Below are 112,046 nucleotides of genomic sequence, written 5' to 3' on the forward strand. Positions count from 1 at the left end.
GCCGACGATGATGACGTAGAAGCCGACGTTGCCGAGATAAAAGGAGGCGGCGTATCCCATGGCGAGTTCGCCGTTGTTGGCGATGAACGACTGGGCACCGGCGGTGTCGGCGACGCCGTCGACGACCCGGACGAGCAAGTCGAGATACGCGGGGTTGTTGATCGCGAGCGTCACCACGACGACGACGAGGGCGTAGACGACGGTGACGAAGCCCATCGAGAAGAAGATGGCCCGCGGGACGTTCCGGCCCGGCTCCTCGATTTCCTCGGCGTTGGTCGCGATGGCCTCGAAGCCGAAGAAGGTGATGAACACGAGCGCGGAGGTGAGGCCGATATCGCGGTACTTGGTGAGGTTGTCGGTGACCGACTGCTGGATAGTCGCCGCATCGAACGCCTGCAGGCCGCCGTAGAGGAAGACGATGATGAGGACGACTTTCAGGAGGGTCACGATGATCTGGAACTGTCCCGACTCCTCGGTCCCTTTGAGGTTCAGGCCGACCAGCAGGCCGAGGATGACGAGCCCCGAGATCCAAAACGGGAGCGCCTCACCCAGACCGCCCGCGACCAGCGGAACGATGAAGCGGTCGAACCAGTCGGAGAAGGAGGCGAGATAGAAGGCGGCGCTCGCGGGGTAGCCGAGGATCATCGACCACCCGACGACGTAGGTCAGATCGGAGTCGAAGGTGTTGGAGACGTATGCGTACCCCCCGCCAGATTCGGGGTAGATCGAGGCGAATTCGGCGTACGCGAAGGCGGTAAAGGAGGCGACGATCGCCGCGATGACGAACGCGACGATGGCCATCGCCCCGACGTTGCTGACGGCGAGCCCCGACAGGACGAAGATGCCCGCCGCGATCATCGTCCCGACGCCCAGCGCGATTGCACCGACGATACCGATGTCGCGGTCGAGTTCCGTCTCGACGCTTGTCCCCTCTTCGGCACCCATGCGCACTGGCACTGGGCCGGAGAACCAAAAACCCCGCCGCCGAGTCGCTACCTATTCGTACACGGCGCGCCCTCACTCGACAGCGCGATGGTCGAGGAACCCGACGCCAACCCGTACGTACACGATCCGGACACGTCGTTCGCGCCGGCCGACGAACTGAGCGAGGACGAGGCCCGCGACCAGGTGTCCGACCTGCGTGTGGCCGTCGAGTATCACGACTACCGCTACTACGTCGAGAACGATCCGGTGATCGCCGACCGCACCTACGACGAACTGTTCGAGCGCCTGCAACGGCTGGAGGACGCGTTCGACCTGCACGACGAGAACTCGCCGACCCAGCGGGTCGGCGGCGAACCCCTGGACGAACTGGAGACGGTCGGCCACGTCGCGCCCCTGTTGAGCCTGCAATCCTCCGGCGACAGCGAGGAGATTCGGGCGTTCGACCGCCGCATCCGCGACCGGGTCGGCGACGTCGACTACTCGGCCGAACCCAAGTTCGACGGCTTCTCGATCGAGGTGGTGTACGAGGACGGCGCCTTCGACCGCGCCGTCACCCGCGGCGACGGCCGCGAGGGCGAGGACGTGTCCGCGAACGTCCGAACGATCGGGAGCGTGCCCCTGCATCTCCCGGCCCCAGCCCCCGAATTCCTCGCCGTCCGCGGCGAAGTGTACATGCCTCGATCGGGGTTTCAGGCGCTGAACGAGCGACGGATCGAACGCGGCGAGGACCCCTTCGCCAACCCGCGCAACGCCGCCGCGGGCACCGTCCGCCTGCTCGACCCCGAGACGGTCGCTGGCCGTCCGCTGGAGGTGTTCTTCTACGATGTGATCGACACCGACGCCGACCTCGGCACCCAGACCGAGGCGTTCGACCTGCTCTATGACCTGGGATTCCGCGTCAACGACGAGACGACCGTCGTCGACGACGTGGACGCGGTGATCGACTACCGCGACCGACTCATGACCGAGCGCGACGACCTGGAGTACGAAATCGACGGCGTCGTCGCCAAGGTGGTCGATTTCGACGCCCGGGAGGAACTGGGGTCGACGGCGCGTCATCCCCGGTGGGCTTTCGCCTACAAGTTCCCCGCTCGCACCGGCGAGACGACCGTCGAACGCATCGTCGTGCAGGTCGGGCGGACGGGGAAGCTGACCCCCGTGGCGCTCCTCGATCCCGTAGACATCCAGGGCGTCACGATCAGTCGTGCGACCCTCCACAACGCCGCACAGGTGCAACGCCTGGGCGTTCGAGAGGGCGTGACCGTCCGACTCGAGCGAGCGGGGGACGTGATTCCGGAGGTGACCGAGGTGGTCGACGGCGAGAAGCGACGCGCCTCGGGCGACCGGACGGGGTCGGACGACGGTCGGCCGGCGGCCGGCGAGGGCGGCTTCACGATGCCCGACACCTGTCCCGTCTGTGACGGGGACGTAGTGCAGGAGGGCGAACACCACTACTGCACGAACGCGTCGTGTCCGGCCCAACTGCGCCGCTCGCTCCAGCATTTCTGCTCGCGGGACGCCATGAACGTCAAGGGGCTGGGCGCGGCGGCCGCGGACCAGTTGGTCGAGGCGGGCCTGATCGAATCGCTGGCCGACCTCTACGACCTGGAGCGCGACGAACTCGCCGCACTTGATGGGTGGGGCGAGACCGCCGCCGACAACCTGCTCGCGGAACTGGAGGCGAGCAAGGACGTGCCGCTCGGCACGTTCATTTACGCGCTCGGCATCCGCCACGTCGGGACGGAGCGGGCGCGGGCGCTCGCCGCCGCCTTCTCGCTCGACGACCTGATGGACGCGGGCACGGAGGCGCTACGCTCGGTGGAAGACGTGGGGCCGGAGGTGGCGGCGGCCGTCGCCTCCTACTTCGACGAAGCGGAGAACGTCGAGACGGTCGAGCGACTGCTCGATGCGGGCATCGAGCCCGAACGGCGGGAACGCGGCGCGGAGCTCGACGGATTGACCGTCGTGTTCACGGGGAGCGTGCCGGGCTACACCCGATCGGAGCTGACGGAGTTACTGGAGACCCACGGCGCGTCGGTTACGTCCTCGGTCAGCGGCGAGACGGACTACCTCGTCGTCGGAGAGAACCCGGGGACACGGAAACGAGAGCAGGCGGCGGCCGAAGGTGTCGAGACGCTCGATCCCGAGGCGTTCGAGGAGCGCATCCTGTCGCGGCTGTGACGGCGGACTGGATGCTCGCCCGTCGCGTCCGTCGGCCGTGGGCGGTTTCACCCTTCGACGCTCGAACCGGAGACGGCGTCGGACGAGTCGGGGCGGCGCCGCTTCCATCACCGATTTAGGCGCCGCCCGCCAATCGGCAACCAATGCACGACAGCATCCTCGACGCCATCGGGTCGCCCCTGGTCCGGGTCGACTCCCCGCCGGGAACGACCGTGGCGGCGAAAATCGAGTCGAAGAACCCGGGGGGCTCCGCGAAGGATCGCCCGGCGAAGGCGATGATCGAGGCCGCGGAGGCGGCGGGCGAACTCGAACCCGGCGACGCCATCGTCGAACCGACCAGCGGCAACACGGGCATCGGCCTCGCCGTCGTCGGCGCCGCCAAAGGCTACGACGTGACGCTCGTGATGCCGTCGTCGAATTCGCCGGAGCGCCGGCGGATCATGAAAGCCTACGGCGCGGACGTGGAACTCGTCGACGGCGAGATGAACGCCGCGAGGGCGCGGGCGGACGAACTGGCGGCCGAGGGGATGGTCCAGATGCACCAGTTCGAGAACCCCGCCAATCCCGACGCGCACTACGAGACGACGGGTCCGGAAATCGTCGAACAGGTGGGCGACCGCACCGTCGACGCGCTGGTCTGTGGCGTCGGCACCGGCGGAACCATCTCGGGCACGGGACGGCGGCTGAAGGAGGCGTTTCCCGATATCGAGGTGGTCGGCGTCCAGCCCGACACCAACCAGTTTCTCACCGGCAACCCCGGCGCGGACGACTTCCAGGGCATGGGACCGGGCTTCGTCGCCGAGAACGTCGATACGGATCTGCTCGACGACGTCGAGAACGTCTCGCTTCCCGCCGCGGAGGCGGAGTGCCGGCGTCTCGCCCGCGAGGAAGGAATTCTCGTCGGCCAGTCGAGTGGCGCGTCGAACGTCGGTGCGAAGCGGGTCGCGGCGCGACTGGCCGAGGAGATGGACGACCCGCTGGTCGTGACGGTGTTCTGGGACAGCGGCGAGCGGTACATGTCGACCGGACTGTTCGACTAGGTGACTACCCGCCGAACTCGCCGTCGGTCACGCGAACGACGAGCGTGTCGTCCACGTCCCGCAGGTCGTACTCCGGGACCGCACCGTCGACGCGGGTGGCGTACATCGGCTCGACGAGCGTATCGTCGTCGACCCCGTGAATCCGGAGGTAGGAATCGGTCGCTTCGGGTGGCCGGTCGCCGTCGCGGACGCGTTCGGCCAGGTCACGGGAGAGCCACTCCTCGGTCGAGATGCTGGGTTCGCGCACCAAGGCGAACTCGGTAAAGCGGACGAGATACCAGTTCAGGTCGTTCAGAAGGGAGACGGCGGCGCCGAGACTGACGGTGTCGACCGCGACGGTGTTGGTGAAGGGTTCGTGGAGGTCGTACGTCGCGAGCGCCGCCCGCGCCGTCTCGCGCGAGAGGAGTTCGTACCGGAGGTCGACGCTCTCGGCCCCGACCAGACACACCTGCGTCACGGACTGTGGATCGGCCGGCGGACCTAAAGCGGTTGCGCCGGAGGGTCGACCACTCGAAGGTCGTCCGCGGCGGCCGCAGCCCGATCCAACAGGTCGTCGGGTTCGGCCGCCTCGACGCCGTCGAGCGTCGCCCTCGTCTCCGGGAAGGAGGGAGCGAGACGCTCACAGCCGACGGGAATCGAGGAGTCGTCGTCGGTACCGATGGCGCGCGCCCGGTCGACGATAGCGGCCTTGTCCCACGTGAGGAGGGGTCGATGGACCGGCAGGTCGACCGCCGCGTCGGTGACGGCGAGGTTGGCGGCGGTCTGACTCGACTTCTGTCCCAGCGCTTCGCCGGTGACGATGCCGACCGCCCCCTCGCGGTCGGCGACCGTTTCGGCGGCCGTCAGGAGCGCGCGGCGCCACGAGAGCATGCGGGTGTCACCCACCTCGTGGTGCAGCGTTTCGGCGAGCGGACCGCCGGGGACGACCCGGAGTCGGCAGTCGAAGTTGGGCGCGTAGCGGGCGAGTCGTCGGACGGTCGCGACCGCCCGCGCCTCGTGATCCGGGCCGCCGTAGTCGCCGGGGGAGACGTAGACGGGACGGATCGGTGATCCGCGGCGCATCGCTTCGTAGGCCGCGACGGGGGAGTCGTGGCCGCCGCTGACGAGGGCGACAAGCGGGTCCTGCGTCCCGAGTGGGAGGCCGCCCGGGCCCGCGTGGGTCGTCGCCGCGACGTACGCGTCGTCGCCCCGCACCTCGACGTGGTAGGTGCGGTCGGGGGCGTCGAGATCGACCGTCGCGTCGACCACGTCGCCGACGGCGCGTCCACCGACGCGCTCGATGTCGCGGCTGGAGAAATCGTGGTCGTCGGCGTCGCCGGCGCGGCGGGCGCGGACGGCGTAGGTGCCGGTCGTCGGCGCGTCGCCCGCGAGGGTGGCGAGGGTCCGGGTAACGGCGTCGAGGTCGGCCGGCCGGGACACGGCGGGACGCGCCCAAACGACGCCCATCGCGTCGGCGGCGACGCGGGCGGCGCGGTCGGCGGCGGCCGTGTGAACGACGATCCGCGCCCACTCGGCCTCGACCGCCGCGTCGACGCCGCGGGCGTCGAGGAGGGCGGCCACGTTGTCCCGGAGGCGACGCGTCATCTTGCCGCGGACCTCGCGGCTCTTGATGCTGAGATCACCGAAGCTGACGAGAACGGTGTCGGGCGTCGCGGGCGGGGCGGAGGCGTCGTCCACGGTCGGGGGGTGTAGGTCGACGGGGGATTATAGCCGTTCGGTCATAGGATTATCGTAGCCAGCCGGAGGTCCAGCGATCCTCGACTGACCGTAGTCTCCGATTCGGACGAACCCGAATCTATGAACAGCGACGATACTCCCTATCAGAACGTCCGGAGGTCGCCGTCGATCACGTCGCGGGTCACGTCGGTGACCGCGGCGAGTTCGCGCTCGACGATAGCCTGGATGTCGGTCTCGATGTCCGCGAGGTCGACGGTGTCGTCGGTGACGACGAAGGCGTCGGCGACGTGTGGCTGGTCGATGGGGCGGCCGATCTGTGAGAGCAGGCGCACTCGCAGATCGCGGATAGCGTGCACCTCGGCGACGACGGCCTCGGCGATGCGCGTGCTGAGGAGGTTGTAGATCTTGCCGATGTGGTTGACGGGGTTCTTGCCGCTGGTGGCCTCCATGCTCATCGGCCGGTTGGGGGTGATGAGGCCGTTCGAGCGGTTGCCACGGCCAACGGAGCCGTCGTCGCCCTGTTCCGCGCTGGTGCCGGTCGTCGTCAGATAGATGGCGCCCTCGTCGTAGTCGTCGGCGGTGTTGACCTCGACGGTGACGGTGCGGTCGGTGTGGGATTCGGCGAGGTCGGCCACGGCCTCGCGGACGTTCGCCACGGCGTCGCGGTAGTCGTCCATGCCGTCGAGATAGGTGTCGATCATGGCCGCGGCGACCGTGAGGTCGATGTGATCACCCTCGCGTTTGCCCATGATCTTCACGTCGGGGCCGAGTTCCGGGTTCTCGTCGGCGTAGGGACCGTTGAGATACTCCTCGGTTTCGAGGACGATCCGCTCGGTTTCGGTGAGGGGCGCGTGCCCGACACCGAAACTCGTGTCGTTGGCCATCGGGACGGCGGCGCCGTCCTCGCCGAAGACCGTCTGGAGGTCGCCGCTCCCTTCTCCGAGGCGCACGTCGACCACCACGTCGGTCCCGAACTCCAGTTCCGGGACGACCTCGGCGAGGTAGTCGCGGGCGGCCGCAAGCGCCACCGAGTCGACGGGGAGGGTGTACTCGGTGCCGTCGTCGGCCGTGTACTGTTTGGTCGCACGGCCGACGAGGAGGACGTAGATCGGTTCGACGACCTCGCCGCCGCCGAACGCGGGGGCGGCGCTGCCGGCGGCCAGTTGTGTCTCGTCCGTGTTGTAATGAAGCACCTCGCCGACGCGGTCGAGATAGAGGTTCGAAAGCGCGCGGGAGACGCGTTCGGCGATCCCGTCACAGAGGGAGTCGGGGTGACCGATCCCTTTCCGCTCGACGATTTCTACCTCCTGGTCCTCGACCGCGCGCCGGTCGACGGACTCGATACGGATGTTCCGATCGCTCATCGACGGACGTTCTCGCCGCCGGGTGCTATAACTTGCGGAAACCTTTCGTGGCCATAGTATTACTCAGAAGAATCGAGGAGGAGGCCGAGATACGACGTTCGGATCTGTTCGTCGGGGTCGAGGCCGAGGTCACGGAGACGGTCGATGGCTCCCTCGCGGACCGCGTCGACCGCCGATTCGGGCGCCTCGCGCTCGATTTCGACGAACTCGCCGAGGTCGGAGACGGTGTCGAGGGTCACGGTGTAGCCGCCGAGGGCGTACCGTTCCCGCTCCTTTTCGACGACCGCGGCGGGCGAGAACCCGAGAGCGTCCAGAACGTCGTCGAACCGGTCGGCATCCGCGACGCCCGTCTCGATCTCCTCGCGGGTTTTCGACGCGTCCTCGATCAGGGGACCCTTGTAGGTAACCCGGGCCGTCGACTCACCGTCGCCGATCCCGTCGGACTCCAGCCGGATGCGGAGCGCCTCGTCGGTTGCGGCGAAATCGCGGTGCGGGGCGTCGTAGTAGGTGTCGACCTGCGTGACGCTCCCGACGTACTCCGCGCCGAGGGCGTCGAGGCGCTCCCGGACCGCGTCGTGGCTCGCCCGAACCTTCAGTTCGACTTCGTACATATCCGTCGCGTCGCGGGCGGGCGGCAAAAGCGCCCCGGACGAGCCGAAACGCGAAACGTGATTCTTAAGGGTCGCACGGAAGTTGTAAGGTGTATGAGTGACGAACAGGCCGAATCGGCTGACGAGCCGGTCGACGCCGACGCGGCCGATGACCCCGAAGCGGAGCCCGAAACCGAGGCGGAGACCGAGGAGCCGTCCGGTCTGCAGGACGGCGACTTCGTCCGGATCAACTACACCGTCCGCACCGTAGACGACGAGACGGTCGTCGACACGACCTACCAGGAGGTCGCCGAGGAGGCGGGCATCGACGACGAGGACCACGAGTTCGGTCCCCGGACCATCGTCGTCGGCGCCGGGCACGTCTTCGAGGCGGTCAACGACGACCTGATCGGGAAAGCGGTCGGCGACGAGTCGACCGTCGACATCGACGCCGTCGACGCCTTCGGCGAGTTCGACCCCGACGACGTACGCACCGTCAGCGCGGGGAAGATCGGCGAGGACGACCGCTACCCCGGTGCCCACGTCAACGTCGACGGCGAGCAGGGTCACGTCGAGACGATCATCGGCGGACGCGCCCGCGTCGACTTCAACCACCCCCTCGCCGGCGAGGACCTCGAGTACGACTACGAAGTCGTCGAGGTCGTCGACGACCCCGAGGAACAGGCCAAAGGGCTGCTCGGGATGTACCTCGACCACGCTCCCGAAGTCTGGATCCAGACCGACGAGGTCGAGGAGGAAGTGCAGGTCGAGGTCGAACCGGACGACGAGGACGAAGACGCCGAACCCGAGTACGAGACGGTCGAGAAGGAGACGCTGTACATCGAGGCCACGCCCCAGATGACGATGAACCAGCAGTGGCTCTTCCAGAAACAGCAGATCGCCCAGCAGGTCATGGACCGACTCGACCTCGACCGCGTCATCGTCCAGGAGACCATCGACGGCACGGGCGGCATGATGGGCGGCATGGGCGGTATGATGGGCGGCATGGGTGGCGCCGGTGGCGACGATGTCGAGGAGGCTCTCGAGGACGTCGACGTCGACGCCGACGAGATCGTCGAGGAACTCGAAGAGGATCTCGAGGAGTAACCTCCGCGACCCCCTCCCGACGCGCATTCGATTCATGAACGTTCCCGACACCGTCGCGGCCGACCTGCGTGTCGCGGCCGTCGCGGCGGGCTGTACCGTCGCCCTGTCGCTCGCGTTACGCTACGGTCTCGACGTGTCGGTCAGCCCCCTGCTCCGACTCTCTCCCATCGCCGTCTACTTCGGCTACCTGTTTCTGGGCAAGGGGTCGACCGGAAGTTCGTTCGAGAACCCGCGGCTCTGGATGCTGCTGACGGTCGTCGTGGCGGTCGGGACGGGCGTCTACGCCGTCGTGTAGGTCAGTACCGGTGGTCCGCCGGACCGCCCCGGTGAACAGTTACGATAACCCGTCTCATAGTGTTTATTGTAACTGGTTACCGGCGGGTCGCCGGAACGGGTCGGCGACCCGCCCGTACTGACTTCCAATAACCACTATCAGGCGATGTCGCGGCTGGTGTCGATGGTGACGCCGTCGGTGAGTTTGAGTTTGATCGTCTCCTCCAGCGCGCTCCCGCCGCGGAACTTCGGGACGGCGAGGCGGTTGACGATCTGAGAGCCGCTCGTATCCGTCTGTAAGTCGAACACCACGTCGGCCATGTGTTCGGTGAGCCGGCGGTTCGCGGGCGGATCGCCGTGCATCGCGTGTAACACCGCGATAGAGCCCGTGTTGACCATGTGCGTCTGGAGTTCGTTGAGGAAGGCGCGATACCGGGTCGAATCGGCCTCCTCCAGCGGATCGACCACGTCGATGAGGAGGTTCGAACTCTCCGGGAGTTCGCGCACGAGGCGGGTGGCGTTGTCGATCGGCGGGTAGTCGCCCGCATCGCGGATCGTCAGTCGCCCCACGCCGCCGCGGTACCGCTCGATGGCGTCCCGAATCGCCTCCTCGGACCGGACCGTCGTCACGTACAGCGTCCCCCGAGCGGCCGCAATCTCGTACAGTAGCGACTCGGACTGGCTGGCCGGATCGGCGCTCAGCAACAGGATGCTCCCCGGCGGAATCCCGCCGTCGAGTTGCCTGTCGAGGACGGAGATACCCGTCGGCAGACGGTCCGCCATGGCCAAGCCGTTCGTGACGCCTCATAATATGTCTTCTCCCAGACGCGCGGCGAGGCGGTGGTAGGCGGCACTGACGGCCTCGTCGGCGAGGATCGGCGCGTCGGCGGGCGGTATCGACGCGACCACCGGGCAGTCAAGCAGGTCGACGACGGCGTCCGGCGCCGACCGCGTTCGTGTCAACACCACGCCACAGGGTGCGGCGTCGAGGGTGCGGGCCATCGCCGCCGTCTTCGCCGCGTCGCGGAGTGCGGGCGCACAGAGGGTCGTGACCAGAAGCGTCGCGTCGGCGGCACGGAGCGGTGCGGCCGCGTCCGGACCGGCACCGGCGGGGCAGTCGACGACCGCCCGTCGGCCGCTCCGGGCCAGCCGATCGAGCGAGCGGTCAAGCCTCTCGGCGTCGTGGACCCGTGGCGCGGGGAGGACCGTCACTCCGGCCGCCTCGGGGTGGGACTGTGCGACGGTCGCCGGATCGCGGTCGTCGAGCGAGGTGAGCGTCGGTTCGCGGTCGACGCCTGCGAGGGCGTGCAGATCCGGCATATCCGGATCGGCGTCCGCCGCGACGACCGGTGTGTCCAGCGCGGTCGAGAGGCCGAGCGCCGTCGTCGTCTTTCCCACTCCCCCTTTGCCGCCGGCGATAGCGAGCATGGGGCTGGGTGGCCGCCCAACCGGCTATGAATCTAGTCCTGACAACACCCGCCCGCTTCCCCACCGAAGTCGACGGAGAGCGGATCGGAAATCGCCCGGTTGACATCCTCGAGTTGGCTCTGAAGCGCCTCCTGGGCGTTCAGATACTCCTCCATGACGGGCATCGAGTGGAGGTCGTTCTGGGCCGTCTGGAGCTTCGCGACGTGTTCCTGGGTCGCCTGCCCCGTCTCACGGGCCGAGACGAACTCGTCGCGGAGGCGCTCTACCTCCGCGATCTTCGCCTGCGCGTCGTCGTCGTTCTGGACGGCCGCGCGCGCCTCCTCGAACCGTTCGTAAGCCGGCGTATCCGCGATGGCTTCGCCGAGTTCACGGCCCATCTCCGCTAGCTGCGACACCTGCGTGCTCATACGCCCCCTTACCGTTCCGATCGCTTCAATTTGCCGTCTCCGGGTGCCGGTGCCCGCCCGATCGCACCACAGTCGTGCGACCGAGCGTACGGACGCTACTACAGGATTTATCACGCCCACTGCCGTGACGCCGGTATGGAAACCGACGTACGGATCGGGGTCGACGTGGGCGGCACGTTCACCGACGTGGTCGTCGCCGACGGCTCCGGGCTCACGATGTGCAAGGTGCCCTCGACGCCCGAGGCCCCGGACCGGGGCGTCCTCGACGGCCTCGACGTGGCGGCCGACCGGGCCGGCTTCGCCCCCGCCGACGTGACCGCCTTCGGCCACGGCACCACCGTCGCCACGAACGCCTTGCTCGAACGCGAGTGGGCAGAGACGGCGCTCGTGACGACCGAGGGCTTTCGCGACGCCGTCGAAATCGGCCGCCAGACCCGGCCGGATCTGTACGACCTGCGAGCCGAGAAGCCGGACCCCGTCGTCGAACGCGACCGCCGGTACGAGGTGCCGGAACGCCTCGATCGCCGGGGCGAGGTCGTCGAACCGCTCGACGAGGACGCCGCCCGCGCCGTTGCCCGTGCCGTCGCCGACGCGGGCGTCGAGAGCGTCGCCGTTGCCTTCCTCTTTGCCTTCGAGGACGACGCCCACGAGCGACGGATGCAGGAACTCCTGCGCGAGGAGGGCGTCGACTGCGAAGTATCGCTGTCGAGCGACGTGCTCCCCGAGATCAAGGAGTACGAACGCACGCTCGCGACGAGCATCAACGCCGCGCTGAAGCCGGTGATGAACCGCTATCTCGGTCGCCTGGAGTCGGGCGTCGCGGATGCGGGCGTGCCCGCCGACGTGAAGGTGATGCAGTCGAACGGCGGCGTGGCGTCGGCGGCGGTCACGCGCGAGCGGCCGGTGAATACCCTGCTCTCGGGGCCGGCGGCCGGCGTCCGCGGCGCCGCCCACGTCGCCGGCGAGAGCGGCGTCGACGACGTGCTCACGATGGACATGGGCGGCACCTCGTGTGACGTGTCGCTCGTGCAGGACGGCGACCCCGTCGTCACGACGGAGGGCCAGGTCGGGGAGTACCCCGTCACCGTCCCGATGGTCGACGTCCACACCATCGGCGCTGGTGGCGGCTCCATCGCCTGGGTCGACGAGGGTGGGAGCCTCCGCGTCGGCCCGCGATCCGCGGGCGCCGACCCCGGCCCCATCTGTTACGGGCGCGGAGGGACCGAACCGACGGTTACCGACGCCCACCTGTTGCTCGGGCGGATCGACCCCGGTTCCTTCTTCGAGGGCAGCGCCGACGAGGCAGCGGTCCGCGAGGCGATCCGGGAACGGGTCGCCGACCCCCTCGATCTGAGCGTCGAGGCGGCCGCACAGGGCATCGTCGACGTGGCGAACGCGAACATGGAACGCGCCCTCCGTGTCGTCTCCGTCGAACGCGGCCACGACCCCCGAGACTTCTCACTCGTGGCCTACGGCGGTGCCGGGCCGCTCCACGCCGCCGAACTCGCCGCCGAACTCGACGTGCCCGAAGTCGTCGTCCCGCGGTCGGCGGGCGTCCTCTCGGCGCTCGGTCTCCTCATCAGCGACACGGTGTACGAGGAGGGCGTCTCCGCGGTCCGGCCGTGGGCCGGCGTCGACCCCGCGGCCCTGACCGAGCGGTTCGAGGCGATGGCGGCGGAGGGGCGGGAGCGACTGGCGGCCGACGGCTACCCGCCCGCCCGCCGGCGGGTCGAGCGCGCGGTTGATCTCCGATATCGGGGCCAGTCGTTCGACCTCCGGATCCCAATACCAGACGGCGACCTCGACGCCGCGGCCCTCGCCGCCGCCGCCGACCGCTTCCACGAGCGTCACGAGCGTCGATACGGGCACGCCTCGCCCGACGAACCGATCGAACTCGTGACGATACGGCTGCGCGCCCGCGGCGTCGTCGACCCGCCCGCGCTGTCGATGGCGACGGGAGCGGCCGAGGCGACGCCGCGGGCGACGCGGCCGGCGACGTTCGACGGCAAGACGGACGCGACGCCCGTCTACGACCGCGAACGGCTGGGGCCGGGCGCCGCGTTCGACGGCCCCGCGGTGATCGAGGGCGTCGAGAGCACGGCCGTCGTCCCGCCGGGAGCGGCTGCACGCGTCGACGACCTGGGGAACGTGGTGATCGAGCCATGAGCGAGGTCGATCCGGTCACGCTCGAAGTCCTGCGCAACGCCTGCGTCGCGGTGGCCGAGGAGATGAACGCGACGCTCGTGCGGACGAGCTACTCCCCCAACATCAAGGACCGCCGCGACTGCTCGTGTGCGCTGTTCGACGTGGGCGAGGGCGAGGCCGCCACCGCGGAGATGATCAGTCAGGCCGAGAACATCCCGGTTCACCTGGGCGCGATGCCGTACTCCGTCGCGGCGGCCATCGAGGCGTTCCCGCCCGCGGAACTGGAAGACGGCGACGCCGTCCTCCTGAACGACCCGTTCCACGGTGGCGCCCACTTGCCCGACATGACGCTCGTGACACCCGTCTTCGTCGAGGGCGAGTTAGTGGCCATCGCGGCCAACCGCGCCCACCACGCCGACGTGGGCGGCGGCCGTGCGGGGAGCGTCGCCGCCGACTCCACGGAAATCTACCAGGAGGGCCTTCGCGTCCCGCCGGTGAAACTGTACGACGGCGGCGAACCGGTCGAGGCCGTCTTCGACCTCCTCCTGACGAACGTGCGGACGCCGAAGGAGCGTCGGGGCGACTTCCGCGCCCAGCGGGCGGCCAACCGGACGGCGGTCGAGCGGGTTCGGGACCTGGCCGACCGCCACGGCCTCGATACGCTCCGAGCGGCGACGACGGAGATCAAGGCCTACGCCGAGCGGCGGATGCGCGCCGAAATCGACGACCTCCCGGACGGCACCGTCCGGTTCACGGATTACCTCGACGACGACGGGCAAGGCACCGAGGACGTTCGGATCGACGTGGCGGTGACCGTCGACGGCGACGAACTCGTCGTCGACTTCGACGGGACGAGCGAGCAGGTGCCGGGCGCGATCAACGCCCCCCTCGCCGTGACCGCCTCGGCGACGTACTACGCTGTGCGCTGTGTAACCGATCCGGACGTGCCGCCGAACGCGGGGACGTACCGCCCGATCGATATCCGGGCGCCGGAGGGGACGGTCGTCAACGCGCAACCACCCGCCGCGGTGGTCGGCGGCAACCTCGAAATCTCCCAGCGAGCGACCGACGCCCTCCTCGGCGCGTTCGGCGAGGAGGCCCCCGAACGGTCCGTCGCCGCGGCACAGGGGACGATGAACAGCGTCACCTTCGGCGGGACGAGTCGGGACGGAGAGCCCTTCGCCTTCTACGAGACCATCGGGGGCGGCTACGGTGGGCGGGCGGGCGCCGACGGGATGGACGGCGTCCACGCCCATATGAGCAACACGCTCAACACGCCGGCGGAGGTGCTCGAAACCGTCTATCCCGTCCGCGTCCGGCGCTACGAATACCGCCCGGATACGGGCGGTGGGGGCGAGTTCCGTGGCGGTCTGGGCCTCCGCCGCGATATCGAAGTGCTCGAAGACGGCGTTGCTTTCAGCCTGCTGGCGGATCGGCGACGACACCCGCCGTACGGCCTCGCGGGCGGCGAGGCGGGCGCACTCGGTGAAGACTACCTGACGCGGGCGGGCGGCGATACCGAACGGATTCCGGGGAAGTCGACACACGACCTGGACGCGGGCGACGTGGTGAGCATTCGGACGCCGGGCGGCGGCGGGTTCGGCGATCCGGCCGACCGCGACCCGGACGCCGTGGCTCGGGACCTGCGTTTCGGAAAGGTGTCGGCGGACGCCGTCCGGCAGGTGTACGGGCTTGACCCGTCGGAACTGTGATCGCGCCGCTCAGTGCGGGAAGGCCGTCCACTCGGGTTTTACTCCCGAGAGCCCACGGACTCGGAGTTCGCGGTCGCCGTCCCGTTCGCGAATCTCGATGGCAGCGTCGAAAATGGAAGTGACGACGTTGACGAAGCGATCCTCGTGGGTCGTCGGGTCGATGCTGTAGACGCCGAGATAGCCGGCGGCGCTCGTTCGCCGTGAGAGGACGTGCAGAAACGAGAACGCGCGTTCGGCGTCGACGTACTGGAGGAGCGTCGAGATGGAGACGAAGCCAAAGCGGAGGCGGTCGGGCGTCGCCATCTCGTCGACGGCCTGGGTGAACGCCACGCCCATCCCGGTGAGGTCGGCGGGCGAGGAGACGCGGTGGATGGCCGAATCGGCGTCGCCCGGCGCGCCGGTGGCGTCGACGACGCGGAACGTCGTCGGATCGAACCGGACGCCACGGTCCTCGAACGCCGTCAGGATGCGCGAGGCGGGGTCGTCGGTCGTCATCACGACGATGGGGTCGGGAGCGACCCCCTCGGGGGCGAGCAGGTCGAACACGAGTTGGCGCTTGCCCGACATCGGCGGGCCGGAGACCAACACGTTCATGCCCGGGCCGAGGTCGTCGAGGTCGATCGGGACGGCGTCGGCGAGCGGGTAGCGATCGGCCTTGGCGTCGCCCTCAGCCATTGGTGTCCCCCTCGGCGGTATCGATCGCCCGGAGCGTCGCGACGAACCGCGAGTCGTCGGTCAGATCCCCGGCCTCGGATTCGATCGTCGCTTCGAGGTCGGAGAGTCGCGCTTCGAGGTCGGCGTACGCCGCGTTCTCCTCGAGTTCGTAGCTCGATTTCCCCTCGCGGAGCGCCGCGGCTTTCACGAGCAACGCGTGGTACTCACGCACGTCGACGGCGTGTCGGTCCAGAGCGAGGAGGTCCTCGATGGTTCGGAGGAGTTCCTCGCGGGTCGTGGGTTTGGTGAGGTAGTCGTCGAACCCCATGTCGACGATGTCGAAGTCGGGATCGACGGCGGTCACCATCGCGACGCGAACGTCGTACCCCCGGTCGCGAATGCGGTCGAGCACCTCCCCCCCGGAGACGCCAGGCATCAGCCGATCGAGCAGGACGACGTCGACGTCGTCGTCGAGTTCGTCGAGGGCCGACTCGCCGTCGTACGCCTCGCGGATGGCGTAGGTCCCTTCCAGATAGCGGCGGTACGTTCGAACCACCTCCCGGTCGTCGTCGACGATGAGTACGGTTTCCCCCTCGCTCGAAGTCATGATCTGGTCTTACATCTACTCCGGAGTCGACGACAATTAAACCCACCTGTCACGCACGCAGTTGACACGACGACCGCCGACGGTCACGGTGTATCGTACGTCCGTACCGGTGGTCGTCGAGACGGTCCAGCGAACGGTTACGATGGGCCGAGTTCCTCCTGTACGAGGTTGACGGCGCGACTGATCGCACCGATCGAGGAGAGATGGCCCGCCCCGACGGTGGCTTTCATCGTCCGCGCCGTCGCGCCGGTGAACACTTTTGGGCCGACGGTGGCGACGGCGTCGTCGCCGACGGAGGCGATCCAACCCGGCGCGTCGAACCGGAAGAGGTCGAGTTTGGGCGGGAACTCGTCGGCTGCGCCTCCCTCCAGCTCCCAGCGCACGAGGCGGTCGACGTTGATCGCGACGGTTCGGGCCTCCCGGATGGCGGCCGCCGCGCTCGCGGGGACGGCCTCGCCGTCGGCGTCAACGACCCGCGCCGCGTCGCCGACGGCGAAGGTGTGGTCGTCGAGTTTGCAGTCGCCGCGGACGATCGGCCGGTCGCTCCCGATGGCGTCCGGGCCGCGGATGCCACCCGTCCACACGAACGCGTCGTAGGGGACGGTTCCGTCGTCGAGTTCGACCGCGTCGGCCGTCGCGCCGGTGACGCGGGCGTTCGTGTGGATGGCGACGCCCGCCGATTCGAGGGCGTCGCGGACGGCCGACTGGAACGCCTCGGGGAAGGCGGGCGCCACGGTGTCGAGGCGTTCGAGAAGCGTCACGTCGAGGTCGGCACCGCGCTCCGCGGCCAGGGCCGCGATCTCGCCCGCGACCTGCACGCCGGAGAGGCCGGCGCCGCCGACGACGGCGCGGCCGTCCACCTCGCAGGCGTCGAGGACGGCGTCGCGGACCCGGTGGGCGTGGCCGAGGCGTTTCAGCGGGATGCCGTGCTCGTCGACACCGGGGAGGTCGTAAAACGCCGTCTCGGCGCCGAGACAGAGGGCGGCGTAGTCGTAGTCGAGGGTGCCGTCGGAGAGGTGGATGCGCCGGGCCTCGCGGTCGAGGTCCTCGACCCGGGCGGTCCGGATCGTCGCGCGGTCGAGGGCGTCGCGGAGGGGGACGGTGATGGCGTCCTCGACCGCCGGGCGCCGGATCACCCGGTGGAGTTCGTGCTGAACGAGGTGATCGTCCGATTCGTCGACGACGACGAGGTCGGCCGTCGCCGGAAGTCTGGATTCGAGGCGGCGAGCGAGCGTGAGGCCGGCGTATCCGGCACCGAGGACGACGACGCGCATACCGGGAGTTAGCTCGCAGGATAAAGAAGAGCGGGGTCGAGGAACGCCGAGCGGTACGAAAGACGCTATACGTGCGCGCCCCGTCACCGCCGGACGATGGACATCGAGGGGTTCGTCTGCTGGACGGCACACGCGGTCGACGACCCGGCCGAGTTACGGCGCGTTCTCGACGCCCAACTCCCGGACGGCGGGAGCCGCGCCGTCGCCGACGCACAGTGTGCAGGACTGCTGGAGGGGACCGAACTCCGGCCCGCGGGCCTCGCCGCGGCCCACGCGTTCGCCGAGCGGAGCGACCTGCCGATGGCGGGGCCGACGGCGGCCATCGCCGACTTCAGTACCCTCCTGGACCGTCTCGACGCGGCCGAGCGCCGCGGCGGACGGGTCGACGCCGACGCCGTCCCGGCGGGGTTCGAGACGGTCACGCCGACCGTGGATCGGTTCGACCGGAGCTATCACACGATTTCCGTCGCGAAGGAGTATCCCTCGGGCGCGGCGGTGGAGCTCAACTACCGCTCGCGCGACCCGAGCCACCTCGGGGAGCGACGGGCCAACCGATCGAGTGCGATTCTGTGGCTCCGGGAGGACGGGGCATCGACGTACGAACACCGGGTCGAGTGGGCGGAACGCGGCCGGTCGTCAGAATAGGGCGTCGTCGTCGGGGCGAATCTCGGCCGGGCCGCCGACCTCCCAGATGTCGGTTTCGACGCCGCAGTCGGCGACGGCGGACTCGACGCGGTCGACGTACTCGGCGGTGGTGTTGACGTAGACGCTCGCGCCGGTGTCGGTCGAGAAGTAGACGGGCACGTCCTCCGTGCGGAGTGCGCGAACCGCGTTGAAGACGGCGATGGTGCGGGGTTGCCAGTACACCCACCCCGCGGGACCGGTCATGGTCGTCGCCGCGAGCGAGAGCGAGTCGTGTTCCGCGAGTTCGAACGCGCGGTCGAACTCGGCCGATCGGAGCGCGTCGCGCATCTCGGCGATCTGGCCGTGGATGTGGGCCATCCGCGCTCCGAACATGTGGCTGTCCGCCGCTTCTTCGTGGGCCTGTTCGGTCTCCTTGTAGGAGGGGACGAGCGCCGCGACGATCCGCAGGTCGTCTTCCAGATCGGTCTCGATGCGCTCGGAGCGACAGTCGTGGTCGTTGAGGCCGGTGTACAGCTGTGAGAACGCGCCGGTGACGGCCCGGGCGGCGGAGGAGGAACCGCGGCGGGCGACCGTCGAGATTTCCGGACGGGTGAGATCGAGGCCGGCCGCCTCACAGAGCGCCATCGCGGCGGCGGCAAAGCCCGAAGAGGAGGAGCCGAAGCCGACGTTCGACTGGAAGGAGTTCTCGCTCTCCAAGCGGACGGGGTCGTCGATCCCGGCCAGGTCGCGAACGTGGTCGACGACGGCGTCGATGCGTTCGGCGCCGCGTCCCTCGACCGGTTCGCCGTCGACGACGTACACGTCCTCGTCGGTCGCGCCGAACTCGACGGTCGTGAGCGTGCGACTCGGCGCGGTGCAGACGCTGATGCTGTCGTGATACGGGAGCCGAAGCTCGGGATCACGCATGCCGTGGTACTTCACCAACCCCTGGATCGGGTGGGCCGTCGCGGTCGCTTTCATGCTCGAACGGGCGTCGGACGGGCGGATAAACGTCCCGGAACGGAGAACAGTTATAAGCCGTCGCGGCCCGACCGGCTCGTATGCCACGTGTCACCCGGCGGCGCCTGCTCGAAGCGGGAGTGGCGGGGGGCGTCGCCCTCGCCGGCTGTTCGGCCGACGGGGACGGCGAACCGACGGGGCGGCCGACGGGAACGAGTTCCGCGACGGCGACCGAAACACCCACAGCTACAGCCACGGCCACGGCACCGGCCGACGAGGCGGTCGGTTTCGAGGCGATGCTCGAACGGACGCCCACGAATCCGGAGATGGTCGACGAATCCTATAGTAGCGTTTGTAAGTCATCGCACACTGTCCGGCTATCAGGTGTGCAAACAGTTCTAGACGCTACTATACGTCTGGGCGCGGTACGTCGACGCCGCGGCACTCCTCGGGGACATCGACGACGACACCACCCGCACACGGCTCCGCGAGGGGTGGCTGGGGTCGGGGCCGCCGCGATACACCGACACCACCGCGTTCGAACTCGTCCACGTCCAGCCGGGAGGCCTGTCGAACGTGACGGTCGGGCGCGGCGACTACGATGCGGCCGCCGTGATCGAGGGGATGATCGCGGACGGCTGGTCGCGGCTCGACGCCACGGAGGCGTGCACGTACCTCGAATACGGTGGACCTGATCCGGGCGCTCGCCGCGGCCGTCCCGACCGATCCGCTCGTCGCCCACTTCGACGACATCGGCGTGACGGCGGTAGAGCGGGCGACCGAGGAGTCGGGGAACTACCACGTCGTCCAGCGATCCGTCGCCGGCGACTACGCCGCCGGTATCGCCATCAACTACGAACCCTACCGCTATCCGAGGGGCGTGCTACATTACGCGAACGGCCGTGAATCGCCGTCGTGGCAGCGCGTCAACCACCGGTTCCGGAGGCGGGTCGCCGGCGAGATTCGGGCGGGGCGCTTCGGCGAGGACTTCGGCCGACCGGCAGCGCGGTCCCCCGGGCGCAGTCACCCGAATCGGCCACGGGCCGACGGTTTAAATACTCCGTCACCGTACAGGTTCAGTATGACGACCTCCGAGAGCGAAGAGGCTGGCGACGACGCAGTCGACGCCGAGGAGGAAGTAGAGCGGTCCTACGCGGTCGTGCTGGACTATCTGCCCCACGGGCGTCCGGGCGACGACCGTCCACAGTACAAGAAGTCGCCGCTCGCGTACGCCCTCGGGGAGTCCGAGTTTCGGTTGCTCGAACTCACGCTCGACGACGAGGCGGACGTGAGCATCGGCGACCGGATCGTCCTCGAGCCGGACGCCGAGCGGAAGGTGGTGGGGCGCATCCGCGAAGTCGGATACGACGACCTCTCGAACGCCGCACACTCCGAACTGGAGTACGTCGTCGAGGAGGTGGTCGACCGCAACGAGCGGCGGTTCGTCGACTTCTACAACGAGGCACAGCCGATCACGCTCCGGCTCCACCAGCTCAACCTCCTGCCGGGTATCGGCAAGAAACTCCGAAACGACGTACTCGACGAGCGCAAGCGTGCGCCGTTCGAGAGCTTCGAGGAGTTAGGAGAGCGCATCGCGGGCCTCCACAACCCGAAAGGAGTCCTCGTCGACCGGATTCTGGAGGAGCTCCGGGACGAGGACCTCAAATACCGGACGTTCGTGGAGTAGTCCTCTCGGACGGTGAGTCAGTACCGGAGTCCGGCGAAAAGGAGCGTCAGCGCCGCGAAGCCGACAGCGAGAGCGATGACGGCCCAGCGGAGAAACGGCGTGTCCGGCCCGAGAAACGGGCTGACGACGGGGACGAACGCGCGGACGTCGACGGCGACGATGGCGACCGCACCGAGGACGTCGACGATCAGATCGAGAAGCGTATCCCGCGGACCGTAGTGGACGAGCACCGGTTCGACGTCGAACTCCTCGCCGAGTTCGCGTGCCACGAGTTCGACGAGTTCCCACCACAGGCCGAGGGCGAAGGTGAGCAGGATCGTCGTGGCGGCGGCGGTCCCCCAGCCGGACGGTTCGGCGACGAGGACGCTGGCGTAACACAGCGCGGCGACGACGGAGGCGGAGACGAAGTGGGTGACGGTGTCCCACCGGGGCACGGAGTCGTAGAGGCCGAGCATACCGATCGCGTGGAGGAGGCCGGCGACCGCGAGCCACAGCGTCAGCCCCGGGGCGACAGCAAGGGCGGTGGTGGCGCCGAGGACGAACGGCAGAACGGCAACGGCGAACGCGGCGAGGGCGTTGACCGCGGCGGCGACGTTCCCCCGTCGGACGCCTTCGGCGAGGACGAGGAGGATCGCACCCTGGATCGCCGCCACGGCGACGGGGAGGGGATCGAGCATCGGTGTCGGCGTGCCGGCACGTCGACCGCGAGCCGGCATGACTCTTTGGCACTCCCGTCGCCGTGAGAAACGGGAAATTTACCCCGGCTCGCGCGCTATCGAGGACGATGACAGGGTCGCGTTCACCGGACCGACTGCTCGGGCGGGCGGGTGTGAGCGGCAACCCCGACCGCGATCAGCATTTCCTCGTCGACGAGCGCGTCCTCGATCGGTTGCCGACGTATCTCCCCGACGACGCCGACCGGAGTCACGTCCTCGAAATCGGTGGCGGGACGGGGGCGCTCACCGACCGCCTGCTGGCGACGAGCGACCGCGTGACGGTTATCGAGCGCGATCCGGACCTCGCGGCGTTCCTCCGGCGGGAGTTCGGGGACGAACGGACGGCCGGGCGCCTGACCGTGATCGAAGGCGACGCGCTGGAGCGCGACCTGCCGGCGGACGCCACCGCGAGCGTCTCGAACCTGCCCTACGGCGTCTCCAGCGAGATCACGTTCCGCCTCCTGCCGCTCGGCGTTCCGACGGTGCTCATGTTCCAGCGGGAGTTCGCGGAGCGGATGGCCGCCGAGCCGGGGACGAGCGAGTACGGCCGGCTGTCGGTGAGCGCGGGGCATTACGCCGCGGTCGAGGTGGTCGAGCCGGTGCCGGCGACGGCGTTCTCGCCGCCGCCGGCCGTCGAGAGTGCGGTCGTGCGGACGACACCCCGCGACCCCGACTACGAAGTCGCGGACGAGGCGTTTTTTCTGCGGTTCGTGAAGGCGGTGTTCACCCAGCGCCGGAAGACGGTCCGGAACGCGATCCGAAACACCGCCCACATCTCGGGGCTCTCCGATCCGGACGCGGTCGTCGCGGCGGCGGACGAGGCGACGATGTCGAAACGCGCCGGCGATCTGTCGCCGGACGACTTCGCCGCGCTCGCCGGCCTCGCCCTCGAACACGGGGTGGGGACGGATGGTTGATCCGCTGGCGGTCGTCGAGATGACGACGGCGAGTCGGGCGCTCATGACGCTGCTGGTCGTGGGCATCGTCGTTGCCGTTCGATACGGCGCGCGGCGCTGGCGGCGGCGCGACGGCGCGGCGGAGCGATCGGCCGCGACCGTCGCGCTGTCGGCGGGCGTGACGCTGACGACCGCCGCGGGCATCGTCGCAGTCGTGTTGCTGTGGGACCTGATCGGGCCGCTCCAGCGCTCCTACCGGAGTCTGGGGCTCGAGGACCTGGCCGGCCGGCTGTTGCTCTCGGTGGTCATCCTGGCGGCGACGTACGCCCTGACCGGCTTCGTGGGCCGGGTTATCGGCGAGTTCACGGGGAAACGATCGACCATCAGCGAACACCAGCGGGAGATCGTCTACCGGCTCACGCAGGTGACGCTTTACACCCTCGCCCTCCTGGTGGTGGTGGGGCTGTTCACGCGGAACCTCGGGAGCCTCCTCGTCGGGGCCGGCTTCCTCGGCATCGTGGTCGGGATGGCCGCTCGGCAGACCCTCGGCGCCGTCCTCGCGGGCTTCGTCCTCATGTTCTCGCGGCCGTTCGAGATCGGCGACTGGGTGGAGATCGGCGACCGCGAAGGGATCGTCACCGATATCACCATCGTCACCACGCGAATCCAGACCTTCGACGGGGAGTACGTGATGCTCCCGAACGACGAGGTGAGCGGCCAGCCGATCATCAACCGGACGCGAAAAGGTCGGCTCCGCATCGAAGTCGAGGTCGGTGTCGACTACGACAACGACCCCGAGCGGGCGGCCGAAATCGCCCGCGACGCGGTGCGTGGACTGGACGAGGTGTTGCAGGTGCCGACGCCACAGGTAGTCGGCAAGCGCTTTGGCGACTCCGCCATCGTCCTCGGGGTACGGGTGTGGATCGACAACCCCAGCGCCCGTCGGATGTGGCGGGCGCGGACGGCGGTCATCGAAGCCGTCACCGACGCCTACGGGGCGGAGGGAATCAAGATCCCGTTCCCACAGCGCGAACTCATGGGGCGGACCGAGGAGGGCGGCTTCGCCATCGCGGGCGGCGACCGGCCGGAGCCGGCGCCGACGCCCGACGGCGGCGGGAGCGGGGACGCCGATGACTGACGGCGAGGATCGACGGTTCTCGGGGAGTCGATCGGAGACCGGCGACACCCGCGACGCCCTCGCCGACCGCCGAGGGCTGGAACGCGAGGTGTACCAGCCGGCGGAGGACTCCCGCCTCCTCGCCGAGGCGGCGGTCGAACACGCCCGCGGCCGAACGCTGGAGGTCGGCACGGGGTCGGGCTGGGTCGCCGAACGCATCGCGACCGAGACGGACGCCGAGGTGGTGGCGAGCGACTACAACCCGGCGGCCTGTCGGCAGGCGCGCGAACGGGGGGTGCAGGTGGTCCGCGCGGACCTCGTCGAATCCTTCCGCGACGGGAGCCTCGACACCGTCGCGTTCAACCCGCCCTACCTCCCCACCGATCCCGACAACGAGTGGGACGACCGGATGGAGCGGGCGCTGTCGGGCGGCGAATCCGGCCGCGAGGTGATCGATCCCTTCCTCGATACGGTCGGCCGAGTTCTCCGCCCCGGCGGCCGTGTCCTCCTCCTCGTGAGCAGCCTCACGGGCTTCGAGTCGGTCGTCGCTCGCGCGGAAGCGAACGGCTTCGCCGTCTCGACGGTGCGCCAGGAGTCGTACCCCTTCGAGGTGCTGTCGATCCTTCGACTCGACGGATAATAACCATAGGGCATATTTTGGTTTAGCAAATATTAAGCGACAGCATCACGAAACCGAGCGTGATGACCGAACTGGTCGCCACGACACCGGGACTGTATCCGCTTCCCGACTGGGCGAAAGACGAGCTATCGGACCTGAAAGGCCACCAGAAAGGCGATCTGATCGCCGGTGACGAGGGTCCGGAGGTCGTCGACGCCTACGACCGCGCACGAAGCGAAGCCGTCGACGCCCAGGTCGACGCCGGCCTCGACCGGGTCGTCGAGGGGCAGCTTCGGTGGGACGACATGCTCGCCCACCCGCTGACGATCCACGAGAACGTCGAGACGGGGGGTATCGTCCGCTACTACGACAACAACAACTTCTACCGCGACCCGAAGGTGCAGGGCGATCTCACGCCGTCGGGTGACGTGGCCGCCGAACTCGAGGCGGTCGATACGGACGCACTCCAGGCCGTCCTGCCCGGTCCGTACTCGCTGGCCGATCTCGCGACCGACGAACACTACGGCGACGAGGCGGACTTCCGAGACGCCGTCGCGGACTTCCTCGCCGGCGAAATCGAGGCGTTCCCGAGCCACGAGACGCTGTTCCTGCTCGAACCCTCGCTGGTCGAGAACCCGCCGCACGACGACGCCGACGAACACGCGAGCGAAATCGTCGACCGCGTGGCGGCCGCGACGGACGCCGACGTGGTCGTCCACACCTACTGGGGCGCCGTCCCGGAGAAGACGTACGCGCACCTGATGGACGCCGACGTGGATGCCATCGGCTTCGACTTCGTGACCGAAACCGAGGACGCCCTCTACAACATCAACGAGTACGGAACCAAAGCGCAGGTCGCGCTGGGAGTGGTCGACGGGGGGAACACGCTCGTCGAGTCGCCGGAGACGATCCGGGACCGCGTCGAGTGGGTCGACGAACGCACCCACACCGACTTCGAGCGCGCCTACGTCACCTCGAACACCGGACTGTTCTACCTGCCGGTGAACAAGTTCGAGGAGAAACTCGAAGCGTTGGGTGACGCCGCGGCGCTCGCGGAGGTGGACGCATGAGCAATCGCGAACAGTTCCGCCCCGACGACCACCCGAACGACCACTTCCTGCTCACCTCCATCGTCGGCTCGTACCCGAAGCCAAAGTGGCTCAACCGAGCGGCTGATCTCGCGGAAGACGAGGAGTCGAAGTTCACCGAGGAACACCTCCACGAGGCCCACGACGACGCCTGCCGCGTCATCGTCGACGAACACGAACGGACGGGACTGGACACCGTCTCCGACGGCGAAATGCGCCGCAACGAGATGGTCGAGTTCTTCGCCGACCGCATCGAGGGCTACGAGTTCAACGGGCCCGTGAAGGTCTGGGGCCACAACTACTTCGACAAGCCCTCCGTCGCCGACGAGGTGGAGTACACCGAGTCGTGGCTGGTCGACGAGTTCGAGTTCACACAGGCGGCCGCGAGCAAGCCGGTCAAGGTGCCGATCACCGGCCCCTACACGCTGGCGGCGTGGTCGTTCAACGAGGCCTACGAGACCGACGAAGACCTGGCGTACGCCCTCGCCGACCTCGTGAACGAGGAGATCGAAGCGCTGGTCGACGCCGGCGCGTGCTACATCCAGATCGACGAACCCGCACTGGCGACGACGCCCGACGACCACGCCATCGTCGGCGAGTGTCTCGAACGCATCGTCGCCGGGGTTCCCGACGAAGTGCGCATCGGTCTCCACGTCTGTTACGGCGACTACTCCCGCATCTACCCCGAACTGCTCGACTACCCGATCGACGAGTTCGACGTCGAACTCTGTAACGGCGACTACGAACAGATCGACGTGTTCACCGATCCCGAGTTCACGACCGACCTCGCCCTCGGCGTCGTCGACGTCCACACGACCGAGGTGGAGAGCGTCGAGGAGATCAAGGAGAACATCAAACAGGGCTTCGAGGTCGTGTCCCCGGAGAACCTGACGGTCAGCCCGGACTGTGGCGTGAAACTCCTGCCGCGTGAGGTCGCCCGACGAAAAATCGAGAACATGGTGACCGCCACCCGTGAGATCGAGGCCGAACTCGACGCCGGCGAGATCGAACTCGGGCCGGAAGTCAGCGCCGATTAGTTTTCGACCATCACTTCCGTCGCCTTGAAGACGGCGTTTACGTCCGTTCCCACCTCGATACCGAGTCTATCGACCGACCCCGCGGTGATGACGGCGGTGACGGTCTGTCCACCGTCGAGTTCGATCTCGACTTCGGCCATCAGGCCGTCGGTGTCGACGTTTCGAACGGTACCAGCGAGTCGGTTGCGTGCACTGAGTGACATCGCCCGGTACCACGTTCGCCGAGGACATAAACCCACAGTGAGTGACACGTTCTCGCGCGACGTCGGGGGCGATCACTCCCCCTCGTCATTGCCCACCAGCACGGCGACGAGCAGCCCCCAGACGACGAACTCGGCGTAGAACGACGACGTACCGAGGTACTGCCCGACGAAGGCGACGGGCGGGAGGTCGACCGCGGGCGTGTGTTCGACCGCCGGCCACGCCAGAAAGAGCACGTCGGCTGCCCGGCCGTTGAGGAGCATGTGAAAGGCGTCGAGGAGGAGATGCGACGCCCACCCGAGCCAAAGCGGCGTCAACTCGCGACGGGCGAAGATAGCGGCAAAGCCCACAACGAGCAAGAGCAGGGAGTGGCCGGCCGTCTGGTAGAGATCGACGAGTCCGACCATCGCCGCCGGCTTGTCCACGAGGTCGGGGAGAGCCGCCCCCACGACGAGCGGACGGGTCGGAAGATCCCACCGTTTGCCGACGACGTACCCCGCGGCGAGATGCGTTGGAAACAGCATCGAACGGCGTGTCGTGGGGGTGGTTGGGGTATATGACTGTCGTTCCCGTCTACGCCGCGAGCGTCGACCCGCGGCCGGCGTAGCGGTGGTATCCGTCACGGGCGCCGACGGCGAGGAGCACGCCCCCGACGAGCGCCAGGAGCCCGGCTTCGACGCCCGGCGGCACGGCGTCGACGACGCCCCAACCGACGACGACGCCGCCGACGAATCCCAGTTGTACGAGACAGACGGCGGCGACGGCGCGACGGCGGGTGGAAGCGTACAGCGATCCCACGGTGGCCGTCTCGGCCGCGGCGTGGGCCGCGAGGACGGCCGCACCCAGGAGACCGAGGGCCGCGTCGGCGGCGTAGACGGTGGCGAGGACGACGCCTTCGAGGCCGCGATGCAGCGTCACCGCACCGAGGGCGGCGTCGGCGCAGGCGCCACAGTCCGTGATCGCGTGGCCGCGAGCGAGGACGACGGCGCCCACGCCCGAACCCACGCCGAGCGCCGCGCCGACCGGCGCCCCGTCGAGCGAGAGGGCGACCGAGAGGCCGCCGAGTGCGAGCAACAGGACGGGCACGGCTCCGCGCGAACGCGGCAGTCGGTCAACGGTCGCGAGGACGAGGCCGCCGCCGACGAGGCTGGCAGCGATCGAGACGGCGACGACGGCGGGGAAGGCGAGGCCGACCGCCGCCCCTGTCGTGCCGTGGGCCGCCGCCGGTGCCGACAGGAGCGTCGTCCCGAGGAGAACGACGAGCGCCGGGCGACGAACCGGACGATCGTGGACCACGGAATCGGGGACCCGCGGCGTCAGACCGCCTCGGGACCGGTCTTGCCGGTGCGGACCTGAATGGCGTCGTCGACGGGCAGGATAAATATCTTGCCGTCGCCGGGGTCGCCGGTGTGGGCCGCCTCGCGGATGGCGTCGGCCACGTCCGACCCGTCCACGTCGGCGACGACGCACTCGACTTTCGTCTTCTGGTGGAGGTCGACAGTGTACTCCTCGCCGCGCCACTGCCCCTTTTTAACCGGTTGGGAGCCGCGGCCGGAGACGTTCGAGACGGTGATCGAGGGGGCACCCGCCTCGGCCACCGCCTGCTTCACCGCGCCGAGCGAATCCGGGCGGATATAAGCGACCACCATCTCGATATCAGTCATCGTCGGCCACCCCGCTGCCGTCGGCGGCAGCCGTGTTGGTGGTGCGCCCCGCACTGCCGACGGAGTTGTCGCCGAACTCGGGGTAAGTCACGATGCCGTGCTCCGAGGAATCGAGCCCCTCGCGTTCGTGTTCGGCGCTCACCCGTGCCCAGCCGAGGGCCTTCAGCAGGCCGTAGATGAGGAACGTGATGACGCCCGCCCAGAGCGCGAGGACGACGACGCCGGCGACCTGTACGCCGAGCTGAGAGATGGAAAACGCCGACGTGGTGTTCACGAAGGGGTAGGCCAGCGCACTCAACGCGCCGGCGGAGCCGTGAACCGGAAAGACGGCACAGACATCGTCGATGCCGAACTTCTCGAGCAGATCGAAGACGAGGACGACCTGCACGCCGGCGACGAAGCCGACGACGAGCGTCGCGGGCCAACTCGCCACCGCCGCGATAGAGCAGACGGAGACGAGGCCGGCCAGCAGGCCGTTCGCGGTCATGAGGCTGTCGACCTTGCCGCTGCGGAGGACGCTGACCGCCGCGGCACCGATGCTGCCGGTGGCCATGACCAGCGCCGTGTTGATGGCGACGCGGCCGGCGTAGGCGTAGTCGGCGAGGGCGAGTTCGCCGGCGTCGGTGACCTGGAAGACGTTGACGGCGGTGCCGACGTTGAAGCCGTACCAGCCGAACGCGAGGATCAGCGTCCCGAGGATGGCGTAGGGAAGCGAGTGGCCGGGGATGACGTTCGCCGAGCCGTCGTCGTTGAATTTGTCGACGCGTGGGCCGACGATGTAGGCGGCGACGAGGCCACAGACCCCGCCGGTCATGTGGACGACTGCGGCGCCCGCGAAGTCCTGGAAGCCGAGCGTCGCGAGGAAGCCGCCGCCCCACGTCAGCCCCGTCGCGACGGGGTAGATGAGGGCGCCGACGAGGACGGTAAAGAGGAGGTAGCCACGCAGTTGGGCACGCTCCGCGACGGCACCGGAGACGATGGACGCGGCGACCATCGAGAACGCGGCGCCGAAGAGGATGCCCGCCCACGCCGTCGAGCCGCCGGTGTAGTATGCGTAGGCGCTCGCGAGGCTGACGCCGCTACCCGAGGTGACGCCGGCGACGACCGCCGAGATGCCGACGCCGACGACGAAGTACGCGAGGACGCCGACGCCCCACGTCAGGACGTTTTTCGTCAACTGGTTCGCGACGTTTTTCGATCGGACCTGCCCGGATTCGAGCATGCCGAAGCCCGCGTGCATGAAGAACACGAGGAAAGTGGCGACCATCACCCAGAGCAGATTGACACCTTCGGCGACGACGGACGGATCGACCTGGAGGAACATATCAGTCGTCCCCCGTCGAGGTCAGGTCGTGTTCGGTGTGACACGGTTCGGGCGGGAGCGAGATCGAGGGGTTGCCGTCGAGGAAGCCCTCGGGTTTGAGATGGAAGCTCGCGATTTCGACGGGGAGGACCGGCCAGTCCTCCGCGCGGGTGACGTGGTTGACGCCGAGGGTGTACCACAACACCACGTCCTCGCCGACGATATCGCGGTCCTGTTCGGTCCACTCGGCCAGCCCCGTCGTCTCGTCGTTCTGGTTGGGGTAGTCGCCCGCGGCGAACTGTTCGTCCTCGTCGTACGGTGTCACCCAGAAGTTGTTGTGGATGAAGCCGGCGCGGCGTTTCACGCTGGAGGTGGGCTTGGCCGGCGACTCGACGTTCGAGTTGGGTTCGAGTTTGAACCCGCAGGGCCGTCCGTAGGAGTTGGTCGTCTCCGTGCTCTCGACGCGCCAGTGTTTCCCTTTCAGCGGGTCGATATCGTCCCGCGCCTCCTGTTCGGTCTCCAGCAGCGTCTCCGCGGCCTTGAACCCGTTCTTGCGCCCGCTGCCGATGGGTTCGTTGTGGACTTCCTTCACCCGGTTGGGCGTGTCGTCGATGTCGAAATCCAGCAGGAAGTTGAAGTGGTGCTGGTGGATGGGCGTTTTGACCTGCGGAGCGACGACTTCGTACTCCTCGTTGCTGTCGGTGGAGTCCGAATCCGCGGACACCGCGCCGTTGGAGTCGATGCCCGTCAGGCGGACTTCGCCCTCGATGGAGCCGTCGGGGTAGAAGTACCAGTAGAAGCCGTAGTCGTAGTTGTAGACGGTGGCGATGAAGGAGACGACGAGGCGGCGACGACGGCGGACCTCGGTGTGGCCCTTCCGCCACTCCGTGTGTTTCCAGAGGACGCCGTCGTCCTCTTCGTGCATACAGATGGCGTTGGGCAGGGTCTTCGGGTCGCCGTTCGTGTCGTTCATCGCCACGTCGAAGTAATGCATCTGACCGAGGCAGTCACAGCCCTCGGTGAGCACGTTCGCCATGCGGCCGACGTGGAACTCGCCGATGTCGAAGGCGTCCTTCCAGGAGTGGTTGGGGTCGCTATCGCCGTAGGGGACGGCCATCTCGGACGCGGAGGCGCGGTGGAGCACCTTCCGTTGCTCGCCGTCGTCGTCGAAGGTCACGTCGTGGAAGACGAGGCCCTCGCGGGGCGTCCAGCCGACCTGGAACTCCCAGTCGAGCCACTCGACGGTCTGGCCCTCGACCTCGAAACTCGGGCCGTCAGGCTGCACCACGTCGAGGTGTTTGAAGTCGTTTCGCGTGGCGACGCGGTCGGCACGGAAGTCGGCGTCTTCCGGCGGGAGCGGGCTGTCCTCGTCGACGACGCCGTTGTCCTCGATTTTGACGACCTCCATCTCGTCGAGGTCGACGAAGGCGAACAACCCCTCGATGGGGCGGGCGTAGCCGTTGTCCGCCTCCTCGGTCCGAATCCACGAGAGGCCGCGGACGAGTCGCCGGTCGGCGTGGGAGTCCGGTTCGAACCCACTCGCCGGCCACGGATCGACGATGGCGAGATCGAAGTTCTCGACGCCGCGCTTCGCTGCCGCCGCCTGCCACTCGGGATCGTTGATGACGGCCTGTTCGGCCTGTTCGACCTCCGGGGGCGTGATCGCCGGCTGTACGTCCGGGATATGTTCGACATCGAGCAGTTCCTCGCCCGTGATCGACACCCGCGCCTCGTACGTCTCGCCGTCCTGTCGGACGACGATGAACGCCTCGCGATCGAAGTGGTCGCCGTCCTCGTACGCCCGAACGAACTCCTTTTCGGGTTCGTCGAGGACGACGTTGTGGTAGACGGCGTCGTCGTCTACGTCCCACTCGGCTTCGAGGATGTCCGTGGCGGCGGCGATCTCCTCGGTCGCCAGCGGATCGAGCGGATGCTCTACCGTGGTCTCGCTGAGGTCTACTGCCATCTCGACATCACTCCACTAATATTCGTATTAGCTGCTCGAACGTAGTTGTAAATCGCGCTTTGGTGACCGATCATTTCCAGATTCACGTGAGTGAGACGCGAATGTATTGTATTATAGCTAATTCACCACTATCGAGTGGTAAACGGTGAATAATCAATATGAACATGCGCTAAATTCCAGTTTGTCTGGACAAAATGCAAATAGGATTGCAATCAGGAGTGTGTGTGCACAGTCAGTCAAAGATGTACTTACAGGAGATGGGGCTCTCGGAGTACGAGGCGTCGACGTACGTCGGCCTGTTGCAGGCCGGGACGTCGACGGCGAAGGAAGCCGCGACCCGAGCGGGGGTGCCCCAGTCGCGGGTGTACGACGTCCTCGACTCGCTGAAGACGAAGGGCTTCGTCGTCGTCCAGGAGGGGCGCCCGAAGAAGTTCGGACCGATCGAAGCGAACCGTGCCGTCTCGCAGTTTCGCGAGTTCAAACGGCGGGAACACGCCCGGAAACTCGACGAGCTACAGGGCCTCGGTGAGCAGTTCCTGACCGCCGTGGACGACGCCGATTACGGGGCGGCAAGCGACGAGGTGGACATCAGCTGGTCGTATCCGAATCGCTATCACATCCTCGAGAAACTCGAGCGACTCGGCGCGAACGCCGAATCCGAAATCCGGATGATCACCACGCCCGAGAGCTTCGAGCGCATCGCCAACCACCACGCCGAACTCCTCGCGACGAAACACGAGCAAGGGGTCGAGATCCGGGCGCTGATCTCGAACGACCGAGAGCTAGACGCCGCGGTTCGGGACCGGGCGAGCGAACTGATGACGATACGGCTGGTCGAGAACATCAGCGGCCGGCTCTACACCTACGACGGGGAGGACATCCTCCTCGCCTTTCGGGCGCCCAACGACGACGGCTACGTGGGCATCTCGACCGCGAGTCCACACCTCTACGCCACGCTCTCGCACCTGTTCGAGTTACTGTGGGCCGACGGCGAGCCGGTGTGACCTACGCCGGTCGGGCGCCCACCACGTGCCGACGCCGTGCCTCCCGGGTGCCGACGGCGAGGAGGACGCCGCCAACGAGCGCTAGCAATCCGGCTTCGGCGGTCGGCGAGACGCCAGCGACGGCGCTCCATCCCGCCGCGACGCCGACGACGAACCCCGCCTGGACGACGAGGACCGCAGCGAGGGCGTATCCACGGCCGGCAGTGGCGTACAGCGACCCGACGGCAGCCGTCTCGGCGGCGGCGTGTCCGGCGACGACGAGGGCGCCCACCAGACCGAGTGCCGCGTCGGCAGCGTAGACGGTGGCGAGGACGACGCCTTCGAGGCCGCGATGCAGCGTCACGGCTCCCAGCGCGGCGTCCGCACAGGTACCGCAGTCCGTGAGCGTCGCGTCGCGGGCGAGATAGACGACGCCGACGCCGACGGCGAGGCCCGCGGCTGTCGCCGCCGTCGCCCGCGTGACGGCGAGCGCCAGGGCCGCGACGCCGAGTCCGAACACGAGCAACGGGAGGGTCACTCGACCCACCGACCACGGGAGTCGGCCGTACGCGACGAGGACGACTCCGCCGCCAAGCAGACTGACGAGGACGACGCCGGCGACGACGAGCGGAAAGGGGAGACCCGTCGCGGCCGCGGTCACGCCGTGGGCGGTCGCTGGCGTCGAGAGGAGAGCAGCGACGAGCGTGACGACGGCCGTTCGTCGGGCGATCGGTCTCATTTCCACGGGTTCGGTACGAGGTCGGCCTGAATCTCCGCGCCGACCTCGATCCGGCAGTCGGAGCGGGGTTCGGCGACACAGAGGAAGACGTAGCCCTCCCGTCGATGCTGTGGTTTCAGTCCGTTCGCTCGCTCGACGTGGACGAGGTCACCCTCGAGTAGGCGTCCGGTGCAGGTGCCACAGGCGCCGTAGAGACAGCCGTAGGGGACGCCGAGGCCTTCGCGCTCGGTGGCGTCGATGATCGTCTCCCCGTTGGCTACCTCGATGGTCTCCTCCCTGCCGTTGCGCCACTCGAGAGTGACCCGATTCATCTACTGCCAGACGTCGCTGGTGCAGTCGCCGCCGGGCCAGCGAATCTCGTGGGCGCGGGCCGGGCCACCCGGCGCGTCGCCGAAGTCCACGAGGAAGTCCTCGTCGAGTTCCATCCGTCCCTCGTCGGGGTAGACGTCGGCTTTCATCATCAGCGACCCCTGCTCGCCGATTTCGGGGTAGAACTGGTTGTCCCACGAGGAAAACAGGGAGGTCGTCCAGTAGAGCCGCTTCCCGTCGCGGCTGAGCTGGAGCATCTGTGGGGCGCCGCGGATTTCGGTGCCCTGGATCTCCTGTCGTTCGGCGAAGTTGCCACCTGCCCAGATCCGGTCGACGAGCCGGGGGTTGCCCCAGTCGCTCACGTCGTACATCCGCACGTCGCCGTGCAGCCAGTTCGAAAAGAAGAGGTACTGGTCGTCGAGCGAGACGACGATGTCCGTCACGAGGCCGGGGACGGGCATATCCCAGTCCTCGTGTTCGCGGTCCTCGACGTCGATGACCTTCTGCCACTCCCACTCACCGTTGTCCCCCTCCCAGAAGTGGAGAATGTTCGAGGAGAGCGCCGCACCGACGAACCCCTGGGTCTCCATAGGGTCGTGTGGCATACGGACTTCGAGCGGAATCATGCCCTCCTCGCCGAAGTTCAGGGTTTGCTGGTGGGTCTTGTTCTCCCAGTCCCAGATGTGGATGCTGTCACCGTATTTGCCGTCTTCGACGTCGTCGAGGTCGAAGCCGGGGTAGTAGGTGTTCGGCGCCGCCCACTCCGTCGAGATCATCACGTTGTGACGGGGCTGGTACCAGTAGTCGTAGTTCATCTCCATGTCACCGAGGTCGGCCTCCCAGTGGCCGTCGATGGAGAAGTCGCTCTGGTCCAACTGGAGGAAGCCACCGGGGAGTTCGCCGTCGGCGTCTCCGAGCATACTGATAACGACCTTCCCGCCGGGGACACAGTGAACCGTGTGCGGCGCCGACAGGTCGTGTTCGAATATCTCCTCGGGTTCGATGACCTTCTGGATCTCCATGTTCCGCGGATCCTCGGCGTCGAGGATGTGGATGCGGGAGGATCGCTGTCCGGGGACGATGAGGTGATCGCGCATCAGTCCATCGGTGTGACACGACGACGAACAGGTGTTCCAGCCGAAGTGGTGGAGTTCGTCGCCTTTGTTCGGCATCTCGACGGTGTCGATCAGTTCGCTGTACGTGTCGGATTCGGGGTCGAGGTCGACGACGCCGATGAAGTCGGAGCCGTCGACATCCATCCCGACACGGAGCGCGATGACAAAGGCCGTCTTCTCGCGCGCCGACTCGGTTCGCATCGCCCCCGGCGTCGGATAGCCGGGGCCCTCTACCTCGTGGTGCTCGTGTCCGTGCCGCTCGGTCGTATCGCTGGGTTCGTCAGTACTCATGCCAGACAGTATCATACACCGTACGAACATAAATAATGATTGAGTTGTCGAGCGACAACTCGTGTCGATCGGTCGACGGTAGGGAAACCTTTTGAACTGGCCGGCGTACCCGGAGGTGTGTCCGCGATGTCCCGTGGTGACCGGAGGCTGCGCGATGCGTGAGTTCACCTTCGACATCGTGTACGATCGGGGCACCGATCCGGTGATGGACGTGTTCATCGAGCATCCGACGCTCGTCGCCGAGGCGTTACACGGCTGTGTTGCCACGGATCGCTTCTGGCGGATCGAGCGGCTGACCGGTCCGACAGCGGCGCTAGACGCGGTGGAACGACTTCGCCTCGACGAAGCGGTGCGGACGGTGTCGGTGACCGAGACGGACTGCTCGGCCACGAGGTACCACGACGTGCTGGATCGCTCGGACGACGAGCGCGTGATCTACAGCCATATCGAGAACGTCACGGACGGCGAATCCGTTCAGACGCTCGCCGGTCGGTATCTCCCCCACGGGTCGCTCTACTGCACCACGCGACGGGAGAACCGCCACCGCTGGCGCATCTTCATGAAATCCGACGAGAAGGTGGGCCTGTTGTACGACGCCCTGGGTGCGAACCTGCGGGCGGGCCTCTCTTTCCGCATGGGTCACCTCCGCGACGCCGAGGGATGGGGGCACGACTCCCTGGGGTCGGTGGCGCTCCCACCCGACCAGCGGACGGCGATGCGTGCGGCTCTCGACCACGGCTACTACCGAACGCCACGGGAGATCACGCTGGACGACCTGGCGGCGGTACTCGACGTGCCACGCTCGACGCTCTCCTATCGGTTACGTCGGGCGGAGGAACGGCTCGTGTCGGGGTATCTCGGCGAGACCCGTTAGCTACTCGTACAGCCAGGTCTCGTCGACCCGCTCGTAGTCCTGGAGTTCGTCCGCGTCGAAAAAGAGGTCGATCTCCCGAACGTTTGCGCCCTCGTCCTCGTGGTCGGAGCCGTGGATGACGTTCCGGCCGAGGTCGAGACCGAAGTCCCCGCGGATCGTTCCGGGATCGGATTCGGCGGGATCGGTCTCGCCCATCATCGTCCGGACCTGCCGGGTGGCGTCTTGGCCCTCCCAGACCATCGCCATCACGGGGCCGGACGTGATGAAGTCGACGAGGCCGTCGAAGAAGGGTTTGCCCTCGTGTTCGCCGTAATGTTCGTGCGCGAGTTCGTCGGAGATCCGCATGAACTTCGCGCCGACGAGTTTGAGGCCGCGGTCCTCGAACCGCGAGATGATCTCGCCGATCAGGCCACGTTGGACGCCGTCGGGCTTGACCATCACGAAGGTGCGCTCGGAGTCGCTCATTCCTCACCCTGGCCGCCGGCGGCCTGGCCGTCCTGTGTCCACTCCAGGTCGCGGGCCTCGCGGCCGAGGAAGTAGTTCTTCTCGGCCTTGGAGTCCACGAAATGCAGGATGGTGCCGTCGGTCTTGACGTACATCGTCCCGGTGCCCGGTTCGATCTCCTCACCCGTGTAATCGCAGGTGCGTGTGTCGACCATTACTGTCCTCCGATGGAGTCGGCGTCGCGCTGTGTCTCGCGCAGCTGGAGCACGTCGCCCTCGCGGACGGGACCCAGCACGTTACGCGTGATGATTCGCCCCTGATTCGAGCCTTCCTGGATGCGACATTTGACCTGCATGGCCTCGCCATGCATGCCGGTCTTGCCCACGATCTCGATGACTTCCGCCGGCATCGAGTCGCTGGCGCTCTCTTCGGCGCTCATGATCGCTTACCGGAGGTCCTCGACCTTCGTGGCGATGTCTTCGACCTGTTCCTCGGCGTCGCCCGCGTCGACGATGGCGGCCGCCGCGCTCCCGACTTCGAGCCCGGCCGCGTGACCGACATCGTCCTGTGTCTCGACGAAGACGTACGGAATGCCCTTCTCGTCGGCAAGTTCGGGCAGATGCATCACGATCTCTTCGGGCTGGACGTCCTCCGCGATGACGACGAGATCGGCGTTGCCGCGCTCGACGGCTTTCGTCGTCTCGTTGGTTCCTTTCTTTACGCTGCCTGTGTCTCGCGCTACTTCGAGCGCCTCGATGGCGCTCTCGGCGAGGTCCGCCGGGACATCGAAATTGACGTAAACTGACATTGTTTGTACCCCCCGTCCGTGGGCTCGCGCACCTCACCAGGTAGAGTCCCTGATGGCGAGGCGCATCATCAACCCCGGACAGGCTGTACGCTCCAATAGCTGGGGCCCCCATAAAAGCGTGTTCAAACCCGCCACAGCGTGTGAGGCCTGCACACGCCCGTTTCGATACGTCGTCGGCGCGGGGCGGCCGGCCGGAGGACAAGGCCCTTGGTCGCCGCCGGGGTAGGCGAGGGCATGACGATCGCCGACCTCGTGACCGCCCTCCGGGGCGAGGCCGACCGGGCGAACGAACGGCGACTGCTGACGCTGGCCGGCGACCGTGACCGTGGCCTCGGCGCCGCCCACGACGCCTGCGCGCCGTTCGACACGGTGACGGTCGTCACGACCCGCGACGGCGCCGGGGACGCCGACCGCCTCCACCCCGATCACGCCGACCGACTCCTCGGTACCACGCGAGAGGCCGTCGTCTGTGACTGTCACGAGGCGTTCTCGGCGAACGTCCTCGGCCGCATCGTCGGTGCCGTCGACGGCGGCGGCCTCCTCGTTCTGGTGACGCCGCCGCTCGACGCGTGGTCGGGGACCGCGTACGCCGCCGACCGACTCGCGGTCCCGCCGTTCACCGTCGACGACGTGACCGGCCACTTCCGGCGGCGACTGGTCGATACGCTCTGCACCCATCCGGGCGTCGCCGTCGTCGACGTGGACGAGGGCGTCGTGGAACGGGACGGCCTGACCGACCCGCCGCCGGCCCGGCCCGCGCCCGCGCCGTCGATACCGGCGGACGCCGCCTTCCCGCCCGAGGCTTACGAGGCGTGTCTCACGGCCGATCAGGCCGACGCCCTGTCCGCGCTCGAACGCCTCCGCGACGGGGATGCCGTCGTCGTCGAGGCCGACCGGGGCCGCGGGAAATCCGCGGCCGCCGGTCTCGCCGCGGGGAGCCTCGCCGCTACGGGTCGGGACGTACTGGTCACCGCACCGACCTACCGCAACGCCGAAGCGGTGTTCGAACGCGCCGAGGCGTTGCTTACGACCCTCGACCGACTGGGCGCGCGCGAGGACCGCACCCTCACGGCGACGAGCGGCGGGCGGGTGCGGTATCGCACCCCCGCCGCGGCCGTCGCGTTACCCGACGATCCGGACGCCGTGATCGTCGACGAAGCGGCCGCCCTGCCCGTCCGCCGGCTGACCGCCTTCCTCGACGCCCCGGCCGTCGCCTTCGTCACTACCGTTCACGGCTACGAGGGGACCGGCCGCGGCTTCGACGTGCGCTTCCGTGACCACCTCGCGGACGCCGACCGGACGGTGACCGACACCCGCCTCGACACCCCCATCCGGTACGCCGCGGGCGACCCCGTCGAGGTGTGGGCCTTCCGCGCCCTCCTGCTCGACGCCCGGCCCGCCGCGGACCAACTACTCGAGGACGCGACGCCCGCCGACGCGACCTACCGCACCCTCGGCGCCGCCGCCCTCGTCGCCGACGAACACCTGCTCCGCGAGGCCTTTGGCCTCCTCGTCCTCGCGCACTACCGGACGGAGCCGGACGACCTGGTCCGTCTGTTCGACGCCCCGAACCTCACGTGCCGGGCGCTCACGGTCGAGGGCCACGTCGCCGCCGTTGCGCTCCTGGCACGGGAGGGCGGCCTCCCCGAATCGCTCCGGGTCGATATGTACGAGGGGGGGCGCGTCCGCGGTAACATGCTCCCGGACGTGCTCACGAGCCAGTTGCGCGACATAGATGCGGGGGCACCGGTCGGCTACCGCGTCCTCCGTATCGCCACCCACCACGCCGTCCGGTCGACTGGCTTTGGCTCCCGGCTCCTGGCGAGCTGTCACGACGAGTTCGACGCCGACGCCGACTGGTTCGGCGTCGGCTACGGCGCGACACCCCGGCTGGTCCGGTTCTGGGAACGAAACGGCTACCGGACCGTCCACTGTTCGACGACGCGCAACGCGACCAGCGGGGAGTACTCGGCGATCATGCTCCGGCCGACGAGCGACGAGGGGCGGGCGCTCCACGACCGACACGCGCGTCGCTTCCGCTCACGGATGCGCGACGGCCTCTCGGACGCCCTCGACGACCTCGACCCCGACGTGGCGCGGGCGGTCCTCCGGGCGACAGCCATCGCGCCGGACCCGGTCCTCACCGACCACGAGTGGCGGGTCGTCGCCGCCGCGGCCTTCGGCCCGGGACTCTACGACGCCGCCCCCGGCGCCTTCCGCGATCTGGCGCTTTCGTATCTGCTCGATCCGGACGGGCGTCTCGGGATTCGGGCGGAACGACTCCTCGTCCGGAAACCACTCCAAGCGCGCGACTGGGAGGCGGTGGCCGACGACCTCGGCTACGTCTCGACGCGGCAGTGTATGCGCGCACTCGGCGAGGCGTACCGGCCGCTGGTGGACCGGTACGGTGGCGACGCGGCCGACGAGGAGCGGCGGCGGTACGGCAGGTAGTTCAGAGCCGCGCGTCGCAGTCGAGGAAGGTCGCGAGCATCACCTCGTCGACGTACTCGTCGTCGATCAGGTAGTGGTTCTCGCGGACCGCTTCGGTCTCCCAGCCGTGGGCTTCGAGAAAGGAGATGGCGTCCTCGTTGGTCGCGGGGACGCTGTTGTAGAGCTTCTCGAATCCGTGTTCGCACGCCCACCGGAAGCCGCGGTCGAGGAGTGCCGTCCCGATGCCGTGGCCGCGATACCCCGGCAGGATGCCGACCGTCAACACCGCCGTGTGCGCCAGTTTCTCCGTCTCCGGCAGGTCGAGGTGGACCCACCCGACCACCTCGTCGTCGACGCAGGCGACAAACACCATCCGCGACCGGGTCTCGGTGTGCCGGAGGATCACCTCCTCGTGGTCGAGGAGGTCGGCAACCGTCTCCGCCTCGATGTACGTCCCCTCCTCGGCGACCTGTCGGATGACGCCGACGAGCCCCGAGAGGTCGCGTTGCTCGGCCGCCCGGATCGTATAGACCACGTCGTCCGCGTCGTGTTCCTCCACGTCCTCGTCGCGGTACGCGACGCTGAGGCGCTTGCCCTCCCGCTTGAGATAGCCGTCGCGACGCAGGATCGTGAGATGGTGACCGAACGCCTCCGGATCGAGATTCAATGCCCGTCGTGCCTGATCGGCCCGAACCGATCCGTGGGCCTCGACGTACTCGTAGATGTCCCGGCGATCCTGGTGATCGAAATTCAGTTGCTCGGTCAGTTCCATGCACCTGTGTAACGCGCTACCACACTTAATCGTTCGTGACGCTCAGAGTCGGTTCGCGCGTGACGGGTCCACGTCGATGGCGTCCACCGGGCAGACGTCGACACAGAGCATACAGTCGATACACTGGTCCTCGTGAGTCGGGTGAGCCTTGATCTCGCTCTCGGGGTGGCCCGGCGTGTCCATCCACTCGAACACGTCGACCGGACAGTCCTCGAGGCAGGCACCGTCCGCCAGACAGATGTCGAAGTCGACGGCGACGTGAATCCCGTGGATGCCGCGTGTCTCCGGCGGGTCGACGGGTCCCCAGACGGCGACGCCGTCCTCCTCGTCGACCTGCTCCCTGTTTCGTTCGAAGTTCGGATCGATAGCCATACTCCCGCTCCGGGGCCGAGAGGGATAAACGTACGACCGAACGCGAGGGGGCGTCCCGGTCAGTCCGCGCTGACCGCGCCGAGTTCGTCGTCGGGAACGATGCCCCGATCGGTCCAGCCCCGCGTCTCGTAGTAGACGTCGAGCGCCGCGTCGAAGTCGGGCAGGTCGTACGGCAGGGTGTCGTCGGCCCGGTCGAAGCCACGTTGGTTGTTGAAGTGGCGTTCCAGTTCGACGACGCGGGCGCCCACGTCGAGTAGGTCGTCGAAGTCGGCGTCGAACAGCTTCTCGAAGCGTTCGGCGGTCATCATCCCGCGGGAGAACCGACAGACGACGCCGCAGTCCTCCAGCGCACGCTTGTTCTCCAGTTCGACCAGCTTTCGGGCTTTGGCGGCCGACAGCCCCGACGGCTCGAACGCCTCCGACGCGTCGACGAGGGGGTACTCGTAGGCGTAAAACGTCGCGTACATGTGGTCGCCGCCGCGGTTCGCGGTGGCGAAGCCGAGCCCCTGTCCGTTGAGCGTGCGGCCGTCGTGGGCCGAGAAACTCAGCCCCTTGACCGTCCAGTCCTCGACGCCGAGTTCGTCGTGAAAGCGGTGGATACCCTCCGCCAGCAGGTCGCCGTCGCCCTCACGGGCGGCGATCTTCCGCACCGTCTCGTGGATCAACTCGTCGTCGCCGAAGGCATCGTTCGCCTTGAGGTAGGCCGCCACTGCGTTGCCACAGGAGATGGTGTCCATTCCCAGCCGATCACAGAGCTGGTTCGACTGCATGATCGAGACGATGTCGTCCACCTCGCAGTTGCCGCCGAAGGCCATGATCGTCTCGAACTCCGGACCCTCCGTCTCGACGCCCGACGCCTCGTCACGCGTCGGTAGCTTGCAGGCGAAGGCACACTGTGAACAGGTCCCTTTCTTGTACTTCTTTGCCTCCACCGCATCGCCGTTGATGTTCTCGAACGCCTCGTAGCTCACGTCCTCGAAGTAGCGAGTGGAAAAGGAGCCGATCTCGTTGGCGAGGTCGGTGACGCTCGCGGTCCCCTGGCGTTTCATGATGTGGTCGCTGGTCGCCGCCTCGCGGTGGATGGTCGCCGCTTCGGCGTCGACCTCCACGTCGGGGCTCGCGTCGCCATCGAAGGTGATTGCCTTGACGTTTTTCGAGCCCATCACGGCGCCGAGGCCGCCGCGGCCGAACGCCCGCGTCTCGCTCGTCATGATACAGGCGAAGCGGACCAGGTTCTCGCCCGCCGGGCCGATACAGACGACGTTCTCCGGACCGAGGTCGTGTTCGGTCTCGACGTACTCGGTGACCGTCGGCACCTCGGCGCCCGCGAGATGTGGCACCGCCTCGAAGGTCACGCCGTCCTCGCGGACGTGGATCATCAATGGGTCGTCGCTCTCGCCGACGAGTTCGACGACGGCGTTGCGGGTACCGGTCAGGTTGCGGGAGACGAAGCCGCCGGCGTTGGCGGAGAGCAGGCCGTCGGTCAGGGGCGAGACGGCCGTCGCGGAGGTGCGGCCGGTGAAACTCATCGACGAGGCCTGCATCGGCCCCGTGGTGAAATAGAGGCGGTTCTCCGGGCCGAGCGGATCGGCGTCGAACGGGATGCGCTCGTGAGCGAGACGCGTGGCGACGCCGCGGCCGCCGATAAAGGAGCCGAGAACGTCGTCGATGGACTCGGTCTCGACGCGCCGCGATCCCACGTCGATCGTGAGGAGGGGGCCCTCCATGTGGAGCATAGGGGGAGTCGGGCGCCCCGTGATATTAAACGGTTGCGTCGCCGACGGATCGGCCGCTACTCGAAGGTCGCGGCGATGGCCGCGTCGAGGGCGTCGACCGCCCGGTCGATCTCCGCGTCGGTGACGGGGAGGGGCGGACAGACGATGACCTGCGTTCGCGGCCGCCCGCCGCCGAACAGGACACCCCGCTCCTGGGCCGCGTCGATCACGTCGTCGACGGGGTTGTCGCCCGATTCGATCCACGGGTTCAGATACGGCTCGCCCGTCCCGGGGTCGGTGAACTCGACCGCCCAGAGCAGGCCCCGGCCGCGCACGGTACCGACGGCGTCGTGGGCGTCGAGTTCGCGCAGGCGGGCTTCCAGGTGGGCGCTTCGTTCCCGCGCGTTCTCGATCTGGCCGTCCGCGTAGACGTCGAGAGCGGCGATACCCGCCGCGCAGGCGACGGGGTGACCGGCGAAGGTCTGGCCCACGTCGATCCCCTCCTCGCGGAGGTGGGCGGCGATTTCCGGACGGACGGCGACGCCCGCGAGCGGGACGTACGCGCTCGTGACGCCTTTCGCGAACGTCATGAGGTCGGGGACCACGCCCTCCGTCTCGATGCCGAACCACTCGCCACAGCGCCCGAAGCCGGTGATCACTTCGTCCGCGATCAGCAGGATGTCGTACTCGTCACAGAGTTCGCGCACCCGCTGCCAGTAGTCGACGGGCGCCGGGTACGCGCCGCTCGTCCCGCCGACGGGTTCCATCAGGATGGCCGCGATGGAGTCCAGCCCCTCGTTACGGATGACGTACTCCAGATGGTCGGCGGCCTGTCGTGCGATCTCAGCGGGCGTGTCGCCGTCGAAGGGCGACCGATGCGTCAGCGGCGGGCAGAACTTCACCGCCCCCGTCGTCTCGGCGCCCCGACCCACCGCGTTACGCGTCTCGGGGTCGCCCGTCAGCGACCCGGCGCCGTAGGTGGCGCCGTGGTACGACTGGTAGCGCGTGAGCACCTTGCGGGCGCCGGTGTACTCGCGGGCGAACTGCACCGCCGCCTCGTTGGCCTCGCTCCCCGAAACGGAGAAGAACACGTCGTTCAGATCGCCGGGGGTGACCGCCGCGAGGCGTTCGGCGAGTTCCGATCGCGCGTCGTTGTCCTTCGAGGAGGCGACGTAGGCGACCCGCGAGGCCTGCTCCGCGATGGCGTCGACGATCCGCTCCTCGCCGTGGCCGGCGTTGACGCAGTAAAGCTGTGCCAGGAAGTCGAGATAGGCGTTGCCGTCGTCGTCGTAGACGGTGACTCCGTCGCCGTCGACGACAGTGAGCACGTCGTCGTCGCCGTGTGACCAGTGCGGGATCGCCCCGGTCGTGGGGTCCGATACCGGTTGCGGGCGCTGTTCGGACATACGTGTTCCTCGGTAACGTGGCGAATAAACGTTTGGTCGCCCGCCCCGTCTACTCGTGAGCGAAGTAGACGACGGCCTCCTCGGCGCCGTCGGCCGGCGGCCGATCCCCTGTGTCGCCACGCGCCACGCTGTCCACCCGCACGAACCCCACGCGCTCGAACTGCACCACGTCGTCGACGGCGGCGTCCGCAAAGGCCGGTTCCGCGACGCCCGTCACGTCGCCGTTCATCGTCCGCATGCGGACCGGGAGGCCGTCGGCGGGCGCCCAGTGGACGACGGGCACGCCCTCCTCGCGGACGGCCGTGATGTCGTCGCCGACGTACTCGAACCGGTCGTCGACGTGACGGACACAGCCGAAGCCCTTCAGCCACACGCGCTCGCCGTCCGCGGGCACGTCCGCGGGTTCGACGAGGACGGCGTCGCCGACGGGCACGTCCCGCCGGCCGCGCCCCTCGTGGTCGGGGTGGAGCGGCGGATGGCCGGCGTCCGGGCCGCCGTCGAGGGTCGTTTCGACGCCGTTCCGGACGAAGAAATAGCGGTTCGCGTCGTCGTCGATCAGGTCGCGGTTGGTAGCGTAGACGGCGCTCATCGACAGTTCGACGTTGCTCGTGGAGGTGCCGAGTTCGATCATCGCGTCGACGATGGCCTCGCCGCGGATCCCGCGGCGCCGCAGGCTGGCGAGGGTGGGCGCCCGGGGGTCGTCCCAGCCGTCGAGTTCGCCCGCCTCGATCAGCCCCTTGATCGTCGAGGTGGAGAGTTTCACGTCGTACTCGTCGACCTGGACGTGACCCCAGTGGATCACCTCGGGGTACGCCCAGTCGAAGTAGTCGTAGACGAACCGCTGGCGCTTCGCGGAGTCCTGGAGGTCGATGCCGCGGATGATGTGGGTGACGCCCGTGAGGTGGTCGTCGACGCCGGACTGGAAATCGAGCATGGGCCAGCAGCGGTAGTCGGCCGCCTCCGACCGGGGATGGGGACGGTCGATCATCCGGAACGCCACCCAGTCCCGCAACGCGGGGTTCTTGTGCGTGATGTCGGTGCGGACCCGGAGGACCATCTCGCCGGCCGAGTAGTCGCCGTCGACCATCGCCTCGAACTCCTTGCGGGTCGTCGCCGTGTCCTTCTCGCGGTGGGGACAGGGTTCGCCCGCGTTCTTCAGATCGGAGAACTCGCCCTGCGGACAGGAGCAGGTGTAGGCACCGCCCAGGTCGATCAGTTCCCGGGCGTGGTCGTAGTAGGTGTCGAGGCGGTCGCTCGCCCGTAGCACCTCGTCGGGGTCGAAACCGAGGTAGTCGATGGAATCGAGGATGGCGCCGTAGGCGTCGAGGTCCGGGCGCTTGGTGTCGGGGTCGGTGTCGTCGAACCGGCAGATGAACCGGCCGTCGTATCGGTCCTTGTACGTGCCGATGACGGCGGGCATCCGGGCGTGGCCGAGGTGCCACGGGCCGTTCGGATTCGGCGCGGCGCGCATCACCACGCCGTCGTCGACGTTCGGCAGGTCAGGCAGCGGATGCTCCTCGCCCTCGTCCTCGGCCTCGATGTCGGCGAGTTCCTCGGGGGCGAGAGCCTCGAGTTCCGATCGCTTCTCCGCCGCGGAAAGACCGTTCACCTCGGCGACGACGCCGCCGACGACGCCCGGAATCTCGTCGGCGTGGGGACGGAAGTCGGGGTTCTCACCCATCAGCGGGCCCATCACCGCACCCACGTCCGCGTCGCTGTCGTACTTCACCGCGTTGAGGAGCGCGTGTCGCCGCGCCGCACGCTCGACGCGTTCGCGCAGTTCGGAGTCCATTACCCGCCCGTTTCCGCCGACGGGTAAAAACTGACGTGGATCGGGGGCTGTGGGTAGGGGTACGTGAAATGTTACCACTTGACAGGTAAGAACGTTTCGTGGGCCGTGTACCGACACGATCCGTCGGGCAAATCCGGTCGTGGATTTAGATCGTGACACGCTCACATTCGATTACTGACACACGGTGACCGAGGAGGGTGGGCGCGGGAACGACGGAGTGGTCGCCGTCACCGGTCCGACCGAAGGCGTCGCCGAGAGAATCATCGGCGCCCGTGTCCGTCGTCCGTCGCGGGCCGGCACGGGAATCCACAAGCGGTTAGTCGGTCGGGAGGGACGGAAGCGTGTATGAAACGCGCACGCATCGCGGTCGACGGCGAGATTCACGCCGGCGAGTACCGAAACGGCGTCGTCGAAACCGAGGACGACGCGTTCGTCGTCGGCGAGGACGGCGACCTGGCGCCGCCGTGCAATCCGTCGGCGCTTTACTGTACCGGCCGCAACTTCGCCGAAACGCTCGATCAGATGGAGTACGACGTGCCTGACCAGCCCGCCTTCTTCATCAAGCCACCGGCCTCCGTCGTTTCCCACGAGGAACCGATCCCCTACCCCACCTTCTCCGACGAGGTGACGTATGCGGGCGAACTCTGTGCCGTCATCGACGAGCGGTGCCACCGCCTCGACGCCGAGGCGGTGCCCGAGGTCATCCGGGGCTACACCATCATGAACGACGTGGACGCCCTCGATCAGCCCGGCCGCACGGCGCGAAAGGCGTTCGACGGCTCCGGCCCCCTTGGCCCGTGGATCGAAACGGACCTCGACCCCCACGGCATCGATATGCACACCGAGATCAACGGCGAGCGCCGGCAGGAAGCCAACACCGAACTCATGCTGTTCGATCCCTACAAAATCGTCGCCTTCCTCTCCGAGCGCTTCACCTTCCGCCCCGGCGACGTGATCGCGTTCGGCAGTCCGGCCAACCCCGGCGTGATCGAACCCGGTGACACCGTCGAGATCACGTACGAAGGCGTCGGAACGCTCAGAAACGACGTGTCGCCGCCGGCGGAGTAGGCAGCTACACCACCTGATTCTCCAGCCCCTCGGCCGCGCCGGCCTCCTCCAGCCGCCGCAGGTTCGTCGCGAGGATGTCGGCGAGGCGGTCGTAGTACTTCGGCGTGTTGCCGGCGTTGTGAGGCGTGATCCGGACGTTCTCGAACGACCACAGCGGGTGGTCGTCGGGCAGCGGTTCGGGGTCGGTCACGTCCAGCGTCGCGCCGCGAATCTCGGCGTCGCGAAGCGCCGTCACGAGTGCGTCGGTGTCGACGACCGGACCGCGAGCGACGTTGACGAGGAGGCCGTCGGCGCGCATCGACGCCAGCGCATCGTCGTCGATCAATCCACGCGTCGTGTCGGTGAGCGGGCACGCGAGGATCACGTAGTCGGCGCGGGCGAGGGCGCCGTGTATCGAGTCGAAACCGAGCACTTCGTCGGTCGGCCCACCTTTCTCGGGCGTGTACCGCACCCCGAGCGTCTCGACGCCGAAGGCGTCCAGTCGCTCGACCAGCGCCTCGCCGATGGCGCCGAGGCCGACGACTGCGGCCGTGCTTCCCTGGAGTTCGCGGACGGGGTACGCTTCCCAGTGGTTGCGCTGCTGGTGCTCCCACGCCTGCCTGAACCGGCGGTCGTGGGCGACGAGCGCGCCGATAACGTACTCGGAGATGTTGGGGCCGTGGACGCCCGCGGCGTTGGTGACGGCGACGCCGGCGTCGGCGAGGGCGTCGACGTCGAGGTGACCGGTGCCAGCGTACGCACAGGCGAACAACTCCAGATTCCGGGCGGCGTCCAACCACTCGACGTCGAAGTCGATACCGGTCACCACGCGGGCGCGCTCGATCAAGTCTCGCTCCTCGGCGGGGGTGGTCGCGACGGTCACCTCGTGTTCGGGGAGTCTATCGCGGAGTTTCGCCCCGTACGACGACGGTGCCATGCCGTGGACCTTCTGACGGAGGACGACGACGTCCGGATCGGTCATGCGAGGCGATGCAGCCGCCACCGTTAAAGAGGCTACGAGGGGGCGTGCCATTCCGGGTCATTAATACCCCCGCCCGTTTGGAAGTAGGGTATGGAACACGTGGACGTGGCCGTCGTCGGTGGCGGGCCGGCCGGCACGTCGGCGGCCCACGCGGCCGCCGAAGCCGGTGCGTCCGCACTCGTCCTCGAGAAGGGCGTCCCCCGCGCCGACCGCGAGGGACTCGGCCCCGACTCCACCGACGCGGCGGGCATCCTCGACTACTGGGTCGACATCATGGGCATCCATCCCGACGAGTTCCCCGACGACGTCTTGCTGTCGGAACTCGACCGGGCGACGTTCGTCGGGCCGAACGAGTCCTGTGTCCTGCGAAGCACCGGCATCGAGTCGTCGTACGACGCCTTCGGCTACACTTTCCACCGGGCGAAGTTCGACGACTGGCTCCGCGAACGTGCGACGGACGCCGGTGCCGACTACCGCGTCGGCGTGAGCGTCAAGAGCGTGGAGACGACCCCCGACGACGACCCCCGACACACGCTTCGACTGGCCGACGGCGACGCCGTGAGCGCAGACTACCTCATCCTCGCCGACGGCCCCCAGCGCACCGTCACCAACCGGGTACTCGACTCCCTTCTCCCCTTCCCGGTCACCGATCATCTCGGGACGACGACGGCCAACCACATCGCGTATCAGGAACACCGTCGCCTCCCCGCCGAAGTGGCCGACGACCTCCGTGGCGCCATCACGTTCTGGTGGGGGTACATCCCGGGTCACACCGCCTACCCGTGGATCTTCCCGAACGACGACGACGTAGCCCGGATCGGGCTGACGATGCCCATCGGGCTCGACCTGTCGTCGGTGCCCAACCGCGGCGCCTACCCACTCTTGCGGCCCGACGACGAGACGGTTCCGGGTGGGAGCGAGTACCTCCGGCGCCTCCTCGAACGCGAGTACGGCGACCGATACGACGTGCCCGGCGACTTCCCCCTCGTCGAGGGCCGCGCCAAGTCGAAGGGGACGGAAACCTATCCCATCTCCTCGACCCGACCGGTCGACTCGCCGGTCGAGGCGGGCATCGCCGTCGTCGGCGGCGCGATGGGCACCACCTCGGCGTTCCACGAGGGCGGCGACCACACGGCCGTCCGCACCGGACGGATCGCGGGCGAGTTGGCCGGGGCGGGCGACCTCTCGGGTTACAACACCGCCTGGAAGGCCGCCATCGGCGACGAGATTCTGCGCAACGTCACGATGGCCGATATGGTTCGGGACTACGGGCCGGCCGACTGGGACAACATCTTCCGGACCGCTCGCAAGATGCTGGCCGACACGGACGGCTACGGCATGTTCGAGAAGACGTTCGCCGCCGGCTGGGACGCCATGAAGCTCCTCGTCAGCTACCGGTGGAACAAGCGTCGTAACCGGGATTTCGTGAGCATCCACGAGTCGGACTACGTCTACTGATCGTGGTCGCCGTCCGCAAGGGGTTAACCTCTGTACCTCGTAGCCCCGTCTGCGTGCCTTTAGTCCCCGCCCGAGCATACCCGTCAGGGCGCAATGACCGCGCGGAGAACCCGGGCACGCTACATGGGTGATTCAACGGAATCATCCGAACGCCGAACCGGTAACTGGAGGCCCGACGGTGAACTGACCCCCGGGACTCCACGGCCGTCCGACCGACGGCCAAACACGTGTCGCCGTCGCACGCGTTCGACGGCCGCCCGGCACGAGGGTTAGCCAGCCGACACGGCACGCCGCCAGGGATGAGGCTGGACGTTAGTGTTCCGGGCGTACATTACGACCCGTGACGCCACGTGAGCGGCCGTGTCGCTCGCCCGGTGAAGACTCGATCGGAGGCGCGTCCCGCGCTCACGTTCGTCCGGGCGCGTGTCCCGGTGACCGTGCGCGAACCCAACCCATATATCCGTACATCCGGTGTGATACCTATCGATGAATCATCGACCCGCGAAGTCGATATCGGTGCGAACGGACACACCGGATCGAGAACTCGACCGTACGCGGGCGGAGGGGCGATAACATGCCGTGGGGAGTGAACACGGAGTTCACCGAGGACGAGGGGCCTGAAGTGGAGATCGACGAGGAGGGGGAGAAAGTCGACCGGAGCGAAGAGGGGTCCGAAACAACGCTGGATTTCGATATCGACGACGCGATCGCGAACCTGGACTGAGCGGGATCAACGCCCGCCGGGTGCGGTGACCGTTCTATTCGAGCAGTGGTCTGCCTCCACCGAGCGACTCGTTCGAGGATCGTACGACGATCCGTCTCAGTCGCCCGCGTCGACCGTCGTCGCCCGTGGGATCGTCACGTCCGGCAGTCCGGCTTCGATCTCCTCGCGGCGGTCCTCGAACGTTCCGGGGAGGACGAGTCGACCGCCGAGGTCGTCGAGGGGTTCGTCGCTCGTATACCCCGGATCGCTCGTGGCGAGTTCGAACAGGACGCCGCCGTGTTCGCGGAAGTAAACCGACCGGAACCAGTGGCGGTCGATCTGCTGGGTGGGGTTCAGTCCCCGCGCCCGGGCGGCGCTCCGCATCGACTCCTGATCCGCGTCGGTCGGCGTCTGGAACGCGACGTGGTGGACCGTGCCGTGTCCCTGCCGGCCACTCTCGATAGTGGGAAGCACGTCGACGTACGCCCCGACGGGGCCGGCGGCGGCGAAGCGGGTCCGATCGTCGCCGGGCGTATCGCCCGGCGACTCCTCCGTTCCAACCTCCTCGAACCCCATCGTCCGGAGCAGTTCCATCGTCGGTTCGGGGTCGGCCAGCCAGAGGGTCACGGAGTGGAAGCCGCGGATGGCGGTTTCCGCGGGGACGAACTCGGTCCACGCGACCGTCGGATCGTCATCCGGAATCGCGACTTCGACGAGTTCGACCGGGAGGTCGTCGGGGTCGCGGAACGGCAACACCGTCTCTCCGAATCGCTCGGTTCGGTCGCCGTACGAGACGCCGTGCTCGTCGAATCGGTCCTCCCAGTAGTCGAGGCTTCCCTCGGGGACGCGGAAGGCGGTCCGGGACACCTGCCCGCTTCCCACCTTGCCCTGGGGGAGGTCAGACCACGGGAAGAAGGTCATGCTCGTCCCGGGCGTTCCCTCCGCGTCCGCGAAAAAGAAGTGGTAGGTACTCGGGTCGTCCTGGTTGATCGAGCGCTTGACCAGACGGAGGCCGAGCGTCTCGACCCAGAACTCGAGGTTTCGCTGGGGGTCGCCGGCGATGCAGGTGACGTGGTGGATGCCCGGAGTGGGCGTCGGATCGGCCATACTCCCACTACGCGCCGGAGGGACTTGAATAGCCGCTGACGTGCGTGTTACCGGGTGACGACGGCGTCGCTACCGAGAGCCACGTCCGCCGACGAGTGCCTGCTGGAGAACGTGTCCCAGAAAGCCCACGCCGGGAACGGCAAAGACCGAGACGTGGACCCACGGCTCGTAGGTCACGCCGGAGGGCTTCGTCACGAGAAACACACCGTAGAGAGCCAGCATGATGCCGACCCAGACGACGGTGATGACGAGGAAGGGGACGGCGTTGCGAACGGCGTCGGTGACGGATCGGCGGAGGCTCGGTGCCATACGCGATGGTGCAGTCGGAGGGGGGTAAAGGTGCGCATCGGAATAGAGAGCCGCTGTCGCTATCCACGGCCGTGACGGGCCGGTGAGGATCGGTGGTGCCCCTCACCGCTCGACGACGCGGACGGCCGTCCCGGGTTCCATCCGAGTCGTCATGCCGAGTCGACGGGGCGGGTCGTCGGTGTCGTCGTCGGGCCACGCGAGGTGGTAGTCACGGCCGACCGTCGCGAGGGCGAGTTGTGCTTCCATCAGTGCGAACTGCCGGCCGATGCAGGTTCGGGGACCGCCGCCGAAGGGGACGTACGCGAAGTCGGGGAGGCGTTCGCGGAGGTCGGTCGCCCATCGCTCGGGGCGGAAAGCGTCGGGGTCGTCGTAGAACCGCGGATCGCGATGCACCCGGTCGACGGTGAGCCAGGTCGTCGCTCCCTCGGGGATCCGGTAGCCGTCGACGATCACGTCGGTCGTCGTCTCGCGGGGGATGGTGTACACCGGCGGGAAGAGCCGCATGGTTTCGGTGACGACGCGTTCGGTCACGTCGAGAGCGTCGAGGTCCGTGATCGTCGGCGGGCCGTCGAGGGCGTCGACCTCGGCGTGGAAGCGCTCCCGCACCTCGGGGTGGCGGGCCAGCGCGTAGAACGCGAAGGCGATGGCCGTCGCGGTGGTGTCGTGGCCGGCGAAGATCATCGTCACCACCTGATCCCGGAGGCGGTCGTCGGTCAGCGCCTCGCTCTCGACGCCCGACTCGCGGAGGGCAACGAGCAGGGAGAGGAGGTCGTCGGCCTCGCTCGGATCGGCTGGCGGATCGGCGGCCGCGGCGTCGAGCAGTCGGCTGGCGACCGACTGGAGCCGTCGCTTCCCGCGTTTGAACCGCCGGCGTGCCGGCGTCGGCACCCACGTCGGGAGTGGGTACGAGGTGGGCGCGAACCAGTGCTGGAGGCGGTCGGCGGCGGTGCGAATCTCCCGATCACCGTCGACGTCGAGGTCCCGCCCGAGCAGGGTCGCAAAGAGGACATCGAGGGTCAGGTCGCTCGTCTCGGCCGCGAGGTCGATCCGGGTCCCCGGCTGCCAGTGATCGCGTCGTCGTCGGATCGCGTCGACCATGCCGTCGGCGTAATCGCGGAGACTGTCGCGGGAAAACAGCGGTTGAAGAACCTCGCGCTGTCGGCGCCAGGTGTCCCCTTCGACGGCCACGAGGCCACCCTCGAACGCGATGCGGAAGTCCTCGGACTTACGAAAGTGATCCCGGTCGTTCAGGAGGACGCGCTCGAAGTAGTCCGGGTGGCCGAGATGGTAGACATCGCCCGGGCCGAGGAGTTTGATTCGGATCAGGTCGTGGTCGGCCATCGCCCGCTCGCGGAAGCCGAACACGTCGCGCATGGAGTGGACGGTGTGAAACAGGGGATGGCCGGCGCTCGACGGGTACGGGGGGAGCGGTGCCGCCCGCCCCCGCACGGCGTCGGCCGATCCATCGGTGCCGGCACGCTCCTCGGTCATATCTTGATCATGCCGTTTCTGACAGTTAGCTCTTCGGGCGCAGGCGGTCGATTTGACCCCAAAATCAAAGCCACTGAGTCGAGACGGGGCGAACGGACCGATGGAGTACAACGCGACATCGCTGTGGGTGAGTCGGATCGTCGACTGGGGACGGGGATACGTCGACCGACCGTTTCTCGTGGCGTTTCTGCTCATGGGGTGGATTCCGGTCGTCTGTTCGGTCGTCGCGCTCGATTCGTCCGAGGCCTCGACGGCGTTTCTCGTCGGGCAGGCGCTCGCCTGTCTGATGGTGGTGCCCGCGCCCTTCGACGTGTGGTACTACGACGAGCGCCTCCTGCCGCAGTTTTTCGACGACATCGAACTCATCACGGCTACGGAGAGCCACGACGCGCTCGATCGGCTGGCGGAACGATACGACACGTACTACGTCAAGTACTGGTGGGTGAGCACGCTGGTCTGGGTCGGGCTCGTCCTCACCGTGTTCGTCGTCGGCCAAGGCTATTTCCGGGGCCAGGGGATCGACACCCTCGTCGAACGGGGCGCGTATCTCGGCTTCTTCTGTTACTGGCTCCTGTTCGCCGGCCTGCGGTCCCACGGGGGCCTGATCACGGTCTTCGTGATCCGTGCGTTCGCGGAGGAGGTGACACTCGACGTGGACCCACTCCATCCCGACGGTCTCGGCGGTCTCAGCACCGTCGGGACGTTCGCTATTCGCATGACTATCATCACCTCGCTGGGATCGCTCGCGCTCCCGCTTTCCTTCCAGATCGCCAGCCACATCGCGTACGAGGAGGTCGTCTACGTCGGCGTCGCGCTGTTCGTTCTGCTGGTCGCGCTCAACTTCCTCTATCCGACGTACAAGGTGAATCGTCGGGCACAGGACCTTCGCGAGAAGATGCTCGACAACCACCGCGAGCGCATCCGCAAACTCGAAAAACGGCTCGCGTTACTGACGGAGAACGAGGCGGACCTGCCGGACGACGGCCTCGCCGAAACGAACGACGAACTGCTGGAACTGGAGATTCGTCGTGCCCGACGCGAGTACGAGGACTACCAGAACGTCCAGCTCTACCCCCTCTCGATCGGAATAATCACCCGACTGGTCAGTTCGATCCTGCTTCCCGTCTGTTTCATTCTGTTCGAACTGTTCGTCACCGGATCGCTGTGACCGTCAGATGCCCTGTACCCCATCGACCACGCCGACCGTCTCGAGGATCATCCAGCCCAAAAAGACCCCGTACAGGCCGAGTAGCGCGTAGGCTTCGGGATTCGTGAGTTCGAGGTGGGTTCGTGTGAGGACGACGAAGACGATGGTGGCGAAGGCGAGAAAGCCCATCAGAGGGATGGCGACGAGGAAGTTGACGGTGGCCGTCCCCGCGAGGACGACGCCGACGGGGATGGCGACGAGGAGATTGAACGTGTTGCTCCCGAGGACGTTGGTGAGGCTGGTGACGCTGTCGTCGTCGGCGGCCGCGCGGACGCTGACGAAGGCGTCCGGGAGGCTCGTCGCCGCGGCGATGACGGTCAATCCCCACAGGAACGGCGGCGTGCCGAAGGCGACGCCGAAGTCGAGGGCGGCGCTGACGATGCCCTCGACGCCGACGGCGATGACGGCGAGCGAGACCGCGAGTCGCCCCCACTCGCGGCCCAGGTCGATGTCGGGCGGGGGACTCGGGGCGTGGTCGCGGGTGTCCTGATACTGGAGGAAGACGTAGACGCCGTAAGTGACGAGGGGGAGAATCGCGAGCGCAGGGGTGAGAATCGCCGCCTCGTTGGTCCCGCCGGGGACGTACGTCGCCCCGAGGGCGAAGGTGAGAAAGAGGACGAGGACGCTGATGATGTAGAACTGGGCGTCCTTGTGGACGATGTCGCGGGTGGCTTCGAGTTCCTCGCTGGCGAGCGCGGAGACGGCGGGGATGACGAGCAGGTTGAAGATGGCGGAGCCGACGATTGCGCCGACGCCGAGCGAGAACTCGCCGTGGAGCAGGGTGCTGATGACGACGGAGCTAAGCTCGGGGAAGCTAGAGCCGACGGCGACGACGACGGCGCCGTGGACGGCGACCGGGAGGCCGTAGTGGCGGCTGAGCCGCCCGGCACCCCGTTCGAGCTGTTCGCTTCCGATCCAGATGACGCCGGTCGAGACGAGGGCGAGGGCGGCGGCGATACCGAGGCCAGCTCCGATCACTGTCCGACAATCGACAGCCGGCGTCAAAGAACTGTCCGTTCGGGAACGACCGTGCCGCGGGGGAACGGCTCGTACGGAGTGTCGTGACGGGGGAACCTGCGACAGTCAGTATCAAGGAGCTGTCGCGCGTTGGGCCGCTCATGGCCGGACTCTGCTTCGACATGTACGGGACGCTCTGTGATACGAGTAGCGTGCGAACGCGCCTCGGCGAGGCACTCGACGTCCCCGAGCGCCTGGTGGCCGCCGTGGACGAGACGTGGCGACGCAAACAGCTCCAGTACTCCTACCAGAGCGCACAGATGGACGACTACGAGCCGTTCTGGGAGATCACGGGCCACGCGCTCGACTACGCGCTCGCGGCGTACGACCTCGATCCGACCCCAGACACCCGCGAGCGTATCCGGAGCGCGTACGACCGCCTCGATCCGTTTCCGGGCGCCGTCGAGGCGCTTACGCGCCTCGGCGAGGCCGGACACGACGTGGTCGTCCTCTCGAACGGCAACCCGGCGATGCTCGAACGTCTGGCCGAAAACGCGGGGCTTGCTCCCCACCTCGACGGCGTACTGAGCGCGGACGCGGTGCGGACGTTCAAACCCGACCCGGCGGTGTACGAACACGCCGCGGAGACGCTGGACCGCCCGCTCGACGACTGTCGATTGATCTCCTCGAACGCGTGGGACGTGGCCGGCGCCGGTAACGCGGGGATGGCGACGACGTGGGTAAACCGCACGCGCGACCCGCCGGAATCGATCGGTGCCACACCGGGCCGGATCGCCGACACCCTTCCGGCCGTCGCCGACGATTTATGTTGATTATCTATCAGTAGTTCGGCGAATTTCACACGAACGTTATCGTAAAAACAGAAACTATTATTAGTGTTCTGGCTACCCATTTGTGCATGGGTAGCAATGACAGCCGTCTGGACAGACGCGATGTGATCAAGGCCGCCGGCGCCGCCGGCACTGCTGGACTGGTCGGGTTGGCCGGCTGTTCGGGTGGCGGCGGTGGCGGTGGCGGTGGCGGTGGCGGCGGTGGCGAATCGGAGTACCCCGAACTCGGCAACTACCCCGTCGAGGGTGATACGGCGACGCTCGGGTTCAACGTCCCGCAGTCCGGGCCGTACGCCTCCGAGGGGCAGGACGAACTGCGCGCGTACGAACTCGCGGTCAAGCACCTGAACAACGGCGGCGGCTGGGTCGACTCCCAGTTCGACGACCTCTCCGGCGACGGCGTCCTCGACTACCAGATCGACTCGGTGAGCGGCGACACCGCGACCGACGCCGACACCGCGCGCCAGTCCGCTTCGCGGATGATTCAGCGCGACAACGCGGTCATGGTGACCGGCGGGTCGTCCTCCGCCGTCGCCATCGCGGTCCAGGAGCTGTGTCAGCGCGAGAAGGTCCCGTTCATGGCCTGTCTGACCCACTCCAACGAGACGACGGGGGCGAACTGCGTGCGCTACGGCTTCCGCGAGATGTTCAACGCGTACATGACGGGACAGGCGCTCGCGCCGGTGCTGACCGAAGAGTACGGGAGCGACCTGCAGTTCTACCAGCTCTACGCCGACTACAGCTGGGGCCAGACCGTCCAGGAATCGATGAATCAGTTCCTGACCGAGGCAGGCTGGGAACAGGTCAACTCCGTCGCCACGCCGCTCGGCACCAGCGACTACTCCTCGTACCTCTCGCAGGCGGCGAACTCCGACGCCGACGTGCTCCTGCTGGACCACTACGGACTGGACGGCGCAACGTCCGTGAGCCAGGCCGTCGACGCCGGCCTCGACGAGAACATGGAGATCGTCGTCCCGCTGTACAACCGCCCGATGGCGGAGGCGGCGGGCGCAGCCATCGAGGGTGTCTTCGGCACCGTCGCCTGGGACTCCCAGATCGACAACACCCCGTCCCAGGAGTTCCTGCAGACGTTCCAGAACGAGTACGACCGCATCCCGTCCGGGCCGGCACAGCTCGCCTACGCCCAGACGCTCCAGTACGCGGCGGCGGTCGAGCGCGCAGGCACGTTCTACCCGCCGGAAGTGATCCGTCAGCTGGAAGGTTACGAGTACAGCAACATCGGCATGGGTGCCGAGTTGATGCGTGCCTGCGACCACCAGGCCCAGCGCGACGTGCCCGTCGTCCGCGGGCTACCCGAGTCCGAACAGTCCGCAGGCCAGTACTTCGAGATCATCAACATCACGAGTCGCGACGAACTCGGCTACGCCTGCGACGCCGGTCCCGCAGCCGAGTGTGAACTCGGCGAGTACGGCGACGAATAACCGCGGTCGTCCGGCGCGGATCGCACTCGCGCCGCAGCACAAAATTATAGTAAATAATGCTCAATCACACGTATATGACACTACCACCCGGAGCCCCTCGTCGGTCCACCGAGCGTGGCGTCCGTGAGGTGAGAGGATGAGTTTCCACATCGAGGCGATAACCGTCCTGCTCAACGGCCTCCAGCAGGGTGCAATCTACGTCCTGCTTGCCGTGGGCCTGTCGATCATCCTCGGCACGCTGAAGTTCGTCAACTTCGCCCACGGGGCGCTGTATCTCGTCGGGACCTACGCGGGACTGCTGTTGGCCCTCGAAATCAACCTGACGAGCGGACTGCTTCAGGAGTGGGGCGTCTCGACGCTCGGACTCGGCCTGGGCTACATCCCCGCGCTGATCATCGTCCCCCTCGTCGTCTTCGTCGTCGGCCTGGCGATGGAACGCTTCGTCGTCGAACCGTTCAAGAATCGACCCGACACCGACCAGATCCTCGTCACCTTCGGGCTTGCGATCATCGTCCAGGAAGTCTTCCGGGCCTTCTTCGGATCGAGCAGCCTGCCGTTCAGCCAGCCCGCGTGGGCACAGGGCCCGCCGCAGGTTCCCTTCCTGACGGCTATTCCCATCTCCTCGTGGCGGTACTACGTCATCGGGATCACGGCGATTCTGGTGCTCGTCGTTTACGTTCTCGTCGAGTTCACCGATTTCGGCCTGATCGTCCGCGCCGGCACCCGGGACCCCGAGATGGTGGAACTGCTCGGTATCCGGCTGAGCCGGCCGTACATCGTCGTCTTCGGTATCGGCGCGGCGCTCGCCGGCGTCGCCGGCGTCGTCGGCGGCCCGCTCAATCCCGTCAACCCCACCATCGGCAACGAGATTCTCGTCCCCGCGTTCCTGACCGTCGTCATCGGCGGCGTCGGCTCCATCGCCGGCGCCGTCCTCGGGGGCGTCCTGTTCGGCCTCACACAGGCCATCCTCGTGGCGACGTACTCCGCGTGGGCGCAGGTGGGTCTGTACGCCATCGCCGCCATCGTCCTGCTCGTTCGGCCACAGGGCCTGCTCGGCGAAGAGGGGGTGGCGCCGTGAGCGACGAACCCGCGCCGGCGAACGAGGCGGACGCGAGCGCCGTCGTCGACGCCACCGGCGTCTGGATCTTCCGGGGCAACGAGTTACGGGTCGTCGCCGGCACCGCCGTCCTCCTCGCGCTCTTCCCGTTCGTCTTCGCCCGGATGCCCGTCGTGAGCGGCCTGCTACAGGGGTATCAGAGCCTCGCGACGCTCATCCTCATCTGGGGCATCTTCGCGCTCGGCTTCGACCTGCTGCTCGGCTACACCGGCCTCCTCTCCTTTGGCCACGCCGCCTTCTGGGGTGGAGCCGCCTACGCCGCCGGTATCTTCAGCCAGAACGTCTCCGGGTCTCCGGTCCTGATGGTGGCCGCCGGCACCACCTTTGCCGTCCTGCTTGCGTGGGTGCTCGGATTCCTCTCGTTGCGCCGCGGCGGTATCTACTTCGCCATCCTCACGCTCGCGTTCGCTCAGATGTTGTTCTACATGTCCTCGTCGCCGCTCGCGTTCCTCACCGGCGGCGAGAACGGGTTTACGGGCGTCGAAACGACTGAACTGCTCGGTATCTTCCCCCTGGAGGGCGAGTTGCCACTCGTCCTCGAGACGCTGCTCGGAACCTGGCTCTACCTGTTCGTGGCGATCGTCACCTTGCTCTGTGTGGCGCTTGCCTACCGCATCCTCAACTCGCCGTACGGGATGGTGTTTCGTGCCATCCGCGAGAACGAACAGCGCGCGGAGTTCGTCGGACTGAACGTCTGGCGCTACCGCTTGATGTCTTTCATCCTCTCCGGCCTCTTTGCCGGCGTCGCCGGGAGCCTCTTTACCATTCACGGCTCGTACGTCCCGCTCTCCTCGTTTTACTGGACGACGAGTGGCGAGGTGGTCATCATGACCGTCCTCGGCGGGACGGGGTCGCTGTTCGGCCCCGTCGTGGGCGCCGCCGTCTACCTCTACGTCGAGAACATCGTCAGCGGCGGGCATCCGTTCGATTTCATCGCCCCCTTCTGGCACCTCATCCTAGGGCTGGTGTTCGTCGTCGTCATCTGGACGTTCCCCCGCGGCATCTGGGGCTTCTTCTGCGACGTTCGTGACTTCGTCACCGGAGGTGAGGACTGATGGCGCTTCTCGAAACGGAGGACCTCGTCAAGGAGTTCGGCGGCCTCGTCGCGACCGACGACGTAAACCTCACCGTCGAGGAGAACGAACGCGTCTCGATCATCGGGCCGAACGGGGCCGGCAAATCGACGCTGATCAACCTCATCACACGGCGTCTCGACCCCACGTCGGGCGACATCCGGTTCAAAGGCGAGTCGATCGTGAACCGCGACCCCCACGAGGTGGTCCAGATGGGCGTCAGCAAGTCGTTCCAGACCGCCTCCATCTTCTCGAATCTCACCGTTCGTGAGAACGCCGAAATCGCCGCACTCGCGGCCGAACACGGTTCCTTCGGATTCAAGTTTCTCGAACACCGTGACAGCCTCACCGGCGTCCACGAGGTGGCACGGGACACCCTCAACGCCGTTGGCCTCCTGAGTCAGGCCGACCGCACGGCGTCGGAACTCCCCTACGGCGACAAGCGTCGCCTCGAAATCGGTATCGCGCTCGCGGCCGAACCGGATCTCCTCCTGATGGACGAGCCGACCGCGGGGATGTCGCCCGAAGAGACCGAGGCGACGGTCGACCTCGTCGAGGAGGTCAAGCAGGAACTCGGGTTGACGTTCGTCCTCATCGAACACGACATGGAAATCGTCTTCAGAGTGTCCGACCGCATCGTCGTCCTCAATCGCGGCCGGGTCATCGCCGAAGGAACGCCCGAGGAAATCAGGGGCGACCCGGAGGTACAGGAGGCGTATCTTGGAGGTGTCGATCTGTGAGCCTACTCGAAGTCGACGCCATCGACGCCTACTACGACGAGAGTCACATCCTGCGTGATCTCTCGCTCTCCGTCCAAGAGGGCGAAATCTGTGCGCTGCTCGGACGCAACGGCGCGGGCAAGACGACGACCCTGCGCGCTATTGCCGGGGCGAAACCGCCACAGGTTCGCGACGGCTCGGTCACGTTCAAAGGCGACGACATCACCTCGATGCCAGCCGACGACGTGGCGATGCAAGGTATCTCGCTCGTTCCCGAGGAACGGCGGGTGTTCGCCAACCTCAGCGTCGAGGAGAACCTCCGGATCGCCGAGGTGTCCCGTAACCGCTCGAACACGTGGAGTCGGCCGCTCACGTCGACGGGGACCTCTATGTCCACCGAACAGGTGTACGACGACTTCCCCCGGCTCCGCGAGCGCAAGACACAGAAAGCCGGCACGCTCTCGGGCGGCGAACAGCAGATGCTCGCCATCGCCCGCGCGCTCAAACAGAGTACAGATCTCCTCCTCCTCGACGAACCGTACGAGGGGCTCGCGCCCAAAATCGTCGAGGACGTGGAGGCGGCCGTCGAGCGCATCAGCGATCAGGGCGTGACGATCCTGCTCGTCGAGCAGAACGCCGCCGCCGCCATCAAGATCGCCGACCGAGCGTACGTCGTCGACCAGGGAGAGGCCGTCTTCGACGGAACCGCCGACGAACTCCGCGAGGACGAAACGACCCGCGAGCGCTACCTCGGTGTCTAAGATGGCCGGCTCCGACCCTTCGACCGCGGCGCTCGACGACGCCATCGACGACCTCGTCGCCGCCGGTCTCGTCGACGAGACCGACGACGGACTCGCCACGACCGAGGCGTTCGAGTCGACCCGGCGGATCTACCGCGATACGTACGGTGCCGTCGACGACGACGACTTTCGACGGACGGTCGCGGACACGTTCGGCGTGAGCGAATCCGTCGCGGCCGACCGGATCGAACACGGGGCGATCACCCGCGAGGGCCTGATCGCGTACCTCTCGCTTCGGTCGGAGACCGATGACGTCGACGACGAGCGACTGGCGACGATGGCGACGCTCGTCGCCGAACTCTCGCCGGGATCGCCCGTCCCCGACCGGCTCCGGGAACTCGACGACGAGTCGTGGCCCGCGTTTCTCGACGACCATCCCGACGCGGTCGTGACGGTGTGGCGCCACGACTGCGCACCCTGTGTGGCGCTGAAAGAGAATCTCGACGCCGTGCTGTCGGCACTCCCGGACGGGGTGGCCGTCGCCGGCGTCGACGGCGAGTCGGTCCCGGAGTTCCGGCGGGCGGTCGGCGTCGACACCGCGCCCGCGGTCTGTTCGTTCCGCGGCGGCGACCTCGAGGACGTGACGACTGGCCGGCAGTCCGTCGAGACGTACGTGGATCGGTTCGCGGCGGTGTTCGAGTAGCGAACACCGTCGGGAAGGAGTTCGGTCGCAGTTATTCCTCGGTGTCGCCCGCGACCATCACCGGCCGGTTCGCGTTCAGGATCACCGTCTGTGTGACGCTCCCGAACAGCGCCTTGCCCGTGGGCGACCGTTTTCGGCCGGCCACGACGATCAGGTTCGCGTCCGTTTCTTCCGCAACTTCGAGCAGTTGGTCGGCGGGGTCGCCGCTCGATTCGGCCACTTCGACGTCGATGCCTCGCTCCTCGAGGAAGTCGGTCGCGTGACGCACGGACGCAAGCTGGGACGCCGACGCACCGCTCGGATTGTCGGTGAAGCTGTGGATCACCGTCACCCGCTTCTCGGACGTCTCGCCGGGCAGGTCGGCGACCGCACGCGCACAGGCCATCGCTCGCTCCTCGTTGTCGTCGACACCGATCACGACGTGGTACATACTACCAGTTCGACGAGCCAGCACTAAGTTTCTTTACTTTACGCCGTCTCCATATCGAGTCGATCCGAGAGGTAGACGACGAGAGCCAGTGGGAGGCCGAGCACCACCGCGACAGTTACCATCCCGTACACGGCGAATCCGGCGCCGTTCGGCGGGAGCGAAACGAGGAAGAACAGCCGGGGCGGGGCGGGTAGTTCGACGACTTCTCCGAGGACGACCCCGAGGAATCCGGCGATTCCCACGATGACGGCGTAGAGAATCAGGACGAACCGTCGGCCGTCGCGGCGTGTTTCCGACACGGACGGGCGTACGGTCCACGGTGGATTATCGCTTTCCCTTCGAACCGATGGGCCTTTGCCGACACCTCCCGTGGATCCATCTATGAGCAACACGGATATCCTCGGCATCATCCTGGGGAGCGTCGCACTCCTGATGTTCGTCACCGGGATTCTGCTGGCAACGTAATACGGCGGTCGGTCGTCAGTCGTCGGTCGGTTCGCCGCCGTCGGTGGCGAGATCCTCTTGCTCGTCGCCGCCGTCCGCGAGGGCGGTCTCCTGCTTGTTCTCGAACCACTGCCACTCGTTGGTGTAGACGTTCTCCTCGCGGAGGTCCCACGGGTCGCCGTCCTGCACCTTCGGACCTTCGAGCCACGAGACGACGAAGTTGTACGTCCAGATGAGGCCGCCGACGAACATCAGCACCGCGCCGAGCGTCGCGACCTGGTGGAAGGTGGCGAACTGGGGCAGGTAGGTGGCGTACCGCCGCGGCATCCCGCCGTACCCAAGCACAATCATCGCGAGGAAGGTGATGTTCGAGCCGAACATCCACAGCCAGAAGTGTGCCTTACCGAGGCGGCGCTGGTACATCCGGCCGGAGACCAGCGGGAACCAGTAGTAGAGGCCGGCGAAGCCGGCGAAGGCGATGGCCCCCATGACGACGTAGTGGAAGTGCCCGACGACGTAGTAGGTGTCGTGAAGCACCAGGTCGACGGGGATGGAGGCGAGGAACACGCCGGTGACGCCGCCGATGATGAAGTTGGAGACGAAGCCGATACAGAACAGCATCGGCGTCGTCAGGCGAAGCTTCCCGTTCCACATCGTCGTGATCCAGTTGAACGTCTTCACCGCGGAGGGGATGGCGATAGCCATCGACACCGCCATGAACGAGGCGCGCAGGCGCGGGTCCATGCCGGTGGCGAACATGTGGTGGGCCCAGACGCCGAAGGAGAGCACGCCGATGGCGAGCGTGGAGTAGACGACGAATTTGAACCCGAACAGCCGACGCCCGGAGAACCGCGGGAGGACGTAGCTAACGATGCCCATGGGGGGCAAGACGAGGATGTACACCTCCGGGTGACCGAAGAACCAGAACAGGTGTTGCCAAAGCATCGTCCCGCCGGCCTCGATGGCGAAGAAGCTGGTTCCGAGGTTGCGGTCCAGCAGAAGCATGATCAGCGCGCTTCCCAGGAGGGGGAAGGCAAAGAGGATCAGCCCGGACTGGGTGAGGATGGTCCACGAGAAGATGTCGAGGTTCGCCCAGGTGACTTCCTCCGCACGCTCGGTGAGGATGGTCGCGATGAAGTTGATCGACCCCATCGTCGCCGAGACGCCGGTGAGGTGGAGGCCGAGGATCATGAGGTCGACGCCGGCGTTGGCCTGATTGCCAGCCCCGGCGCCCGTCGAGAGTGGCGTATAGAGCGTCCACGCCGTCTGGGCCGGGATGATATCACCGAGCGGGAAAAAGCCCGCCCAGATGAGGAGCGCACCCGGCGGCAGGAGCCAGAACGCGATGGCGTTGATCCGCGGGAACGCCATGTCGTCCGCATCGATGAGCAAGGGGACTAGGTAGTTCGCGAACGCCGCGATGATGGGCGTTCCGAACAGGAACAGCATGGTGATCCCGTGACTCGTCAGCAACGAGTTGTAGAACGTGTTCGACAGGAGCGTCATCCCGGGATCGAGCAGTTCGATCCGCATCAGCATGATCATCAGGCCGCCGACGACGAAGGCGATGACGCCGTAGAGGCCGTACAGCATACCGATGTCCTTGTGGTCGACCGTCGTCAGCCAGCGACTGATACCGGCCGGTTTCTCCCGTGAGACGTACCCCGATTCGCCGGCCGCCCCGCCACTTCCCAGTGGCGTGTACGACCGCCAGTCTTCGATCCGCGCGAGCCACGCGGCGATGATCACGAGGAAGAGCCCCATGAGCACCGTCAACGCTAACTGTCCGGTGATCTGCATGGACGTTGCTCAGGAACGCAGGGTTAAGAAATATTCGGGTACGCGCCGGGAAATCGCGGCATCCGCGCAGGGCTCGGCGCCCCCGAAACCGGGCCGCGCCGCGACCCCTCACTCCTCGTGTTCGTCTTCGATCGGTTCGGCTCCGTCGACCGTCGCGCCGCCCGGCAGGTACACCGGGGCGGTTTTCTCCGCCGTCGCGATGGCCTTCCCCGACAGATACGTCAGGATGGCCAGCAGGACGAATGGAGCGAGCAACAGCGCGACTTGAAGGATGCGCCCTCCCAAATCGACTCCGAACGGGTTGTACACGACGTATCCGACAAAGAAAAAGAGGAGGATGAACAGCGGCACGAAGTTCACCGTCAGATCGAGGAGGGTGTCCCGATCGAACACGTTTATCGCCATAGTGGAGAACAAACACAGGCCGAACAAATAGGTTTCCATCGGAACGGATCGTGGCACCGGGGCGGCCCCGTCGGCGCCGACGGGAGTCTCAGATCGTCTCGCGTTTCGGCACGAACAGTTCACCGGCGATGCCGGCCACGGCGAGGAGTGCGCCGGCCGTGATGATGGCGTACCCGCGTGTCACGAGGTTCACCTCGGTGAACGCGAGGACGCCGCCGACGACGAACAGCAGGCCGGCAAAGGCAACGAGCGGTCGCCACGCCGTCTTTGCGTAGCCCGACTCCCGAATCATGCCGGTCAGGCTCCCACAGAACAGGAGCAGACCGCCGACGGCGACGACGAACACGTCGAACAGGATGCCGAGTTCCGCGACGGGGATGCCGAACGCCACGAAGATGGGCCACGGACTCGCCATCCGATACTGATCGCTTAGCCCAGGTTGATCGTCCATACTGGTCGTAGCGACCGGATCGTAGAAAACGCTTCGACCCGTCCGTCCGATCGGCCGATCGCTCACTTCAGGCGACGTTGACACCGTGACGGGCGAGAAACTGGCCAACGTCCTTGATCTCGACCGGACTGCCGACGATCCGACACATCCCCTCCCCGGTGGTGAAGACGCTGACGGCGAACTCGGATTCGATATCGCCCCGAATGCCGTCCAGCGATTCGCACGGCACCACGATCTGCGTGCTGTCTCGCAACCGCTCGGGGCCCGACATCGGTGTAGTTGTTTCGGTACCCCGATATAACCGTGTCGAAAGTCTATCACTTGCGTGATCGCGACGGGCCGAAAGGACAGGTTTTTCGACGCCGCCGGCCGAGGGTCGGGTGATGGGTCTGGAGGAGGAGATCGAGGACCTCCGCGAGGAGATCACCAACACGCCGTACAACAAGTCGACCGAACAGCATATCGGCCGGCTGAAGGCGAAGCTCGCGGAAAAAAAGGAGAAACTCGAACGGCAGGCCTCCTCGGGCGGCGGTCAGGGCTACGCCGTCGAGAAGACGGGCGACGCCACCGTCGGCCTGGTCGGCTTCCCCAGCGTCGGCAAGTCGACCCTGCTCAACGCCCTCACGAACGCCGAGAGCGAAGTCGGCGAGTACGAGTTCACCACCCTCAACGTGAACCCGGGGATGCTCAAGTACAACGGCGCGAACATTCAGATGCTCGACGTGCCGGGGCTGATCGAGGGGGCCGCCGGCGGCCGCGGCGGCGGGCAGGAAGTCCTCTCGGTCGTCCGGACGACCGATCTCGTCGTCTTCATGCTCTCGGTGTTCGAAATTCAGCAGTACGACCGGCTCCGCGAGGAGCTGTACGCCAACAAGGTGCGACTGGACACCTCACCACCGAACCTCTCCATCTCCAAGACCGGCAAGGGTGGCCTGCGCGTGACGACCACCGACGACGTGGCACTGGACGAGGGGACGATCAAGAGCGTCCTGCGCGAACACGGCTACGTCAACGCCGACGTGACGGTCCGCGGGGACTGCACCATCGACGAACTCATCGACGGCATCCAGGACAACCGGGTCTACCTCCCCTCCATCGTCGCGGTCAACAAGGCCGATCTGATCGACAAGGACTACCTTCCGACGGTAGAGGAGAACCTCCGTGATCACGGCCTCGACCCCGACGAAGTGGTGTTCATCAGCGCCGAGGAGGAGCGCGGCCTCGACGCCCTCAGGGAGAAAATCTGGGAGGCACTCGGGATGATCCGCGTCTACATGGACAAGCCGGGCCGTGGCGTCGACTACGACGAACCGCTCGTCTTGCGCGAGGGGAAAAACACCGTCGACGACGCCCTGACCAAACTCGGGGGGACGCTCGACGAGCGGTTCCGCTTCGCCCGCGTCACCGGCCCCAGCGCGAAACACGACGAACAGCAGGTCGGTCGCGACCACGAACTGCAGGACGAGGACGTGATGCGCGTCGTCGCCCGGCGATAGTGCCCGACCGCTCGCCGCTGCTGGTCGTCGTAGCGCTCCTCGTCGTCCCGTGGTCGGTCCAGACGTTCGCGGGCGCTCGCCCGCCAGGATTCGTCTTCCCGTGGGGGCTGGTCAACTTCGATCCGTTCTCGGTCACGTTCATCTGGGACTTCCTCTTCCGGTATACGATGGGCCTTCCCGACTACATCCTCGCTTGGCCGCTCTCGGTGGGGTGTTATCTCCTCGCGCTCGCGAGCGCGGCCGGTGGCGCCGCCGTCGGCCGCGAGGATCCGCGCCTGACCGCCGGCCTCCTCGCGGCCGCTGGCGTGGCGCAGTTGACCCTCGCCCGCGGCTTTTCGTTCCAGCCCGGCCGGGCCGGCTGGCCGCTCGGGACGCTCGCCTGCTGGCTCGTCGCGTGGTGGGTGTACCGACGGCGCGACGCGTGAGCCGCGGTCCGCCTACTCCGCGACGCGGACGACCTGTTTGCCGACGTTGTCGCCCGAGAAGAGACCGAGGAACGCGTCGGGCGCGTTCTCGAGGCCATCGACAACCGTCTCGCGGTGGTCGAGTTCGCCAGACGCCACCCACGTTTCGAGTTGTTCGCGCGCCGCGTCGAAGCGCGTCGCGTAGTCGCTGACGAGGAGCCCCTCGACTTTCGCCCGCGACGCGATGAGCAGCGGGAGCGTCCGCGGTCCAGTCGGAACGCGCTCGTCGTTGTAGTGGGCGATCTGTCCGCAGACGGCGACGCGGGCGTCGACGTTCAGTTTCGTGAACACCGCGTCCGTGATCGGACCGCCGACGTTGTCGAAGTAGACGTCGACGCCGCCCGGCGCGGCGTCGTCGAGCGCCGTGCGGTAGTCGTCGGTCGCCTTGTAGTTGATCGCGGCGTCGAAGCCGAGGCCGTCGGCGAGCCACGCCGTCTTCTCATCCGTGCCGGCGAACCCGACGACGCGACAGCCGTTCAGTTTCGCAATCTGCCCTACCGTCGAGCCGACGGCGCCGGCCGCCCCCGAGACGACGACGGTGTCGCCGGGGCGGGGGTCGCCAACGTCGAGGAGGCCGAAGTAGGCCGTCCGGCCCGGCATGCCGAGGACGCCCAGATACGCGGGGAGGGCCGCCACGTCGGGGTCCACGGGGGTCGCGTCGTCGGCGTCGAGGACGCTGTACTCGCTCCACGTGCCACGGCCGGCCACGAGGTCACCGACCTCGTACCCGTCGTGCTCGCTCTCGACGACTTCGCCGACCACCCCGCCCTCGAGGGGGTCGCCGACCGCCCACGGCTCGGCGTAGGACTCGCCCGCCCGCATCCGACCCCGCATGTAGGGATCGACGGAGAGGTACCGAACGCGCACGAGGAGTTCGCCGAACCGCGGCGTCGGCCGGTCGACCTCGCGCAGGTCGAAGCTGTCGAGGGTCGGTTCGCCTTCCGGTCGCTCGGCGAAGTGCCAGGCTCGCATACGCGCCGTTCGGCGCCGGCACGGAGGTACCTTCCGACTCGACGCCCCGTGGACCGGACGTTGAAATAGGTCGGCCGGATATGGAACGTATGACGAAATACTCGACCGGCTCGGACCGAGGAGGCGGCGACGGCGACGCCTGCGAGCTCTGTGGCCGCGAGACGGCGAACCTCGAGCGCGCCACCGTCGCGGGCGCGAGCCTGCTCGTCTGTTCGGACTGTGCCCCCCACGGTGACACCGGCGGGCGCGGCGGCGGTGGGGGCGAGGGGGCCAGCGGCGGGTCGGGTTCGCGGACCGACGCCGACGAGCCCAACCGTCGCAAACGCGCCGCCCGGAACACCGCCCGCATCTACGACGCGTCCCGGGGCAACACGAAACGCTGGGAGCGGGAGGGGACCGACTACGAGGAGGACCGCCTCCCCTATCTCGTCTCCGGCTACGGTGACCGCGTCGAGGCGGCGCGACAGGGCGCCGGGCTGACGGTCGAGGAACTCGCCACGGACCTGGAGGCCGACGCCGACGATGTGCTCGCGCTCGAACAGGGGCGAGCCACCCGTGCCGGCGTCGGCGGCTCGCTCGTCCGCGCCGTCGAGAAGCGCCTCGGCGTCGAACTCGTGGACGAGTAGCGCCGGCTGGGGGGAGTCACCGCCCCAGTGACGAACGGCTCGACACGGGGCGACCGGCTGAAGAGGGAACGATTTTACTCACCCGGCACCCGACTGGCGGCCATGCAGACACGAGCCCCCGCCGAACCCGACGTTCGGGAGTTCGAAGCGACGGTCGAACGCGTCGACGACGCCGCAGACGGCCCCGCGGTCGTTCTCGACGAGACGTACTTCTACGCCGAGAGCGGCGGCCAGCCGGCCGATAGAGGATCGCTCGCTGGTGTCCCCGTCGCGGACGTACAGAAGGCTGCCGACGGCGTCGTCCACTACCTCGCCGAGGACGCCACACTCGCCCCCGGCGACGACGTCGTCGGCGTGGTCGACGACGAATTTCGTACGTACTGCACCCGCGCCCACACGGCGAGCCACCTGCTCTACGGCGCGGGGCGTCGCGTACTCGACGACCTGGGGTACGGGGGCTTCGGCATCGACGCCGAGAAGGTCCGCGTCGACTTCGCCACCTCGACCGACATCGACGACGCGACCCTGGTCGAACTCGAGCGCCTCACCAACCGTGCCGTGTGGGACTCCCGCCCCGTCTCGTGGGCGGAGGTGCCCGTCGACGAGGCGCGCGCACGCGACGACGTGGCGTTCAACACGAAGACCGAGGAGGGCGTGATGGACGGCGCCGACACCGTCCGCCTCGTCGACATCGAGGGGTGGGACGTGGCGGCCTGTGGTGGCACGCACGTCTCGAATACGCGGGTGGTCGGGCCGGTCGAGGTGCTGGAGCGGTCCAACCCCGGCGAGGGACTGACACGCGTCGAGTTCGCGGTGGGGCCGCCGGCCATCGACCGCCGGGCGACGGTTCGGGACGCCGCCCTCGACGCCGCACGGGCCCTCGGGACGGGCGTCGACGCCCTCGACGGGGCCGTCGCGTCTCTGCGGGCCGAACGCGACGACTTGGCGGCCGAGGTGCAGGCGTACAAATCCGAGGTGCTAGGGGCACGTCTCGACGACCTTCCGACGACCGAGCGCGACGGGAAGGTCTGGCGGGTCGGGACCGTCGCGGACTTCGGCCCCAACGAGGTGGGCGAGGCCGTACAGGACCGCGCTGGCGACGACGCGGACGTCATCGCCGTCGTCGGCGAGGAGTCGGCGCCCTACGTGGTCGTGGCGACGGTGGGCGGCGTGGACGCGGGTGACCTCGTTTCCGACCTGACCGACGAGTTCGGCGGGGGCGGTGGTGGCGGACCGACGTTCGCTCAGGGCGGCGGCCTCGACGCGGCGCCGGAGGCGGTCGTCGCGGCCCTGCGGGAGGCCTAGCGGCGCACGAACCGGGCGGCGAAGAGGAGCGTCGCGAGGACGGCGAGGACCGCCCCGAATCCGGGACTGGTTCCGGTCGTCGTCGTCGCCGTCGGGGTGGGCGTCGCGGTGGGGGATGGCGTCGGCGTCGCCGTGTCGCCGTCGGCGCTGATCGCCTCGACCGACACCTCGTTCGACCGGACGCCGTTCCGCGTCACGTAGAGGGTGTGGTCGCCGGGGTCGTCGATCCGCACGGCGGCCTCGCCCTCGCCGTCGGTGGTCCCGGCGCGTTCACCGTCCAGGTAGATCGTCGCGTCCGTCGAGGGCTCACCGTACGCGTTGGTGGCGGTGATGACGAGTCGCTCGCCGGCCACGATGCGTTCGTTGGCGGCGGCGAGCGTGATCGACGGCGTGCGCGAGAGGTCGACCGAGACGGTGGTCGCCTCCTCCCCGACCGTCAGGTCGCGTTCGACGGTCCGGTAGCCGTCGCGAGTCACGCGGAGAGTGGTCTCCGTGTTGACCGGGGCGGTCACGCTGGCGTTGCCGCCGCGATCCGTTCGGCTCCCGCCGACGCCGACGAGGGTGACGTTCGCCCCCGCGACGGGACGTGCGGGGTCGAAGTGCGGGTCGACGACCCGGACATCGACGGCCGTCGATCCGCGCCGGAGGGCGACGCGGTTCGTGATCTCGCCGTCGATGTCGAGCGACTTTCGCCGCGTGTAGTAGCCGGCCTTGCTGACGGTGATCGAGTACGACCCCGCCTGGAGGACGCCGGACTCGAAGACGCCGTTCGGGCCGGTCGTTCCCGTCTCCACGTCTAGGCCTCCCCGTTCGATGAGGACCGACGCGTTGGCGACGGGACCGTCGTCGTCGCTCACTTCGAGACGGACCGAGCTCTTACGGAACACGTCGACGGTGACATCGTCTTCGGTCGCCTCGGCGATTCGGTAGGGGCTGTTGCGGACGTACCGCGGGTGGGTCACGGCGATGGACACCGAGGCGCCCGCGGGCACGTCGACGAACGCCTTGCCGTTCGCGGCCGTCGTCGCCGTCGTCGATCCGCCGTCCCACGTCACGTCGAGGTCGGCGTCCGATATCGGATTCCCGGCTTGATCGCGGACGGTGACGGTGAGGGTGACCGTCTCGCCGTTCGACTGGGCGACGGCGACGCTCGCCGGAGCGACGAGGGACAGCACGAGGACCACACACAGGACCGCAGGAAGCCGTGACATGGCCGCATATACGTCGGCGTGCTGTAAATACCCGGTGGCACGGCGTCGCCGATCCGGCCGACCGAAGCCCACATTATCGGCGACAGCATATCAACGGCCGTGACTCCGGAGCCCAACGAGTACGGCGCGGTCGTGTACGACCTCGACGGGACGCTCGTCCGCCTCGCGGTCGACTGGGACGCCGCCGCCAGCGACGCGGTGGCTGCCTTCGCCGACGCGGGCGTCGACGCCGCCGACGCCGACCTCTGGTCGCTGTTCGAGACGGCGCCGGAGTACGGCCTCGGGGCGGAGTTGGAGGCGATTCTCGCCGATCACGAGCGCCGTGGGGCCGAGGACGCGACACGCCTCCCGCACGCCGACCGCGTTCCGGAGTGGCCCGTCCCCGTCGGCGTCTGCTCGCTCAACGCCGAGTCGGCCTGTCGGCTGGCCCTCGATCGGCACGACCTGTTGGGGCACGTCGACGCCGTGGTCGGCCGGGACTCTGTGGCGACACACAAACCCGACCCCGAACCCCTGCTGACGACCATCGACCGCCTCGGCGCCGACCCGTCGTCGTCGTTGTTCGTCGGCGACTCCGAGCGCGACGCCGTGACCGCGGAGCGAGCGGGCGTCGCCTTCGAGTGGGTGGACGGCTGATAGTGTTTCTCGTAACTGTGTGCCGGTAGCTCGCCGACCCGTTCCGGCGGGCCACCGGTACTGACTGACGATAACACTATGAGCGAGTCCGCGATCCGTCGTGACGGTGTGTCGTAGCCCGTCCGAGGGCGCCCCGGTTACGCGTGGCCGTCGCTCGCGCCGGCGACCCACGCACTTTTTATCACCCGGGGTTGTAGGCCCATGTACCAACGACCCGCGGGCAAATGCGGAAAGCGGCCGCATGCGGGGACCAGCGACCGACGTGCTGCAAGACGCCGGGGCCGGTGGCCCCCAGACGGGATTTGCGTGAGCACCCCTGCCACAGTTGTGGCGTTTCAATGCTCGGATAAACCATGGAAATCGAAATCGCAACAATCGGCGGCTACGAGGAAGTCGGACGGCAGATGACTGCTGTCCGGGCCGGGAGCGACGTCGTCATCTTCGATATGGGTCTGAACCTGTCGCAGGTCCTGATCCACGACAACGTCGAAACCGAACAGATGCACAGTCTCGACCTGATCGACATGGGTGCCATCCCCGACGACCGGGTGATGAGCGACCTCGAAGGGGACGTACAGGCGATCGTCCCGACCCACGGTCACCTCGACCACATCGGCGCCATCTCGAAACTCGCCCACCGCTACGACGCGCCCGTCGTCGCGACGCCCTTTACGATCGAACTGGTGAAACAGCAGGTCCAGAGCGAGGACAAGTTCAACGTCGGCAACGACCTGGTGAAGATGGACGCGGGATCGACGATGTCCATCGGCGACTCGGGCAACGTCGAACTCGAGTTCGTCAACGTCACCCACTCGATCATCGACGCGATCAACCCCGTTCTCCACACGCCCGAAGGCGCCATCGTCTACGGGCTGGACAAGCGGATGGACCACTCGCCGGTCATCGGCGACCCCATCGACATGGACCGGTTCCGCGAGATCGGTCGTGAGGGCGCCGGCGTCCTCTGTTACATCGAGGACTGTACGAACGCGGGTCGGAAGGGCCGCACCCCCAGCGAGTCCGTCGCGCGCAAACACCTGCGCGATACGATGTACGCCATCGAGGACTACGACGGCGGCATCGTGGCCACTACGTTCAGTTCCCACATCGCCCGCGTCACTAGCCTCGTCGAGTTCGCGGAGGACATCGGGCGCCAGCCCGTCCTGCTCGGCCGATCGATGGAGAAGTACTCGGGCACCGCCGAGCGCCTGAACTTCGTCGACTTCCCGGATGACCTCGGGATGTACGGCCACCGCAAATCCGTCGACCGGACGTTCAAGCGGATCATGAAAGAGGGCAAGGAGAACTACCTCCCCATCGTCACGGGCCACCAGGGCGAACCGCGCGCGATGCTGACGCGGATGGGTCGCGGCGAGACGCCGTACGAACTGGAGAACGGCGACAAGGTGCTGTTCTCGGCGCGCGTGATTCCGGAACCGACGAACGAGGGCCAGCGCTACCAGTCCGAGCGCCTCCTCGGGATGCAGGGCGCCCGCATCTACGACGACATTCACGTCTCCGGCCACCTGCGCAACGAAGGTCACTACGAGATGCTGGACGCGCTTCAGCCCCAGCACGTCATCCCGGCCCACCAGGACCTCGAAGGGTTCGCACCCTACGTCGACCTGGCCGAGGGGCAGGGCTACGCCCTGGGCCGTGACCTCCACGTCACGCGCAACGGCAACATGATTCAGCTGGTGGAATGACGACCGATTCGACGGAAGAGCAGGTGCTCGCGGCGGTCCGCGAGCGCCGCGAGCGGGTCAACGCGGCCATCGACGAGGACCTCCCCCTCGTGGCGCCGGAACGGCTCTGGGAGGCGTCGCGCTACCTGCTGAAAGCGGGTGGCAAGCGCCTCCGACCGACCGTCTCCCTGTTGGCCGCCGAGGCCATCGCGGACGTACCGCCGCTCTCCGTCGACTATCGCCAGTTCCCCGCCCTCGACGGCGACGAGGTGGACGTGATGGCCGGGGCGTTGAGTCTCGAAGTCATCCAGTCGTTTACCCTCATCCACGACGACATCATGGACGACGACGCGCTCCGTCGCGGGGTGCCCGCCGTCCACAAAGCCTACGACGTGGACACCGCCATCCTCGCGGGCGATACGCTCTACTCCACCGCCTTCGAAATCATGGCGGAGACGGGCGCCGCGCCCGAAAACGGGTTAGAGGCGATGCGGATGCTCGCGGAGACCTGCACCCGCATCTGTGAGGGACAGGCACTCGACGTGGAGTTCGAGCGTCGAACCGACGTGCTCCCCGACGAGTATCTGGAGATGGTCGAGTCGAAAACCGCCGTCCTCTACGGCGACGCGGCGGCGACACCCGCCGTCCTCCTCGACGCCGACGACGAGGTGGTCGACGCGCTCTACGCCTACGGCATCAACTCGGGGTCGGCGTTCCAGATCCAAGACGACGTGCTCGACCTGACGGTTCCGTCGGAAAAGCTCGGCAAACAGCGGGGCTCGGACCTCGTCGAGAACAAGGAGACGCTCATCACGCTCCACGCCCGCCAGCAGGGCGTCGACGTGGACGCCTTGGTCGACGCCGAGGACGCAGACGCCCTGACCGACGACGAAGTCGAGGACGCGGTGGCGACGCTGAACGAGGCGGGCAGCATCGAGTACGCCCGCGGGAAGGCCCGGTCGCTCGTCGACGAGAGCAAGCGAAACCTCGAAGTCCTCCCCGACAACGAGGCGCGGTCGCTGCTGGAGGCTATCGCGGAGTACCTCATCTCGCGGGGCTACTGATAGTGTTTATTGTAAGTCATTACCGGGGAGGTCGCCGGACCGTCTTGGCGACCCCCCGGTAACCAGTTACAATAAACACTATGAGGGCCGTTTTCGGCGGCTGCGGCATTTTAACTGGAATTAGGCGCTAAGTCCCCTTCCTCAAGGAGCAACGCAGGGAGCGAAGCGACCGAGTAGCGCAGTAGGGAGGGGATACAGCGTTGACGAGACGCTCCGCGTCTCGTCTGCCCACGAGAGCTTTGCTCTCGTGAACGCCGCACGATTCTCAAACACGTTCACCGCCCGGCCCACAGGCCCACCGCTACCTTCATGTCTATTCAAAGTCTATACATCGGTGATGGATAGGTTTGAAATCGAAGGCGAAGAAGTCCTCGACGGGACGGCAAAACCGTCGGGGCGAAGCAACGCCGGAGAAACCTGAGAAACCAGAGCGAGTCGTTGGTATCGACGTGGGGATTCTCAAGTACGCCCACGATACTGACGGGTACGCCATTGAGAGTCCCGACTTCAGCGAGGAACGTGAGCGACTCGAACGCGCACAACACGACCTCTCGCGGAAGGAACACGGCTCTGCGAATTGGGAAAAACAACGTCGGGTTGTTGCCGAATGCCACGCCGACCTGAAGCGCAAGCGGCGAGACTTCTTGCACAAACTCTCGAACTACTACGCGACCGAGTACGACTTGGTGGCCGTTGAGGATTTGGACGCGAAGGGACTGGTCGAACTCCCGGGCAACTCTCGTAATCGAGCGGGAGCGGCGTGGGGGACGTTCCTGTGGATGCTCGAATACAAGTGCGAGCGCGAAGGAACGCACTTCGTCGCGGTTGACTCGAAAGATACGACGAAGGAGTGTGCGTCCTGCGGTGTCAAGACCGAAAAACCGCTGTGGGTTCGTGAACACTCGTGTCCTTCGTGTGGGTTCGAGGCGGATAGGGACGCGAATGCGGCGTGGAACATTCGTTCTCGCGGTCTCGAAAAAGTAGGAGTGGTTCACTCCGAATCAACGTCCCCAGAAATCAAAGATTTCTGGTGTGCGGACGAATCGCGTCGCGATTCGTCAACGCCTGTGGAGACTGCGCTCCCTGTGGATACGTCCGTATCTGCAAAGCGCGTCGTGGAAGCAGGAAGCCACACCCTCAAGGAGCGAACCGCGTCAGCGGTGAGCGAGTAGGGTGGGGTAGTTCACACGATCACGTAGGCGACGGTGTAGGCCAGCCACGCGACCGTAATCGCGGAGAGTCCGGTCAGTCCCGCACCGAGCCAGTCCGGCGGTTCGACGGAGGGGCCGCGACCGACGAGGCGGACGCGCGGGAGGACGCCAACCAGACCGACGCCGAGCACCGAGAACACGAACGGGTAGGAGAGATCGAGCGTCGGCGCCGGGATGAGGAGGATGCTCGCGGCGTAGCCGGCGCCGAGGGTCGCCCGCGTCCCCACGGCTGTCGTCGGCCGCAAGCCGGTAGCGAGACAGACGATGGCGACGGCAGCCCAGACGGTTCCGAGTTCGGTGCCGAACGCGGCCAGGAGGTGGAGCGTGGGGTCGGCCGCGAGCGCAACTCGTTCGGTCACCAGCGCGGCGTCGAGCGGGTAGAGCATCGCGGGCGGCTCCCCGGTAAACAGGTCGCCGAAGGGGTGTGAGAGGAGGCCGACGAGGGCCACGACGAGGGTCTCGGGCGCCGTCACCTCGGCGTGATGGCCGGCAACTGCCGCGACGGTTGCCGCGCCGAGGACGAACAGGAGCGTGATCAGCGCCGCCAGCGAGCCGCCGACGGCGGCGACCAGCCCGACCAGGAGGACGGCGAGGGCGACGGAGAGCGCCCGGGTAGGTCGGGTGTCGACGACCCGAAGGGCGGCCAGCAGAGCCACCGGGAACGCGAGGACGAGCGAGTGGGTGACGGCCCGGTGGACGACGTTCCCGGTCGACCAGAACGCGCCCGCGACGGCGAGGGCGCCGCTCCCGGTCGCGCTCGCGACGCCGACGAGCGCGTACACCATGTCCACGTCGGGGAGCACGGCGAAGGCACCGGCGACGACGGCGAGGGTGAGCGCCCGCTCCGTGGTCCACCCACGGACGACGGCGACGCTCCCGACGAGGGCGAACGCCAGCGCTGCGTGACCGACGAACATACCCCGAATTCTCGGGGCGCGAATATAAACTACGCGGGCGGCGTGCGATCAATTGTCAGGATTCGGTGGCGATCTTGGTCCACCGGGCCTCGATGTCGGCGTTCCCGCGGACGACGGTGTCGTCCGCCACGGCAAAGCGCGTCTTTCGGAGTTCGATGGACTGCACGACGCCCGTCATGTCGCCGACGCGGACGGTGTCGCCCGCCTCGAAGTCGGGATCACGGAGGAGGTAGACGCCGGCGACGGCGTCGGCGATCATGTCGCTCGTGGCGTAGGAAACGCCGAGGGCGAGGAAACCGGCGGCGGTGCCAAGCGACGCCGCGATGCCGTCCAGTCCGACGACGGAGAGCGTCGAGAGGCCGACGCCGAACCAGAGGAAGACGGCGACGATCGTGGTGAGAAACTGGCGATAGACGGGGGACTCACCGCCCATCGTCCGGCCGAGCACGGCGTTCAGGACGACGAGGACGGCCTTGACGAGAATCGCCGCGAGTGCCAGAAAAACGAGGCCGGTGACGACCGTTGGGATGGCCTCGACGAGGCGGCGAACGAACTCGTCGAGCGCTCGAGTGAGAACGTTCGACTGGAGTGCAACGCCACGCATACACTACGTGGCGGCCGCCCGCCACTAAAGATTACGCGCCGGCCGCGCGGGCGACGACCTCGTAGTCGTCGCCGTCGACGCCGATGACGGCCCACTCGTAGTCGAGGTCGAGTCCCGAGAGTCGATCACGGAGATCCCCTGCGGCCTCCATCCACGTGACGAAGCATCGAAGTCGATACTCCGTTGTCCCCCCGTCGGCTCTGAGTTCGGGAGGCGACGACGCGTCTTCCGCATCGAGTGCGGTCACGTGAACGGTTCGCCACTTGCGTTCGGCCCTGAGATCGACCCCGTCGCCGTCGACGGAGTATCCGAGGCGGCGGAACACGTCCCGCGCCTCTTCGACAGGTGGCATGGTAACAGGGGCCATGTAGACTCCGATACGACGGGTTGGGTCATAAATGTTACCACGGTTATAACTGTCTCCTCGGGACGTACACCGGCCGTTTACGGGATTATCGGGACGGCGTCGCGGACGCCGATCCCGTCCGTGAGTCGGTCGTATCGCCCACCTCGAACGTCGCCAGCAGTGCCAGGAGTCGTTCGGCTCCCTCGCTGAGCGAGGTGGCGTTGGCGCTGACCTGTGACATCGACGCGGCCTGTTGCTGTGCGGCCGCGGACGCGTGCTCCGTCTCCGAGGCCGTCGCCCGGCTGATGTCGGCGACGTCCTCGACCATCGACACGGCCGCCTCGGTGCTCGCAGCCTGGTCGTCGGCCGTCTCGCTGATGTCCTGGATGCCGCTGTCGGTCGCCTCGGCGTTCTCGGCCACCTGGGAGAAGGCGTCGACGACCTCCTGAAACGCCTCGACGCCCGCCTGCATATCCCGTTCGGCCGCGCGGGCTTCCTCGACGGCCGTCCCCGTCTGTGCCTGCGTCGCTTCGATGAGTTCCTCGATGTCGTTGGCCGAGCCCTGCGTCTCCTCGGCCAGGCTCTTGACCTCGTTGGCGACGACGGCGAAGCCGCTGCCGTCGGTCCCACCGTCGCTACCCGCGCGGGCGGCCTCGATGTTGGCGTTCAGCGCCAGCATGTTCGTCTGCTCGGCGATGTCGCCGATGAGGCCGATGATCTCCTCGATCTCCGCCATCCGCTCGTCGAGCAGTTCGACGGTTTCGACCGTCGAATCGATCGCCCTCTGCACGTCGCGGGCGTCCTCGATCGCCCCCTGTGCCGTTCGCTCGCCGGCCTCGGCGATTTCGGCCGTCTCGTGGGAGCGCTCGGCGACCGTCTCGGCCGAGGCGGCCACCTCCTCGACCGTCGCCGACAGGTCCGTCATCTCCGTCGAGACGGTTTCGAGCATCTCCCGCTGTTCGTGCGCGCCGTCGGCGATCTCCTGGATCGCCTCGCTCACGTCCTCGCTCGCTTCCCGGGCCTCCTCGGCCCCGGTATCGGCCTCCTCGCTCGCGGCGGCGACCGACTCCGCGAACCCCTGGATCTCCTGGATCGTCGACTCCGTCTCGGACATCATCTCGTTGAACGCCTCGCCGATCCGCGCCATCGCCTCGCTCTCGCTGTCGGCGTCAAGTCTGACGGTCAACTCGCCGTCGGCGGCACGCGCCATCGCGGCGCTGTAGGCGTCGGCTTTCGCTTCGAGGTGGTCGTTCAGCCGCTCGACCTCCCGCTGTCGCTTCTCGGCTTCGGCTTTCGCCTCCTCCGCCTCGGCTTTCGCTCGCTCTATTTCGGCCTTTTTGGCCTCCAGTTCCTCGACTTCCTCGCTTTTTCGTTCGGCCTGCTGGAGCTGAATCTCGGCCTCCTCGCGGGAGCGTTCGGTCGAGTACCAGTGCGCCATCAGCGCCACGGCGAGTGCCAACACGAAGAGGCCGTGGATGAGCCCCCAGGCCCACGGGTTGTTGATCGCCGCGGTGTGGTTGTACACCCGCTCCGGGTTGATCATCCCGAACACGCCGTGGGTGAGGACGACGTAGCCGATGCCGAGGGCAAAGGGCACCCAGTCCTCGTAGACGGCGACGACGGCCATCCCGACGAAGAAGTGGAAATGCGCCTCGATGAACCCACCCGAGAAGTGAACGAGGACGACGGAGGTAGAGAGGAATCCGATGGTCGCAAGCGCCGTGCGAACCCGTCGCGGGAGCCACGGAAGCAGCGATGCGACGGCCAGCCCCGCCACGAGACCGAGTTCGAGCAGGACAGTCGTCAGCGGAATCGTCGGTACCGTCGCTCCCGTGATCACCGACTCGGTCCCCTCGTACAGGCCGAGTCCGAACAGGAGCGGAAGCTGTGCCAGCACCAAAATCAGGATGTTCCGGTGGCGGCTCCGCCACGACGCTTCGGGAATCGAGTGGCCGTCGGGAATGTAGTGGACGAACTCCCGACACGTCTGTCGCCAGCCACCGTTCCCGGAGTGCGCAGTCGCGGAGTCGCCCGTAATACTCGCCATCTTACCGGAGCCTGTACAAGTAGACAAAAAAGGACTTCCCACCCGCTATCAGACGTGATATCCCGGAACGGCGGTGGAGTCGCCGGCGGGGCTGTCCCGTCAGGTGCGGAACGACTCGCCACAGCCACACTCGGAGACGACGTTCGGGTTCTCGACGTGGAAGCCTTCGGCTTGGAGGCCGGATTCGTAGTCGAGGACCGAACCGCCGATGTAGTCGGCGCTCGCGGGGTCGACGAACACCCGGAGGTCGTGGCGTTCGATGACCCTGTCGTCGGCTTCGGGTTCGTCGTCGAAGCGCATCCCGTAGGAGAGGCCGGCACAGCCACCTTGCTGGACGAACAGGCGGAGACCGCCGACGTCCGTGTCCATTCCCTCCCGATCCATCAGCGCGAGGGCCTCCGACGCCGCTTCCGGCGTCACCTCCACGACACCGTCGTTCGCCCCATCGACGCTTTCCGTGCTCATAGAGGTGGATACACCGCCAAGCTTGTTAACCCTGACGGGGAGATGTAATCAGTCGTCGTTACTTCGGCGGTCGATCGGCACCGGCGGATCCGCACGGACGGTCCGGGCGCCCCGGCGGACGAGGACGCCCAGGCCGTAGCCGACGGCGCAGACGACGACACCACCGGCGGCCGCCACGCCGAACGCAAAGGCCAGCGCGTCCGGCAGCGAGACGACTCGCTCCCCGGCGTGTGTCGTCACGACGGTGCCGTAGCGCGTGACTGCGGCGCCGAAGAGCGGGCCGGCCGACAGGAGAAGCGTCGGGAGCACCCCGGCGTTGCCCGCGGCGCTCGCGGCCGCGAGGCCGACGAGGAGGGCGCTGCCGACGAAGACGGCCGCGTGTGGATCGGTGCCAGCCCACGTGCCGGCCACCCGGTGTTCGAGCGCCGGGTAGCCGGTCGTCGCGGTGACGGTCCAGGCGGTCAGGAGTGCAAGCACGGGTGCGAAGGCGACCAACACGACCGAGACGGCGGCCCGGCGCCCGAACAGGAGCGTCGCGACGGGGCCGCGGGCGAGCCGAGTCACCGGGCCGTGGACGACGGCCACGGACCGGGCACCGAGACGACGCGTGCCCGAGACGAGGGCGGCCACGAGCCACCGCAGGCCCGTGACGAGCAGTTCGAGGGTCGACTTCGTGCGATGCAGGGCCGCCGGAACGGGGTTGGAGGGACGCATGGGGACGACGGGGGGTTCGTTCCGACGGCGCCTCAGGGTTGTGGTCTACTCGAACCGCCGACGGACGCTCTCGGCGTGGCCGGTCAGACCCTCGGCCTCCGCGAGGGTCGTGATGGTGTCCGACAGGTCGTCGAGGGCGTCCCGGTCGAGACGCTGGACGGTCGTCGAGCGGAGGAACGTCTCGACGGAGAGGCCGCCGAACCGCTTGGCCCCGCCGCCCGTCGGCAGGACGTGGTTCGTCCCGGAGGCGTAGTCGCCAGCCGCGACGGGGGTGTACGGGCCGAGAAAGACGCTGCCGGCGCTGTCGATGCGGTCCAGCAGGGCCTCGTCGTCGTCGGCCTGGATCGACAGGTGTTCGGCGGCGTACTCCTCGGCGAAGAGGACCGCCTCGGACATGGAGCGCGCGAGGAAGACGCCGCTCGCGTCGTGTTCGAGCGCCGCCTCGACCGTCTCCCGGCGGTCGCAGTCGGGCAGGCGTGCGTCGAGTTCGGCGACCACCGCCTCGGCCAGATCGGCGTCGTCGGTCACCGCGACGACCGACGCGTGGTCGTCGTGTTCGGCCTGTGCGAGGAGGTCGGCGGCGACGAAGGCGGGGTCGGCCGTCGCGTCCGCGAGGATGAGCACCTCGCTCGGCCCGGCGAGGAAGTCTATCTCGGCGTCGCCCCGGACCTCGGCTTTCGCCGCCGTCACCCAGCGGTTGCCCGGGCCGACGATCTTCTCGACGGCAGTCACCGTCTCGGTGCCGTAGGCCATCGCGCCGATGGCCTGTGCGCCGCCGACGCTGTAGACGGCGTCCGCCCCCGCCTCGTGGATGGCCGCGAGCGTCGCGGGGTTGACGTTCTCGGCCGGCGGCGTCGTCACCACGACGTGTTCGACGCCGGCCACCGTCGCCGGGACGATGCCCATGAGCGCGCTGGAGGGGTAGGCCGCGGCGCCGCCAGGAACGTAGACGCCGACGCGGGAGAGCGGCCGGAACCGGCGGCCGAGTTCCCGGCCGTCGAAGTCGTCGCGCCAGTCCGCGGGTAGCTGTCGCTCGTGGAACGCGCGGACGTTGTCCGCGGCGGCCTGGATGGCGTCCAATAGCTCGTCGTCGACCGCGTCGTGGGCGCGTTCGGCCGCGTCCGTGATGTCCAGATTACCCACCTCGACGCCGTCGAACTCGCGGGAGAACTCCCGGACTGCCACGTCGCCCTCGTCGCGGACGTGCTCGACGATGTCGCGTACGTCCTCCCGGACGGCGTCGACCCCGGCGTCACGCTCGAACAGCGCCCGCCGGTCGGCGGGACCGAGCGCTTCGATATCGCGTACTTCCATGTCCACCGATACCGTCGGCGGGCGAAAAGGGATTCCGGTCCGGGCGTCGGTGGGGGCGGCGGTCCCATCCCCGGCCGTCGCGTCATTCGGGGCGCCTGTAGCCGTGGCCGACGACGAACGCCACGGCGTTCAGACAGAGCACGGCCGCGAAGGCGAGGGCGTGGGTCGTGACTAGCCCCGTCGCCAGCATGGGGAGGTACGTGAAGGGCAGAAGCGTCGCCACCCAGAAGGCGAGAAAACGCACGGGGCGGGCCGCGAGTTCGGCGGCCGTTTGGAGGGCCGGAAGCGGTTCGGCGTCGATACCTGCGAGGGGCGTGGACTCGGGGGCGGACATGGTGACTGGCTCCGTCTCACCCATGTCCGGCCACCAACATATAGGGGGGAAATCGTTGCGCCGTATTCGACTCGTTTCGCACCGTTAACGGGACGGCCCTTCGTTTTACAACCGCCTCAAATCGTTCAAAAGAGTTTATACGTGTTCGAGAGCCGGTTTCGAAGCGATCGGGTCGCCTGCAGCTGCCGTCACCCGGACGTAACCGAAACCAGCCACATCGGCGGCCGATAGTGGTCCATATCAGTTTCTCGACAACTGTTTACCGGACGAGACGGTACTGTCGGTCGATGCGCACGTCGTTGGCCGGCTGGACGGACTCTCGGTTCGACGTGGCCTGGGGCGAGGTGACGGGGGCGGTGGGCGACACCGTGACCGTCCTGCCCATCGTCGTCGCCGTCGCGGCGCTGACCGATCTCTCCCTATCGCACCTCCTCGTCGGCTTCGCCGTCTTTCAGGTCGTCTGGGGACTTCGCTACGGCCACCCGATGTCCGTCGAGCCGATGAAGGCACTCGCCGCGCTGGTCATCGCCGGCGGCCTCTCGACCGGCGAGTACGTCGCCGCCGGGTTGCTCGCGGGGGTGGTTCTGCTCGTCGTCGGCCGGACCGGGACGCTGGGACGGCTCGCCCCCTACGTCGGCGAACCCGTGGTTCGCGGCATCCAGGTCGGCGTTGCACTGATCCTCCTCCGGACCGGCGTGACGACCGGACTGGAGACGCCGTCGCTCGCCGGCCTCGCCGTCGTCGTCGCCCTCGTGACGGTCGTTACGGGTCACCGACAGGTGGCCGCGCTGGCCGTCCTCGGCCTCGGCGCGGCGCTCGCCGTCGGCGCCGCCGGGCCGATGACCCCCAGCCTCCCCGCGGTGGCGCTCCTCGACCCCGCCACCATCTCACTGTCCCAAAACGCCATCGGCGCGACGGTCGGCCAACTCGCCATGACCGTCGGCAACGCCGCCGTCGCTACCTCACTGCTGGTCGAGGAGTATTTCGACGCCGAGGCGTCGCCCGACGACCTCTCGACCAGCATGGGCGTGATGAACCTCCTGGCCGTCCCCCTCGGCGCGATGCCGATGTGTCACGGGAGCGGCGGCGTCGCCGGAAAATACGCCTTCGGCGCGCGGACCGCCACCTCCAATCTCGTCCTCGGCGGCCTCTACTTCCTCCTCGCCGTCGTCGCCGTCGACGCCGTCGCGGCGTTCCCGATGGCCGTCCTCGGCGTCGTCCTCGTCCTCGTCGCCGTCGAACTCGGTCGGTCCGGCCTCGATACGTCCGACCCGTATCTGACCGGCACCGTCGGCGTCGTCGCCCTCCTCGTCAACGTCGGCGTCGCCTTCGGCGTCGGTATCGTCGGGTTCCACGCGCTGCAACGCGTGCGGAGCGAGGATTAAAAGCCCGCCGCCGTTCCGTCCTTCCGGGGCTCCGTCGCCCCCGAGATGACGCCCTCGGCGAGGCGCGTGATCTGCCCGCCACCGAAGTCGCCGGGCGGGCGAACGGTCACGTCGTGTCCCCGCCGAGCGAGTTTCGGCAGGAGGCCGTCGGGGAACCGGTCTTCGACGGCGAGCGATCCGTCCGCGAGGTAGCGCCAGCGCGGCGCGTCCATCGCCGCCTGGAGCGGCATGTCGTAGTCCAGCAGGTTGGCGAGCACCTGCAGGTGGCCCTGTGGCTGCATGTAGCCGCCCATGACGCCGAAGGCCGCCCAGTCGTCGCTGTCGAGGCGGCACAGCCCCGGGATGAGCGTGTGGAACGGTCGCTTGCCGGGTTCGATCCGGTTGGGGTGGTCGGGGTCGAGCGAGAACGAACTCCCGCGGTTCTGGAGCGTGATGCCCGTCCCCGGCACGACGACGCCGCTCCCGAAGTGGCCGAAAATGGAGTTGATGAAGGAGACGACGTTCCCCGCGTCGTCGGCGACAGTCAGGAGGACGGTGTCGCCGTCGCCGGGCGCGCCGGGGCCGCCGACGGACACCGAGCCGGCCCGTTCACCCACCGTTCCGGCCCGTTCCGCGGCGTAGGCCTTCGATCCCAGCGCCGGTACGTCCTCGAACGCGGGGTCGGTGATGTAGTAGTGGCCGTCGTGGAAGGCGCGTTTGAGCGACTCGGCGAAGTAGTGGACGCGGTCGGCGGAGTCGTAGTCGTACCCCCCGGCGTCGAGTTCCTCCGCGATGTTGAGCGCCTCAAGCGCCACCAACCCCTGGTTGTTCGGCGGGAGTTCGTACACTTCGGCGCCGCGGTAGGTGGTGGAGACGGGGTCGACGTACTCCGGTTCGAAGCCGGCGAGGTCGTCGGCCGCGAGGAGGCCGCCCCGCGCCTGCACCGCCTCGGCGATGCGGTCGGCCAGGGGCCCCTCGTAGAAGGCGTCGGCGCCCGCCGTCGCGATGGTGGCGAGCGTCTCGCCGAGGTCCGGGAGCGTCATCACCTCGCCGGTGTCGGGCGACCGACCGTCGAGGAGGTACTCCTCGCGCGCGCCGTCTTCGGTAAACAGCGTCTCCGCGACGGTCCACATGTCGGCGATGACTTCGCTGACCGGGAACCCCTCTGTCGCGTACTCGACCGCAGGATCGAGCGCGGCCGCGAGCGACCGGTTGCCGTGGTCCGCGACGAGGCGTTCCCACCCGCGGGCAGTTCCGGGGACCGTCACCGCTAGCGGCCCGGCGTCCGGCATCGACGCCGCGGCGGGGTCGACGCCCGAGCGCTCCGCGGCGCGTTCGCGCACCGTCTCGATCGTTGCGTCGGCGGGCGCCCCGCCGCAACTCCGGAACGCACCCACGTCGCCGTCGGCGGTTCGATAGAGGGCGAAGGCGTCGCCGCCGATACCGGTGCTCATCGGCTCGACGACGTTCAGGACGGCCGCCGTCGTCACCGCCGCGTCGAAGGCGTTACCGCCGTCCCGTAGCGCCTCGACACCCGCCTGCGCCGCGAGTGGCTGACTCGTCGCCACCATGCCGTTCCGTGCGTACGCCGTCGACCGACGCGAATCGAAGCGGTCGAGGTCCGGGTTCGGGTTCATGGCCCACACAACCCGACAGCGACACAAAGTCGTTGGGTATTGGGCCAATCTAACCGAAAAAGCGATCGATTATTGGGACTCTATCACTACTTTCGTGTTATTTTTGTCCAATAAGGGCTCAGATCGACCAATATTTTGTAGAAACGCGTCCGGTTCCAAATCGGTAGACCCGTCGGTCAGCCGGTCGAGAACACGCAGAACCCGGCGCAATCAGTCGATGTGGCCTTCGCGACGCAGTTGGTCGGCGTCCTGACCGGAGTAGCGCCATTCGATGTTTGCCTTCTCGTCTTGCCACGACCACGGTTCGACGAGGACCACGTCGCCCTCGTTGATCCAGGTTCGGTACTTCATGCGGCCGGGGATGCGGCCCATTCGTTCCTCGCCGTCCTCACAGCGGACGCGAACGTGGTTCCCGCCGTTGTGTTGTGTTACGACCGCGAACAGCTCGTCGTCGTCGGGCATCCGGAGATTCCGGCGCCCCGTTTCCTCGCTCATAGGCATAATAAGTGGTCCGCACGGTTAAGTCATCGGAGATATCCGATAACGTTTCGCACGGTATCGACGAGTGGCTCGGACCGTCCCGAATGGCGCGGCTGAGGGACCCCTCGGCCGGCGTCGACGCGAGTGTCCAGTACCGCGATGCGACCGTGTGTCGAACGTACACGGACACGGTGAGTATTAATACTCCACCGTGCGCTTGTACTCCGGGTGGATCCACCCAAAACGGACAGAACGACCGACCTGTACGAGGCGGCGACGAAGCTTTCGTGGACGGGTTGGACAGTCCTGTCGCATGGCATGTCGCAACGGTGGGTGTCACCCACTTCCATCGCCCGTCGACCCCGGCCGCCTCGGCCGTGTGTATCTCGCGGACGTAAAATAATTGGCGACTGCGGAACCTAAATAAGTTAAATAACGCCCGCGAACGAGAAATTGTTAACCGGTAATTATCGGCCGTGCTCGAACCGATCGACGGGAGTTTTCCGGACAGTATCGGAGAGTAGGGCTCACGTCCGTCGATCTCCGGGTGGTTCGTCCCGACGAGACTGACGTACAATAAACCGTGTGAGTCCCCGCACCGAACGGGGAGCCGATGCGTGCCGCAGCATTCACCGACCTGATCGGCCCGGACGGCATCGAAGTCATCGACGTCGACAGCCCCGACCCCGGCCCAGGCGAGGCCGTCGTCGACGTCGAGGCCTGTTCGATCAACCACCACGACCTCTGGATTCTGAACGGGGCGTCGGCGATGATCGACCCGTCCGATCTCCCCTTCGTCACCGGCCTCGACGTCGTCGGCGTCGTCGACGCCGTCGGCGAGGGCGTGACCGGCGTCGACCCCGGCGACCGCGTCGTCCTCTGCCCGAACGAGACGTGTGGCACCTGTCGGTTCTGCCGCGAAGGCCCCGAAAATCTCTGTGCGAACTACTCGCTTTACCACGGCGGCCTCGCGGAGCAAGCCCGCGTCGCGGCCGACCGACTGATCCCCCTGCCCGACGGCGTGGACGCGACGACGGCCGCGGCGCTTCCGACGGCCTACCTCACTGCCTACCACATGCTCCGGCGGGCCGAGGTGGAACCCGGCGACCTCCTCTTCGTCCCCGGCGCGACCGGCGGCGTCGGCGTCGCGACGATCCAACTCGCCGACATCCGCGGCGTCCGCACCATCGGCACCTCGTCGTCGTCGTCGAAACTCGACGCCGTTGCCGACCTCGGCGCCGACCACACCATCCATGGCACCGATCCGGACGACCTGCGCGACGCCGTCGCGGACATCGGAACGCCCGACGCCGTCGTCAACCACCTCGGTGGCGTCTACACGGGGCTCGGACTCGACGTCATGCGCCGCGGCGGGCGGATGGTCGTCTGCGGGCGCACCGCAGGCCCCACGTCCGAAATCGACATCGCGGGGCTGTTCCGGGGACACAAACGCGTCATCGGGAGCACGATGGGCACACAGGCCGATCTGGAACGGCTGGTCGACCTCGTCGCTGCGGGCGACCTTGATCCCCGGATCGACCGCACCTTCCCGCTCTCGGAGACGGCCGCCGCGTTCGGGACGATGCAGGAACGGGAGACGCTCGGCAAACTCGTCGTAACGATGGATTAAGCGAGCGTCTCGGTGAACCGGTTCGTCCCCTCGTCGGTCCCGGCGATGACGAGTTCGTCGCCCTCGTGGATCAGGAAGTCGGCACCGAGGTCGGTGATCACCTCGCCGTCGCGTTCGACGCCGACGACGGTACAGCCAGTTCGCGCCCGCACGTCCGCTTCCCCGAGCGTCCGACCGACGAGTCGGGGCGCGTGGGTTCGGATCACCTCGACTTGCTTGTCCAGGGATATGACCTCCTCGTCTTCTAAGATCGTCGAGGCGAGCATCCGACCGCTGACCGTCGCGAGCGAGAGGACGTAGTCCGCGCCCGCACGATACATCTTCTGGACGTTCTCGGTCTCCTCGGCCCGCGCGATCAGTTCGATCGACGGGTTCAGATCCCGGATGACGAGGATAGCGAACTCGGTGAGCGTGTCGTCGGGGATGGCGAGAATCGCCGTGCGGGCGTCCTGGATACCCGCTTGCGAGAGCGCGTCGGGGTCGGTCCCGTCGCCGACCACGTCGACGCCGGGGCCGTCGCCCAGGTCTATCACGACGCTCGAGACGCCGGCCGCCGAGAGCGCACTCGACACGGTGGTGCCGACCTCGCCGTGGCCGATGACGACGGTCCGTCCCCGACTGAACCGGCGCACGTCGGACGTCGTAAGGTCCTTGAGTTGTTCGAGCTGTGCCTCCCGACCCGTGACCAACAGAACGGTGCCGTTGTCGAGGGTGGCGTCCGGATCGGGTGGGCTCTCGAACTGCCCCCGGAACCACGCGCCGACGATGTTCACGCCGGCACGCTCGCGGACGCCGCTCTCGGCGATGGTGCGACCGACCAGATCGCTCCCCCGCTGGATCGGGAGTTCGGCCACCTCGAAGTCCTCGCCGATTTCGATGGCCTCGCCCAGCTCCGTGGAGATACCCGTCGTCACCTTCGAGGCCAGTCCCTCGCCGAGGAGCGCGCGCGGCGAGAGCACGCTGTCGGCGCCGGCGAGGCGGTGGTAGCGCTCGCGCTCCGGGTCGTCGACGACGCTCACCGTCCGTACGTCCTCGGCGACTTCCTTCGCGGTGAGGATCGTGCTCGTGTTGATGGGGTCGGAGCCGTCGGCGACGAGACAGCGGGCGGCGGGGAGGCGGGCGGCTTCGAGGCCGTCGACCGACTGCGGGTCGGCGTGGATCACGTCGTACCCCTCCTCGTAGCGATCTTTCGCCCGGTCCCGGTCGGGTTCGAGGATCAGGTGGTCCACCTCCCAGGAGTCGAGTTCGTCGACGAGGGTCTCGCCCCGCGGCGTCAGCGTACAGATGACGACGTGATTCGTCAGGTCCTCGCTCGCCGCCGTCGGCACCGTCGTCGAGATGGCCTCCTCGAACAGCGGGAAGACGAGCACCGGAAGCGCCAGGAAGATGAGGACGACGCCCGTCAAGTCCATCACGATGACGAGGACGTTCATCTCCGCGCTTTCCCACGGGGCGTCGGAGCCGAAGCCGGTCGTGGTGAACGTCTCGACGACCACTTGGAGCGCGTGGAGGTAGCTGATCGGCGATCCCTCGAAGGCGCTCATCCCGGCGTCGTACACAGCCGCGTAGCCGATCATCACCCCGACGAGGAGGACGAGGTACTGTGAGGTCCGACGCTGCCAGGTGTCCATACCTCACTCTGAGCCGTCCGCGGAATAAACGGTCCGCTCCGTGCCGCCGCCGGCGACGCGCAGGCGAAGCACCAGCACGACGCCCACACCTGCGAAGATCAGGCCGCCGGCGACGGCGAACGCCTGGGTGTACCCCCTTGTCGCGAGCCACCCACCGCCGACGCTCCCGACGCCGCTCGCGACCGTCGAGAGCGCGCTGTAGACGCCGAGCGCCTCGCCGCGGACGATAGGCGGCGACAGGCGGGTTACGAGCGTGGCCGCCGAGACGGCGATCACCGCCCACGTCACCCCGATGACCACGAACAGGGGAATCGCGACCGCCAGCGCCCCGCCGACAAGCACGACGGCGGGGAGCGCGACGCCCCGGACGGCGAGGCTTCCGGCGTGGACCAGCGTCACCTCGTAGCGCTCGACGAGCGTCGCGGCGCCCCCGAAGGAGGCCGCGGCGCCGACGTTCAAGCCGAGATAGAGGCCGAAGACGGCGTCCGAGCCGAAGCCGGCACCCGCGAGGTACGCGGGGAGTGGGGCGAAAAAGGCTCCGAAGCCGGCGAACACGAGGACGATGGCGGCGAAATACAGCGCGAGTCCGGGCGTGAACCGCCGGACGAACCGCCGGGGATGGAGGCCGCGGAGGTCGACCCGTCCGGGCGTGAACGGGAAGCCAGCACCCCGAACGCCGAAGCGGGCGGCACCACGAAGCGCGCGCCTGAGCCGCCGAGGTGCCGGGGCGTCCCCGGTCGGATCGCTCGGGAGCGTCCGGGCGGCGACGAACCACCCGACGCCCGCGCTGGCGGCACAGACGAGACAGACCGCCCGGAGCGCCGTCGCCGGGTCCAGTCCGACCAGTCGCTCGCCGCCGACGATCACGAGGAAGCCGACGAGGAGGCCGAGCGCCCAGCCGACGCCTTGCCACTCGTTGAGGCGGGCGATCCGATCGCTCCAGTCGGCTTCGGGCGCGCCGACCACGACGAGAAGGGTGAGGACGGGCGTCGCCGCGGCGAAGGCGAACCAGATGGCGGCGTTGGCGGCGACGACGACCGGAATCGACCCGGCGCTCGCGACGACGGCGAGGCCCACGGCGACGATGGCGACGGCACCGAGGACGTACACCCGCCGACCGCCGGTGCGGTCGGCGAGTCGGCCGACGACGAGCGCACCGGGAGCGCCCACGGCGGCCGCCGTCGCCGCGAGGATGCCCAGAGTGACCGGCCCGCCACCGAGTTCGACGGCATAGAGCGGCACGACGAGCGACGCCCCGCCCAGACCGACGGCGGCGAGCGCCCAGCCGTAGAGCCAGCGATCCGACACGCCCGACCCGTCCAGCGCGCGGCACTTATACTATCGCCCGGAGGTCGCCCCCTATCGCGACCATTTAAGGACTGGCACCGCACACTCCACAGCATGGAGATCCGCGAGGCAACCGCGGCGGACATCGAGGGAATTCGGACCGTGGCCCACGATTCCCTCGCCGCGTCGTACGGACACGCACTGGAGGACGACATCATCGCCCAGGCGGTCGAGCGGTGGTACGACGAGGACACGCTCGCCGACGACCTGGACGATCCGGAGACGGAGTTCCTCGTCGCCGTCGACGAGGACATCATCGTCGGGTTCGCCCAGAGCTACGTCGTCGACCGGCGGGAGATCGTCGGCGAAATCGACTGGCTCCACGTCGAACCCGGGAGCCGCGGACAGCGTATCGGCGACGAACTGCTGGCGGCGCTGGAGAGTCGCCTCAACGACCACGGCGTCGCCCGCGTCGAAGGGCGCGTGCTCGAAGCCAACGAGGCCGGCGCCGGCTTCTACGAACGCGAGGACTTCGAAGGGATCGGCGAACGCACCGTCGAAATCGGCGGCGAACCGTTCGTCGAGAAGCTCTACTCCAAGTTCCCCGAGACCGGCGGTCGACAGGTGCTCACCGAGGCCGCGACCCTCCCCGACGGCCGACAGGTGTACGTCGCCCTCGACGAGAGCGTCCGTGGCTCCGAGGGCCCGTTCTACTCCGTCTACCTCGACCGCGACCGCTCCGAGCGCTACGGCTACCTCTGTGGCAACTGCGACGGCTTCGGCATCTCGATGGACACCATGGGCCGCGTGGTCTGCCAGGACTGTGAGAACCGCCGCAAGCCCACCCGGTGGGACGCGAGCTACCTGTAAGTCGTCGTCCCCTTCTCCGCGTCGCCCCGGCGGGCGTGTCGGCCCGAGCGACCGATGATTACCCGGTTATAACACAAACTATTACACCGTCGGCCGCGTGCCGACGCCCATGCACGACCGACTCGGAGGTGTGTCACCGTGGTGACGACACCGACGCTGCTGGGACTGCTCGTGGTCGTTCTCCTCGCGTTCGCGGCGTTTGGCGCGTGGTACGCGCGGGGGCGTATCGAGACGGTGGAGGATTACATCACCGCCCGCAACTCCACCGGCGGCGGGACGTTGACCGCGACGATCGTCGCCTCGAGTATGGGCGCGTGGATCCTGTTCAGCCCCGCCGAGGCCGGCGCGGCCTTCGGGGGTATCACGGCCGTCGCCGGCTACGCCGCGGGGTCGGCCCTCGCGCTCGGTGCCTTCGCGGTCGTCGGCCCGCGCATCCGCACCCTCCTCCCCGAAGGTCACAGCCTCACGGAGTACGCCTACGCCCGCTACGGGCCGATCATGTACGGCTACGTCCTCCTCGTGAGCGTCGCCTACATGTTCGTCTTCCTCGCCGCGGAGTTCACCGGCATCGCGAGCGCACTCTCGCTGGTCGCCGGGGTGCCCGGTTGGCAGACGGCGGCCGTCGTCGGCGTCACCGTCCTCGCGTACACGGGCTACGGCGGCCTGCGCGCGAGCATGGTCACCGACACGGTACAGACGGTACTCATTCTCCCCTTACTCATCGTGAGCGTGATCGTCACCCTGTTGGCGCTTGGCGGGACGGACGCCGCCCACGCCACCGTCGTCGAATCCGCCCCGGAACTCCTCGCAGTCGGCTCCCCGAGCGGTCTGGAGTTCGGCGCGTACGTCGTCGTCGCCATCGTCGGCGCGGAGATGCTGAATCAGGCGTGGTGGCAGCGGGTGTACGCCGCGAGCGACGAGGGGACGCTCCGGCGCTCATTTCTCGTCGCCGCCGTCGCGGTGGTGCCGATGGTCTTCCTCGCGGGTATCTTCGGCCCCGTCGCCGTCGGTCTGGGCCTCGTCGAGGCGCCCGCCGACGCCAGCGTCGCCTTCTTTCTCGTCGTGACCGAGGTGCTCCCCGACCCGGCCGTCGTCGCCGTCGCCGTCCTCGCCGTCCTGCTCGTCGTCTCCAGCGCCGACACCCTCTTCAACGCCATCGCGAGCGTGGTCACCGTCGACCTGCCGCGGGTGACCGACCTCTCGGACGACGGCCTGACGACCGCCGCGCGCGCGGTGACCGTCGTCGTCGCCGCCGCGGCGACCGTCGTCGGGGCACAGGGCTACTCCGTGCTCACCCTCTTTTTGCTCGCGGACCTCCTCGCGGCCGCCACCTTCCTCCCCCTGCTCTACGGGCTCTACTCCCCCCGAGCGTGGTCCGGAGGCGTCACCGCGGCCAGCGCCGCCGGTCTCCTCGTCGGCCTCGCCTTCTTCCCGCCGGCGCGTGGCGCCCTCCCCCCCTCGGCGCTCCCCGCGGCCTCCTACTTCGTCTCTTTCGTCGGCGCCGCCGCCGTCTCGGCCGGACTGGCCGTCCTGACCGCTCGGCTCGGGAACCGGCGGTACGACCTCGACCGACTGAGCCGCGAGGCCGAGGGACTCGACGACACCGTCACCGACGGGGGTGAGCGGCCGTGACCGCGTTCCAGTTCGCCGTCCTCGTCTGGGGGTCGCTCGCGCTCGTCGCCGTCGTGTTCGCGTACGAACTGCTATCGGTGTGGCGCGACTGGAAAGAAAAGCCGCCGTCGTCTTAATCGCCGCTGATCTTGCCCTGGATGTCCTCGACGATGTCGGGGTTGCGAAGCGTCGAGGTGTCACCCAGTTCGGCCTCGTTGGCTATGTCCTCCAGCAGGCGGCGCATGATCTTGCCCGAGCGCGTCTTGGGCAGGTCGGGCGAGAAGACGACACGCTCCGGGCGCGCGATGGGACCGATGGCGTCCTCGACGCCCTCGATGATTCGCTGGCGGAGTTCGTCGTTCTCCTCGTAGCCCTCCTCGGTGATGACGTAGGCGTAGACGGCCTCGCCTTTCACCTCGTGGTCGCCGCCGACGACGGCCGCCTCGGCGACGCCCTTGACGCCGACGATGGCGGATTCGATCTCCATCGTTCCCAGGCGATGTCCGGAGACGTTGAGCACGTCGTCGACGCGGCCGAGGACGGTGATGTAGCCGTCGTCGTCGATCTTCGCGCCGTCCTCCGGGAAGTAGACCCAGTCGTCGGGGTCCGAACTGTCAGTGTCGGAGTACTCCGCCCAGTACTCCTCGATGTAGCGCTCGTCGTTCTTATACAGGGTTCGGAGCATGCCGGGCCAGGGCTTCTCGACGGTGAGATAGCCGGCGCGGCCGGCGCCGACCTCGTCGCCGCTGGTGTCGACGATCCGGGCGTCGACGCCGGGGAGCGGCGGGCCGGCGGAGCCGGGTTTCATGTCCTTGACGCCGGGCAGCGTCGTGACCATCATGCCACCCGTCTCGGTCTGCCACCACGTGTCGACGATGGGGCACTCCTCGTTGCCGATGTGTTTGTAGTACCACTTCCACGCCCGCGGGTTGATGGGTTCGCCGACGGTGCCCAGCAGTCGCAGGCTGGAGAGGTCGTGGCGTTCGGGGTACTCCGAGCCCCACTTCATGAACGCACGGATCGCCGTGGGCGCGGTGTAGAGCTGATTCGCCTCGTACTCCTCGACGATCTCCCAGAGGCGGTCGCGGTCCGGGTGATCCGGCGTCCCCTCGTACATCATCGTCGTCGTGCCGAGCGCCAGCGGCCCGTAGACGATGTAGGAGTGGCCCGTGATCCAGCCAATGTCGGCCGAGCAGAAGTAGGTGTCCTCGGGCTTGATGTCGAGCACCGCCTGCGAGGTCCACGACGCCCAGGCGAGGTAGCCGCCCGTGGTGTGTTTGACGCCCTTGGGCTGGCCCGTCGTTCCCGAGGTGTACATCAGGAAGAGCATGTCCTCGGCGTCGCGCTGGACCGGTTCCACGATGGCCCCCTCGTGGTCGGCGATCAGGTCCGCGTAGGCGTGCTGGTTGGCCGCCATCTCGTGCCCGAAGCCGTCGCCGTCCCGGAGGCGTTCGGCCACGACCACGCCCTCGACCTCGTGGTCGACGCCGCCGAGGCCCTCGTTGGCCTTCGCGAGGTGGTCGAGGGGGTCGCCACGGCGGTAGTAGCCATCACACGTGACGAGGTATTCGGAGTCGGCGGCGTTCATCCGCGTCGCCAGCGCGTCCGCCGAGAAGCCCGCGAACACCACGCTGTGTGGCGCGCCGATGCGCGCACACGCCAGCATGGCGATGGGGAGTTCGGGGATCATCGGCATATACATCGTCACCACGTCGTCCTCGCCGACGCCCATATCCCGGAGCGCCGCCGCACACTCGTTGACTTCGCGGTGAAGCTCCTCGTAAGTGAACGAACGGTCGTCCTCGTCGACGGGTTCGCCGACCCACTCGATGGCCACCTCGTCGCCCCGCTCTTCCAAATGTCGGTCCAAGCAGTTCGTCGACGCGTTCAGCTTGCCGTCGGTGAACCACTTATAAAAAGGCGGGTTCGAATCGTCGAGCACCTGGTCGTACCCCTCCTCCCAGTCGAGGAGGTCGGCCGCTCCCTCCCAACAGTCGGGCCAGTTCTCCTCGAACGCCTCGTAAATCTCGGGATCCGAGACGTTTGCCTGCTCGACGAAGGCGTCCGAGGGCTCGAACACCTCTTGCTCTTCGAGGCGCGCCTCTAGTTCGATGTCGTCGTCGGACATGTCTCATCGTAGGGATTCCCAATCATTCGTGATAAACTTACGCCATCTGACGACCGCGCCGCGGTGCGGGCCGCACGGCCGGGGCGGAGGGATCGACCGTCCGTTTTTGCGGGAACCCGAACCATTCAGAAGGCTTTTGAGCAGTCCGGCGATAGATCCACCACAGTATGCCTGCGGACTTCAACTGGGCGGTCGGTGGGGAAGCCGGCGACGGCATCGATTCCACCGGAAAAATCTTCGCCCAGGCGCTTTCCAGGGCCGGTCGGCACGTGTTCACCTCCAAGGACTTCGCGTCGCGAATCCGCGGCGGCTACACGGCGTACAAAGTCCGCACGTCGGTAGACCAGGTACAGAGCGTGGTCGATCGGCTGGACGTGCTCATCGCGCTTACCCAGCGGACCATCGACGAAAATCTCGATGAACTCCACGACGGGAGCGTCATCATCTACGACGGGGATCGGACGACGATGCAGGACGTGGAGATCCCCGAGGGGATGATCGGCCTCGACGTACCGCTCAAGAGCCTCGCGGAGGACGCCGGCGGCGCCATCATGCGCAACGTCGTCGCCCTCGGCGCCGCCTGCGCCGTCAGTGACTTTCCGATCGAGAACCTCGACAGCGCCCTCGAGAAACGCTTCGGTGACAAGGGTTCCGCCATCGTCGAGAACAACAAGACCGCGGCGCGGAAGGGACGGGACTACGTCCTCGAGGAGTACGACCAGGAGTTCGGCTACGATCTGGAGTGTACCGACGAGAACTACGTCCTCCTGAACGGCGACGAGGCCATCGGCATGGGCGCCATCGCCGGCGGCTGTCGGTTCTACGCCGGCTACCCCATCACGCCCGCGACGGACGTGATGGAGTATCTCACCGGCAGAATCGAGCGCTACGGCGGCCACGTCGTGCAGGCGGAGGACGAACTCGCCGCCATCAACCTCGCACTCGGCGCCGCGCGCGCCGGCGCCCGCTCCATGACCGCCACCTCCGGCCCGGGAATCGACCTCATGGCCGAGACGTTCGGACTGGTCGCCACCAGCGAGACGCCGCTGGTCATCTGTAACGTGATGCGCTCCGGCCCCTCGACGGGGATGCCCACCAAGCAGGAACAGGGCGACCTGAACGCCATGCTCTACGGCGGACACGGCGAGGTGCCGCGGTTCGTCCTCGCGCCCACGACCATCGCGGAGTGTTTCCACAAGACCGTCGAGGCGTTCAACCTCGCGGAGAAATACCAGATTCCGGTCTACCTGACCGCCGACCTCTCGCTCGCGGTCACCGAACAGACCTACCCGCCGGAGGAGTTCGACATGGACGCGGTCGAAATCGACCGCGGGAAGGTCGTCGACGGGGAGACGGTGGGCGAGTGGCAGGACGAACAGGGGCGGTTCAAACCCCACGCACTCACCGAGGACGGCGTGAGTCCGCGGGCGTTCCCCGGCACCGAGGGCGGCGTCCACATGTCCACCGGCCTCGAACACGACGAACTCGGGCGCCGGACCGAGGACACCGATATGCGCGTCCGGCAGGTGGACAAGCGCACCCGCAAGGTCGAGACGGCGGAGGCGCGCGAACCGTTCGCGGCCCGCGAGTTCGGCGACCCCGAGGCGGCGACGCTCGTCGTCTCGTGGGGGTCGAACGAGGGCGCGATGCGGGAGGCGATCGACTTCCTCGACGACCGAGGGATCGACGTGCGATTCCTCTCGGTGCCCTACGTCTTCCCGCGGCCCGACCTGACCGACGCCGTGGAAGCCGCCGACGAGGTGATCCTCGTCGAGTGTAACGCGACGGGACAGTTCGCGGACCTGATCGAGCACGACACGCTGACGCGCGTGACGCGCGTGAACAAGTACGACGGCGTCCGATTCAAGGCGGACGAACTCGCCGACCGGATCACCGAGGTGCTTGCTGACGACGACGAAAAAGAGGAGGCGACCCCATGAGCTCCGACGTTCGATTCACCGACTTCAAATCCGACGCACAGCCGACGTGGTGCCCGGGCTGTGGCGACTTCGGCACCATGAACGGAATGATGAAAGCCCTGGCCGAAACCGGCAACAGCCCCGACGAGACGTTCATCGTCGCCGGCATCGGCTGTTCGGGCAAGATCGGGACGTACATGCGCTCCTACGCGCTCCACGGCGTCCACGGGCGCGCGCTCCCGGTCGGGGCGGGCGTCAAACTCGCCAACCCCGACATCGAGGTGATGGTCGCGGGCGGCGACGGCGACGGCTACTCCATCGGCGCCGGCCACTTCGTCCACGCCGTCCGCCGCAACGTCGACATGACCTACGTCGTCATGGACAACCGAATCTACGGCCTGACGAAAGGGCAGGCCTCGCCGACCAGCCGCGAGGACTTCGAAACGTCGACGACGCCCGAGGGCCCCCAACAGCCCCCGGTCAACCCCCTCGCTCTCGCCTTCGCCGCGAGCGGTACCTTCATCGCGCAGTCGTTCTCGACGGACGCCCAGCGCCACGCCGAAATCGTCAAACAAGCGGTCGAACACGACGGCTTCGGCTTCGTCAACGTGTTCTCCCCCTGCGTGACGTTCAACGACGTGGACACCTACGACTACTTCCGTGACTCCATCGTCGACCTGGCCGACACCGACCACGACCCGACGAACTACGAGGACGCCCGCTCGCGCATCCTCGACCCCGGCACGGAGTATCAGGGCGTCCTCTACCGGGACGACGACTCGGTGCCCTACGAGCAGAGCCACGGCGTCGACGCCAACATGGCCGACATCCCCGACGGCGCGCCCGAGGACGCGATGGATCTGGTCCGCGAGTTCTACTGATACTGTTTACTGTAAGTCATTACCGGTGGGTCGCCGGACCGTCTTGGCGACTCACCGGTAACCAGTTACAGTAAACAGTATAAGACGGACTACTGCAACTGTCTGCCGGACTGTCTCTGTGGATCGTCGGTACGGAGGTACGAGAAACCGTACGGGGGCCGACCCTTTTGGAGGACGACCGGCCAGAAGAACCGGACGAGAAGCGTTAGCGTCGCCGTCGCCAGCAGGATCACCACGGCGTCCAGCGGGAGGCCGGCCCGGAGCATATCCTCGCGGTCCATGTAGCCCGCACCGGACGCGGTGAGGTGGACGGGTATCGCGAGCGCGACGCCGAAGACGGCCACGTTGCGCACGCTCGTCATCGCGGCCTCCCGACCCCCCGGTGGACCATCGAATCGGTGCGCGTCGCCCACCAGCAAGAGTCTGTTCCCGTCGCCGTTCGGAAAGACTGATTACGGTCACACGGTAGGGAAGAATATGCCCGACCGTTTCGACGTGATCGTCGCCGGCGCGGGGCCCGCCGGGGCCCAGTGTGCCCGCGACCTCGCTCAACGGGGGTACGACGTGGTCGTCCTCGAGGCCGAGGCCGAGGCCGACTTCCCCCGCCAGAGCAACAAATCCACCGCCGGCACGTTCCCATCTATGATGGCTTCGTTCGGGGTGCCGGACGAGGTGGTGATGAACTACACCGACGACGTGGTGCTGGAGTCGCCGAACGACCACTACGTCCAGCACCAGCCCGGTGCGGTCCTCGAGTTCGCCGAATTCAAACGCTGGCTGGTCCGTGAGGGTCGCGAGCAGGGGGCGACCTACCGCTTCGACGCCCGCGCCAACGCGCCGATCATGGCGGACGGAACCATCTCCGGCGTCCGCTACGCGGGCGACGAAGAGGTGTACGCCGACATCGTCGTCGACGCGACGGGGCCGGCGGCGCCGCTGGCGAAGGAACTCGGCGTGAGCGACCTGCAACGCGACCACCAGGCAATCGGCGTCGAGTGGGAGATGGAGGGGGTAGAGATGGACCACCCCGAGTACGCCGACCTCACGAACACGATGATGCTCCGACTGGACCACACGTACGCCCCCGGCGGCTACTCGTGGATCTTCCACACCGGCGGCGACACCGCGAAGGTCGGCCTCTGTTACATTCAAAACGAGAGCCACGAGCAGTACGGCCGGGACGGGGCGAGCATCGACGACTATCTGCACCAGTGGCTCGACGAGGACCCGCGCTTTGCCGACGCCGAGCGCATCACCGACAAACAGCAACACCGCGGCTCGGCCCACATCCAGATGCCCGGCAAACTGTGTACGGACGGGTTCATGGCCGTCGGCGACACGGTTCCCACCATCGACCCCCTGTGGGGAGAGGGTATCCATAAGGGGATGAAATCGGGGCGGATGGCCGCCATCACGGCCGACCGCTGTTTCACCGAAGCGGACCCCGACACCTCCGCGGAGGCGATGTCGGTCTACAGCAAACTCTGGCACAGCGAGGTGGCGCCCCGGATGCGCGAGCGCCTGCTGATGACGGAACTGCTCTATCTCACGCCCAACGAGCGCTACGATACGCTGATGGAGGACCTGCGCGGCGCCGACGGCGACACCCTAGCGAAGGTCAACGCGGGCAACGTCCGGGCGATGATGCGGCTCCTCCACGTCCGTGACGTGGGGCTTCTCGCGAAGTTCGCGAGGGAGCGCCTGGGCGAGCGGTCGTCGTAACGTCGTTCCGTTCCACAACGCCTTTCGCCGTCTCGGCCCTGTATCGGTACGTGACATCCCCGATCAGCGAGATACCGACCCTCGGTATCGGCACGTGGCAAAACACCGACCCCGAAGAGTGTGCGAACGCGGTGGCGACGGCCATCGAGATGGGCTATCGCCACGTCGACACCGCACAGGCCTACGACAACGAGACGGCGGTCGGCGAGGGCCTCGCGCGCGCCGCCGTCCCACGCGAGGACGTCTTCCTCGCGACGAAAGTCTGGATCGACCAACTCGGGGGCGACGACGTCGTCGCCTCCACCGAGGAGAGTCTGTCGAAACTCGGCGTCGACTACCTCGACCTGCTGTATATCCACTGGCCGGCAGGCGAATACGACGCCGAAGACACCCTCGCCGCCTTCGACGACCTGTACGACGAGGGGCTGATCGAGCGGATCGGCGTCAGCAACTTCGAACCCGGGCAGGTGACCGAGGCGGTCGAGACGGCCGACGCCCCCATCTTCGCCAACCAGATCGAGTGTCACCCGCTCCTCCCGCAGGACGAACTCCGCGCACACTGTGCCGATCACGGCGTCGACGTGGTGGCGTACTCGCCGCTGGCCCGCGGCGAGGTGTTCGACATCCCCGAGATCAACGCCGTGGCCGACAAACACGGCGTCAGCGAGGCACAGGTGTCGCTCGCGTGGCTCCGCGAGAAGGGCGTCACGGCGATTCCGAAGGCGACGAGCGAGACACACATCCGCGACAACTGGGCGTCGCGAACGCTGGAACTCGACGACGAGGACGTATCGACCATCGATAGCATCGGCCGGACGGAACGGCAGATCGATCCGGACTTCGCGCCCTGGTAACTACGAGCGGTCGACCGACTCGGCGTCTGCCTCTTCCTCGCCCGGATGGTCGTGGGCGACTTTCGCCGTCACCCGAACCCCGACCAGCGAGACCACGATGGCCGTCACGACGAACAGCGCGAGGCGTTCCGTAGGCTGGACGGTGACCCCGAGCAGTTGGAGATGCTGGAGGACGCCCTCGCGTTCGAGGAAGTAGCCGGCGAACCCGCGGACGACGAGGCCAAGCGCGACGACGCCGAAAGGGAGGTTCAGGTAGGGGCGGGGGATGCGGTCCGCGTCGATGAGTTCGTCGAGCAGGCGACCGGCGCTCGCGGTGAGCGCCGCCAGCGCCAGCCACGGGATGCTACTGTAGAAAAACTGCATGACTGGGACGAGGACGACACCGTCGGTCACGGGCGAAACGGCGAGGCCACCGAGAAAGAGCCCGACGAGTGCGAGGCCGCCCGCGACGGCGTAGGTGACGACCGACACCTGTCCGGAGTAGAGGGCGTCCCTGATCTGGTCGGGCAGGCGCGCCAGGTAGGCGTCGATCGCGAGTCCCTTGTACAGCACCGCGGCGCCGAGCAGCGAGGCGAGGCCGGCGAGCGCCATGCCGAGCGAGAACCGCACGAGTAAGACGGGAAGCAAGAGCAGTCCGACGCCGACGGGAACGAGAACGGTCGAGCGGAGTTCCTCGTCGGCGAGGAACTGCTTGAGGAGGTAGTACGTCGACTCGATGTCGCGGGCCTGTCGGACGACCACGCGGTCGACGGAGTCGACCGGTAGACGACTCTCGATGATCGGCACCAGCCGCTCGTCGTCGGCGCTGTCGGTGACGATGATCGCCGAGTCGGGGGCGTAGCGGTCGAGCAGGTCGTCGACCTGGGCCGCGACCGAGCGGTCGGCGCCGACGGGGGAGTCGCCGGAGCCGGAGACGACGGCGACGGCATCGATTCCACCGGAAAAATCTTCGCCCAGGCGCTTTCCAGGGCCGGTCGGCACGTGTTCACCTCCAAGGACTTCGCGTCGCGAATCCGCGGCGGCTACACGGCGTACAAAGTCCGCACGTCGGTAGACCAGGTACAGAGCGTGGTCGATCGGCTGGACGTGCTCATCGCGCTTACCCAGCGGACCATCGACGAAAATCTCGATGAACTCCACGACGGGAGCGTCATCATCTACGACGGGGATCGGACGACGATGCAGGACGTGGAGATCCCCGAGGGGATGATCGGCCTCGACGTACCGCTCAAGAGCCTCGCGGAGGACGCCGGCGGCGCCATCATGCGCAACGTCGTCGCCCTCGGCGCCGCCTGCGCCGTCAGTGACTTTCCGATCGAGAACCTCGACAGCGCCCTCGAGAAACGCTTCGGTGACAAGGGTTCCGCCATCGTCGAGAACAACAAGACCGCGGCGCGGAAGGGACGGGACTACGTCCTCGAGGAGTACGACCAGGAGTTCGGCTACGATCTGGAGTGTACCGACGAGAACTACGTCCTCCTGAACGGCGACGAGGCCATCGGCATGGGCGCCATCGCCGGCGGCTGTCGGTTCTACGCCGGCTACCCCATCACGCCCGCGACGGACGTGATGGAGTATCTCACCGGCAGAATCGAGCGCTACGGCGGCCACGTCGTGCAGGCGGAGGACGAACTCGCCGCCATCAACCTCGCACTCGGCGCCGCGCGCGCCGGCGCCCGCTCCATGACCGCCACCTCCGGCCCGGGAATCGACCTCATGGCCGAGACGTTCGGACTGGTCGCCACCAGCGAGACGCCGCTGGTCATCTGTAACGTGATGCGCTCCGGCCCCTCGACGGGGATGCCCACCAAGCAGGAACAGGGCGACCTGAACGCCATGCTCTACGGCGGACACGGCGAGGTGCCGCGGTTCGTCCTCGCGCCCACGACCATCGCGGAGTGTTTCCACAAGACCGTCGAGGCGTTCAACCTCGCGGAGAAATACCAGATTCCGGTCTACCTGACCGCCGACCTCTCGCTCGCGGTCACCGAACAGACCTACCCGCCGGAGGAGTTCGACATGGACGCGGTCGAAATCGACCGCGGGAAGGTCGTCGACGGGGAGACGGTGGGCGAACGACGAACAGGGGCGGTTCAAACCCCACGCACTCACCGAGGACGGCGTGAGTCCGCGGGCGTTCCCCGGCACCGAGGGCGGCGTCCACATGTCCACCGGCCTCGAACACGACGAACTCGGGCGCCGGACCGAGGACACCGATATGCGCGTCCGGCAGGTGGACAAGCGCACCCGCAAGGTCGAGACGGCGGAGGCGCGCGAACCGTTCGCGGCCCGCGAGTTCGGCGACCCCGAGGCGGCGACGCTCGTCGTCTCGTGGGGGTCGAACGAGGGCGCGATGCGGGAGGCGATCGACTTCCTCGACGACCGAGGGATCGACGTGCGATTCCTCTCGGTGCCCTACGTCTTCCCGCGGCCCGACCTGACCGACGCCGTGGAAGCCGCCGACGAGGTGATCCTCGTCGAGTGTAACGCGACGGGACAGTTCGCGGACCTGATCGAGCACGACACGCTGACGCGCGTGACGCGCGTGAACAAGTACGACGGCGTCCGATTCAAGGCGGACGAACTCGCCGACCGGATCACCGAGGTGCTTGCTGACGACGACGAAAAAGAGGAGGCGACCCCATGAGCTCCGACGTTCGATTCACCGACTTCAAATCCGACGCACAGCCGACGTGGTGCCCGGGCTGTGGCGACTTCGGCACCATTAACGGAATGATGAAAGCCCTGGCCGAAACCGGCAACAGCCCCGACGAGACGTTCATCGTCGCCGGCATCGGCTGTTCGGGCAAGATCGGGACGTACATGCGCTCCTACGCGCTCCACGGCGTCCACGGGCGCGCGCTCCCGGTCGGGGCGGGCGTCAAACTCGCCAACCCCGACATCGAGGTGATGGTCGCGGGCGGCGACGGCGACGGCTACTCCATCGGCGCCGGCCACTTCGTCCACGCCGTCCGCCGCAACGTCGACATGACCTACGTCGTCATGGACAACCGAATCTACGGCCTGACGAAAGGGCAGGCCTCGCCGACCAGCCGCGAGGACTTCGAAACGTCGACGACGCCCGAGGGCCCCCAACAGCCCCCGGTCAACCCCCTCGCTCTCGCCTTCGCCGCGAGCGGTACCTTCATCGCGCAGTCGTTCTCGACGGACGCCCAGCGCCACGCCGAAATCGTCAAACAAGCGGTCGAACACGACGGCTTCGGCTTCGTCAACGTGTTCTCCCCCTGCGTGACGTTCAACGACGTGGATACCTACGACTACTTCCGTGACTCCATCGTCGACCTGGCCGACACCGACCACGACCCGACGAACTACGAGGACGCCCGCTCGCGCATCCTCGACCCCGGCACGGAGTATCAGGGCGTCCTCTACCGGGACGACGACTCGGTGCCCTACGAGCAGAGCCACGGCGTCGACGCCAACATGGCCGACATCCCCGACGGCGCGCCCGAGGACGCGATGGATCTGGTCCGCGAGTTCTACTGATACTGTTTACTGTAAGTCATTACCGGTGGGTCGCCGGACCGTCTTGGCGACTCACCGGTAACCAGTTACAGTAAACAGTATAAGACGGACTACTGCAACTGTCTGCCGGACTGTCTCTGTGGATCGTCGGTACGGAGGTACGAGAAACCGTACGGGGGCCGACCCTTTTGGAGGACGACCGGCCAGAAGAACCGGACGAGAAGCGTTAGCGTCGCCGTCGCCAGCAGGATCACCACGGCGTCCAGCGGGAGGCCGGCCCGGAGCATATCCTCGCGGTCCATGTAGCCCGCACCGGACGCGGTGAGGTGGACGGGTATCGCGAGCGCGACGCCGAAGACGGCCACGTTGCGCACGCTCGTCATCGCGGCCTCCCGACCCCCCGGTGGACCATCGAATCGGTGCGCGTCGCCCACCAGCAAGAGTCTGTTCCCGTCGCCGTTCGGAAAGACTGATTACGGTCACACGGTAGGGAAGAATATGCCCGACCGTTTCGACGTGATCGTCGCCGGCGCGGGGCCCGCCGGGGCCCAGTGTGCCCGCGACCTCGCTCAACGGGGGTACGACGTGGTCGTCCTCGAGGCCGAGGCCGAGGCCGACTTCCCCCGCCAGAGCAACAAATCCACCGCCGGCACGTTCCCATCTATGATGGCTTCGTTCGGGGTGCCGGACGAGGTGGTGATGAACTACACCGACGACGTGGTGCTGGAGTCGCCGAACGACCACTACGTCCAGCACCAGCCCGGTGCGGTCCTCGAGTTCGCCGAATTCAAACGCTGGCTGGTCCGTGAGGGTCGCGAGCAGGGGGCGACCTACCGCTTCGACGCCCGCGCCAACGCGCCGATCATGGCGGACGGAACCATCTCCGGCGTCCGCTACGCGGGCGACGAAGAGGTGTACGCCGACATCGTCGTCGACGCGACGGGGCCGGCGGCGCCGCTGGCGAAGGAACTCGGCGTGAGCGACCTGCAACGCGACCACCAGGCAATCGGCGTCGAGTGGGAGATGGAGGGGGTAGAGATGGACCACCCCGAGTACGCCGACCTCACGAACACGATGATGCTCCGACTGGACCACACGTACGCCCCCGGCGGCTACTCGTGGATCTTCCACACCGGCGGCGACACCGCGAAGGTCGGCCTCTGTTACATTCAAAACGAGAGCCACGAGCAGTACGGCCGGGACGGGGCGAGCATCGACGACTATCTGCACCAGTGGCTCGACGAGGACCCGCGCTTTGCCGACGCCGAGCGCATCACCGACAAACAGCAACACCGCGGCTCGGCCCACATCCAGATGCCCGGCAAACTGTGTACGGACGGGTTCATGGCCGTCGGCGACACGGTTCCCACCATCGACCCCCTGTGGGGAGAGGGTATCCATAAGGGGATGAAATCGGGGCGGATGGCCGCCATCACGGCCGACCGCTGTTTCACCGAAGCGGACCCCGACACCTCCGCGGAGGCGATGTCGGTCTACAGCAAACTCTGGCACAGCGAGGTGGCGCCCCGGATGCGCGAGCGCCTGCTGATGACGGAACTGCTCTATCTCACGCCCAACGAGCGCTACGATACGCTGATGGAGGACCTGCGCGGCGCCGACGGCGACACCCTAGCGAAGGTCAACGCGGGCAACGTCCGGGCGATGATGCGGCTCCTCCACGTCCGTGACGTGGGGCTTCTCGCGAAGTTCGCGAGGGAGCGCCTGGGCGAGCGGTCGTCGTAACGTCGTTCCGTTCCACAACGCCTTTCGCCGTCTCGGCCCTGTATCGGTACGTGACATCCCCGATCAGCGAGATACCGACCCTCGGTATCGGCACGTGGCAAAACACCGACCCCGAAGAGTGTGCGAACGCGGTGGCGACGGCCATCGAGATGGGCTATCGCCACGTCGACACCGCACAGGCCTACGACAACGAGACGGCGGTCGGCGAGGGCCTCGCGCGCGCCGCCGTCCCACGCGAGGACGTCTTCCTCGCGACGAAAGTCTGGATCGACCAACTCGGGGGCGACGACGTCGTCGCCTCCACCGAGGAGAGTCTGTCGAAACTCGGCGTCGACTACCTCGACCTGCTGTATATCCACTGGCCGGCAGGCGAATACGACGCCGAAGACACCCTCGCCGCCTTCGACGACCTGTACGACGAGGGGCTGATCGAGCGGATCGGCGTCAGCAACTTCGAACCCGGGCAGGTGACCGAGGCGGTCGAGACGGCCGACGCCCCCATCTTCGCCAACCAGATCGAGTGTCACCCGCTCCTCCCGCAGGACGAACTCCGCGCACACTGTGCCGATCACGGCGTCGACGTGGTGGCGTACTCGCCGCTGGCCCGCGGCGAGGTGTTCGACATCCCCGAGATCAACGCCGTGGCCGACAAACACGGCGTCAGCGAGGCACAGGTGTCGCTCGCGTGGCTCCGCGAGAAGGGCGTCACGGCGATTCCGAAGGCGACGAGCGAGACACACATCCGCGACAACTGGGCGTCGCGAACGCTGGAACTCGACGACGAGGACGTATCGACCATCGATAGCATCGGCCGGACGGAACGGCAGATCGATCCGGACTTCGCGCCCTGGTAACTACGAGCGGTCGACCGACTCGGCGTCTGCCTCTTCCTCGCCCGGATGGTCGTGGGCGACTTTCGCCGTCACCCGAACCCCGACCAGCGAGACCACGATGGCCGTCACGACGAACAGCGCGAGGCGTTCCGTAGGCTGGACGGTGACCCCGAGCAGTTGGAGATGCTGGAGGACGCCCTCGCGTTCGAGGAAGTAGCCGGCGAACCCGCGGACGACGAGGCCAAGCGCGACGACGCCGAAAGGGAGGTTCAGGTAGGGGCGGGGGATGCGGTCCGCGTCGATGAGTTCGTCGAGCAGGCGACCGGCGCTCGCGGTGAGCGCCGCCAGCGCCAGCCACGGGATGCTACTGTAGAAAAACTGCATGACTGGGACGAGGACGACACCGTCGGTCACGGGCGAAACGGCGAGGCCACCGAGAAAGAGCCCGACGAGTGCGAGGCCGCCCGCGACGGCGTAGGTGACGACCGACACCTGTCCGGAGTAGAGGGCGTCCCTGATCTGGTCGGGCAGGCGCGCCAGGTAGGCGTCGATCGCGAGTCCCTTGTACAGCACCGCGGCGCCGAGCAGCGAGGCGAGGCCGGCGAGCGCCATGCCGAGCGAGAACCGCACGAGTAAGACGGGAAGCAAGAGCAGTCCGACGCCGACGGGAACGAGAACGGTCGAGCGGAGTTCCTCGTCGGCGAGGAACTGCTTGAGGAGGTAGTACGTCGACTCGATGTCGCGGGCCTGTCGGACGACCACGCGGTCGACGGAGTCGACCGGTAGACGACTCTCGATGATCGGCACCAGCCGCTCGTCGTCGGCGCTGTCGGTGACGATGATCGCCGAGTCGGGGGCGTAGCGGTCGAGCAGGTCGTCGACCTGGGCCGCGACCGAGCGGTCGGCGCCGACGGGGGAGTCGCCGGAGCCGGAGACGACGGCGACGATGGCGTCCTCGCCGTCGCCCCGGAGGTCACGGGTGACACGGAGGGCTTCGAGCAAGCAGTTGACCGTCGAGTCCTCCGGATCGGCCAGCCCCACCTCGGTTACCAGCGATCGCACGGCGTCCCACCCGTCGACCGGCATCGACACGCCGACGGTCCGGCCGACGTCGTCGGCCCGGTCGACACACAGCACCAACGTGGTCACGCTCGTGGAAACTATCTACGGGAATAAATATTCCCCGCCGGGCGCGGCTCGGACAGGTCGGTGTCCGTCAGTGCCCGACCCGTCTCAGAGCCGGAGGCGGAAGTCCTGCTCGTCGTCGACGAGGACGCTCGCGACGCCCGCACCGGCGGCGTAGGCGACGGCCGTCGCGCCGCCACGGAGGCGGGCAGCGAGTCCCTTCTTCGATTCGAACTCGCGGACCGACACCTCGGTATCGAGCAGCCCCTCGACGCGGTCTTCGACGTCGTCGCGAGTGCCGATCGAATCGACCAGGCCGAGTTCGTGCGCGTCGTCGCCGAGGTAGACCCGCGCTTCCGTCTCGCGGACGGCCTCGGGCTCCATGTCGCGACCCTCGGCCACCCGTTCGACGAAGTCGTCGTAGAAGCCGTCGATGATCCCCTGCAGATACTCGCGTTCGTCCTCGGAGAGTTCCTTCAGCGGCATCCCTGCGTCCTTGTACTTGCCGGCGGCGAAGCGCTCGTAGGAGACGCCGAGGTCCTCGGCCAGGTCGGCGAGGTTCACCCGCGAACCGATGACGCCGATGCTGCCGACGATGCTCCCGCGCCGCGCCCAGAGCTCGTCACACCCGCTCGCGATCCAGTAGCCGCCGCTCGCGCACACGTCGGTGGCGTAGGCGACGGTCGGCCCGTCGAAGTCGGCCGCGGCCCGACGGATGTCGTCGCTGGGGACCACCTGGCCGCCCGGTGTGTCGAGTTTCACCAGAAGGGCGTCGACGGCGTCGTCCTCGTCGGCCCGTTCGATCCCTTCGACCACGTCGTCGGCGGTGGCGCCGAGCGCGCCGCCGGGGATCGGTCCCGGTGTCGAGCCGTCGCGGGTGATCGGTCCCTCGACGGCCACCTCCGCGACGTTGTAATCCGGGAACGCCGAGTCGGCGAAATCGCCGGCCGCGCGGGTACCGAGGAGCACGACGCCGATAGTCAACAGGAGGCCGAGCAGATCCACGAGCGACCCCGGTACGACCACGAAGACGACGATACCGAGGACGGCCGCGAGAAGTCCACCACCGACGACGACGCCGAGTCGGGCGAGATCGTCGTCACCGTTCACGTTCGATCACCATACGCGTCGCTGGGGGACGGATCGGCATAAAAACACGTGCGTCGATAGGGTCGAACTACAGCAGGCCGGTCTTCTGCAGCTTCATCAGGTCCTCGGTGTCGAGGGTTTCGCCTTCCTTGAACTTCTGGTAGATCTCCTCGGCCTCCTCCTTGGCGGCCTCGCGCTCGGCCTGGCGCTCGTCCTGTTGTTCCTGTTCCTCTTCCTTGTCGAGTTCGCGCAGGCGCTTCTGGACGCGGACGAAGTCCTCGTGGTGGCGGTCGGCGGCTTCCTGTGCCTCTACGAAGAGTTCGTGCATCTCGTCGGCCTTGTCACGGATCTCGTCGGCCTCGCGGTAGGCCTCGATCATCCGGTTGTGGTGTTCCTGGGCCTTGTCGGCGAGCTCCGTCACCTTCTGGTGGTGCTGGGACGCCTCGGAACGGACCTCCTCGGCCTCCTCGACGAGTTCTTCGAGTTCGCTCGCGTCGTCGAGTTTCTCCTTGCGGTTCTGGTACTCCTCGCGCTTGTCCTCGATTTTCTCGATGAGTTCGCGCTCGTCCTCGGCGGAGAGGACCTCGGTCTGCTGGCGGAACTCGAGCTGCTCGATCTCCTCTTCGAGCTCCTCGAGATCCTTGCCGTCGCCGAGTTCGAGGTCCTGTTTCATCTCCTCGACCTCGTCGAAGAGCTCGTTGGCCTTCGCGTTGAGCTCGTTACGGCTCTCCTTGTGGTCCTGAACCTGCTCGTTGAGCTCGTCGCGCTCTTCGCGGTGTTCCTGGGCCTCGTCGACCTTCTCGCGCGTCTCCGCGTTCAGGTCGTCGCGCTTGGAGGCGCGCTCCGACGCCATCTGGTTGAGCTCGTTTCGTCGGTCACGGAGCTGACCGGCGAGTTTGATGAGCTGTCCCTTCGAGTCGTTTTCGAGCTGTTCGTCCGTGAGGTCGACGTTGTTCTCCGCTTCGAGCGCAGAGACGTCGAATTCGTCGAGTACTTCTTCTGTTGTTACCATTGTTGAAACCTCGATACCACCGCTCCGGCGATACTGGCGGCTCCTCGTGTTGCGACCGGCCGTGTATAAGAATTCCCGATCATTCTGCGTGCGATGCCGCCAAGCGCCGAAGGCGCGTTGGTACTATCGAGTACAGTAGACACATATATAAACACTTCGGTGGGCGAACCCCTGCGAAACGCTCTCAAGGACCCTCGAAACGGCCGTGTGAAGGAGTCACACCTTCTGCACCAAGTATATAAAAGAACGGCGAGCAGCCGGGTGGCTATCTTCGTTAGGCGAGAGAATCCCGCGCTTCAGGGCAGGCGTGAATCGCCGCACGATACGTTTAGGTGTTCGGTGGCCGTACTGGATGCTGACCGACGCAAAACACCCAAAATAACGCCGAGTCAGCAGGGCAGAACCACGACCCCACTGCCGGATAGGAGTAACGGCGGCGTGGCCCCGCCAGCACCCCGTCGGTGTGCAAACGTACGTTTCCAACTCAGCGAGCCTCGGCTTGTGGGAAGCCCCGCCGTTTACGACGGGGAGGAGGTCACCGCTCCACTTTCAGTTTCACTCCGGGGGTGGCTCGGGTTCATGTCGGTCCGTCTACTATGGTGCGTCATGCTCGAAAACCTCACCACCAGATGCGAGGCGGCCGGGTGCGACCGACCGCTCGACGACGACGCCCTCATGCTGGCGCTTCGGACCGAGGCGGGCGAGAGACGCGCCTACGAGTGTTCCTGTGGGGCAGTGACGGTGACGGTCGTCCGGCCCTGAGCGGTCGGTGGAGTCGCCACGGCGAACCGGCACCCCTATCCGGGGCGCTCGGGGAGTGGCGCCCATGCGAGAGGCCATCCGAGCGCGCGGCCACGAACACGTCGCCGCGACCCACGAGAGCACCTTCGAAGTGACGACCGACGACTGGCTGACTCCCGCGGGCGACTGCATCGTCGGTATCGACGCCGACCGTGCTCCCGCCGACTTCGACGACGACTTCGTGGCCGCCTGTCGCGACCCCGGAGCGACGATCACGCTGACGCTCGCACTCGACGACGGGGAGACGACCCAGCGCGTTCGCGCTCGCGGCCATCCCGACCTCACCTTCGAGAGCGGGCGAAGCGCCGTCGTCCGGACGAGCACGTACGTCGACGACCGTACCGTCGCCGTCGGCGCCGACGCGGCCGCGGCCGATCTGGACCGTGACCTCGTCGCTGCCCTCGCCGACGGCGGGGAGGTCACGCTGACGCTGACCGTCGAGTGACGAACGACACGGACGCCGCGCTTTTGCCGATCACGCCCTCACGCTCGTCCATGTCCGAGGAACCCGCGGAGAACGTCAGCGGCGGGGCGGACGGCGGCGGCGTCGAGGCGGAGTTCGCGGCCGGCGCCCCGGAGACGCGAGCCGAAGCCGTCGTCGACGCCCTCGGCGATATGTACTGGCAGAAGGCGTACGGCGGGCGGGACGCCTTTCCCTGTCTCGTGCGGACGATCCTGAGCCAGAACACGAGCGACACCGCCAGCCAGCCGGCGTTCGACGCCTTGCTCGACCGCTACGACGACGGCACGGATCTGGCGGCGACGCTCGCGGCCGCCGACCGCGAGACGCTCGCCGACACCATCGCCTCCGCGGGACTGTACAACCAGAAATCACGGGTGATCGTCGACGCCGCCGCGGAAATCGTCGCCGACTTCGGCGGCGCCGACGCGTTCGACGACTTCGTCCGCGAGGGCGACCCCGACGCCGTGCGCGACCGTCTCCTCGACATCCACGGCGTCGGCCCGAAGACCGCCGACTGCGTCCTCCTCTTTTCGGGTGGCCGTGGCGGCGTCTTCCCCGTCGACACCCACGTCCACCGCATCGCCCGTCGACTCGGAGTGGCACCGCCAGACGCCGACCACGAGGGGGTGCGCGAGGCACTGGAGAGCGCGGTGCCGACCGAGAAGTGTGGCTTCGGTCACACCGCGATGATCCAGTTCGGTCGGGAGTACTGCTCGGCGCGCACGCCGGCGTGTCTCGACGGGCCGGAGGCGTGCCCGCTGGCCGACCTGTGTGACCGGGTGGGCGTCGATCCGGCGTCGGCCGTCGTCGTCGACCCGGCGGACGCCGCCGACAGAGACGAACTGCGGTAAGCGTTCACCGACTCGTTTCGACGAACTGCCGGTACCGGCGTACAGTAACCCGTGCGAACGTTGCGCGGCCGCCCCGTCAGCCGTCTCCGTCCCCGTCGGCCGGCCGAATCTCGACGACGCCCCGGCCGTGAACGGTTACCACGGATTCGAGATAGTGGAACTCGAGGACGCGGTCGTCGCTCCCGTCGTTGCCTTTTACCAGGCGGTCGATGGCCGCCGGGTCAATCGTCTCGACGAGCGGTTCGAGCGCCGTGGGGGCGGTGTCGTGGACGCTCGCCATCGCTTCGACGACGGCCATGCTCGGCGCGATGGCGTCACTGTCGAACTCCGCCAGATGCGTCTTCGACTCGGAATCGTAACTCATCGAAACCGGCTCGTCGGTCGGTAACTCACTCACTCACATCCGCCTCCACGCCCTGCCGGCCGACGCGACTGCCCGAAGTCGCGTGA

110 protein-coding genes and 3 pseudogenes (1 of these 113 only partly in view) are annotated in these 112,046 nt (G+C 67.5%); 50 read left to right on the plus strand and 63 right to left on the minus strand.

Features of this window, described 5'->3' with window-relative positions; translation table 11 throughout:
• Positions 1-945: the 5' portion of an amino acid permease gene (locus HALNA_RS13165; protein ID WP_049936806.1), read on the minus strand. 1,428 nt of this gene lie to the left of the window's left edge; 945 of the gene's 2,373 nt are visible here — the first part of the coding sequence; the start codon lies at positions 943-945; the stop codon falls past the left edge of the window.
• An 87-nt stretch (positions 946-1,032) separates the two neighbouring features.
• Here HALNA_RS13165 and ligA point away from each other — a divergent pair, with 87 nt between their 5' ends.
• Positions 1,033-3,126, plus strand: coding sequence for an NAD-dependent DNA ligase LigA (gene ligA, locus HALNA_RS13170; RefSeq protein WP_049936807.1), 2,094 nt, complete (start codon positions 1,033-1,035; stop codon positions 3,124-3,126).
• A gap of 143 nt (positions 3,127-3,269) precedes the next feature.
• A complete protein-coding gene (locus tag HALNA_RS13175) occupies positions 3,270-4,166 on the plus strand; it encodes a PLP-dependent cysteine synthase family protein (RefSeq protein WP_049936808.1) in 897 nt (298 codons plus the stop codon).
• A gap of 4 nt (positions 4,167-4,170) precedes the next feature.
• On the opposite strand, the gene HALNA_RS13180 is transcribed toward HALNA_RS13175, so the two are convergent.
• From HALNA_RS13180 to cyaB, 4 genes are all read right to left on the minus strand, one after another.
• On the minus strand, positions 4,171-4,623 hold the full coding sequence (locus HALNA_RS13180) for a DUF5804 family protein (protein WP_049936809.1): 453 nt from the start codon (positions 4,621-4,623) through the stop codon (positions 4,171-4,173).
• Positions 4,624-4,646: 23 nt separating this feature from the next.
• On the minus strand, positions 4,647-5,843 hold the full coding sequence (locus HALNA_RS13185; RefSeq protein ID WP_049936810.1) for a tRNA sulfurtransferase: 1,197 nt from the start codon (positions 5,841-5,843) through the stop codon (positions 4,647-4,649).
• 143 nt (positions 5,844-5,986) lie between these two features.
• Positions 5,987-7,207, minus strand: coding sequence for a methionine adenosyltransferase (locus HALNA_RS13190; protein ID WP_049936811.1), 1,221 nt, complete (start codon positions 7,205-7,207; stop codon positions 5,987-5,989).
• A gap of 59 nt (positions 7,208-7,266) precedes the next feature.
• Positions 7,267-7,818, minus strand: coding sequence for a class IV adenylate cyclase (gene cyaB / locus HALNA_RS13195; RefSeq protein ID WP_049936812.1), 552 nt, complete (start codon positions 7,816-7,818; stop codon positions 7,267-7,269).
• A 93-nt stretch (positions 7,819-7,911) separates the two neighbouring features.
• Between cyaB and HALNA_RS13200 the strand changes: the two genes are divergently transcribed.
• Positions 7,912-8,904: an FKBP-type peptidyl-prolyl cis-trans isomerase gene (locus HALNA_RS13200; RefSeq protein WP_049936813.1), complete on the plus strand. Its 993-nt coding sequence runs from the start codon at positions 7,912-7,914 to the stop codon at positions 8,902-8,904.
• 34 nt (positions 8,905-8,938) lie between these two features.
• Positions 8,939-9,199, plus strand: a complete 261-nt coding sequence (locus tag HALNA_RS13205) for a hypothetical protein (protein ID WP_049936814.1) — start codon at positions 8,939-8,941, stop codon at positions 9,197-9,199.
• Positions 9,200-9,336: 137 nt separating this feature from the next.
• Here HALNA_RS13205 and HALNA_RS13210 read toward each other — a convergent pair whose 3' ends face one another.
• From HALNA_RS13210 to HALNA_RS13220, 3 genes are read right to left on the minus strand one after another with little or no spacing between them, the layout of a single operon-like run.
• Positions 9,337-9,960 carry an RAD55 family ATPase gene (locus HALNA_RS13210; protein WP_049936815.1) on the minus strand — a complete coding sequence of 208 codons (624 nt, stop codon included), beginning with the start codon at positions 9,958-9,960 and terminating at the stop codon, positions 9,337-9,339.
• A gap of 21 nt (positions 9,961-9,981) precedes the next feature.
• Positions 9,982-10,605 carry a MinD/ParA family ATP-binding protein gene (locus tag HALNA_RS13215; RefSeq protein ID WP_049936816.1) on the minus strand — a complete coding sequence of 208 codons (624 nt, stop codon included), beginning with the start codon at positions 10,603-10,605 and terminating at the stop codon, positions 9,982-9,984.
• 32 nt (positions 10,606-10,637) lie between these two features.
• Complete coding sequence (locus HALNA_RS13220) at positions 10,638-11,012, minus strand: YlbF family regulator (RefSeq protein WP_049936817.1); 375 nt, start codon at positions 11,010-11,012, stop codon at positions 10,638-10,640.
• A gap of 135 nt (positions 11,013-11,147) precedes the next feature.
• Between HALNA_RS13220 and HALNA_RS13225 the strand changes: the two genes are divergently transcribed.
• Both HALNA_RS13225 and HALNA_RS13230 read left to right on the plus strand, forming a co-directional pair.
• A complete protein-coding gene (locus tag HALNA_RS13225) occupies positions 11,148-13,178 on the plus strand; it encodes a hydantoinase/oxoprolinase family protein (protein WP_049936818.1) in 2,031 nt (676 codons plus the stop codon).
• Positions 13,175-14,869 carry a hydantoinase B/oxoprolinase family protein gene (locus HALNA_RS13230; RefSeq protein WP_049936819.1) on the plus strand — a complete coding sequence of 565 codons (1,695 nt, stop codon included), beginning with the start codon at positions 13,175-13,177 and terminating at the stop codon, positions 14,867-14,869. Before HALNA_RS13225 ends, HALNA_RS13230 begins: the two co-directional genes overlap by 4 nt.
• Positions 14,870-14,878: 9 nt before the next feature.
• Here the strand turns inward: HALNA_RS13230 and HALNA_RS13235 are convergent, their stop codons facing one another.
• From HALNA_RS13235 to HALNA_RS13245, 3 genes are all read right to left on the minus strand, one after another.
• Positions 14,879-15,544, minus strand: coding sequence for an RAD55 family ATPase (locus HALNA_RS13235; protein ID WP_049936820.1), 666 nt, complete (start codon positions 15,542-15,544; stop codon positions 14,879-14,881).
• The gene (locus HALNA_RS13240; protein WP_049936821.1) at positions 15,537-16,130 is read right to left on the minus strand and encodes a response regulator; all 594 of its coding nucleotides are present in this window, start codon (positions 16,128-16,130) and stop codon (positions 15,537-15,539) included. The genes HALNA_RS13235 and HALNA_RS13240 overlap by 8 nt, the downstream gene beginning before the upstream one ends.
• Positions 16,131-16,267: 137 nt before the next feature.
• Positions 16,268-17,404: an NAD(P)/FAD-dependent oxidoreductase gene (locus HALNA_RS13245; protein WP_049936822.1), complete on the minus strand. Its 1,137-nt coding sequence runs from the start codon at positions 17,402-17,404 to the stop codon at positions 16,268-16,270.
• Positions 17,405-17,500: 96 nt separating this feature from the next.
• Here HALNA_RS13245 and HALNA_RS13250 point away from each other — a divergent pair, with 96 nt between their 5' ends.
• Complete coding sequence (locus HALNA_RS13250; protein WP_049936823.1) at positions 17,501-18,049, plus strand: hypothetical protein; 549 nt, start codon at positions 17,501-17,503, stop codon at positions 18,047-18,049.
• Here HALNA_RS13250 and mvaD read toward each other — a convergent pair.
• The gene (mvaD, locus tag HALNA_RS13255) at positions 18,041-19,009 is read right to left on the minus strand and encodes a phosphomevalonate decarboxylase MvaD (protein WP_049936824.1); all 969 of its coding nucleotides are present in this window, start codon (positions 19,007-19,009) and stop codon (positions 18,041-18,043) included. The genes HALNA_RS13250 and mvaD overlap by 9 nt on opposite strands.
• A 1,060-nt stretch (positions 19,010-20,069) precedes the next feature.
• On the opposite strand from mvaD, the gene HALNA_RS13260 reads away from it, so the two are divergent.
• Positions 20,070-20,675: a DUF655 domain-containing protein gene (locus HALNA_RS13260; protein WP_049938071.1), complete on the plus strand. Its 606-nt coding sequence runs from the start codon at positions 20,070-20,072 to the stop codon at positions 20,673-20,675.
• 17 nt (positions 20,676-20,692) lie between these two features.
• Here the strand turns inward: HALNA_RS13260 and HALNA_RS13265 are convergent, their stop codons facing one another.
• Complete coding sequence (locus HALNA_RS13265) at positions 20,693-21,391, minus strand: hypothetical protein (protein ID WP_049936825.1); 699 nt, start codon at positions 21,389-21,391, stop codon at positions 20,693-20,695.
• A 68-nt stretch (positions 21,392-21,459) separates the two neighbouring features.
• Between HALNA_RS13265 and HALNA_RS13270 the strand changes: the two genes are divergently transcribed.
• The 5 genes from HALNA_RS13270 (at position 21,460) to HALNA_RS13290 (ending at position 26,148) form a co-directional block, all read left to right on the plus strand.
• The gene (locus HALNA_RS13270; protein WP_049936826.1) at positions 21,460-22,308 is read left to right on the plus strand and encodes a 16S ribosomal RNA methyltransferase A; all 849 of its coding nucleotides are present in this window, start codon (positions 21,460-21,462) and stop codon (positions 22,306-22,308) included.
• Positions 22,301-23,425, plus strand: coding sequence for a mechanosensitive ion channel family protein (locus tag HALNA_RS13275; RefSeq protein WP_084510030.1), 1,125 nt, complete (start codon positions 22,301-22,303; stop codon positions 23,423-23,425). Before HALNA_RS13270 ends, HALNA_RS13275 begins: the two co-directional genes overlap by 8 nt.
• Complete coding sequence (locus HALNA_RS13280; protein ID WP_084510032.1) at positions 23,418-24,044, plus strand: HemK2/MTQ2 family protein methyltransferase; 627 nt, start codon at positions 23,418-23,420, stop codon at positions 24,042-24,044. Before HALNA_RS13275 ends, HALNA_RS13280 begins: the two co-directional genes overlap by 8 nt.
• A gap of 62 nt (positions 24,045-24,106) precedes the next feature.
• Positions 24,107-25,093, plus strand: a complete 987-nt coding sequence (locus HALNA_RS13285; RefSeq protein WP_049936828.1) for a 5-methyltetrahydropteroyltriglutamate--homocysteine methyltransferase — start codon at positions 24,107-24,109, stop codon at positions 25,091-25,093.
• Positions 25,090-26,148, plus strand: coding sequence for a methionine synthase (locus tag HALNA_RS13290; protein WP_049936829.1), 1,059 nt, complete (start codon positions 25,090-25,092; stop codon positions 26,146-26,148). The genes HALNA_RS13285 and HALNA_RS13290 overlap by 4 nt, the downstream gene beginning before the upstream one ends.
• On the opposite strand, the gene HALNA_RS13295 is transcribed toward HALNA_RS13290, so the two are convergent.
• From HALNA_RS13295 to HALNA_RS13320, 5 genes and pseudogenes are all read right to left on the minus strand, one after another.
• Complete coding sequence (locus tag HALNA_RS13295) at positions 26,145-26,351, minus strand: TOBE domain-containing protein (RefSeq protein WP_049936830.1); 207 nt, start codon at positions 26,349-26,351, stop codon at positions 26,145-26,147. The two genes, HALNA_RS13290 and HALNA_RS13295, sit on opposite strands and share 4 nt — an antisense overlap.
• A gap of 72 nt (positions 26,352-26,423) precedes the next feature.
• The gene (locus HALNA_RS13300; protein ID WP_049936831.1) at positions 26,424-26,873 is read right to left on the minus strand and encodes a hypothetical protein; all 450 of its coding nucleotides are present in this window, start codon (positions 26,871-26,873) and stop codon (positions 26,424-26,426) included.
• Between the two features lie 49 nt (positions 26,874-26,922).
• Positions 26,923-27,645 (minus strand): hypothetical protein, encoded by a 723-nt coding sequence (locus HALNA_RS13305; protein ID WP_049936832.1) that lies wholly within the window; start codon positions 27,643-27,645, stop codon positions 26,923-26,925.
• Positions 27,646-27,665: 20 nt separating this feature from the next.
• A pseudogene (locus tag HALNA_RS13315) lies at positions 27,666-29,337 on the minus strand (ammonium transporter).
• Position 29,338: 1 nt separating this feature from the next.
• Positions 29,339-31,282 carry a primary-amine oxidase gene (locus HALNA_RS13320; RefSeq protein WP_049936835.1) on the minus strand — a complete coding sequence of 648 codons (1,944 nt, stop codon included), beginning with the start codon at positions 31,280-31,282 and terminating at the stop codon, positions 29,339-29,341.
• 224 nt (positions 31,283-31,506) lie between these two features.
• Here HALNA_RS13320 and HALNA_RS13325 point away from each other — a divergent pair, with 224 nt between their 5' ends.
• Positions 31,507-32,286: a TrmB family transcriptional regulator gene (locus HALNA_RS13325; RefSeq protein WP_169719046.1), complete on the plus strand. Its 780-nt coding sequence runs from the start codon at positions 31,507-31,509 to the stop codon at positions 32,284-32,286.
• A gap of 1 nt (position 32,287) precedes the next feature.
• Here HALNA_RS13325 and HALNA_RS13330 read toward each other — a convergent pair whose 3' ends face one another.
• The 3 genes from HALNA_RS13330 to HALNA_RS13340 are packed head-to-tail and all read right to left on the minus strand — an operon-like array spanning position 32,288 to position 34,719.
• Positions 32,288-33,004, minus strand: coding sequence for a hypothetical protein (locus HALNA_RS13330; RefSeq protein WP_049936837.1), 717 nt, complete (start codon positions 33,002-33,004; stop codon positions 32,288-32,290).
• Complete coding sequence (locus HALNA_RS13335; protein ID WP_049936838.1) at positions 33,001-33,315, minus strand: 2Fe-2S iron-sulfur cluster-binding protein; 315 nt, start codon at positions 33,313-33,315, stop codon at positions 33,001-33,003. The genes HALNA_RS13330 and HALNA_RS13335 overlap by 4 nt, the downstream gene beginning before the upstream one ends.
• Entirely contained in the window at positions 33,316-34,719 is a 1,404-nt protein-coding gene (locus HALNA_RS13340) for a selenium-binding protein SBP56-related protein (RefSeq protein WP_049936839.1), read from the minus strand.
• A 154-nt stretch (positions 34,720-34,873) separates the two neighbouring features.
• Between HALNA_RS13340 and HALNA_RS13345 the strand changes: the two genes are divergently transcribed.
• Positions 34,874-35,593: a helix-turn-helix domain-containing protein gene (locus tag HALNA_RS13345; protein ID WP_049936840.1), complete on the plus strand. Its 720-nt coding sequence runs from the start codon at positions 34,874-34,876 to the stop codon at positions 35,591-35,593.
• Here HALNA_RS13345 and ndk read toward each other — a convergent pair whose 3' ends face one another.
• From ndk to rpl7ae, 4 genes are read right to left on the minus strand one after another with little or no spacing between them, the layout of a single operon-like run.
• A complete protein-coding gene (ndk, locus tag HALNA_RS13350) occupies positions 35,594-36,058 on the minus strand; it encodes a nucleoside-diphosphate kinase (RefSeq protein ID WP_049936841.1) in 465 nt (154 codons plus the stop codon).
• Positions 36,055-36,252, minus strand: a complete 198-nt coding sequence (locus tag HALNA_RS13355) for a 50S ribosomal protein L24e (protein ID WP_049936842.1) — start codon at positions 36,250-36,252, stop codon at positions 36,055-36,057. Before HALNA_RS13355 ends, ndk begins: the two co-directional genes overlap by 4 nt.
• The gene (locus HALNA_RS13360) at positions 36,252-36,476 is read right to left on the minus strand and encodes a 30S ribosomal protein S28e (protein WP_049936843.1); all 225 of its coding nucleotides are present in this window, start codon (positions 36,474-36,476) and stop codon (positions 36,252-36,254) included. The genes HALNA_RS13355 and HALNA_RS13360 overlap by 1 nt, the downstream gene beginning before the upstream one ends.
• Positions 36,477-36,482: 6 nt before the next feature.
• The gene (gene rpl7ae, locus HALNA_RS13365) at positions 36,483-36,845 is read right to left on the minus strand and encodes a 50S ribosomal protein L7Ae (protein WP_049936844.1); all 363 of its coding nucleotides are present in this window, start codon (positions 36,843-36,845) and stop codon (positions 36,483-36,485) included.
• A 234-nt stretch (positions 36,846-37,079) separates the two neighbouring features.
• Between rpl7ae and tmcA the strand changes: the two genes are divergently transcribed.
• Positions 37,080-39,296, plus strand: coding sequence for a tRNA(Met) cytidine acetyltransferase TmcA (tmcA, locus tag HALNA_RS13370; protein ID WP_049936845.1), 2,217 nt, complete (start codon positions 37,080-37,082; stop codon positions 39,294-39,296).
• Position 39,297: 1 nt separating this feature from the next.
• Here tmcA and HALNA_RS13375 read toward each other — a convergent pair whose 3' ends face one another.
• The 5 genes from HALNA_RS13375 to HALNA_RS13395 are packed head-to-tail and all read right to left on the minus strand — an operon-like array spanning position 39,298 to position 45,332.
• Complete coding sequence (locus HALNA_RS13375; RefSeq protein WP_049936846.1) at positions 39,298-40,047, minus strand: GNAT family N-acetyltransferase; 750 nt, start codon at positions 40,045-40,047, stop codon at positions 39,298-39,300.
• A gap of 42 nt (positions 40,048-40,089) precedes the next feature.
• Entirely contained in the window at positions 40,090-40,419 is a 330-nt protein-coding gene (locus HALNA_RS13380) for a 4Fe-4S dicluster domain-containing protein (protein WP_049936847.1), read from the minus strand.
• 59 nt (positions 40,420-40,478) lie between these two features.
• Entirely contained in the window at positions 40,479-42,155 is a 1,677-nt protein-coding gene (locus HALNA_RS13385) for an aldehyde ferredoxin oxidoreductase family protein (RefSeq protein ID WP_049936848.1), read from the minus strand.
• A gap of 56 nt (positions 42,156-42,211) precedes the next feature.
• On the minus strand, positions 42,212-43,540 hold the full coding sequence (locus HALNA_RS13390; protein WP_049936849.1) for an aminotransferase family protein: 1,329 nt from the start codon (positions 43,538-43,540) through the stop codon (positions 42,212-42,214).
• A gap of 49 nt (positions 43,541-43,589) precedes the next feature.
• Complete coding sequence (locus HALNA_RS13395; RefSeq protein WP_049936850.1) at positions 43,590-45,332, minus strand: glutamate--tRNA ligase; 1,743 nt, start codon at positions 45,330-45,332, stop codon at positions 43,590-43,592.
• A 345-nt stretch (positions 45,333-45,677) separates the two neighbouring features.
• Here HALNA_RS13395 and HALNA_RS13400 point away from each other — a divergent pair, with 345 nt between their 5' ends.
• Complete coding sequence (locus HALNA_RS13400; RefSeq protein ID WP_049936851.1) at positions 45,678-46,400, plus strand: fumarylacetoacetate hydrolase family protein; 723 nt, start codon at positions 45,678-45,680, stop codon at positions 46,398-46,400.
• Between the two features lie 4 nt (positions 46,401-46,404).
• Here the strand turns inward: HALNA_RS13400 and HALNA_RS13405 are convergent, their stop codons facing one another.
• Positions 46,405-47,361 carry a D-2-hydroxyacid dehydrogenase gene (locus HALNA_RS13405; RefSeq protein ID WP_049936852.1) on the minus strand — a complete coding sequence of 319 codons (957 nt, stop codon included), beginning with the start codon at positions 47,359-47,361 and terminating at the stop codon, positions 46,405-46,407.
• Between the two features lie 90 nt (positions 47,362-47,451).
• Here HALNA_RS13405 and HALNA_RS13410 point away from each other — a divergent pair, with 90 nt between their 5' ends.
• On the plus strand, positions 47,452-48,819 hold the full coding sequence (locus tag HALNA_RS13410; RefSeq protein ID WP_049936853.1) for an NAD(P)/FAD-dependent oxidoreductase: 1,368 nt from the start codon (positions 47,452-47,454) through the stop codon (positions 48,817-48,819).
• Positions 48,820-49,393: 574 nt separating this feature from the next.
• On the plus strand, positions 49,394-49,543 hold the full coding sequence (locus HALNA_RS20110; RefSeq protein WP_157573543.1) for a hypothetical protein: 150 nt from the start codon (positions 49,394-49,396) through the stop codon (positions 49,541-49,543).
• A gap of 96 nt (positions 49,544-49,639) precedes the next feature.
• On the opposite strand, the gene HALNA_RS13415 is transcribed toward HALNA_RS20110, so the two are convergent.
• The 3 genes from HALNA_RS13415 to HALNA_RS13425 form a co-directional block, all read right to left on the minus strand.
• Positions 49,640-50,629, minus strand: coding sequence for a ring-cleaving dioxygenase (locus HALNA_RS13415; RefSeq protein WP_049936854.1), 990 nt, complete (start codon positions 50,627-50,629; stop codon positions 49,640-49,642).
• 69 nt (positions 50,630-50,698) lie between these two features.
• Positions 50,699-50,938, minus strand: coding sequence for a hypothetical protein (locus tag HALNA_RS13420; RefSeq protein ID WP_049936855.1), 240 nt, complete (start codon positions 50,936-50,938; stop codon positions 50,699-50,701).
• 102 nt (positions 50,939-51,040) lie between these two features.
• Positions 51,041-52,429 (minus strand): cytochrome P450, encoded by a 1,389-nt coding sequence (locus tag HALNA_RS13425; RefSeq protein WP_049936856.1) that lies wholly within the window; start codon positions 52,427-52,429, stop codon positions 51,041-51,043.
• A gap of 100 nt (positions 52,430-52,529) precedes the next feature.
• On the opposite strand from HALNA_RS13425, the gene HALNA_RS13430 reads away from it, so the two are divergent.
• On the plus strand, positions 52,530-53,597 hold the full coding sequence (locus tag HALNA_RS13430) for a hypothetical protein (protein WP_049936857.1): 1,068 nt from the start codon (positions 52,530-52,532) through the stop codon (positions 53,595-53,597).
• Positions 53,598-53,600: 3 nt separating this feature from the next.
• Here the strand turns inward: HALNA_RS13430 and HALNA_RS13435 are convergent, their stop codons facing one another.
• Positions 53,601-54,614, minus strand: coding sequence for a sodium:calcium antiporter (locus tag HALNA_RS13435; RefSeq protein ID WP_084510039.1), 1,014 nt, complete (start codon positions 54,612-54,614; stop codon positions 53,601-53,603).
• A gap of 140 nt (positions 54,615-54,754) precedes the next feature.
• On the opposite strand from HALNA_RS13435, the gene HALNA_RS13440 reads away from it, so the two are divergent.
• The 7 genes from HALNA_RS13440 (at position 54,755) to HALNA_RS13470 (ending at position 61,238) form a co-directional block, all read left to right on the plus strand.
• Positions 54,755-55,426, plus strand: a complete 672-nt coding sequence (locus HALNA_RS13440) for a haloacid dehalogenase type II (RefSeq protein ID WP_049936858.1) — start codon at positions 54,755-54,757, stop codon at positions 55,424-55,426.
• Between the two features lie 86 nt (positions 55,427-55,512).
• A complete protein-coding gene (locus HALNA_RS13445) occupies positions 55,513-56,886 on the plus strand; it encodes a substrate-binding protein (RefSeq protein WP_049936859.1) in 1,374 nt (457 codons plus the stop codon).
• Positions 56,887-57,022: 136 nt separating this feature from the next.
• On the plus strand, positions 57,023-57,964 hold the full coding sequence (locus tag HALNA_RS13450) for a branched-chain amino acid ABC transporter permease (RefSeq protein WP_049936860.1): 942 nt from the start codon (positions 57,023-57,025) through the stop codon (positions 57,962-57,964).
• A complete protein-coding gene (locus HALNA_RS13455) occupies positions 57,961-59,058 on the plus strand; it encodes a branched-chain amino acid ABC transporter permease (RefSeq protein ID WP_049936861.1) in 1,098 nt (365 codons plus the stop codon). The genes HALNA_RS13450 and HALNA_RS13455 overlap by 4 nt, the downstream gene beginning before the upstream one ends.
• The gene (locus HALNA_RS13460; protein ID WP_049936862.1) at positions 59,058-59,816 is read left to right on the plus strand and encodes an ABC transporter ATP-binding protein; all 759 of its coding nucleotides are present in this window, start codon (positions 59,058-59,060) and stop codon (positions 59,814-59,816) included. The genes HALNA_RS13455 and HALNA_RS13460 overlap by 1 nt, the downstream gene beginning before the upstream one ends.
• The gene (locus tag HALNA_RS13465; protein ID WP_049936863.1) at positions 59,813-60,556 is read left to right on the plus strand and encodes an ABC transporter ATP-binding protein; all 744 of its coding nucleotides are present in this window, start codon (positions 59,813-59,815) and stop codon (positions 60,554-60,556) included. The genes HALNA_RS13460 and HALNA_RS13465 overlap by 4 nt, the downstream gene beginning before the upstream one ends.
• 1 nt (position 60,557) lies before the next feature.
• Positions 60,558-61,238, plus strand: a complete 681-nt coding sequence (locus HALNA_RS13470) for a thioredoxin family protein (protein ID WP_049936864.1) — start codon at positions 60,558-60,560, stop codon at positions 61,236-61,238.
• Positions 61,239-61,269: 31 nt separating this feature from the next.
• Here HALNA_RS13470 and HALNA_RS13475 read toward each other — a convergent pair whose 3' ends face one another.
• The 6 genes from HALNA_RS13475 to HALNA_RS13500 form a co-directional block, all read right to left on the minus strand.
• Positions 61,270-61,668, minus strand: a complete 399-nt coding sequence (locus tag HALNA_RS13475; RefSeq protein ID WP_049936865.1) for a universal stress protein — start codon at positions 61,666-61,668, stop codon at positions 61,270-61,272.
• A gap of 38 nt (positions 61,669-61,706) precedes the next feature.
• Positions 61,707-61,967: a DUF7520 family protein gene (locus tag HALNA_RS13480; protein ID WP_049936866.1), complete on the minus strand. Its 261-nt coding sequence runs from the start codon at positions 61,965-61,967 to the stop codon at positions 61,707-61,709.
• 181 nt (positions 61,968-62,148) lie between these two features.
• Entirely contained in the window at positions 62,149-63,876 is a 1,728-nt protein-coding gene (locus HALNA_RS13485) for a cbb3-type cytochrome c oxidase subunit I (protein ID WP_049938074.1), read from the minus strand.
• A 144-nt stretch (positions 63,877-64,020) separates the two neighbouring features.
• Positions 64,021-64,317 carry a DUF6684 family protein gene (locus HALNA_RS13490; protein WP_049936868.1) on the minus strand — a complete coding sequence of 99 codons (297 nt, stop codon included), beginning with the start codon at positions 64,315-64,317 and terminating at the stop codon, positions 64,021-64,023.
• An 88-nt stretch (positions 64,318-64,405) separates the two neighbouring features.
• Positions 64,406-64,768: a DUF7541 family protein gene (locus HALNA_RS13495; protein WP_049938075.1), complete on the minus strand. Its 363-nt coding sequence runs from the start codon at positions 64,766-64,768 to the stop codon at positions 64,406-64,408.
• A gap of 67 nt (positions 64,769-64,835) precedes the next feature.
• Positions 64,836-65,039, minus strand: coding sequence for a VNG_1110C family protein (locus HALNA_RS13500; protein ID WP_049936869.1), 204 nt, complete (start codon positions 65,037-65,039; stop codon positions 64,836-64,838).
• A 112-nt stretch (positions 65,040-65,151) separates the two neighbouring features.
• Here HALNA_RS13500 and HALNA_RS13505 point away from each other — a divergent pair, with 112 nt between their 5' ends.
• Together HALNA_RS13505 and HALNA_RS13510 are read left to right on the plus strand one after the other, a co-directional pair.
• Entirely contained in the window at positions 65,152-66,264 is a 1,113-nt protein-coding gene (locus HALNA_RS13505; RefSeq protein WP_049936871.1) for an OBG GTPase family GTP-binding protein, read from the plus strand.
• Positions 66,261-66,689 (plus strand): TIGR04206 family protein, encoded by a 429-nt coding sequence (locus HALNA_RS13510; RefSeq protein ID WP_049936872.1) that lies wholly within the window; start codon positions 66,261-66,263, stop codon positions 66,687-66,689. Before HALNA_RS13505 ends, HALNA_RS13510 begins: the two co-directional genes overlap by 4 nt.
• Before the next feature lie 12 nt (positions 66,690-66,701).
• Here the strand turns inward: HALNA_RS13510 and HALNA_RS13515 are convergent, their stop codons facing one another.
• Positions 66,702-67,700, minus strand: coding sequence for an NADP-dependent oxidoreductase (locus HALNA_RS13515; protein WP_049936873.1), 999 nt, complete (start codon positions 67,698-67,700; stop codon positions 66,702-66,704).
• Positions 67,701-67,789: 89 nt separating this feature from the next.
• Here HALNA_RS13515 and HALNA_RS13520 point away from each other — a divergent pair, with 89 nt between their 5' ends.
• Together HALNA_RS13520 and HALNA_RS13525 are read left to right on the plus strand one after the other, a co-directional pair.
• Positions 67,790-68,326: a helix-turn-helix domain-containing protein gene (locus tag HALNA_RS13520; RefSeq protein WP_049936874.1), complete on the plus strand. Its 537-nt coding sequence runs from the start codon at positions 67,790-67,792 to the stop codon at positions 68,324-68,326.
• 102 nt (positions 68,327-68,428) lie between these two features.
• Positions 68,429-69,631 carry a serine-tRNA(Ala) deacylase AlaX gene (locus tag HALNA_RS13525; protein WP_049936875.1) on the plus strand — a complete coding sequence of 401 codons (1,203 nt, stop codon included), beginning with the start codon at positions 68,429-68,431 and terminating at the stop codon, positions 69,629-69,631.
• On the opposite strand, the gene HALNA_RS13530 is transcribed toward HALNA_RS13525, so the two are convergent.
• Positions 69,628-70,842 carry a carboxypeptidase regulatory-like domain-containing protein gene (locus HALNA_RS13530; protein ID WP_049936876.1) on the minus strand — a complete coding sequence of 405 codons (1,215 nt, stop codon included), beginning with the start codon at positions 70,840-70,842 and terminating at the stop codon, positions 69,628-69,630. The two genes, HALNA_RS13525 and HALNA_RS13530, sit on opposite strands and share 4 nt — an antisense overlap.
• 99 nt (positions 70,843-70,941) lie before the next feature.
• Here HALNA_RS13530 and HALNA_RS13535 point away from each other — a divergent pair, with 99 nt between their 5' ends.
• From HALNA_RS13535 to HALNA_RS13550, 4 genes and pseudogenes are all read left to right on the plus strand, one after another.
• Positions 70,942-71,478 carry an HAD family hydrolase gene (locus HALNA_RS13535; protein ID WP_049936877.1) on the plus strand — a complete coding sequence of 179 codons (537 nt, stop codon included), beginning with the start codon at positions 70,942-70,944 and terminating at the stop codon, positions 71,476-71,478.
• Between the two features lie 353 nt (positions 71,479-71,831).
• Positions 71,832-73,184, plus strand: coding sequence for a ribonuclease J (locus HALNA_RS13540; protein WP_049936878.1), 1,353 nt, complete (start codon positions 71,832-71,834; stop codon positions 73,182-73,184).
• Entirely contained in the window at positions 73,181-74,227 is a 1,047-nt protein-coding gene (gene idsA3 / locus HALNA_RS13545; protein ID WP_049936879.1) for a geranylfarnesyl diphosphate synthase, read from the plus strand. The genes HALNA_RS13540 and idsA3 overlap by 4 nt, the downstream gene beginning before the upstream one ends.
• Positions 74,228-74,625: 398 nt before the next feature.
• Positions 74,626-75,399, plus strand: a pseudogene (locus HALNA_RS13550) (RNA-guided endonuclease InsQ/TnpB family protein); the annotation flags it as partial.
• Between the two features lie 11 nt (positions 75,400-75,410).
• On the opposite strand, the gene HALNA_RS13555 reads toward HALNA_RS13550, so the two are convergent.
• The 8 genes from HALNA_RS13555 to HALNA_RS13590 form a co-directional block, all read right to left on the minus strand.
• The gene (locus HALNA_RS13555; RefSeq protein ID WP_049936880.1) at positions 75,411-76,355 is read right to left on the minus strand and encodes a metal-dependent hydrolase; all 945 of its coding nucleotides are present in this window, start codon (positions 76,353-76,355) and stop codon (positions 75,411-75,413) included.
• A gap of 55 nt (positions 76,356-76,410) precedes the next feature.
• Complete coding sequence (locus HALNA_RS13560) at positions 76,411-76,959, minus strand: mechanosensitive ion channel domain-containing protein (RefSeq protein WP_049936881.1); 549 nt, start codon at positions 76,957-76,959, stop codon at positions 76,411-76,413.
• A gap of 31 nt (positions 76,960-76,990) precedes the next feature.
• Positions 76,991-77,326: a DUF7116 family protein gene (locus HALNA_RS13565; protein WP_049936882.1), complete on the minus strand. Its 336-nt coding sequence runs from the start codon at positions 77,324-77,326 to the stop codon at positions 76,991-76,993.
• Positions 77,327-77,411: 85 nt separating this feature from the next.
• Positions 77,412-79,352, minus strand: coding sequence for a methyl-accepting chemotaxis protein (locus HALNA_RS13570; RefSeq protein WP_084510040.1), 1,941 nt, complete (start codon positions 79,350-79,352; stop codon positions 77,412-77,414).
• 99 nt (positions 79,353-79,451) lie between these two features.
• On the minus strand, positions 79,452-79,817 hold the full coding sequence (locus HALNA_RS13575; protein WP_049936883.1) for a HesB/IscA family protein: 366 nt from the start codon (positions 79,815-79,817) through the stop codon (positions 79,452-79,454).
• A 48-nt stretch (positions 79,818-79,865) separates the two neighbouring features.
• A complete protein-coding gene (locus HALNA_RS13580; RefSeq protein ID WP_049936884.1) occupies positions 79,866-80,531 on the minus strand; it encodes a hypothetical protein in 666 nt (221 codons plus the stop codon).
• Positions 80,532-80,576: 45 nt separating this feature from the next.
• On the minus strand, positions 80,577-81,851 hold the full coding sequence (gene hisD / locus HALNA_RS13585) for a histidinol dehydrogenase (protein ID WP_049936885.1): 1,275 nt from the start codon (positions 81,849-81,851) through the stop codon (positions 80,577-80,579).
• Positions 81,852-81,927: 76 nt separating this feature from the next.
• Complete coding sequence (locus tag HALNA_RS13590) at positions 81,928-82,203, minus strand: hypothetical protein (RefSeq protein ID WP_157573546.1); 276 nt, start codon at positions 82,201-82,203, stop codon at positions 81,928-81,930.
• A gap of 263 nt (positions 82,204-82,466) precedes the next feature.
• Here HALNA_RS13590 and HALNA_RS13595 point away from each other — a divergent pair, with 263 nt between their 5' ends.
• Positions 82,467-83,564, plus strand: a complete 1,098-nt coding sequence (locus HALNA_RS13595) for a putative sulfate/molybdate transporter (RefSeq protein WP_049936886.1) — start codon at positions 82,467-82,469, stop codon at positions 83,562-83,564.
• Here the strand turns inward: HALNA_RS13595 and ggt are convergent.
• Positions 83,561-85,180, minus strand: coding sequence for a gamma-glutamyltransferase (ggt, locus tag HALNA_RS13600; protein ID WP_049936887.1), 1,620 nt, complete (start codon positions 85,178-85,180; stop codon positions 83,561-83,563). The two genes, HALNA_RS13595 and ggt, sit on opposite strands and share 4 nt — an antisense overlap.
• Positions 85,181-85,390: 210 nt before the next feature.
• A complete protein-coding gene (eif1A, locus tag HALNA_RS13605; RefSeq protein WP_049936888.1) occupies positions 85,391-85,675 on the minus strand; it encodes a translation initiation factor eIF-1A in 285 nt (94 codons plus the stop codon).
• Positions 85,676-86,273: 598 nt separating this feature from the next.
• Here eif1A and HALNA_RS13610 point away from each other — a divergent pair.
• Complete coding sequence (locus tag HALNA_RS13610) at positions 86,274-87,290, plus strand: alcohol dehydrogenase catalytic domain-containing protein (protein ID WP_049936889.1); 1,017 nt, start codon at positions 86,274-86,276, stop codon at positions 87,288-87,290.
• On the opposite strand, the gene HALNA_RS13615 is transcribed toward HALNA_RS13610, so the two are convergent.
• Both HALNA_RS13615 and HALNA_RS13620 read right to left on the minus strand, forming a co-directional pair.
• Positions 87,287-88,921 carry a potassium channel family protein gene (locus HALNA_RS13615; RefSeq protein WP_049936890.1) on the minus strand — a complete coding sequence of 545 codons (1,635 nt, stop codon included), beginning with the start codon at positions 88,919-88,921 and terminating at the stop codon, positions 87,287-87,289. The genes HALNA_RS13610 and HALNA_RS13615 overlap by 4 nt on opposite strands.
• 3 nt (positions 88,922-88,924) lie before the next feature.
• Entirely contained in the window at positions 88,925-90,229 is a 1,305-nt protein-coding gene (locus tag HALNA_RS13620; RefSeq protein WP_049936891.1) for an MFS transporter, read from the minus strand.
• Positions 90,230-90,322: 93 nt separating this feature from the next.
• On the opposite strand from HALNA_RS13620, the gene HALNA_RS13625 reads away from it, so the two are divergent.
• Both HALNA_RS13625 and HALNA_RS13630 read left to right on the plus strand, forming a co-directional pair.
• Positions 90,323-91,078 (plus strand): GNAT family N-acetyltransferase, encoded by a 756-nt coding sequence (locus HALNA_RS13625; RefSeq protein WP_049936892.1) that lies wholly within the window; start codon positions 90,323-90,325, stop codon positions 91,076-91,078.
• A gap of 138 nt (positions 91,079-91,216) precedes the next feature.
• Positions 91,217-92,710 carry a sodium:solute symporter family transporter gene (locus HALNA_RS13630; protein ID WP_049936893.1) on the plus strand — a complete coding sequence of 498 codons (1,494 nt, stop codon included), beginning with the start codon at positions 91,217-91,219 and terminating at the stop codon, positions 92,708-92,710.
• Positions 92,711-92,822: 112 nt separating this feature from the next.
• Here HALNA_RS13630 and acs read toward each other — a convergent pair whose 3' ends face one another.
• Positions 92,823-94,817, minus strand: a complete 1,995-nt coding sequence (acs, locus tag HALNA_RS13635; protein ID WP_049936894.1) for an acetate--CoA ligase — start codon at positions 94,815-94,817, stop codon at positions 92,823-92,825.
• Positions 94,818-94,984: 167 nt separating this feature from the next.
• Between acs and HALNA_RS13640 the strand changes: the two genes are divergently transcribed.
• Positions 94,985-96,757: a 2-oxoacid:acceptor oxidoreductase subunit alpha gene (locus HALNA_RS13640; RefSeq protein ID WP_049936895.1), complete on the plus strand. Its 1,773-nt coding sequence runs from the start codon at positions 94,985-94,987 to the stop codon at positions 96,755-96,757.
• Complete coding sequence (locus tag HALNA_RS13645) at positions 96,754-97,617, plus strand: 2-oxoacid:ferredoxin oxidoreductase subunit beta (protein ID WP_049936896.1); 864 nt, start codon at positions 96,754-96,756, stop codon at positions 97,615-97,617. Before HALNA_RS13640 ends, HALNA_RS13645 begins: the two co-directional genes overlap by 4 nt.
• Before the next feature lie 89 nt (positions 97,618-97,706).
• Here the strand turns inward: HALNA_RS13645 and HALNA_RS13650 are convergent, their stop codons facing one another.
• Positions 97,707-97,979: a hypothetical protein gene (locus HALNA_RS13650; protein WP_049936897.1), complete on the minus strand. Its 273-nt coding sequence runs from the start codon at positions 97,977-97,979 to the stop codon at positions 97,707-97,709.
• A gap of 115 nt (positions 97,980-98,094) precedes the next feature.
• On the opposite strand from HALNA_RS13650, the gene HALNA_RS13655 reads away from it, so the two are divergent.
• Together HALNA_RS13655 and HALNA_RS13660 are read left to right on the plus strand one after the other, a co-directional pair.
• Complete coding sequence (locus HALNA_RS13655) at positions 98,095-99,339, plus strand: digeranylgeranylglycerophospholipid reductase (protein WP_049936898.1); 1,245 nt, start codon at positions 98,095-98,097, stop codon at positions 99,337-99,339.
• A gap of 71 nt (positions 99,340-99,410) precedes the next feature.
• Entirely contained in the window at positions 99,411-100,193 is a 783-nt protein-coding gene (locus HALNA_RS13660; RefSeq protein ID WP_049938078.1) for an aldo/keto reductase, read from the plus strand.
• Here the strand turns inward: HALNA_RS13660 and HALNA_RS19440 are convergent, their stop codons facing one another.
• Complete coding sequence (locus HALNA_RS19440) at positions 100,194-101,174, minus strand: DUF373 family protein (RefSeq protein WP_157573547.1); 981 nt, start codon at positions 101,172-101,174, stop codon at positions 100,194-100,196.
• Between HALNA_RS19440 and HALNA_RS13665 the strand changes: the two are divergent.
• Together HALNA_RS13665 and HALNA_RS13670 are read left to right on the plus strand one after the other, a co-directional pair.
• Positions 101,055-102,840, plus strand: a pseudogene (locus HALNA_RS13665) (2-oxoacid:acceptor oxidoreductase subunit alpha). The gene HALNA_RS19440 and the pseudogene HALNA_RS13665 overlap by 120 nt on opposite strands.
• Positions 102,837-103,700, plus strand: coding sequence for a 2-oxoacid:ferredoxin oxidoreductase subunit beta (locus HALNA_RS13670; RefSeq protein WP_049936899.1), 864 nt, complete (start codon positions 102,837-102,839; stop codon positions 103,698-103,700). Before HALNA_RS13665 ends, HALNA_RS13670 begins: the two are co-directional and overlap by 4 nt.
• Positions 103,701-103,789: 89 nt before the next feature.
• Here the strand turns inward: HALNA_RS13670 and HALNA_RS13675 are convergent, their stop codons facing one another.
• A complete protein-coding gene (locus HALNA_RS13675) occupies positions 103,790-104,062 on the minus strand; it encodes a hypothetical protein (protein WP_049936897.1) in 273 nt (90 codons plus the stop codon).
• A 115-nt stretch (positions 104,063-104,177) separates the two neighbouring features.
• On the opposite strand from HALNA_RS13675, the gene HALNA_RS13680 reads away from it, so the two are divergent.
• Positions 104,178-105,422, plus strand: coding sequence for a digeranylgeranylglycerophospholipid reductase (locus tag HALNA_RS13680; RefSeq protein ID WP_049936898.1), 1,245 nt, complete (start codon positions 104,178-104,180; stop codon positions 105,420-105,422).
• A 71-nt stretch (positions 105,423-105,493) separates the two neighbouring features.
• The gene (locus HALNA_RS13685) at positions 105,494-106,276 is read left to right on the plus strand and encodes an aldo/keto reductase (protein WP_049938078.1); all 783 of its coding nucleotides are present in this window, start codon (positions 105,494-105,496) and stop codon (positions 106,274-106,276) included.
• On the opposite strand, the gene HALNA_RS13690 is transcribed toward HALNA_RS13685, so the two are convergent.
• The 3 genes from HALNA_RS13690 to HALNA_RS13700 form a co-directional block, all read right to left on the minus strand.
• Positions 106,277-107,404, minus strand: coding sequence for a DUF373 family protein (locus tag HALNA_RS13690; RefSeq protein ID WP_049936900.1), 1,128 nt, complete (start codon positions 107,402-107,404; stop codon positions 106,277-106,279).
• Between the two features lie 84 nt (positions 107,405-107,488).
• The gene (sppA, locus tag HALNA_RS13695; RefSeq protein WP_049936901.1) at positions 107,489-108,490 is read right to left on the minus strand and encodes a signal peptide peptidase SppA; all 1,002 of its coding nucleotides are present in this window, start codon (positions 108,488-108,490) and stop codon (positions 107,489-107,491) included.
• Positions 108,491-108,557: 67 nt separating this feature from the next.
• Positions 108,558-109,481, minus strand: coding sequence for a coiled-coil protein (locus HALNA_RS13700; RefSeq protein ID WP_049936902.1), 924 nt, complete (start codon positions 109,479-109,481; stop codon positions 108,558-108,560).
• A 606-nt stretch (positions 109,482-110,087) separates the two neighbouring features.
• On the opposite strand from HALNA_RS13700, the gene HALNA_RS20655 reads away from it, so the two are divergent.
• From HALNA_RS20655 to HALNA_RS13710, 3 genes are all read left to right on the plus strand, one after another.
• Positions 110,088-110,243 (plus strand): hypothetical protein, encoded by a 156-nt coding sequence (locus HALNA_RS20655; protein WP_169719047.1) that lies wholly within the window; start codon positions 110,088-110,090, stop codon positions 110,241-110,243.
• A 64-nt stretch (positions 110,244-110,307) separates the two neighbouring features.
• Positions 110,308-110,727 (plus strand): DUF371 domain-containing protein, encoded by a 420-nt coding sequence (locus HALNA_RS13705; RefSeq protein WP_049936903.1) that lies wholly within the window; start codon positions 110,308-110,310, stop codon positions 110,725-110,727.
• A 50-nt stretch (positions 110,728-110,777) separates the two neighbouring features.
• The gene (locus tag HALNA_RS13710) at positions 110,778-111,596 is read left to right on the plus strand and encodes an endonuclease III domain-containing protein (protein ID WP_049936904.1); all 819 of its coding nucleotides are present in this window, start codon (positions 110,778-110,780) and stop codon (positions 111,594-111,596) included.
• A 76-nt stretch (positions 111,597-111,672) separates the two neighbouring features.
• Here HALNA_RS13710 and HALNA_RS13715 read toward each other — a convergent pair whose 3' ends face one another.
• A complete protein-coding gene (locus HALNA_RS13715; RefSeq protein ID WP_157573548.1) occupies positions 111,673-111,960 on the minus strand; it encodes a HalOD1 output domain-containing protein in 288 nt (95 codons plus the stop codon).
• Between the last annotated feature and the right edge of the window lie 86 nt (positions 111,961-112,046).

The organism is Haloplanus natans DSM 17983 (assembly GCF_000427685.1).
GTDB classification, from domain to species: Archaea; Halobacteriota; Halobacteria; order Halobacteriales; family Haloferacaceae; genus Haloplanus; species Haloplanus natans.

What these genes read in the sequence shown, in the direction of transcription:
- HALNA_RS13710 (WP_049936904.1), top strand. Translation starts at nt 110,778, where the DNA reads ATGTCCGAGGAACCCGCGGAGAACGTCAGCGGCGGGGCGGACGGCGGC.
- HALNA_RS13705 (WP_049936903.1), top strand. Translation starts at nt 110,308, where the DNA reads ATGCGAGAGGCCATCCGAGCGCGCGGCCACGAACACGTCGCCGCGACC.
- ligA (WP_049936807.1), top strand. Translation starts at nt 1,033, where the DNA reads ATGGTCGAGGAACCCGACGCCAACCCGTACGTACACGATCCGGACACG.
- HALNA_RS13580 (WP_049936884.1), bottom strand. Translation starts at nt 80,531, where the DNA reads ATGCGTCCCTCCAACCCCGTTCCGGCGGCCCTGCATCGCACGAAGTCG.
- HALNA_RS13190 (WP_049936811.1), bottom strand. Translation starts at nt 7,207, where the DNA reads ATGAGCGATCGGAACATCCGTATCGAGTCCGTCGACCGGCGCGCGGTC.
- HALNA_RS13485 (WP_049938074.1), bottom strand. Translation starts at nt 63,876, where the DNA reads ATGGGGCTCTTCCTCGTGATCATCGCCGCGTGGCTCGCGCGGATCGAA.
- HALNA_RS13560 (WP_049936881.1), bottom strand. Translation starts at nt 76,959, where the DNA reads ATGCGTGGCGTTGCACTCCAGTCGAACGTTCTCACTCGAGCGCTCGAC.
- HALNA_RS13500 (WP_049936869.1), bottom strand. Translation starts at nt 65,039, where the DNA reads ATGTCGGGCCCCGAGCGGTTGCGAGACAGCACGCAGATCGTGGTGCCG.
- HALNA_RS13530 (WP_049936876.1), bottom strand. Translation starts at nt 70,842, where the DNA reads ATGTCACGGCTTCCTGCGGTCCTGTGTGTGGTCCTCGTGCTGTCCCTC.
- HALNA_RS13640 (WP_049936895.1), top strand. Translation starts at nt 94,985, where the DNA reads ATGCCTGCGGACTTCAACTGGGCGGTCGGTGGGGAAGCCGGCGACGGC.
- HALNA_RS13420 (WP_049936855.1), bottom strand. Translation starts at nt 50,938, where the DNA reads ATGGCACCGAGCCTCCGCCGATCCGTCACCGACGCCGTTCGCAACGCC.
- HALNA_RS13340 (WP_049936839.1), bottom strand. Translation starts at nt 34,719, where the DNA reads ATGAGTACTGACGAACCCAGCGATACGACCGAGCGGCACGGACACGAG.
- HALNA_RS13285 (WP_049936828.1), top strand. Translation starts at nt 24,107, where the DNA reads ATGACCGAACTGGTCGCCACGACACCGGGACTGTATCCGCTTCCCGAC.
- HALNA_RS13680 (WP_049936898.1), top strand. Translation starts at nt 104,178, where the DNA reads ATGCCCGACCGTTTCGACGTGATCGTCGCCGGCGCGGGGCCCGCCGGG.
- HALNA_RS13390 (WP_049936849.1), bottom strand. Translation starts at nt 43,540, where the DNA reads ATGTCCGAACAGCGCCCGCAACCGGTATCGGACCCCACGACCGGGGCG.
- HALNA_RS13200 (WP_049936813.1), top strand. Translation starts at nt 7,912, where the DNA reads ATGAGTGACGAACAGGCCGAATCGGCTGACGAGCCGGTCGACGCCGAC.
- HALNA_RS13270 (WP_049936826.1), top strand. Translation starts at nt 21,460, where the DNA reads ATGACAGGGTCGCGTTCACCGGACCGACTGCTCGGGCGGGCGGGTGTG.
- HALNA_RS13555 (WP_049936880.1), bottom strand. Translation starts at nt 76,355, where the DNA reads ATGTTCGTCGGTCACGCAGCGCTGGCGTTCGCCCTCGTCGGGAGCGTC.
- HALNA_RS13570 (WP_084510040.1), bottom strand. Translation starts at nt 79,352, where the DNA reads ATGGCGAGTATTACGGGCGACTCCGCGACTGCGCACTCCGGGAACGGT.
- HALNA_RS13410 (WP_049936853.1), top strand. Translation starts at nt 47,452, where the DNA reads ATGGAACACGTGGACGTGGCCGTCGTCGGTGGCGGGCCGGCCGGCACG.
- HALNA_RS13290 (WP_049936829.1), top strand. Translation starts at nt 25,090, where the DNA reads ATGAGCAATCGCGAACAGTTCCGCCCCGACGACCACCCGAACGACCAC.
- HALNA_RS13700 (WP_049936902.1), bottom strand. Translation starts at nt 109,481, where the DNA reads ATGGTAACAACAGAAGAAGTACTCGACGAATTCGACGTCTCTGCGCTC.
- HALNA_RS13210 (WP_049936815.1), bottom strand. Translation starts at nt 9,960, where the DNA reads ATGGCGGACCGTCTGCCGACGGGTATCTCCGTCCTCGACAGGCAACTC.
- idsA3 (WP_049936879.1), top strand. Translation starts at nt 73,181, where the DNA reads ATGACGACCGATTCGACGGAAGAGCAGGTGCTCGCGGCGGTCCGCGAG.
- HALNA_RS13280 (WP_084510032.1), top strand. Translation starts at nt 23,418, where the DNA reads ATGACTGACGGCGAGGATCGACGGTTCTCGGGGAGTCGATCGGAGACC.
- HALNA_RS13260 (WP_049938071.1), top strand. Translation starts at nt 20,070, where the DNA reads ATGACGACCTCCGAGAGCGAAGAGGCTGGCGACGACGCAGTCGACGCC.
- HALNA_RS20110 (WP_157573543.1), top strand. Translation starts at nt 49,394, where the DNA reads ATGCCGTGGGGAGTGAACACGGAGTTCACCGAGGACGAGGGGCCTGAA.
- HALNA_RS13495 (WP_049938075.1), bottom strand. Translation starts at nt 64,768, where the DNA reads ATGGACGATCAACCTGGGCTAAGCGATCAGTATCGGATGGCGAGTCCG.
- HALNA_RS13215 (WP_049936816.1), bottom strand. Translation starts at nt 10,605, where the DNA reads ATGCTCGCTATCGCCGGCGGCAAAGGGGGAGTGGGAAAGACGACGACG.
- acs (WP_049936894.1), bottom strand. Translation starts at nt 94,817, where the DNA reads ATGTCCGACGACGACATCGAACTAGAGGCGCGCCTCGAAGAGCAAGAG.
- HALNA_RS13625 (WP_049936892.1), top strand. Translation starts at nt 90,323, where the DNA reads ATGGAGATCCGCGAGGCAACCGCGGCGGACATCGAGGGAATTCGGACC.
- HALNA_RS13300 (WP_049936831.1), bottom strand. Translation starts at nt 26,873, where the DNA reads ATGCTGTTTCCAACGCATCTCGCCGCGGGGTACGTCGTCGGCAAACGG.
- HALNA_RS13375 (WP_049936846.1), bottom strand. Translation starts at nt 40,047, where the DNA reads ATGGAACTGACCGAGCAACTGAATTTCGATCACCAGGATCGCCGGGAC.
- HALNA_RS13525 (WP_049936875.1), top strand. Translation starts at nt 68,429, where the DNA reads ATGCAGACACGAGCCCCCGCCGAACCCGACGTTCGGGAGTTCGAAGCG.
- HALNA_RS13565 (WP_049936882.1), bottom strand. Translation starts at nt 77,326, where the DNA reads ATGGCCCCTGTTACCATGCCACCTGTCGAAGAGGCGCGGGACGTGTTC.
- HALNA_RS13395 (WP_049936850.1), bottom strand. Translation starts at nt 45,332, where the DNA reads ATGGACTCCGAACTGCGCGAACGCGTCGAGCGTGCGGCGCGGCGACAC.
- HALNA_RS13235 (WP_049936820.1), bottom strand. Translation starts at nt 15,544, where the DNA reads ATGGCTGAGGGCGACGCCAAGGCCGATCGCTACCCGCTCGCCGACGCC.
- HALNA_RS13245 (WP_049936822.1), bottom strand. Translation starts at nt 17,404, where the DNA reads ATGCGCGTCGTCGTCCTCGGTGCCGGATACGCCGGCCTCACGCTCGCT.
- HALNA_RS13440 (WP_049936858.1), top strand. Translation starts at nt 54,755, where the DNA reads ATGGCCGGACTCTGCTTCGACATGTACGGGACGCTCTGTGATACGAGT.
- HALNA_RS13265 (WP_049936825.1), bottom strand. Translation starts at nt 21,391, where the DNA reads ATGCCGGCTCGCGGTCGACGTGCCGGCACGCCGACACCGATGCTCGAT.
- HALNA_RS13615 (WP_049936890.1), bottom strand. Translation starts at nt 88,921, where the DNA reads ATGGACACCTGGCAGCGTCGGACCTCACAGTACCTCGTCCTCCTCGTC.
- HALNA_RS13345 (WP_049936840.1), top strand. Translation starts at nt 34,874, where the DNA reads ATGCGTGAGTTCACCTTCGACATCGTGTACGATCGGGGCACCGATCCG.
- tmcA (WP_049936845.1), top strand. Translation starts at nt 37,080, where the DNA reads ATGACGATCGCCGACCTCGTGACCGCCCTCCGGGGCGAGGCCGACCGG.
- HALNA_RS13445 (WP_049936859.1), top strand. Translation starts at nt 55,513, where the DNA reads ATGGGTAGCAATGACAGCCGTCTGGACAGACGCGATGTGATCAAGGCC.
- HALNA_RS13385 (WP_049936848.1), bottom strand. Translation starts at nt 42,155, where the DNA reads ATGCTCCACATGGAGGGCCCCCTCCTCACGATCGACGTGGGATCGCGG.
- ggt (WP_049936887.1), bottom strand. Translation starts at nt 85,180, where the DNA reads ATGAACCCGAACCCGGACCTCGACCGCTTCGATTCGCGTCGGTCGACG.
- HALNA_RS13240 (WP_049936821.1), bottom strand. Translation starts at nt 16,130, where the DNA reads ATGACTTCGAGCGAGGGGGAAACCGTACTCATCGTCGACGACGACCGG.
- HALNA_RS13715 (WP_157573548.1), bottom strand. Translation starts at nt 111,960, where the DNA reads ATGAGTTACGATTCCGAGTCGAAGACGCATCTGGCGGAGTTCGACAGT.
- HALNA_RS13515 (WP_049936873.1), bottom strand. Translation starts at nt 67,700, where the DNA reads ATGCGAGCCTGGCACTTCGCCGAGCGACCGGAAGGCGAACCGACCCTC.
- HALNA_RS13675 (WP_049936897.1), bottom strand. Translation starts at nt 104,062, where the DNA reads ATGACGAGCGTGCGCAACGTGGCCGTCTTCGGCGTCGCGCTCGCGATA.
- HALNA_RS13415 (WP_049936854.1), bottom strand. Translation starts at nt 50,629, where the DNA reads ATGGCCGATCCGACGCCCACTCCGGGCATCCACCACGTCACCTGCATC.
- HALNA_RS13220 (WP_049936817.1), bottom strand. Translation starts at nt 11,012, where the DNA reads ATGAGCACGCAGGTGTCGCAGCTAGCGGAGATGGGCCGTGAACTCGGC.
- HALNA_RS13460 (WP_049936862.1), top strand. Translation starts at nt 59,058, where the DNA reads ATGGCGCTTCTCGAAACGGAGGACCTCGTCAAGGAGTTCGGCGGCCTC.
- HALNA_RS13590 (WP_157573546.1), bottom strand. Translation starts at nt 82,203, where the DNA reads ATGGGTGAGACGGAGCCAGTCACCATGTCCGCCCCCGAGTCCACGCCC.
- HALNA_RS13490 (WP_049936868.1), bottom strand. Translation starts at nt 64,317, where the DNA reads ATGGCGATAAACGTGTTCGATCGGGACACCCTCCTCGATCTGACGGTG.
- HALNA_RS13610 (WP_049936889.1), top strand. Translation starts at nt 86,274, where the DNA reads ATGCGTGCCGCAGCATTCACCGACCTGATCGGCCCGGACGGCATCGAA.
- HALNA_RS13655 (WP_049936898.1), top strand. Translation starts at nt 98,095, where the DNA reads ATGCCCGACCGTTTCGACGTGATCGTCGCCGGCGCGGGGCCCGCCGGG.
- HALNA_RS13475 (WP_049936865.1), bottom strand. Translation starts at nt 61,668, where the DNA reads ATGTACCACGTCGTGATCGGTGTCGACGACAACGAGGAGCGAGCGATG.
- HALNA_RS13320 (WP_049936835.1), bottom strand. Translation starts at nt 31,282, where the DNA reads ATGGCAGTAGACCTCAGCGAGACCACGGTAGAGCATCCGCTCGATCCG.
- HALNA_RS13450 (WP_049936860.1), top strand. Translation starts at nt 57,023, where the DNA reads ATGAGTTTCCACATCGAGGCGATAACCGTCCTGCTCAACGGCCTCCAG.
- HALNA_RS13470 (WP_049936864.1), top strand. Translation starts at nt 60,558, where the DNA reads ATGGCCGGCTCCGACCCTTCGACCGCGGCGCTCGACGACGCCATCGAC.
- HALNA_RS13595 (WP_049936886.1), top strand. Translation starts at nt 82,467, where the DNA reads ATGCGCACGTCGTTGGCCGGCTGGACGGACTCTCGGTTCGACGTGGCC.
- HALNA_RS13360 (WP_049936843.1), bottom strand. Translation starts at nt 36,476, where the DNA reads ATGAGCGCCGAAGAGAGCGCCAGCGACTCGATGCCGGCGGAAGTCATC.
- HALNA_RS13355 (WP_049936842.1), bottom strand. Translation starts at nt 36,252, where the DNA reads ATGGTCGACACACGCACCTGCGATTACACGGGTGAGGAGATCGAACCG.
- HALNA_RS13540 (WP_049936878.1), top strand. Translation starts at nt 71,832, where the DNA reads ATGGAAATCGAAATCGCAACAATCGGCGGCTACGAGGAAGTCGGACGG.
- HALNA_RS13225 (WP_049936818.1), top strand. Translation starts at nt 11,148, where the DNA reads ATGGAAACCGACGTACGGATCGGGGTCGACGTGGGCGGCACGTTCACC.
- HALNA_RS13400 (WP_049936851.1), top strand. Translation starts at nt 45,678, where the DNA reads ATGAAACGCGCACGCATCGCGGTCGACGGCGAGATTCACGCCGGCGAG.
- HALNA_RS13505 (WP_049936871.1), top strand. Translation starts at nt 65,152, where the DNA reads ATGGGTCTGGAGGAGGAGATCGAGGACCTCCGCGAGGAGATCACCAAC.
- HALNA_RS13205 (WP_049936814.1), top strand. Translation starts at nt 8,939, where the DNA reads ATGAACGTTCCCGACACCGTCGCGGCCGACCTGCGTGTCGCGGCCGTC.
- HALNA_RS13430 (WP_049936857.1), top strand. Translation starts at nt 52,530, where the DNA reads ATGGAGTACAACGCGACATCGCTGTGGGTGAGTCGGATCGTCGACTGG.
- HALNA_RS13275 (WP_084510030.1), top strand. Translation starts at nt 22,301, where the DNA reads ATGGTTGATCCGCTGGCGGTCGTCGAGATGACGACGGCGAGTCGGGCG.
- HALNA_RS13230 (WP_049936819.1), top strand. Translation starts at nt 13,175, where the DNA reads ATGAGCGAGGTCGATCCGGTCACGCTCGAAGTCCTGCGCAACGCCTGC.
- HALNA_RS13425 (WP_049936856.1), bottom strand. Translation starts at nt 52,429, where the DNA reads ATGACCGAGGAGCGTGCCGGCACCGATGGATCGGCCGACGCCGTGCGG.
- HALNA_RS13520 (WP_049936874.1), top strand. Translation starts at nt 67,790, where the DNA reads ATGACGAAATACTCGACCGGCTCGGACCGAGGAGGCGGCGACGGCGAC.
- HALNA_RS13670 (WP_049936899.1), top strand. Translation starts at nt 102,837, where the DNA reads ATGAGCTCCGACGTTCGATTCACCGACTTCAAATCCGACGCACAGCCG.
- HALNA_RS13405 (WP_049936852.1), bottom strand. Translation starts at nt 47,361, where the DNA reads ATGACCGATCCGGACGTCGTCGTCCTCCGTCAGAAGGTCCACGGCATG.
- HALNA_RS13650 (WP_049936897.1), bottom strand. Translation starts at nt 97,979, where the DNA reads ATGACGAGCGTGCGCAACGTGGCCGTCTTCGGCGTCGCGCTCGCGATA.
- rpl7ae (WP_049936844.1), bottom strand. Translation starts at nt 36,845, where the DNA reads ATGTCAGTTTACGTCAATTTCGATGTCCCGGCGGACCTCGCCGAGAGC.
- ndk (WP_049936841.1), bottom strand. Translation starts at nt 36,058, where the DNA reads ATGAGCGACTCCGAGCGCACCTTCGTGATGGTCAAGCCCGACGGCGTC.
- mvaD (WP_049936824.1), bottom strand. Translation starts at nt 19,009, where the DNA reads ATGAAAGCGACCGCGACGGCCCACCCGATCCAGGGGTTGGTGAAGTAC.
- HALNA_RS13645 (WP_049936896.1), top strand. Translation starts at nt 96,754, where the DNA reads ATGAGCTCCGACGTTCGATTCACCGACTTCAAATCCGACGCACAGCCG.
- HALNA_RS13250 (WP_049936823.1), top strand. Translation starts at nt 17,501, where the DNA reads ATGGACATCGAGGGGTTCGTCTGCTGGACGGCACACGCGGTCGACGAC.
- cyaB (WP_049936812.1), bottom strand. Translation starts at nt 7,818, where the DNA reads ATGTACGAAGTCGAACTGAAGGTTCGGGCGAGCCACGACGCGGTCCGG.
- HALNA_RS13575 (WP_049936883.1), bottom strand. Translation starts at nt 79,817, where the DNA reads ATGAGCACGGAAAGCGTCGATGGGGCGAACGACGGTGTCGTGGAGGTG.
- HALNA_RS20655 (WP_169719047.1), top strand. Translation starts at nt 110,088, where the DNA reads ATGCTCGAAAACCTCACCACCAGATGCGAGGCGGCCGGGTGCGACCGA.
- HALNA_RS13380 (WP_049936847.1), bottom strand. Translation starts at nt 40,419, where the DNA reads ATGGCTATCGATCCGAACTTCGAACGAAACAGGGAGCAGGTCGACGAG.
- HALNA_RS13175 (WP_049936808.1), top strand. Translation starts at nt 3,270, where the DNA reads ATGCACGACAGCATCCTCGACGCCATCGGGTCGCCCCTGGTCCGGGTC.
- HALNA_RS13295 (WP_049936830.1), bottom strand. Translation starts at nt 26,351, where the DNA reads ATGTCACTCAGTGCACGCAACCGACTCGCTGGTACCGTTCGAAACGTC.
- HALNA_RS13330 (WP_049936837.1), bottom strand. Translation starts at nt 33,004, where the DNA reads ATGAGACCGATCGCCCGACGAACGGCCGTCGTCACGCTCGTCGCTGCT.
- eif1A (WP_049936888.1), bottom strand. Translation starts at nt 85,675, where the DNA reads ATGAGCGAGGAAACGGGGCGCCGGAATCTCCGGATGCCCGACGACGAC.
- HALNA_RS13335 (WP_049936838.1), bottom strand. Translation starts at nt 33,315, where the DNA reads ATGAATCGGGTCACTCTCGAGTGGCGCAACGGCAGGGAGGAGACCATC.